This is a genomic window from Rheinheimera sp., assembly GCF_037442345.1.
Taxonomy (GTDB): domain Bacteria; phylum Pseudomonadota; class Gammaproteobacteria; order Enterobacterales; family Alteromonadaceae; genus Pararheinheimera.
Map to the genome: position 1 here is coordinate 1 of NZ_JBBIQL010000009.1, position 115,343 is coordinate 115,343.

Genomic DNA, 115,343 nt, shown 5'->3' on the forward strand with positions numbered 1-115,343 from the left:
TATTGAGCAGCAGTTGGGTCAGTTAGACGCCGCCAAAGCCGCGTTTACACAGAGCCTGCAGATTAGAAAGCAGCTGCAACAGAGTCTGGGCGATAGCCCGCAAGTACTGCGTGACCTGTCGGTGTCTTTTGATAATGTCGGCAATATTGAGCAGCAGTTGGGTCAGTTAGACGCCGCCAAAGCCGCGTTTACACAGAGCCTGCAGATTAGAAAGCAGCTGCAACAGAGTCTGGGCGATAGCCCGCAAGTACTGCGTGACCTGTCGGTGTCTTTTGATAAAGTCGGCGATATTGAGCAGCAGTTGGGCAATACCCAAGTTGCTGAGGATGCTTATGCACAGAGCAAGGCGTATCGGCTCAGGCTTAACAACAGATAAAGTACTTCACTTTATGGTACTGACAACAGCATTGCAGTTTTAATAAACTGTAAAAGCCTTCTATTACCTTGTGCAGCCTATTTACCAGCCCAGATCGGGGTAACAATCTGTTGCCGTCTCGGGTCGACTCAGTCACCTGCTCTTCCACAGACAAAGTGCTACACGCAGCTAACAAGCTACACGCCCTGTGCAGAACAACCAAAAGCACGCCTTTTTTTATCTGAACCTCCTTGTTTACTCTGTGAAGCCCTGCCTGAACCTTGGTTGAAAAGCCCTGTTGGCGATTGTAAGCAAATAAAATTTTGTTATTATTGCGCGCCTGAATTTACCTCCTGTACATTCAGACTGTTGTGTAACCTGTTCTGAAGAAGTTGCAGCATAAGCAGCGCCATTCAGGCCCGGGCTCTGGCAGCTCAACCAAACACTCCGCTGCCTCTTTGCAGTGGTCGGCTTTTACTTTTCTGGCAAGGCCAGGCTTTGTGAAGGAACCCTTTAATGGATTCACCAAGTGCCATTAGTTTGATCCCACCTCTGGTGGTGATGGCGGTTGCAGTATGGCTGAAGCGTCCTATTCTCGCTTTGGTTGTGGGTGCTGTCGCAGGTTTATTGATGCTGTACCCGACTCAGCCCCTTGAGTTAATTGACACCTTTTCCACCATTGCCACAGGCGTGATGCAGGATGAAACCATTGGCTGGCTGATCCTGGTCTGTGGTGGTTTTGGCTCCCTGATTGCGCTGCTGATCCACACCAGCGGAGCTCTGGCTTTTGGTCGCGCCGCCGCCAAACTGGCCTCAGGGCAACGCTCGTCGTTGTTTATGACCTTTATCCTGGGTTGCATTATTTTTATCGACGATTACCTGAACGCCTTGTCGGTGGGTGAAGCGATGAAACGGGTAACCGACAAATACAAAATCAGCCGGCAGATGTTGGCTTATATTGTCGACTCTACCGCCGCCCCTATTTGCGTCATTATTCCAATCTCCACCTGGGCCATTTTCTTTGGTGGCCTGCTGGTCGATAACAAAGTGGCCGAACCTGGTCAGGGCATTCAGGTGTACACCCAGGCCATTCCTTATATGCTGTACCCCTGGCTGGCAGTGCTGCTGGTCGTGCTGGTGGCACTAAAAATTATGCCCGCCATTGGCCCGATGAAAAAAGCCGAGCTGGCGGCGCAAAATGGCACTCCTATCGATGTGCTGCCCGACGTTGGCACTGAACCGGCGGCAGGCCACCATATTCCGGCACATTCAGGGGGTACAGACGTGCCGGCAGGTGACCAGTACGCCGTGCATTCAATGGAGCAAGAGTTTGAACAGGCCCAGCAAGGTGGCAAACTGCGCAACTTCCTGGTGCCTATGCTGATGCTGATCGGTTTTACCATCTTCTTCGATATTGATGTATTAAAAGGCTTGTTGGTCACCCTGGTGCTGACGCTGGCTTTTTATGCTTATCAGCGTCTGATGCCACTGACCGAAATGATGGAAGTAATGATGAATGGTTTTAAAACCATGTTACCTGCCATCTGCACCGTCATTGCTGCTTTTGTGTTTAAAGATGTCTGTGACAAATTACTGCTGCCCCAGTTTGTCATCGAAAACCTGACCCCTTATATGACAGCGCAAATGCTGCCGGCCATAGTGTTTCTGGCCATGGCGATCCTGTCTTTTGCCACCGGCTCCAGCTGGGGTATTTTTGCAGTGTCCATTCCTATTGTGATGCCACTGGCTTATGCGGTGGAAGCCCATATCCCGTTGGTGATTGGCGCTTTATTGTCTGCCAGCTCTTTTGGTTCCCAGGCTTGCTTCTACAGTGACTCCACTGTACTGGCCGCTCAGGGGTCAGGTTGTAACCTGGTGTCGCACGCCGTGACTCAGCTGCCTTATTGCCTGATTGCGGCCAGTGCCGCTTTTGTGGGCTTTATTCTGATTGCCTGACAGATGGGGGTCAGAGTCCGACTCTGACCCCCTATTTTCTTATCTCTTAGAATCTTTAGTTATCAAAAAATACCGCATTCTTTTCTTTACAATATAACCCTGCTGCACCAACTCAATAATTAACCTAATAAATTCAACCAATTACCATCAAAGCTTTGCAGCTTGCCTTTTATATTTCTAAAAGCTTTAGCAGCACAGACTTTTACACCAAAAGACAGCTAACTATCCAGCCATCCGTTTATTACCAAAGTATCTAAAACATACGAAAGCATTAGTTAATTACTACATAAGCACTGCCTAGAATGCGCGCCATTCGCCCCAGGGGCTTTTCGTACGCAGAGGTACTTATGTTGCAATCGACCACTCAACAGCAGTCATATCCAGCTTCAGGCAAAACCGCATTACCGGTACTGGACCTGAGCCTGCTGGATGGCTGCGCCGCCGAGCAACAGCAGTTTATTCAGCAGTTGCGGGTTGCAGCCCGTGATGTTGGCTTCTTTTACCTGACAGGCCATGGCCAGAGCGAACAACGCCAGCAACACATTCTGCAACTGGCCAAAGATTTTTTTGCCTTGCCACTGGCTGACAAGCTGCAGGTGCAGATGGTGAAATCGCCACATTTTCGTGGTTACAGCGGCCTGATGGCCGAGCTGACCCGCGGCGCGCCGGACATCCGTGAGCAATTCGATATCATGGCCGAGCAGCCAGCGCCCTGGCGCAGCAGCAACAGCCCGGATTGGCTGGGTTTGATTGGCCCCAATCAATGGCCCGGTGTGCTGCCGCAGATGCAGCAGGAGTTATTAAGCTGGCAGCAAAGCCTGTCCGACATCACAGTCAAACTGCTACGCGCTTTGATGCTGGCATTACAACAACCTGCCGACGCGCTGGACAGCACCATCAGCAGTGGCCCTTACACTCATATGAAACTTATTCGTTACCCGGGCCAGGCCCAGGGCAGTAAACAGGGGGTTGGGGCTCATAAAGATCCTGGTTACCTGACACTGGTGCTGCAGGATGAACACAGTGGCCTGGAAGTGGAAACAGAGCAGGGTTGGGTCGCAGTGGCGCCGCTGCCCGGTGCTTTTGTGGTCAATATAGGTGAGCTGCTGGAACTGGCCTCCAACGGCTACTTAAAAGCCACTATGCACAGAGTGGTGAGCCCAGAAGCGGGCACGCAGCGTTTTTCCTGTGCCTTTTTTATGGCGGCAGAGCTCAATGCCACTGTGCCTTTATTGCAGTTGCCGTCTCATTTAGCTGCCGAAGCTAAAGGTCCGGCCAGCGATCCGAATAACCCGTTGTTTTATCAGGTCGGCCAGAATGTGCTAAAAGGCAGATTACGATCGCACCCAGATGTGGCGGCGACTCATTACTCAGCACCACAAAGAGTATAAAAATAACCAGCCGCCCAAGGCGGCCCCGGAACAAGGTCCGTTATGAAATTTAAAACTTTATCTGTGCATGCTGGCCAGCAACCCGACCCCAGCACAGGCGCTTTAGCCACCCCGGTTTATTTCACCAGCACCTTCAGTTATGGCACGGCTGAAGAAGGTCAGGCCCGTTTTTCCGGCCAGAACCCAGGTTATATCTACAGCCGTTTTGCCAACCCGACCACAGCCGCTTTGGAGCAAAAACTAGCTGCACTGGAAGGGGCCGATGAAGCCCTGGTGGTCGCCAGTGGTATGGCGGCGGTCAGCGCCATTATGTATGCGCTGGTTGATGCCGGGGATGAAGTGGCTTTTATTGACCCTGTGTATGGCGGCACCGACGCCTTTTTACGTCACACCCTAACCCGCGCTGGCATCACGCTGAGCCGTTACAGCAGCGATCAGGATTTTGCCAACAGAGTCAAAGCGGGCACCAAACTGGTGTTGTTTGAACCTGTCACCAACCCGACACTGAAAGTGATAGACAGCCGTATTGTGGTTGAAGCCGCGCGCAAAGTGGGTGCTCTGGTAATTTGCGACAACACCTTTCTGACCCCTTATTTATGTCAGCCTTTGGCGCTGGGGGTCGATCTGGTGATGCACAGCGGCACCAAATACCTGTCCGGCCATGGCGACATTATTGCCGGTGTGGTGGCTGGCCGCTCTGAGCTGATGCAGAAGGTTCGTACTGTGGCACTGAAACACATTGGCTCGCCTATAGGCCCACAGGAAGCTTATTTGCTGCAACGTGGCGTCAAAACCCTGCCGCTGCGGATGGATGCCCACTGCGCCAACGCCCGCAAAGTGGCCGACTTTTTAGCAGCGCATCCGGCCGTGGCGAGGGTGTATTACCCCGGCCATGCCAGTCACCCTGGCCACCAGGCGGTCGCAGAGACAGCCACCGGCTTTGGCGGCATGGTCGCCATTGAACTGGAAGGCGGTTTTGCCCGCTCAGCCAAGTTCCTCAATCAGTTGCAGCTGTTTGCTCAGGCGGTCAGTTTGGGAGACGTGGAAAGCCTGGCCTGCCACCCGGCCAGCACCACCCACGCCGCCATGACAGCCGAAGACCGGGAGCGCGCCAATGTCAGTGACAACTTAGTCCGTCTGAGTATTGGCGTGGAAGATGCTGAAGACCTGATCGCCGATTTAGCGCAAGCCTTAGCCGTCAGTTAAGGCCCCTTTCGGGGCAACCGCGTTGCCCCATTTTTGTTGGCTCCTTTTGGTTAGCTCACTGCATATTCACTTTTAATCTAATAAATTCATATTTCTTTCTTTTTTGAAATATAAATTTCTTCTACAGTGCGGTTACGCCTCCAGATAACCAAAGATAAGGAGGCGGGCAGCACACACCACCACTGATGGCTGCTTACCAGGAATAGTCACAGAACACAGCACACTGACCGGAACACCGGAAGAGCGATAAAGCCCTTTGGGAGTTTTTATGTCAGCTCAGTATTATGGAAAATTAAGTCAATCCCGGCAGTTGCCGACCCGCTTTTACCGCCCTTTAGCTTTGACCACTCTGACCGTCGCCACTGCACTGAGCACTCAGGCCCACGCAGCGGGCCCGACGATTTACGGCAAGCTGAATTTATCAGCCCAACACTATAAGTTTGAAAAACTGGAGTTCGGCCAGACCGGCACCCCAGCCAGCTATCTGCATAACGGAGCCACAGCGACAACACCTGAGCTGGAACAGTGGGCCATTGAAAGCAATGCCTCCCGTTTCGGTATTAAAGGTGACCTCGCCATGAATGACGAGCTGAAGCTGGTGTACCTGGTCGAGTATGGCATTGATGCCGACAACGGCACGAACAGCAATGGCCGCGAGCTGACCCAACGTAATATCTACGCCGGTATTGAGGGCGCATGGGGCACTGTGTTGCTGGGTAAAAACGACAGTCCGTTGAAGACCTTGTTAGCCAATCCGATCAGCCGCACCGACATAGACCGTTTTAACGACGCCGCTTTGGCCGATATCGGCAGTTATCTGGTCGGTGAGAACCGTCCCGACAATGTGATTCAATACAACTCACCCATTTTCTGGCAAGGCTTTGAATTCAAACTGGCCGCCGTGCAAAACGAAGAAACCGGTGTGCCAGTGTCTGCCAGCAACCCGCAGGATGACGATGGCCTGGCCACAGGCTACTCCAGCTCCCTGACCTATGGCAAAGCCAAATGGTTTGTCGGCGTCGCGGTAGATTCCAATGTGGTTGCTACAGATGCGCTGCGCCTGACCGGTGAAATCAGCCTGGGCCAGGTAAAGCTCGGTGCCATTTATCAAACAGCGGAACAGCATGACGACACAGACCGCATTGGACCTTTCACCACCTTTGTCGGTTCTTCGGTGTCGGCAAGCGGAGCTCAAAACGGCATTAACCCTCTAGGCGAATGGGATGCTGCCAGCGGCACGGCCTTTAAAGAACAAGACGGTTATGTACTGAACGCCACCTGGAAAATCGCCGGCCCCTGGACGGCCAAGCTGCAATATGGCCATTCAAAAACTACACCGCTGAACACCAGTTATGACGATGTAGAAGCTGATGCTGTAGCACTGGGGCTGGACTACCGGCTGAATGAAGCCGCGCGTCTGTACAGCTATTACGCACAGCTCGACACCGAAGGTGATGCTGCCATAGGCACCGCCCACCCCAGCGACCGCACCTTTGCCGTCGGCCTGGATTTCAGATTCTGACCCCTTGTTTATTAAGGAACTTATGATGCAAAAATTCAATGCGTTACTGAAAACCTGGCTGGTCGCCGGCACTGTGGCTCTGGCGCTGACCGCACAGGCGAAAGACATCACGTTACTCAATGTCTCGTACGACCCGACCCGCGAGTTGTACCGTGATTACAACCAGGCCTTTGCGGCCTACTGGCAACAGAAAACCGGGGATAAGGTGAAAATTGAACAGTCGCATGGCGGCTCCGGCAGCCAGTCGCGCGCTGTGATTGATGGCTTAAAAGCCGATGTGGTGACACTGGCTCTGGCCGGTGATATAGACCCGATCGCCCAGATAGCCCACTTGTTGCCAGAGAACTGGGAAAGCCGCTTACCGGATGCCAGCGCCCCCTACACCTCCACCATTGTGTTTTTGGTGCGCAAAGGCAACCCCAAGCAAATCAAAGACTGGGATGACTTGGTCAAAGAGGGCGTGGAAGTCATTACCCCCAACCCCAAAACCTCGGGCGGCGCCCGCTGGAACTACCTGGCCGCCTGGGCTTACGCCAGGGCGCACTATGGCTCTGAAGACAAGGCCCGTGATTTTGTCAGTCAGCTGTATAAAAACGTGCCTGTGCTTGATTCCGGCGCCCGTGGCTCCACCACCACCTTTGTGCAACGTGGCATAGGCGATGTGCTGTTGGCCTGGGAAAACGAAGCCTTCCTGGCGGTCAATGAGCTGGGTGCTGATGCAGTCGAGATTGTGGTGCCGTCTTTATCCATTCTGGCCGAGCCTTCTGTTGCCGTAGTGGATAAAAATGCACAGGCCAAAGGAAACCTGCAGGTGGCTCAGGCGTACCTGGACTACCTGTACAGCCCCGAAGGCCAACAGATTGCCGCCAGACATTATTACCGGCCACGCAATGCCGAAGTGGCCCGGCAGTACGCCAAACAGTTCCCACAACTGAAGCTGGTGACTATTGATGACTTCGGTGGCTGGGCCAAAGCGCAAAAACAACACTTCAGTGAAGGTGCAGTGTTTGACCAGATTTATCAATAACCTCAAATAACAACCAGGGTCCGGTGCTGGCCGTGTATGCGGTCAGCATTTTTTTGCCTTACAGGAGAGAGACGTGAATTTGTTGCGCAAGAGCCGACGAGCGGTATTGCCGGGCTTAGGATTATCCCTGGGCTTTTCGGTGTTCTATCTGTCTTTAATTGTACTGATCCCGCTGGCCGCGTTAGTGGCCAAAAGCTTTAGCCTGAGCCTGGCTGACTTCTGGGCTGTGATTGCCAGCCCCAGAGCCATCGCCAGCTACCAACTGACCTTTGGTGCGTCATTGCTCGCCGCCACCGTCAACCTGGTGTTTGGTTTACTGGTGGCCTGGGTACTGGTGCGTTACCAGTTTCCCGGAAAAAAAGTGCTGGACGCACTGGTCGATTTGCCTTTTGCTTTGCCTACAGCGGTGGCAGGTATTGCACTGACGGCTATTTATGCGCCCAACGGCTGGATAGGCCAGCATCTGGCGGCCTTGGGGATTAAATCGGCGTACAGCCCGTTGGGGGTCACCATTGCCCTTATTTTTATTGGCCTGCCTTTTGTGGTGCGCACTGTGCAGCCGGTGTTGGCCGACATTGAAAAAGAAATTGAAGAAGCCGCAGCCAGCCTGGGGGCCAGCCGCATTCAGACCTTCAGGCGGATTTTATTCCCGGCCTTGCTGCCGTCCATGCTGACCGGTTTTGCCCTGGCTTTTGCCCGGGCAGTGGGTGAGTATGGCTCGGTGGTGTTTATCAGCGGCAATATGCCAATGAAAACCGAAATTACCCCCTTGCTGATCATGACCCGGCTGGAGCAGTTCGACTATGCTGGCGCCGCCGCCCTTGGCACCGTAATGTTGCTGCTGTCTTTTTTATTGTTGCTGCTGATTAATGCGCTGCAGCACTGGAGTAACCACCAAGCAGGAGCCAAAGCATGAGCAGCAATCCACAGACCATCCTTACAGCCAGCAGGTTACCCCAGGCCACCACAGAACCGCTTTGGGTACGGCTGTTCCTTATCAGCCTGGCACTGGGGTTTTTAACGCTGTTTTTGTTGCTGCCACTGTTGATTGTCTTTGGTGAAGCCTTTGCCAAAGGGACAGAAGTCTATCTGGCGTCTATCACTGAACCAGCCGCTTTGCATGCCATTCAGCTGACCTTGCTGGCGGCCGCCATCGCCGTACCCAGTAACCTGGTCTTTGGTTTGGCCGCCAGCTGGGCCATTGCCAAGTTCCAGTTTCGTGGCCGCCAACTGTTGCTGACGCTGATAGATTTACCCATAGCCGTTTCCCCTGTTATTGTTGGCCTCTGTCTGATGCTGATTTTCGGCGCTCAGGGGTATCTGGGCCCCTGGCTGCAGCAACAGGATCTTCAGCTGATGTTTGCCGTGCCTGGTATTGTGCTGGCCACCATTTTTATTACCTTTCCTTTTATTGCCCGTGAGCTTATTCCGCTGATGCAGGAACAGGGCAAAGAACAGGAAGAAGCGGCGCTGACCCTAGGCGCCAATGGCTGGCAAACCTTTTTCCGTGTCACCCTGCCATCGGTGAAATGGGCGCTGCTGTATGGCGTGGTGCTGGCCAATGCCCGTGCTATGGGAGAGTTTGGTGCAGTCAGTGTGGTGTCCGGCAAAATCCGCGAGCAAACCAATACCATGCCGCTGCATATTGAAATTCTCTATAACGAATACCAGTTCGCCGCCGCCTTTGCGGTGTCTTCCTTGTTGGCTTTATTGGCACTGCTGACCTTGGTGCTGAAAAGTTTGCTGGCCTGGCAAAGCGGTAACACCCGTCATTAAGCAGGCTGCAGGATGCAGCTTTAAGGCCAGCAATTAATTCAGATTGCTGGCCTGTTTTTGTGTCAGCAACACCCACAGCTGGTCGGCTGGCACAGGTTTGGACCATAAATAGCCCTGAGCAGAATCACAGTGCATCTGGCTGAGTAAAGTGGCCACTTCAGACCGCTCTACCCCTTCAGCCACCACGGCCAGTCCCAGGCTGTGCGCCAGTTGGATCATGCCGCTGACCAGCGCCTGATCCCGGATGGAGCTGTTCAGTTGCAAAATAAAGGATTGGTCAATTTTTAAGGTAGCCGCATGAAACTTGCTCAGATAATGCAGATTGGAATAGCCAGTGCCGAAGTCATCAATCGCCAGTTTGACCCCGGTTTGCATCAGTTCAGCCAGCTGTTGTTGCACCTGATACTGTTCATCCATCAGCATGGATTCGGTCAACTCCAGCTCCAGCAAATGCGCAGGCAGGCCAGTGTCAGCCAGTGTAATGGCCACTTGCTGTGGCAATTGGCCAGAGCGGAACTGGCGGGCAGATAAGTTCACCGCCACCACCAAAGGCTGGCCGGCCAGATACCACTGCACCGCCTGCTGACAGGCTTGCCGGAGCACCCAAAGCCCCAAACTGTCAATCAGCCCGGTTTCTTCCGCCAACGGGATAAAATGTTGTGGCCCTACCCAGCCCAGTTCAGGATGCTGCCAGCGCAGCAGCGCTTCAACGCCATTCAGCTGGCCCGTACTTAATTCATATTTTGGCTGATAATGCAGCTCCAGCTGCTGCTGGTGAACCGCCTGACGCAGTTCGGTAATCAGCTTCAGTGTGTCGGTCTGATGCTGCTGCCACTCAGATCTGTAAAGCCTGTAGGTATTGCGGCCAGCGTCTTTCGCTTTGTACATCGCCTGATCTGCCATCCGGCACAGCTGGTTAAAGTCATGCTGTTGCGGGGACGAAAAAGCAACCCCCACCGAAGCGGACAACTGAATGCTGTATTCTTCCACCTGCACGGGCTTTTGTATCAGCTGCAGCAATTGCTGCAGCCTGGGAAACAATTGCGCTTCAGTCACGCTGCGCAGCACCAGCACAAATTCATCACCGCCAAAACGACAGGCAATTTCTCCGTCATTCAGCTGCTGAGCCAAACGGCTGGCAATCTCAGCCAGCACCTGATCACCCACACTATGGCCTAACGAATCATTGACAGGTTTAAACTGATCCAAATCCAGCAGTACCACAGCCAGCTCCACATGCTGCTGATGCCACTGCTCAAAACATTGCCGGGCAAAATCGCGTTGCGCCAGGCCAGTCAGTCTGTCGGTTTGGGCCAGATGCAAAATGGTTTTGTGGGATTGCTGCACCCGCAGGTTTTCATCGGACAGCTCCTTTAATAAAGTGCGAAAATCCTGCGCCACCATCCGTACCGCAAAACCGCAAACGCTGAACAGCATCGCCAGTGTGACAATAGTCTGCCAACGCACAGGGCCGACAGCAGTCAGATTCTGCTGCCACCAGTCCACAGCCGCCAGAGAGCAGCAAAAAACCAACATAAAAGTCACCAGACTCAGGTACAGTCTGGGACCGGCAAATAAAGCGGCAAACATCAGAATCATGGGGTAGCAGATAATCAGCGGGTCATGGATCCCTGAATTAATCAGTAACAACCCACTGATGGCAATAGTTAAAGCCCACAGCAACCAGCTGTTGGCTTTGTCGTAGGCCGCGTTTTTTAACCAGAAAAAAGCAGGCAACATCAGTGCGGCCACGACAGACAACCAGACAGCTGAACGGGGGCCGGATAAGAGAGAGCCGCAGGCCACAGTGATAAAACAGACCCAAATCACCTGACGCAGCCGTCGCTGCTGTCGTTGACTGTGCAGATAAACCCCGGATCCACGCTGCGCCATAAAGAAAAACCTTACGCTTACCGCTCTGGCCATCACATTATTGCAGTTTTTGCAGATTTTAAAGAGTTGCAGCAAAATTTAACCTTTGCTGCGGCAGGATGTGAACAGAATGTGCAGCCGGGTTAAATGCCCTCGCCCAAAAAAATTCTGCTGTGCTGCGGCTTCAGCCAGATCTGCTGATGCTGTCTCAATCCCAGTTGCCTGAATTTGTCTTTGGCAAGCTCAACCTGGATCCGTTGTCGGTTTTCTTCCGCCAGCACGTCCAGCCGGACTAGAGGCCCAACCATAGTGATCATGTCGACCACTGCGCTGATACCTCCCGGTTCTGTATGAAGCAACACGTCAATTTCATGGGGCCGGACATAAGCCAGTTCATGTTGGTGTGTCTGAGGTGTGGACAGGGCACTCAGCTGCACTGCGCCTTGCTTCATACGGGCATGAAACAGATTCACATTACCGAGGAATTCATAGACAAAGGGGTTGGCCGGGTGGTCATACACCTGCTCGGGTGAACCTTGCTGTTCAATCCGGCCTTTGTTCATCACCACAATCTGGTCGGCAACTTCCAGAGCTTCTTCCTGATCATGAGTGACAAACACACTGGTGACATGAATTTCATCATGCAAACGGCGCAGCCAGCGCCGCAGCTCAGCGCGCACCTTGGCATCCAGGGCACCAAAAGGTTCGTCCAGCAACAACACCTGGGGCTCTACCGCCAGGGCTCGGGCAAGGGCAATACGCTGGCGCTGACCACCGGATAACTGGGAGGGGTACCGTTGTGCTGTCCAGTCCAGTTGCACCAGCTCCAGCAGGTGCTGCACTTTATTGCGGATTTGCGCCGCTGACGGGCGCAGCTTCTTCGGTTTGACACTCAGGCCAAAAGCCACGTTTTCAAATACCGTCATATGTTTAAACAAGGCGTAGTGCTGAAACACAAAACCCACCCCCCGTTCAGACACATGGCGCGTGCTGATATCCTGGCCATCAAACCAGACCTGGCCACTGTCGGCTTGTTCCAAACCGGCAATAATCCGCAACAGGCTGGTTTTTCCTGAACCCGACGGGCCCAGCAATGCAGTGAGCTGGCCTGTGCCTATATGCAGATTAACCTGATCAACAGCGACAAAATCGCCAAATTTTTTCTGAATGTTTTGTAATTGAATGCTCATGTGAGTTCTCAGTAACAGGCTGCGAGCCTTACCTTATCGAACCTCAGAGCCGGTGGTCCGGTATGCTGAAGACCAAAAAGAAGAGCGTGTTAAGCCGCGGGTTTGTCCAGCCGCAGTTTTTCATTTTTTTCCAGTTGCACCAGTTTGCCCTGGTGAAACACCAGTTCAATGGAACCAAACTCCACTTTACCTACCAGCCGTTCCAGTTTATCCAGCAGCTGATTCAGCAAATCCGGTTGCAGATCTTTTTGCGCCATGTCGGTTATCCCCCCCTCATCAAAGTGGTCTCATTACAGCAGAGCCTGCAAATAACCTAAAATACTTTTTTGAAGCAAAGTTATAACAAAAGGTGATAAAAAATCACTGACACCGCCCTTGTCTAAGGCTGGGAATACATGAATTAAAATGGTATTTATTTTAGAAAATCATGAATGGAATTCATTAGAATGCTGGAACGTCACCATTTGGCCATAGTGCGGGCGGTTGAGGAGCTTGGTTCTTTAACCGCTGCCGCCAGTCAGCTGTGCCTGACCCAATCGGCGCTGAGCCATAGTATGCGCAAACTGGAACAACAACTCGGCACCGACATCTGGTTAAGGGAAGGCCGCAGCCTGAAGTTAACTCAGGCCGGACACTACCTGCTGGCCGTGGCTAACCGGCTGCTGCCCCAGCTCGATCACGCCGAGCAGCGTTTGCGCCAGTTTGCCAGCGGTGAACGTGGCTCGTTACGCATTGGCATGGAGTGCCACCCCTGTTACCAGTGGCTGCTGAAACTGGTGTCGCCTTTCCTGCAGGCCTGGCCTTTTGTGGATGTGGACGTGAAACAGAAGTTTCAGTTTGGGGGCCTGGGTGCCTTATTTGGTTATGACATTGACCTGCTGGTCACCCCAGACCCGGTATTTAAACAAGGCCTGCATTATGAAGCCGTGTTTGACTACGAGTTGGTACTGGCCGTCAGCGCACAACATCGGCTGGCGAAAGCGCAGCACATTGAGCCACAGCAGCTCAGCCAGGAAGTGCTGATCACTTACCCTGTGGCGACAGAGCGGCTGGATATTTACACTCAATTTCTGACTCCCGCCGGCATACTGCCAAAACAACATAAACCCATAGAAAACACCGAAATTATGCTGCAGATGGTGGCCAATAACAGAGGGGTTGCCGCGCTGCCACGCTGGCTGGTGGATGAACAACGGCAGAGCTTTGCTGTGGTGCCGGTGCAGCTTGGCGCTGAAGGCATTCAAAAACAAATTTTTTTGGGTATGCGGGAAGCCGACCTGGATGTGGACTACCTGCGCGCTTTTACTGAGCTGGCTCAGCAATTTAAGTAACCCAACCGACAAAATACTTAGCTGCCTGAAAAAATACCAGTCCGTAAAACGGACTGGCATTTGGCGTTGCTGCATTTGAAGGGAATTGCTACATCAGCCTGAACCGGATTAATAATCCCAGTGCAGGGTCAGGCTGTAGTTGCTGGGTGAACCGTAGAAGGCTTGTTCGGTGCGCACTGAACTTAAGTACTTCTCATCGCTGATATTATCCAGGTTCAGGCTCAGCGACAGCTGGTCGTTAAAGCTGTACTTCAGATAACCGCCCAACAGCGCGTAGCTGTCCTGGGAAATGCGGCCATAACCAGAGGTAAAGTAGGTGTCACTTTGCCAGCGCACCGACAGACCTGCATTCAGCCGGTCAGCCCAGACAGGTGAATAATCGGCCAACAGTTTCAGGGTGCGGCGTGGAATAAAAGTACGGGCTTCATCACCCTGTTCATCATCCATGGTTAACGCCGTAAAGCCGCCTTGCAGAGTCCATTCTTCGCTGACAGGCCCGGACACTTCCAGCTCAAAACCATTGGAATCGACGGTGACGCCTTTGTAGATGGCATAGTTAAAGTCATCCGAGTAGTCGTCATCCTCTACCCCATCCCCGTCACCGTATTCGACAAACTCATACAGGTTTTCCTGTTCGGTTCGAAACAGCGCCAGTGTCACCAGCAGTTTAGTGTCGAATTGTTTTTTCAGTCCCATCTCAAAACTGCGGCCCTGTGCAGAACCCAGCGGCTGAAGATCCTCATTTAAATAATACTGCGGCTGGTAAATGTCACTGTAGCTGCCGTACAGATTCAGACCGTCCATCAGCTCCCAGGTAAAACCCAGATAAGGGCTGCTGCCATCTTCAGTTGTTGAGGTGGACGCGCCCCAGGACTCACCTTCGTTTTCATAGTCGACAAAGCTGGCACCGAGCACCACATCAAAGTTTGTTGTCAGGGCCAGTTGCAACGAGCCATAAATGCGGTTCAGGCTGATATCGGTAAAACCTGCTTCATAAGGGGCAGCCCAGGCTGGTCTTGCTACCTCTTTGCCTGTCCAGGGCAATGCGGGCATTACATCAAAACCGCTTAAAGCCCCATAATCCAGATCGCTGGTTTCAGCCTCTGCCAGGCTGACGCCCAGATTAAACTTATGCTCCAGATCCCAGGCAGTAAATGAACCTTGCAGGGTATTGTCCCAAATCAGTGTCTTGTCATCGGCCGAGAACTTACCCGGGTACCCCAGCATGCCTAAACCTGTCTGAGGATCCATGCCGGTATTGGAATAAGTGTAAAACAGCTCGGACTGCTCTTCGTACCTGATATGGTTCAGTTTGCTGGTGAAATTCAGGTTCTCCGTCATCAACCAGTTCAGTTCGGCAAAGGCCGTGTTGTTTAAGGTGTCCCAATAAGCCCAGTCCATGGCGGAGCTGGTAGAGCGGGAAAAATCAACCTGAGTGCCGTCGCTGTATATCAGCGGTACAGCCCCCCAGGTGACCCCGTTGCTGTTATTGTCCTGATGGGTGTAACCAAAGGTCAGCGCCACTGAATCCGTAAGCTGCCCGTCCACCACGCCATACAACACAGTGCGGTTGTTGTCGTATAAATTTAACCAGCTTTCTTTGTCCTGATGCACCACCACTGCCCGTGCCGCCCAGCTGCCAGAGTCAGTTAATGGGGTGGATAGATCCGCCACAGCCCGCAGGTTCGACCAACGACCATAGCTCAAATCCACACTGGCCTGGGGATCGTTTTTTGGCCGCTTTCTGACGTAGTTCACTGTCCCTGACGGATTGCCAAGGCCAGTGATCAAGCCATTGGAACCGCGGATAAATTCAATTTTGTCGTAAATAGCCGTGTCCAAATCACCAACAAAAATATCGCCAAAAGGAATACCTGAGCCGTCGATATGCATACTGCTGATATCAAAACCACGGGAGTTAAAGTAGGTTCGATCGGTTTCGCTTTGGTCCACGTTGATGCCGGTCACATGTTTAAACAAGCTGTTGATATTGCTCAGGCCGTAATCAGCTATGGTGTCTTGCTCCAGAATTGATAAAGACTGAGGCGTATCAAAACTGTCCAGGCCCAGGCCAGTAGCCCCCGAACTGACACGCTGGATCCGGCTTTCAACAATACGGATCACTTCAACACTTTCTTCACTGGCCTGGCGACCCTGTGCTTCTGCCGCTACTGCGGCCTGGGCATGCAAGCCAAACGCCAGCATGATAGGGGAAAGTGCAAAAATGGGTTTACTGAGCATGGAGTCCTCTGTACGTCTGAAGTGTGGATAAAGGTTCTTATTTATCCTACCAAACAAAGGGTCGTGAATGATAGTAATTATCATTCACGAAAAAAGTTTTTACCACTGACAAATAAATACAATTTAGCCTTCACTGCTGTTTCACACTGGCCGCTCTACCATAGAGCTGGCGATGGTTTTCAACGGCCACAGCGTTTGAAACGCCTTTCTTCGCAGCACACAACGACCAGGTCATCACAACAAACAAGCGTTTTCGCATTCGCCGAATACGCTCACCAAAGGAGATGTTATGGACCCGTATACCAGACAGAACCGCACCTTCAGGCAGCACCCGGGGCTGATGGCTCTGGAACAGAGCCTGCTGTCCGCTGTGCTGCTGTTATCAGCCAGCACAGCGGCAGCTGAACTGCAAAACCTGGCACTGAATAAAAAAGTGACGGCCAGCACTGAACTGCGCCGGGCCCGGTTTGCTGTCGACGGAGACAGCAACAGCCGCTGGGAGTCGGTGCATAAAGTGGCGCCAAGCTGGCTGGCGGTGGATTTAGGCACAGTCAGCCATATCAACCAGCTGCAGATTGACTGGGAAGATGCCAATGCTGAAGTCTATGAAATACAGGGTTCAGACGACAACGAGCACTGGACGACCTTGTCAGTGCAAACAGGGGGCCAAAAAGGCAACAGGACCGATCGGATCGAACTGGACACAGAGCAGCGTTACCTGCGGATTTATGCCACCAAACACAGTGCTCACAATGGTTATGGTTTTTCCATCTGGGAACTGAAAGTGCTGGGGACCGCAGGCGCCGGAGAAATTCGTCCACCAGACTCGCCTCCGGCTGGCAGCAGCAACATAGCCCGAAGCAAAACCACTTATGCCAGCAGCCATTTACAACCATCAGGCAAAGCAGTTGATGGCAACACGGACAGCCGCTGGGAATCTGAGCACAGTGAAGCCTCAGCCTGGCTGAGTGTGGATTTGGGCTCCGTCAGTACCCTGCAACAAGTGGCCATTCATTGGGAGGCCGCCAACGCCGCCGCTTATCAAATTCAGGGCTCGTTGGATAACAGCCAGTGGACCACGCTGGCCAGCCCCGAAATTGATGAGTTTGGCAACAGGACAGACCGCGTTGATTTAAGTGGCAGTTACCGTTACCTGCGCATTCAGGCACTGACCCGCAGTTCTGGGAATGCCTGGGGTTACTCAATTCGCGAACTGGAAGTGTTTGGGACAGTGACTGAACAGCCACCCACAGATCCGACCGAACCAACAGATCCAACTGACCCGACAGAGCCAACAGATCCAACTGACCCGACCGAACCAACAGACCCAACTGACCCTATTGAACCAGGCCCAGAACCAGTGCCGCTGCCCGAAGGGGCCTTACCGCTGTTTCCGGAAAACACAGAGGTGATTGAACAAATTCAGTACAAAGAAGCAGATGGCACCCTGGTGACCCTGATGGGTGCACGGCCGACAGAGCGTCATGCCAGAGAGCGGGGCGAAGCCTGGGATGCGCCCGATCAGGGTCCGGGGCGTTACCTGACTTTTCCGCCTTTTTATTTCCAGAACCGCACCTTTGGCCTGGAGATCCGCGACAGTATTCCGGCCGGCGGCAACCGCATCGAAGTCTGGTTACACGTTAACGAAGGCAGCTTCCGCGGCACCACCTTCAGTCTGTTCCGTAATATTGAAAACCCGGAGGTGCGTGATTTTGGCTGGTCACTGAATTATGGGTTTAATAACCCGAATGAAGGCGGCCAGCCGCTGTGCCATGCCGGTAAACGCGAATGCATGATGAGCTTTAACTCCAACTGGCGCACCAGCCCCCATAGCCCGCTGAAAGTGGGTGACAAAATTGAGCTGGCGCCAGCGCCGCGCCTGCTGACCCCGGTGATCGATGGCGGCGGCGAACGGTATTACTCCTTCGAGCAGCTGTATATTGTCGGTGTCGGCCTGCGCCCTTGGTATGGTGTGGTACCGAACCTGGATTCAGAGCCTCTGCCTGAGCATACCCTGCTCGGTGGCGACACCAGTGTATCCTACAACTACTCGGAAGAGCCGTTTCGCATGTTCCAGCAAATGGCCAACAACATTGGCATTGCAAATACGCTGCGGTTTGCCAAAGGCCGTCGTTTGTTCCACAGCTCATTTTTATCTGGTATTCATTCCGAATCCCCCACCCAGAACCCAGTTTTTACCGAACACCAGAATCAGCTGGGACCACGTTATAACAATGAACGTTGTATTGGTTGCCACCAGAACAATGGCCGCAGCCTGGCCTTGCAGCCCGGCAAACCACTGGAGACCTATTCCGTCTTTACCGGCACACTGCAGAACCATCAATTAGGGCCTGATCCGCACTACGGTCTGAATATTCAGAGCCAAAGCCGTGACAGCCAGGCCCCGGACTTTCATGTGTACCTGACGGGTTATCAGACCGAGATCAGAACTCTGCCTGATGGCAGCCAGGTGGAGCTGCAAAAACCTTTGTACGAATTTAAAGGGCCAGTTCCAGAGCTGTATTCAGTGCGGCAAGCCCCTCAAGTCATCGGCATGGGGTTGCTCGAAGCCATCCCTGAACAAGCCATTCTGGCCAATGTGGATATCAATGATGCCAACAGTGACGGCGTGCGTGGTATGGCCCATTGGGTACAGAACCCGGAAACCGGGGCCCGTCAGTTGGGTCGTTTTGGCTGGAAGGCCACCAAAATATCGGCACGCCATCAGGCCGCAGAAGCGCTGCTGCAGGACATGGGCGTGACCAGCCCGGTGTATCCGCAGCGTTCTTGCCAAAAAGCGGCCAGCGACTGTCAGCAGTCGACTGACTCCACGGCTGTCTCTGACGCTGAATTGCAGCAACTGAGCCAGTATTTGGGTCTGCTTGGCGTGCCAGCCCAGCGCAGTTTGCGCAGCGGCTATCCGGACGGCATCCGGGTTTCACCGGAACATGATGTGAACCCGGAGCTTATTCAGCAAGGCAAACAGCTCTTTGTGCAAAGCCAATGTGTGGCCTGCCACACTGCCAGTTTCACCACGGGCAACACCCACCCGCTGGCAGAGCTGCGTGATCAGCGGATCCAGCCCTACACCGACCTGCTGTTACACGATATGGGTCCTGGTCTGGCGGACAATCTGCCGCAAGGCAATGCCTCTGGAGCCATGTGGCGCACTGCGCCTTTATGGGGCCTGGGCAGCCTGAAGTATGTACAGGGAGGTGAGGACAAAGTGCGTTACCTGCATGACGGCCGCGCCCGCAGCCTGGACGAAGCCATTTTGTGGCACGGCGGTGAAGCCAGCCAAAGCCGCACTTTGTACGAAAACCTCAGTGCGGATCAACGTTCTGCCATCAGAACCTTCTTAAATTCGCTCTGACAAGCTCCAGAAACCACAAAGCCCGGCGCATGCGCCGGGCTTTGGTTGATGAACAGACGGCTGGCTTAATGCCGCGGTTCGTCGTCTCCGTCGTCGTCGAAGTCGTCGTCATCACCTTCTTCGCCGCTTTCAAAATAAGTGCCCCACCCGTCGTAATCGACACCAAATTTCTGCGCCAGCTGGTCCAGTTTCACCGCATCGGCTGTAATGGCGTCTGCGTCCAGCGACTGTTCACGTATGGCGTCAAACACCCAGGCGCTGCCACCTTCTTCAAACTCCACTTCTTCCGCGTCTGTCACTTCAAAACCCAGCTTGAACACTTCCACCGCCAGCTTCTCCAGCTTGCTGAAATCTTCATGGTAAAAATGGTGTTCAATGGTGTATTCCGCATCCGGATCGCTGCCATCTTCCATTAATGCGGCAATGGTGTCTTCAGCAAATTCTTTCCAGTTTTCCATGAGGTTATCCCGTAACAGTGACAGAACCGGCAGTGTAGTCGCTTGCCAGTTCGCTATCAAGCGCTGTCAGTGTGTCCTGCATCTGCTGACGTACTGTCTCCATCAGTTCACGGACAGGTTGCTCTGTCGGCGCTGGCACGGGTGGCAACATCTGGATAATGACTTTGCCGTTATTCCATTTATTCAGCCGCACCTTATGAGTGCTGCTCATCACCACAGGCACCAGCGGCACATTGGCTTGTTGGGCTATATGGAAAGCCCCGGTTTTAAAAGGCAATAAACCGCGGCCATAGCTGCGGGTGCCTTCAGGGAAGACCCAGACCGACACTTTATCCTGCTGAATATGGTCCACAGCACCTTGCATGGTACCCACCGCTTTGTTGCGATTGGCACGGTCAATCAGAATATTACCGGCAAGCCAATACAGCTGACCAAAAAACGGGATCCACTTCAGGCTCTTTTTGCCTATGGTCACAGTGCCTGGCAATAAAGAACCGGAGATGGTAAACAGGTCATAACTGTTCTGATGGTTGGCCACAAAAACACAAGGCATGGCCTCAGGGATGCCATCAGCACGGCGGATTTCCACCTGCAGACCAAAAATCCGCGCCGCCCAGCCGTACCAGTGAGCAAAACGGGCTGTATTGGGTGGATAAAAAGGTTTCACCAGACAGATGGCTAATCCCACAACAGCAGTCAGCACAATAAAGATGGCGATCAGCACTAAACGAATCACAGCTAACACAATAAAAAAGGCCCTTGTTATGACAAGGGCCCGAGTATAACGGGTTCCACCGCTTGGTCTGGTTTGATCTGTCGCAATCGGGTGGTGAACTACTCGACTTCGCCCACCAGCAATTCATCAATGCGTTGCAAGCCACGTGGGAGTTTGTTGCCACGACGGCCCCGTTCGCCCAGGTAATGCTGTAAATCATCGGCTTTGATGGTCATTTTGCGTTTGCCTGCCACCAGGGTCACCGCTGTGTGTTGCGGCACCACCGCCAGCAGTTTTACATACTCTTCGCGACTCGCCGCACGGGCGGACGGGATAGAGATAATCTTATTGCCTTTGCCTTTGGACAGTTGCGGCAGCTCCGACAGCGGGAATACCAGCATCCGCCCTTCGGTGCTGATCGCCACCACTAAATCTGTGTCGGCATTTTTAATGGCGACAGGCGGCAGCACTTTGGCTCCGGTCGGCAGGCTCAGCACCGCTTTACCGGCTTTGTTACGGCTGACCAGATCGACAAAACTGCCAACAAAACCATAACCGGCGTCGCTCGCCAGCAGCAGTTTCTGGCTGTCTTCCGCCATCAGCACATGTTCAAAACTCTCGCCAGCGACTATGGCAAAACGACCGGACAGTGGCTCACCTTGCCCCCTGGCTGACGGCAAATCATGAGCTTCGCAGGCAAAACTGCGGCCGGAGGAGTCGAGAAAGGCGACCTGCTGATTGCTGCGGCCTATGGCGGCAGCACGGAAACCGTCACCGGCTTTGTACTGCAGGCTGTTGCCATCTACGTCATGGCCTTTGGCGCAGCGCACCCAGCCTTTTTCCGACAGCACCACAGTGACAGGTTCACTGGGCAGCAGCTCTTTTTCACTCAGTGCTTTGGCTTCTTCGCGTTGCACTATCGGGCTGCGACGTGCATCGCCGTATTTTTCAGCGTCGGCCAGCAGCTCGTCACGGATCAGTTTAGTCAGCTTCTTCTCAGAGCCCAGCACCCCTTCCAGGTACTGCCGCTCTTTTTCCAGCTCGGCCTGTTCGCCGCGGATTTTCATCTCTTCCAGCTTGGCCAGATGACGCAGTTTCAGCTCTAAAATGGCTTCGGCCTGCCGTTCTGAGATACCAAAGTGACGCATCAGCACCGGCTTGGGCTCGTCGTTTTCGCGGATAATGCGGATCACTTCGTCAATGTTCAGGAAGGCAATAAGTAAACCTTCCAGCACATGCAGGCGGTCCAGCACTTTATCCAGCCGGTACTGCAGACGCTTGCGCACTGTGTCACGGCGGAAGGTCAGCCATTCGGTCAGAATTTCCACCAGGCCCTTGACCCGTGGCCGTAAATCCAGCCCGAGGATATTCAGGTTGACCCTGTAGCTTTTTTCCAGATCCGTAGTGGCAAACAAGTGCGCCATCAGAGGCTCCACTTCCACCCGGTTTGAGCGTGGCACTATCACAATACGGGTCGGGTTTTCGTGGTCTGACTCATCACGCAGGTCCGACACCATCGGCAGCTTTTTGGCCGTCATTTGGGCGGCGATCTGCTCCAGCACTTTGGAACCGGACGCCTGATGCGGCAAGGCCGTAATCACAATGTCACCGTCTTCAATCTGGTAGACAGCCCGCATTTTGACACTGCCGCGGCCGGTTTCGTACATGGCCTGAATTTCATGCACAGGGCTGATAATTTCCGCATCGGTCGGGTAATCCGGGCCCTGAATATACTGCATCAGATCCGGCACCGTGGCCTTGGGGTTATCCAGCAAAGCTGCAGCCGCGTTGGCGACTTCCCGCACGTTATGCGGCGGAATATCGGTGGCCATGCCCACGGCAATACCTGTCACACCGTTCAGCAGAATATGAGGCAAGCGGGAGGGCAGCACCTTGGGTTCGTCCAGCGTGCCATCGAAGTTGGGCACCCAGTCTGTGGTGCCCTGGCCCAGTTCAGACAACAACACTTCGCTGAAGCGGGACAGTTTAGCTTCGGTATACCGCATGGCGGCGAAGGATTTCGGATCATCCGGCGCCCCCCAGTTCCCCTGGCCATCGACCAGCGGGTAACGGTAAGAAAATGGTTGTGCCATCAGCACCATGGCTTCGTAACAGGCGCTGTCACCATGAGGGTGGAACTTACCCAGCACGTCACCAACGGTACGGGCCGATTTTTTGTATTTGGCCAGGTGGGACAAGCCCAACTCCGACATGGCATAGACTATGCGGCGCTGCACTGGTTTTAAACCGTCGCCTATATGTGGCAGTGCCCGGTCCATAATGACGTACATCGAATAGTTCAGGTACGCCTCTTCGGTAAAACGGCGCAGCGGTAACTGTTCCACGCCGTCGGCTGAAATTTGGATCTCTGTCATCTGCTGTTTCCACTTGCTGACTGCTGTACCCGCATCTGCTGTTGCCGCCGGGTCAGTTGCCATAACAATAAAATAAGTAAAATCAGGGTGGTGAAACCAAAAATGGCAATCCACAGCCACTGGATCTGACGGTTACGTTCCACTTCCTGCAATCGCATGGCTTTCAGTTCATTGTCTTTGGCCAGTAATTCGTTGGCAGCGGCCTGCCGCTCCACATCAAAGGCCAGCCGCAGCCGTTCCACCGACAATTCATGTTCTTTATTGCGTAGTTTGCGGTAACCGCTAAAAAATTCATCCAGGTGCTGGTAAGCCTGCTGGTAGCGGCCTAAATCTGCCTCCAGCCGGGCTTTTAGCCGTAGCATGCCCAAGCGGCTGGATTGGTTCTGACTGTTATCTTCCTGCGCCAGCGCCTGTTCTGCCTGCTCCAGTTGCTGGCTGGCCAAAGAGATTTGGCCCAGATCCCGCGAAATCATCGCCCGTTCCAAATGGTGCATGGCATTCTGAAAGGTTGACTGTAAGACCGGCAGATAATCTTCGGCTTTTTCAATATAAGCCAGGGCAGCGTCGGTTTTATCACTGCTGCGGCTGGAGGATGCCAACCCCAGATAAGCGAAATACAGGTTCACCGGGTCATTCTGAGCTTTGGCCAGTTGCAGCAACTCGTCATAATACTGCATCGACAGTGCATAATCTTCGGCCTGGCTGTAGCTGGCCGCCAGGTTAAACAGCACATCCAGCTGCTCTTTCTGAAAACCCAGTTTTTTGTAACTGGCAAGCGCCTGCTGCATAAACTGGCGGGCATCGCGATCAAACCCCAGCGTGGAATACAGCAGCCCCAATTCAGAATTGACGTAGGCCTGGGTTTCTTCATCGTTCAGCTGGCTGGCCTGTTTATAACAGGCTTGCAGCAGCTGCAGTGCTTCCTGATACTTTTCTTCAGCCGAATAGATAGCGGCAATATTGATATCCGCTTCAATCGCCAGCTTCTGCAGACCCAGCTGTTTGGCCAGTTCAGACGCCTGCTGGTAATGCACCATTGCCTGCTGGTACTGGCCCTGCATTTCACGGGCAAACCCCAGATTATTCCAGAACTCCACCGTCAGTTCGGTGCGCTCATCCCCCAGCAACACCAAAGCGTGCTCTGCCACCTGCAACTGCTGCTGGTACTTCTCCAGGCTTTCATAAATATCGGCCTGCTGCAGCAGGTATTGCAATTGCAAAGCCCGCTGCCAGTGCGGAAATTCAGCTTCATGCTGCTGCAGCAGTTTCAGCATGGCGGCAGGCTGCTGCGCCTTCTGCTGCCGGACCCGCTCCAGCCACTGCGGCTCCTGCGCCTGCAGCACCGGCGCAATCAGCAGCAAGCAGCTCAGCACAGCTCCCCATAACCTGGGGTATTGTTGTGGTGTCATCTCTGCTTCCTTTAAGCCAGAACTGCTCTGTCTCCCTTGAGTTCCAGCCAGTCTTTGCGATCGGTCGCACGTTTCTTTGCCAGCAGCATGTCCATGGTTTCCAGTGTCTGAGTCACATCATCAATGGTCAGTTGCACCAGTCGTCTGGTGTTCGGGTCCATGGTGGTTTCACGCAGCTGCAAGGGGTTCATTTCACCCAAACCTTTAAAACGTTGCACGTTGATTTTGCCGCGTTTTTTTTCGGCTTCCAGCCGCTCCAGAATGCCATTTTTTTCGTCCTCATCCAGCGCGTAATACACCTCTTTGCCGCAGTCGATACGGTACAAAGGCGGCATGGCCACATACACATGGCCGGCCTGCACCAGAGGGCGGAAGTGCTGCATAAAAAGCGCACAAAGCAGGGTCGCAATGTGCAGACCGTCGGAATCCGCGTCGGCCAGTATACAAATTTTGCCATAACGCAGCTGAGTTAAATCGGCGCTGTTCGGGTCCATCCCAATAGCCACTGAAATGTCATGCACTTCCTGAGAACCCAGAATCTGTTCGGATTCCACTTCCCAGGTATTGAGGATTTTACCGCGCAGCGGCATCACCGCCTGAAACTCGCGGTCACGCGCCTGCTTGGCGGAGCCGCCGGCCGAGTCCCCTTCCACCAGAAAAAGTTCGGTACGGTTTAAATCCTGTGCACTGCAGTCAGCCAGCTTGCCCGGCAAAGCCGGGCCTGCGGTGACTTTTTTGCGCACCACTTTGGTGGCGGCTTTTAAGCGTTTTTGCGCATTGCTGATACAAAAGGCGGCCAGTTGCTCGGCGATGTCTGTGTGTTCATTCAGCCACAAGCTGAAGGCATCTTTGACCACACCTGTGACAAAAGCTGCGCTTTGGCGTGAAGACAGTTTTTCTTTGGTCTGGCCGGCAAACTGCGGCTCCTGCATTTTCAGCGACAGAATATAAGCGCAGCGGTCCCAGACATCTTCCGGCGTCAGTTTAATACCCCGCGGCAGCAGGTTGCGGAATTCACAAAAATCGCGCAGCGCTTCAAGCAAGCCCTGACGCAAGCCGTTCACATGGGTGCCGCCCTGCGCAGTCGGGATCAGGTTGACATAACTTTCGGTGACCAGCTCGCCGCCTTCCGGCAACCAGAGTACGGCCCATTCCACCGCTTCAGTTTTCGCATTGAAATTGCCGACAAAAGGGCTGTCTGGCAGCGCCACCATCTCTTTCACCGCATCGGCTAAATAATCACGGATACCGGCCTGATAACACCACTGATAACTCTGATCATTCACTTTGTCGTCAAACTTAATGGTCAGCCCAGGGCACAACACCGCTTTGGCCTTCAGCACATGCAGCAGCCGGCTGACCGAAAATTTTGGTGAGTCAAAATACTGCGGCGCCGGCCAGAACCGCACCCGGGTGCCGGTATTGCGTTTGCCAACTGTGCCGGTCACAGCCAGCTCCGACACTTTATTGCCGTGTTCAAAGGCAATTTCATAGACATTGCCGTCTCGGCGCACTGCCACTTCAACCCGGCCTGATAAGGCGTTCACCACAGAAATACCGACGCCATGCAAACCACCGGAAAACTGATAGTTTTTATTGGAAAATTTACCACCGGCGTGCAAGCGGCACAGGATCAGCTCCACACCGCTGACCCCTTCCTCCGGGTGAATATCCACTGGCATACCGCGGCCGTTGTCGATCACTTCCAGCGACTGGTCGTCATGCAAAATCACATGCACTGTGTCGGCATGCCCGGCGAGCGCCTCGTCGACGCTGTTGTCAATGACTTCCTGCCCCAAATGGTTGGGTCTGGTGGTGTCGGTATACATCCCTGGACGGCGCTGCACAGGCTCAAGGCCCGTCAGCACCTCAATGGAATCGGCGTTGTATTGACTCTCAGTCATAACAGGCTTCAGCTCTCAAAATAACTGTATTAACAACCAGTGTTTTACGCGAATTGGCAAAACTTGACAATAGCAGGCAGGTAATTGGCATAACCAACAAAGCTGTGGTCGCCTCCCTGCACTGTTTCAATCTGACAGCCCTGATACCACTGCTGCGCCTTACGGTAATCCAGCACTTCATCACCACTTTGCAGCAGAACCAGGTAACGGCCCGGGTTTGTCGGTTGCCGCTCCAACGCCCGCAGTTTTGGCATCTGCTGTTCATTCACCAGAAAGTCCTGGTGCAACACAGGGTGACGATACAGGCCAAAATGCTGACTGAGCAATTGGTCTGGCTGAACGGCCGGATTGACCAGCACTGCTTTACAGCCATAACGTTCCGCCACCCAGGTGGCAAGAAAACCACCCAACGAGCTGCCTATCACTGCATCAGGGCAACGGCCTTGTAATGCCAGCTCTATCGCTGCAATGGCCTCATCCGGGGTGTAAGGCAAATCGGGCGTCAACAGCTCAACATGCGGCAGCTCAGTGGTGAAATAATCTCTGGTTTGCAGCGCTTTTTCGGATAACGAAGAGCTGGCAAATCCATGCAGGTACAAGGCAAGTTTCATGAGTACGTCCGGTTTGACTGCTGCAGCCTTCAGGCCAGCAGTTCAGTGGTCTGATACCCGCGTAACGCGCACAGCTTCAGCCAGTCACGCAACAGCAGGTTGATTTGTAATTTCTCGTCAGGCAATAACATATCGACATTGGGGTAGCTGTACACAGCCCTGAACTGCCGTACATGCTGGCAGGCCAGCACTTCCGCCATGCGGGCATCATGGTACAGCCGCACCTCAAACTGAGGGTGAAACCAGGGCTGACTCTGCTCCTGCAGCAATTCGATTCGCACTGTCACTGTGTATTTACAACGTTCCAGTAACGCCACTCTGTAACTTTCGCTGGCGCTGATATGGATCAGCTGCTGTTCTCCGGCGCGTTCGCAACGCGGCAGGAAAAAACGCAGTTGTGCGTAATTGCGCTCGCACAGACTGAGGAAGTCTGGCAAGTACGGCACATATCTTTTCCGTGCAAGCTGCAGTCGGGTCAAGTTAACTCCACTTTTCAATCACCTGCTTCAGATTTAGCTCCAGCCATTGTAACGCAATCACAGTCGCGGCATTGTCGATTTTTCCGGTCTTCAGTAACAGCATAGCGTCTGAACGTTGCAGTAAATGGACTTTAATATCTTCGTTTTCCTGTGCCAGACCAAAAACGCCGCCAACGTCCAGCTGTTCCAGCCGGGCCAGCAGCAAATAAATACGCTCGGTGCTGCCCCCTGGGCTGCTTTGGTAGCTCAGCATAGGCCAGAACTGGTTCAGTACCAGACCCGCTTCTTCATGCGCTTCGCGCTGGGCCACCCGCTCAACGGCTTCGCCGCTTTCAATCATGCCGGCTATCGCTTCCAGCAACCAGGGGCCATTGGGGTTTTCCAAAGCGCCAACCCGGAATTGTTCAATCAGCACCAGCTGATCTGTTTCGGGATTATAGGGCAGTACCACCACCGCATGTCCCCGCTCAAACAGCTCACGCGAAAACACCTCACTCTGGCCTCCGTTAAACAGCGCATGACGGATTTTGTACTGGTCAATCCGGAAAAAACCCTGAAAAACTGTCTGCCTGTCGACAACCCCTACATCGGCCTTAGAAAAGATTGGATAATTTTCCGGCTTGAAATCAGACATTTGAGATCTCACATTCTGTTACACTTGAGCGCACATCGTTTACGCTTTATTTCGTTACCTGCTCCGTTTCCACAGAGTATGATGACATCACTTTCGCTAAATAATGGAATTTAGTTTATGAAAAAGACCCTGTTGAGCACTGTCATCGCGTCCACTCTGGCGCTGTTGAGTGTGCAGGCGAACGCCGAAAATTTGCAAACCATTTATCAGTTGGCCACGAAAAAGGACCCGCAGGTTTTAAAAGCGGCTGCTACCCGTGACGCCGCCAAAGCCGGCATTGATGTCACTAAATCCCGTTTACTGCCACAAATTGGTTTCAGTGCCAGCGCGACTAAATCCATTGGTGATCAGTACAACTCAGAAACCGGCACTCAGTACAAAGCAGAAAGCACCCAGACCAGCGCAGGTATAGCCTTGCGTCAGTCGGTGTTTGACTGGACCAACTGGGAAAATCTGGATATTTCTGAAAAAGTAGCGCTGCAAAGCCAGACTGCGTACAACGCTACTGTTCAGGCGCTGATAGTTCGGGTGTCTCAGGCTTACTTTGATGTGCTGTCCGCCGACGACGACTTAAGTTTTGTGGTGGCGGAAAAACGCGCTATTGAACGCCAGCTGGAACAAACCAAACAACGTTTTGCGGTGGGTTTAACGGCCATTACTGACGTGCATGAAGCCCAGGCCCAATTTGACAGCGCTGTGGCCAGCGAAATTGCCGCACAAAACGCTCTGGAAATTGCCCGCGAATACCTGCGTGAAATTACCGGCGAATACCATTCTCAGCTGGACCCGCTGAATACCAGCCGTTTTGCGCCAACCCAACCCAATCCGGCCAGCCCGCAGGACTGGGTGCAACTGGCACAAGACAATAACCTGGAACTGAAAGTCCGTAAGTTATCGGTGGAAATTGCTGAACACAATATCAATGTGGCCGAAGCTGGTCATTACCCGACGGTGGACTTCACAGCACAAACCGGTTTTAGCGACAGCAAGAGCAAAAACCGTGACACAGATATCACTTTTAACTCACCCAAAGCAGACAGCAGCTCTGTTGGCCTTGAACTTTCAGTCCCCATTTATTCAGGGGGTGGCACCAGTGCCAATGAAGAAGTCAAACGGGCCAATTATGTCGAAGCCTCTGAAGACCTGGAACTGAGCTACCGCAGTGTGGTACGCCAGGTGCGCAGCAACTACAACAATGTCGGGTCGTTGATCTCCAGCACCAAAGCACTGGAGCAGGCGGTCATTTCAGCCGAGTCGGCATTAAAAGCCACAGAAGCTGGTTTTGAAGTAGGCACCCGGACTATCGTTGACGTGCTGCAAAGCACCCGCAACCTGTTCAATGCCCGCCGTAACCTGTCCAAAGCCCGTTACGACTATATTCTGTCCATTCTGGCGCTGAAACAGGCTGCCGGTACCCTGACTGAAGATGACCTGTTTACGGTCAATAAAGCGTTGGGTAGCTAACATCCACTTCTAGGGGGCAGTTTCTGCCCCCCTGTTCCTACCAGTTAAACCTTTCGCCGCCCGGCATTTTCGTTACAATAGCGCCACTTGAAACTTCTTAAGGGTTTGCTGTGGTTCAGGCTCCGCGTTTTCAGCTGTCATTTTTGCATCCAAAACACTGGCCGTTATGGCTGGGATTAGGTTTTCTCTGGCTCCTGCTCTGGCTGCCCTATCCTGCACTGATGAAATTGGGAGAAGGCCTGGGGCTGCTGCTGATGAAAGTGCTGAAATCGCGCGTCAAAGTGACCCGCCGCAATCTCGAACTCTGTTTTCCGGACATGCCCGTCACAGAACGCGAGCATCTGGTACGGGAAAATTTTAAAGAAACCGGCAAAGCGGCTTTTGAAACCTTTATGGGTTGGTGGTGGCCGGACTGGCGTGCCAAGCCTTTATGTCATTTTAAAGGACTGGAACATATTGAAGCCATTCAGGCCGAAGGCAAAGGTGTGTTCCTGCTGAGTGGCCATTTCTTATGCCTGGAGATGATTGCCCGCACTTTCGGTTTTTATTGCCCGGCTGTCGGTTTTTACCGGCCGAATGACAACCCCATTATGGAGTACTTTCAGTACCATGGTCGCTTGCGCTCCAACAGAGCCCTGATTGGCAAACGCGATGTGCGGGCGCTGATCCAGGCGCTGAATGACAAAGAAGTGTGTTTTTACCTGCCGGACCAGGACTATGGCCGCAATAAAGCTGAGTTTGTGCCATTTTTTGCCGTCAAAGAAACGGCCACCACCACCGGCACTTTGTTATTTGCCGGCAGTGCCAACTGCAAAACAGTTGCTATCCACAGCTACCGTCTGCCAGGTTACCAGGGCTATCAGGTGGAAGTGTTGCCTGCGTTCGATAATTTTCCCAGCGGCGACAATAAAGCCGATGTGACCCGGGTCAATCAGTGGCTGGAACAAGGAATAATTGCACATCCCTCTCAATATATGTGGTTACACCGTCGCTTTAAGACTAGACCCAACCCAGAAGACCCAAGCCTTTACTGATATACCCAAGCAACTCGGGTATAAAGTGTTGGCAGCCTCTGGTGTGTTGGCTATGATGGCTGCAATGGAATCGGGAAGATAAGCTATGTGGTTTTGGATCAGGCACTTATTATTAGCTGCTTTTTTGTTGGCGCTTGCCGCTCTGGTCATGCTGAAACCAGAATGGCTGGTGATACAGCCAAAAAATCTGGCAGAAAAAGGCAATGAAGCGGTGCAGGGCTTTACCAGCTTCTACAGCACGATACGGGATTCCATGAGCAGCCAGTCGGAAGGTTCTGAAGACTTCGTCATTGAACTTCACGATGACCACAGCCAGCTGGTCAGCCTGCTTAAAGACAGAGCAGAACGGGTGGAGTCCTTACCTGAAAACTGGCAGGGCCGCCGAACAGACCGGCGCTTCCGTGTTGGTGATACGCTGAAAACTATTCTGACGATGGAAGGCCGTAAAGAAGGCGTGGAGCTGTATTGGGTGTTGTCCAGAGACTATAAGGTCAAGCATTACTTCCAGACCGATTTCAGTTATTTAAGTGCGATCCGTGAAGCGGCCACTGCGCTTGCTTCCGATTTCGAAGACCCGGTACAGGCTTACTTTTGCAACCAATCCCGCGCCGTAGTGCTGACCGACAAAACTGTTCCTTACCTGCAGCAAAGCTGTATCAACATTCAGGCGCCGAAACGGCGCTTACCCCTGTTTGGTTAACAGAGGGTCAGAGCTTCAGCTCTGACCCTGCGCCAAACAACTGCTGCCACACCTGTTGCACTGCCGCCATCGCCTGCTGCACCTCGGCAGGCTCTTCAGCGGCCGGAGCCAGTGTCTGGCGGTGGCTGACCCCACGCAGCTGACGGTAGGCCTGCTGCAAATCAGCCACCTGGGTTTCAGACAACAGGCCACAGCTTTGGGCGGCGTCCAGAATACGGATATTGTCGCTGTACTGGTACAAAGCCGGGTAGCAGGCTGCATGGGCTAACACCAGAAACTGACTGATAAATTCCAGGTCAACAATACCGCCTGTGGCATGTTTCACTTCAGTCGAATTCATCCCATGGTGTTGCCGCAGCTTCTGCCGCATCTCCACTACTTCCGACAGCAGCTGCTGCGGCTCCCTGGACTGCCCTAAAATCTCAGCGCGGATCTGTGCAAAGCTCTGGCGGATGCGTTCCCCGCCATACACCAGACGGGCCCGCACCAGCGCCTGATGCTCCCAGGTCCAGGCTTCACTTTGCAGATAATCCCGGTACGTATTGATATGCACGGCCAGCAAGCCGGAGTTGCCGGCAGGCCGCAGCCTGGTATCCACTTCATACAGCACGCCACTGGCGGTTCTGGTACTGAAAATATGCACAATACGCTGCACCAGCTTGATATAGAACTGGCGTGAATCAATGGATTTGTCACCGTCCGTGGCCCCGTCCGGGTTGGACTGGTGTACAAACACCAAATCCAGATCGGAGCCGTAGCCCAGTTCCAGCCCGCCCAACTTGCCATAGCCTATTACGGCAAAGGCTTTATCGTCCGGACCGGACAAGCCCTGTGGCACGCCGTATTTTTCCGCCATCTGAGCCCAGGCCAGTTCCACCACCTGAGCTATCAAAGCCTCGGCCAGAAAAGTCAGATGGTCGCTGACTTTCATCAGCGGCAAAATACCGGTAATGTCAGCCGCCGCAATTCGCAGCTGCTGCGCCTGTTTAAACTGGCGCAGCACTTCCATCTGCAGTTCCAGGTCATCCGCCGGTACCCGCAGCATCTGCTGGCGCAGCCTGTCCTGATAATCCGTCATTTGTGGCACCTGATACAACAGGGCCGGGTCGATCAGTTCGTCCAGCAACATGGGATAACGCGCCAGATGTTCAGCCAGCCAGCCGCTTTTGGCACAGAGCAGTACCAGTTGCTGTAAAGCCGCCGGGTTTTCATGTAACAGCTCAAGATAAGCAGTGCGGCTGACAATCTGGCGGAACACGCCCAACAACCGTTTCAATACAGTGGCCGAGCCCTGCTGTTTCGCCAGCAACTGCAGTAAAAACGGCAGCAGCTTTTCCAGCAAATCACGGCCGCGCGGGCCAACACTGCGTTTCTGACAGTCCAGCTTAAACTGCTGCAGCTCTGCCAGCAGTTCCAGCCCCTGCTCCGGCTGCAGCCAGTCCAGCTGCTCTGCCAGTTCCTGCGCCGGTAATTGAGAGTCCCAGCATAAACGCCCCAATGCCAGCTCTTCGGGCTCCGGGTTGTCGCCCTGATCGATCACCGCTTTAAACTGCTGGTGAATACGGGCCATACACGCCTCGGTCAGCGCCGAAAACTGTGACCAGTCGCTCAACCCCAACGCCAGGACCAGCCGGGCACGGTTCAGCTCGTCTTGCGGCAGGGTCTGAGTTTGCGCATCGTCTATGCCTTGCAGGACCTGCTCCACCCGACGCAGCCAGAGGTAATCCGCTGTCAACTGTGCGGTATCGGCTTCTGACCAGAGCTGATGCCGGCACAAGGCCTCCATCGCGGCAAAAACAGACACTTGCTGCAAGTCGGGTAAACGGCCACCACGGATCAGCTGCAGGGTCTGCACCACAAACTCCACTTCACGAATGCCGCCGGAGCCGAGTTTGATATTGTCGGTTCTGTTGCGGCGACGGTTTTCCTGCTCAATCAGCTGCTTCATGCGCCGCAGCGATTCCAGCGCCGAAAAATCAATATAACGCCGGTACACAAAGGGCTTCAGCAGCTGTTGCAGCTGAGGTGTCCAGACCGGGTCCGGGTTCAGCACCCGGGCCTTGAGCATTGCATAACGCTCCCATTCCCGGCCCTGCGCCTGGTAGTAGTCTTCCATCGAACCAAAACTCAGCACCAAAGGGCCGCTGTCCCCAAAAGGCCGTAACCGCATATCGACCCGGTACGCAAAACCATCGGCCGTCACCTGATGCAAGGCAGAAATCAGTTTTTGCCCCAGTTTGGTAAAAAACTGCTGATGCTCAATACTGCGGCGCCCGCCCTGAGTGTCGCCGTTGTCCGGGTAGGTAAAAATCAGGTCGATGTCGGAGGAAAAATTCAGTTCACCGCCGCCCAGCTTGCCCATCCCCAAAATCAGCAATGGCATCGGCACGCCTTGGTGGTCCAGTGGAGTGCCCCACTGTGGCGTTAAATCCGCGTAGGCCCACTGGTAAGCGCTGTTGATCAGTCCGTCAGCCAGCGCAGAAATTTCAGTCAGGCAACGCCGGATTGTTTTCACGCCCAACAGCTCTGCGGCCATCACCTGCGCAAGCACCTGATTGCGATAGCGCCTTATGGCTCTGAACACATGGTGTTCACTGAGATCGGTCAAGGCCAGCAGCGGATTTTGATACTGCCAGTCCTGGCTTAACGCGGTTTTATCCAGCAGCTGTGTTACCAGCTCAGGCTGTTGTGTCAGCACCCGGCCAATAAAAGGACTGACGGACAGCAACAAATCCAGACTCTGCTGCTGTTCCGCGGTGGTCGGCTGCAACGCGAGACTGGCCTGGGTACGGCGGGCTTCCTGTACTAACAGCTCTGCACCAGACATCGGCTTACTCCTTACTCAGATGTTGCGACAGCCTGAGCTGTGCCTGCACATAGCTGTGGCTGCCAAGCACTGTGGTGGCTGGCTGGCCGGTAAACACCAAAAACTCCGGCCAGAATTCGGCCAGCGCCGCCCATTGCTGTTGCAGCAGCGCCAAAGCGGCCTGGTCTTGCTGCTGCCACCAGCAGGCTTCGTTATACAAAATGGCTTTGAGCAACGAGGCAGGGGCCGCACTTTCAGCCGCAGTCGCGTTGACTGGCTGCTGCTGAAACAAACGATACCCCCGCTCGGCTTTGGACATGACGCCAAGACGCAGCGGCAGCTGCTGCACCACGGCCTGGCCAAGGTCAAACAAAGCATCAGTGTCCCCGGCAATCAGTTCCAGTTCCAGCTCTTCAATGGCTTCTTTGTGTTCACCTGCGGTGACCCAGCCTTTATCCAGTGCCACTTCCACCACAGCGCCGCCGGCCACATGCAGTACCCAGGTCTGGCGGTAAAAATCGGTGCTGAATAACTGCACTAACTGGGGCTGCAACTCTGCCGCTGTTACCCCGGCTGGCCAGATATCGGCAGGAAAAGCACTTAACTCAGGCCAGACCGAAGCGCACGGCAGATTGTATTCAGGCCGCACCTGCAAGGCGCCTTGCTGCGTTCCGGCCAGCTTTATAGTTTGTTCATAGCGGCCTTGCTGCAAGCGGGTGCGCAGGCCAGCATCCTGCCGGCGAAACCAGTGGTCAGCGGTATCGTAATAAGCATTCACTAGTTGTTTGCCCGCCCGGCTCTCAACTTTTTCTGCCACGGCAGACCACAGAGGGGTTAAATCCGCCGGCAATGGCCCGCTACAGATAAACTTCAGCTCAGCTTCAACCGCCATTCGTTTGCATCCTTTTCTACTGCCTCTTGTTATTTATCAATCACCTGGCCTATGATCGATGCAATTTAAAATTTTGGCCAGTCAGTCGCCCGTTTTTTTGGAACTTTTATGCCTGCACATTCTTCCCGCTGGTTGGGCCTGGCCCTGCTCAGCGCCAGTGTTGTTTTCCCTGTTTCGGCTCAGCAAGACAACAGCACGGCCGCTGTCACCACTGCAGCGCCTGCCGTCTCAGGCACCGCCTATATCAGCGATCGGCTGGTGACTTATTTATACAATGGTCCTGGCAAGGATTATAAAATTATTGCCAGCATTAATGCCGGTGACGAAATTCAGCTGACGGGGGAAGATGCCACAGCGGGTTACTGGCAGGTGACCGACAGTAAAGGCCGTACCGGCTGGATCTTAAAGCAGTATGTCAGCGCAAGCCCTGTGTTTGACCAGAACACCGAACAACTAACCACTCAGCTGAACAATCTGCAAAGCCAGATTGAAGCGCTGGCGCAGGAAAAACAGCAGTTACAACAAGAGCTGGAAGAAACGGCGGCAGCTGTCACTCAGGCCGAAGCCGCCACGGCGACAGCGCAGCAGACCATCGCGCTGCTGACCACCCAGTTGCAGGACAAACCAACCTCATTCTGGCAGGATAAAATGGTGATGGGCGCCCTGCTGGCCATTGCCGGATTAATTCTGGGATTACTGGTACCGGCTTTGTTACCACAACGCCGTCGCAACGATCGCTGGATGTAAGCTCTAGTCCGCTTTTAACTCCGGGTTTACCGCTTTGAGTGGTAAACCCGCATCCTGCTTCACCTGTTCTATCACCACATAGGTATGGGTTTGTTGCACACCAGGCAAATCGACAATACGGCCAAGCACAGCCCGGTACGCTTCCATGCTGGACAGCCGCAGCTTCAGTAAATAATCAAAACCACCGGCCACCATATGGCATTCGGCTACTTGTGGAATATTCACCACCGCATCACGAAACTGGTCGAAGATAGCCGCTGTGGTGCGGTCCAGCGTCACCTGAATAAAAGCCGCAGTGCCATACCCCAGCTTACTGGCACTTAAGCGGGCGCCAAAGCCTTCGATATAACCATCCAGCTCCAGCCGACGCACCCTGTCGATGCAAGGGCTGGGGCTTAAATTGACTTTTTTCGCCAGCTCAACGTTGGAAATCCGTCCGTCTTTTTGCAGCGTGTCTAAAATGGTCATGTCAATCCGGTCCAGCGGACGGTGTTTGGCACTTTGCGTCATGGCAGTATTTTTTCTTGCCCAATTATGATTAATCCAAATTATATAGGGTTAAACCTAAAAGAAAACCACCAAATGCGGCTGCGCTTTCAATAAAATGCAGCATTATTTTTGACCTCAACCGGACAATGATCATGCTATTTCAAGGCCAACTGACCACCACAAATCCCATCCGCCAGGCCATGCGCGACCACTACCGCGCCGACGAAGATCTGGTACTGAACAACCTGCTGCCTATTGCAGATATTGGTGTAGCTGCACGCAGCCGGGCCTGGGAACGCGCCCGTCAGCTGGTGGTGGAAATCCGCCGTCTGCAGGTCGGTAAAGGCGGTGTCGATGCACTGCTGAATGAATTTTCCCTGTCGACCGAAGAAGGCCTGGTGCTGATGTGTCTGGCCGAAGCCCTGCTGCGGGTGCCGGACAAACACACAGCCGATTTGCTGATCCGGGACAAATTATCCACCGGCGACTGGAGCTCTCACCTGGGCAACAGCGAATCGCTTTTTGTGAATATATCCGCCTGGGGTTTATTGCTGACCGGCAAGCTGGTGAACTACAGCGACGACCAGAAAAAAGCCCAGTTTGGTTTGTTAAAACGCACCTGTGGCCGTTTGGGTGAACCGGTGATCCGCCAGGCGGTACGTTATGCCATGCAAATTATGGGCACCCAGTTTGTGATGGGCACCACCATTGAAAAAGCCGTGGAACGTGCAGTGGAGCTGGAAAACAAAGGCTTTACTTACTCCTACGACATGTTGGGCGAAGGCGCCCGCACCAGCGAAGACGCCAAACGGTATTTCGACAGCTACATGATGGCCATTCATGTGATTGGCAAAGCGGCGAAAAACCGGGGTCCATTCAAAAGCCCAGGCATTTCCGTCAAACTGTCGGCCATTCATCCGAAATACAAATTTATTCACCGCGAACGCGTAATGGCAGAACTGGTGCCTATGCTGAAACAGCTGGCGCTGGCCGCTAAGTCTTACAACATCAGCTTTACCGTGGACGCCGAAGAAGCCGACCGCCTGGACTTGTCGCTGGATATCATCGAAGCCGTGTTTGCCGATCCGGATCTGGCGGGCTGGGAAGGTTTTGGTCTGGCGGTACAGGCCTACTCGAAACGTGGTCTCTTTGTCATTGAATGGCTGCGCGAGCTGACCGTCAAAGTGGGGCGCAAAATGATGGTGCGTCTGGTCAAAGGCGCCTACTGGGACACTGAAGTGAAAATCAGCCAGGCTGAAGGCCTGGCCGATTACCCTGTATTCAGCCGCAAACCATCGACCGACGTGTCTTACCAGGCCTGTGCCAGGAAGATGCTGGAGTACCGTGACAGCATTTACCCTATGTTTGCCACCCACAACGCTTACACAGTAGCCACCATTCTTGAAATGGCGCCCGACCGCACAGGTTACGAATTCCAGCGCCTGCACGGCATGGGGGATTCCTTGTATGACCAGGTGGTGGCAGAAGATAAAGTGCCTTGCCGTATTTATGCCCCTGTGGGTGAACACCAGGATCTGTTGGCCTATTTAGTACGCCGCCTGCTGGAAAACGGTGCCAACAGCTCCTTCGTGAACAACATTGTGGATGAAAATATTCCGGTGGAGTCCTTGCTGAAAGACCCGGTCGAACTGGTGCGCAGCTGGAGCAAAAAACGCAACGGCTCTATTCCGATGCCGGCCAATCTGTATGGCAGCAGCCGCCTGAACTCCAAAGGCCAGGATCTGACCGATATCGATCAGATGAGCCAAATGCGTGAGGCCATGGACAACTGGCTGGCGACAGTGCACGCCATCGAACATCAGGCCAATGCTGAACCCGTGCGTAACCCGGCCAATACAGACGAAATTATTGGTTATCACCAACATGCCACTGCGGACGATATGCAGGCTGCTGTCGCAGCAGCAGAGCTGGCTTTCCAAAGCTGGTCGACCCGCCCTGTCGCTGAGCGCGCCTTGTTGTTGAATAAACTGGCCGATCAACTGGAAGCGCACCGCGATGAACTGCTGGCACTTTGTATCAAAGAAGCCGGTAAAACCCTGGGCGACAGCCTGGCTGAAGTGCGCGAAGCCGTCGACTTCTGCCGTTATTACGCAGACCAGGCCAACCAGAACCTGCAGCACAGCCAGGCCCGCGGTGTGGTGCTTTGTATCAGTCCGTGGAACTTCCCGCTGGCCATTTTCTTAGGCCAGGTGGCTGCTGCTTTGGTGGCAGGTAACACAGTGGTGGCTAAACCTGCAGAGCAAACCAGTTTAATTGCAGTGCGCACTGTGGAGCTGATGAAGGCAGCCGGCTTCCCGCTTGACGTGGTGCGTCTGGTCATCGCGCCTGGCCGTCAGGTGGGTGAGCAGGTGGTGCCGGATAGCCGGATTAAAGCCGTCATGTTTACCGGCTCGACCGAAACCGGCGCCTGGATTGCCCGTAAACTGGCTGAACGTGGTGGCGAGCCAGTACCTTTGATCGCCGAAACCGGTGGTCAGAACTGTATGATTGTCGACTCCACCGCTCTGCCTGAGCAGGTCGTGGACGACGTTATTTCCTCTGGTTTCCAGAGTGCAGGTCAGCGTTGTTCAGCACTGCGGGTACTGTTCCTGCAGGAAGACGTGGCCGACAAAATCATCACCATGATCAAAGGGGCCATGGCCGAACTGACAGTCGGTGACCCGGCCTGGTTATCGACCGACTTAGGCCCGGTGATTGACGCCAAAGCCCTGCAACGCCTGAACGACCATGTGCAGTACCTGGAGGGCAAAGCCAAACTGCATTATGTCTGCAAGGCGCCAGCGGCAGGCAACCACTTCTTCTTTGCGCCGCGTTTGTATGAAATCAGCAGCCTGAACCTGCTGGAACGTGAAGTGTTCGGCCCTGTGGTGCACATTATCCGCTTCAAAGCTGAGCAGTTGGACCAGGTGATTCGCCAGATCAATAACACAGGCTACGGCCTGACCATGGGTGTGCACAGCCGCATAGCGCAGACCACCCTGAAAGTGGCCAGCGAAATCAAAGCCGGTAACATTTATGTGAACCGCAATATGATTGGTGCCGTGGTGGGTGTACAGCCATTCGGTGGCCGCGGCTTGTCCGGCACTGGCCCGAAAGCCGGTGGTCCTTTCTACTTAAGCCGTCTGGTGAAAGAGCATGAACTGGAAGCACCGGCGCTGGACAGCGCTGTGGTCGCAGCGCTCAGTGCAGCCCCAGCCACAGACAGCAAGCTGAATCAGCAACTGCAACAAATGGCGCAGGCGCAATACCAGTGGCAACGTCAGTCCGTCACAGCACGCAGTTCTGTACTGCGACGTTTCCTGGCGCAGCTGGCTGGTAACCGTCTGGTCTCTGAGCGCGAACATGATTTGAATCAGGTACTGGAAGCGGCCCGCGAGCAGCTGAGTTTCCTGGAAAAACAACTGACCAACCCTATCACCTTGCCAGGCCCAACCGGCGAATCCAACCAGCTGTTCCTGGAAGCCAAAGGGGTTGTAGCATTGCTGCACAGCGAACACAGCAGCTTCCACCACTATGTGCTGAGCCTGATCACTGCACTGGTGTCCGGTAACGCGCTGGTCAGCACTGGCAGTGACAGCCAGCAAAAAGAGCTGGAAACCATTCGTCAGTTGCTGACTCAGGTGGGTTTACCTGCGGCACTGACTGCCGTCACCCGTCTGAATCAGCTGAAAGCACTGCTGGCGGCGCCAGAGCTGGCCACCGCAGTTATTGAAGCGACAGACCCGCACAAAGCCCTGGCGGGTGAATGGATTGCTGCACGCTCAGGTGCTATTACAGCGCTGGTCACCAGCCCTGCCGATCATCAGTTGCTGCACCGTCTGGTCACAGAAAAAACCGTGACCATCAACACCACAGCAGCTGGTGGCAATGCGTCGCTGATGACAATGGCCGACAATCTGGGTTAATCCCTGGGGTCAGAGTGCGACTCTGACCCCATTACTTTTTCTGGCCTCCATTTGATAAGCCCACCTTATGGTGGGCTTTTGTTTGCTCGAAAGAAATGATATCATTTTTATCAAATTTGCAGTTTTTAAATATTTCGGTTAACTTTTTGTTGCTGAGGTCCAATGAATCAGTCAAATCAGTTCAAAACCGTTTCTATTGACCAGTTAGTACCAGGAATGTACGTGGTGGCCGTCTTAAAACAACGAGGCCGGGTCGAAATTAAAACCGAAGGTTGGGTTCGCACTGACGCTATGATTGCCCAGCTGAAAAAAAAGGGCGTGCTGGAACTGCTGACCGATCCAAGCAAAGACCTGAACCAGTCGAAAGAAACGACTGAGCTGCCCACAAGCGACCCAGTCAGCACAGCGGCAGACGCCAAAAAAAACCGGGCTGTGCCCTACAGCAAGGAACTGGAACAGGCGCAGGTGTTGTACCAGCAAGCCAAAGGTCTGCAGAAAAAAGCCTTTGCCGATATCCAGGCAGGTCGCCCTTTGGCACTGCAGCCTTTTGTTGATTGCGCCAATGGTGTTATTGAATCCGTCTTCCGTAATCAGGACGCGTTGCTCTGCATCAGCCGTATCCGCGACAAAGACGCCTACCTGCTGGAACACTCCGTCAATGTCTCGATCCTGATGACCATTTTTGCCAAACAACTGGGCTTTGAACAAGAGCTGATCCAGCAACTGGCGACCGGCGCTTTGCTGCATGATATGGGCAAAATTAAAGTGCCGGACCATATTCTGAATAAACCAGGCCGGCTGGATCCGGACGAGCTGCAGGAAATGCGCAACCATGTGATCTACAGCTTCGAATTGCTGGAGTCCATAGCGGGGTTAAGCCAGGCCAGTCTGGATGTGGCGGCAGTGCACCATGAACGGCTGGACGGTAAGGGCTACCCTTTAGGTTTGAAAGACCTGCAGATTTCCCTGTATGGCCGCATGATTGCCATTGTTGATACCTATGACGCCATCACAGCAACCCGCTGTTACAAAGAAGGGCAAAGCGGCATTACGGCTCTGAAAATCATGAAAAAAGAAAGCCACAGCTATGATCAGGAATTGCTGGCGCAATTTATTCAGGCCATTGGCATCCATCCGGTTGGTACGCTGGTGAAACTGAAAAGCCAGAAGCTGGCAATAGTACTCAAAGCCAATCTGGTCGATCCGCTCAAACCTGTGGTGAAAGTGTTTTATCACACCAAATTTCGCCATTATCTGGAAGTGCAGGAACTGGATTTAGCACAAACCAAAGTGGATGATGAAATTGAAGCGGCGGTGATGCCGGAAGACTTTGACATTGATTTAATGCGCTTTTTCCGCCAGTCGGTGCTGCAATAAGCTGCGCGGCAGCAAGACCCCAGAAACATAGGCAAGCGATGTGACTGGGGCGAGAGGGCGCAGTCAACAAAGCTGCGGCTTCAAGGACGACGGGTTTCTACCCAAGTCAGTTGGAGTTGCAGCGAGGCGACAAGCCAGTGAGACCCCAGGAGCATAGTCACCCTATGTGACTGGGGTGAGAGGGCGCAGTCAACAAAGCTGCGGCTTCAAGGACGACGGGTATAACTCCAGTCGCTCAGCGCCTCGACACTGAACGTCTGCTGACCAAACTGCAACACCACATACTGCGGCAATATTTCTTTGACTTGCACGTCGGCAGTCAGCCATTGGCCCTGCTGCAAGTCTTTGCCATTGACTTTCACCCAGCGCTGCGCCGGCTCGGACGCGTAGACATGGGCTTCAAATTTCAGCTCAGGCAGTTGACGCTGCAGCAGATCGTCCAGCTGCTGCACCGGCACAGCCGGCACATCGTGGTAATTGATCTGAGGTTGTCTGTTGCTGCGTTCTGCAGCCGCCAGTGCACTGGCAAACTTTTCTTTCAGCTCAGCCGGTGCTTCGGAGTTTTCCAGCTCTTCGGCAGGCAATAAATCGCTGACCGGGCTCAGTTCGTCCTCAGTAAAAGCTTCAACAAAGGGGTCTGTTTGCTGAAACTCAGTTTCGGCCCGGCTGCGCCCCAGCATCGGCATGTCCGGTTGCGCTGAGACCAGCAGTTGCTCAGAAACGGCTTCTAATTCGCTTGGTTGAGCAGGCAATAGATCGGCCGCAAGTTGCAGCTCCTGCGCAATTTCTGCGGCGCTCGCTGCCACAGGCTGTACCACCACAGGCGGTGCTGGTTTTGTGGGCACAGCAACAACCTCAGGCTGCGGCTGTCGGCCCAACCAGAACCCCACTGCCAAACCCGCCCCAATAATCAACAGCAACAACAGAGGTTTCAGCCAGTTCATACCTGGCTTTGATTCAGCCGCAATCTGTACTTGCTGCTGTTGTTTCAACGCATCCATCAATAACGACATAAATTCTCAGTTCCACCACAGTGTGGCGACAGCTGCACCAGCGCCAAGTGCCAATAAAGTAACAGCCGGCCACAACCACCAGGGCCATGGCTGGCTTTGCACCGGCATTTTTACCGCCAACACTTCAGTTGCCGCCTGCTCTATCAGTTTCGCATCCACCAAGGCTTTTTGCTGGCTGTAGCCGCCGAGCAAAGCCCGGTCACAAATCAGGTTCAATAAACGCGGGATCCCCCCAGACAACAGAAACAACTTTTTCAGCGCGGCCGCAGTAAAAACTGGCCGGCTGCAGCCGGCCACCTGCAAACGATAACTGACATACTGCTGCACTTCCTGTTCGGTTAAAGGCATCAGATGGTAGCGGGCGGTAATGCGCTGCGCCAGCTGGCGTAAATCCTGGCGCTGCAGCAACTGCTGTAATTCCGGCTGACCTATCAGGATCACCTGCAGCAGCTTTTTAGTGTTGGTTTCCAGATTGGTCAGCAGACGCAACTGCTCCAGCACTGCAGGCTGCAAATGCTGGGCTTCATCAATAATCAAAATGGTATTTTTACCGGCCTGATGGTTTTTCAGCAGGCGGTTGGTAATTTTATCGGTCAGATTTTTCAGGCTGGCATCCGCCTTTTTGTAGCGGATACGCAACTGATCACAAATGGCGGCCAGCAGCTCCAGTTCATTCAACGTCGGATTTAAAATAAAAGCCACTTCGGTCTGGTCGGTCAGTTCCTGCAATAAACAGCGTGATACTGTGGTTTTGCCGGTGCCGACTTCTCCGGTCAGTAACACAAAACCACCTGCATCACCCAAACCATAACGCAAATGAGCCAGCGCCTCAGCGTGACGGGCACTGAGAAACAAAAAATCAGGGTTCGGCGCTATCGAAAACGGCTGGCTGTTCAGGCCAAAAAATCCGGTGTACATGGCGTTCCTGAGGTTGGGTTGAGCGACTTTTGCTGCTGGGGCGTTATAATGGCAAAAAAACTGTTGGTGGGAAAGCATTGAAGCTGTATCTGGTCGGCGGCGCAGTTCGCGACAAACTCTTGAATTATCCGGCGCTGGACCAGGACTGGCTGGTGGTCGGCAGCACACCGGAACAAATGCTGGCTCAGGGCTATCAAGCCGTTGGTAAGGATTTTCCGGTGTTCCTGCATCCCAAAACCAAACAGGAATATGCGTTGGCCCGCACTGAACGTAAACAGGGCCAGGGGTATACCGGCTTTGCCTGCTATTTCGCCGAAGACGTTACGCTGGAGCAGGATTTGCTGCGCCGCGATCTGACCATCAATGCAATGGCGATGGACGAAGAAGGGCAGCTGCATGACCCTTATGGCGGTTACCAGGACCTGCAGCAAAAAATTCTGCGTCATGTATCGCCGGCTTTTGCGGAAGACCCACTGCGGGTATTAAGAGTGGCCCGCTTCTATGCCCGCTATAAGCACCTGGGTTTTCAGATTGCCGACGAGACCCTGAACCTGATGCGCCTGCTCAGTCACAGCGGTGAGTTGCAGCACCTGACGGCAGAACGGGTCTGGCAGGAAAGCGCCCGGGCGTTGCAGGAACGCAACCCAGAGGCCTATATTGAGGTGCTGTATCAGGTTGGTGCTTTGGCGGCGCTGATGCCGGAGCTGGCCAGACTCTGGGGCGTGCCCAACCCAGCAAAATGGCACCCCGAAATCGACTCCGGTATTCACACTTTATTGGTGCTGCAACAGGCGGCATTGTTATCCGATCGGTTAGACGTCCGTTTTGCTGCGCTGTGCCATGACGTCGGTAAAGGCGAAACCGACCCGGCGCTCTGGCCTTCGCATCATGGCCATGAACACAGTGGTTTACCTGTGCTCAAAACCATGTGTGAGCGCTTGCGGGTGCCGAATGACTGCAAAGAGCTGGCGCTGCTCGCCTGTCAGTACCATCAACTGCTTCACAAAGCCCTGGAGCTGCGCCCCGCCACAGTGCTGAAACTCTTTGATGGCATCGATTTATGGCGTAAACCAGAACGGCTGGACTTATTGCTGCTGTGTGCCGTTGCAGATTTACGTGGCCGCACCGGCTTTGAACAAGCGGACTACCCACAGCAGGAGTATTTATTGCAAGCCGCCCAGGCGGCCAGGGCTGTCGATATCAAAGCCATAGTAGCGGCAGGCCTGAAAGGTGAAGCTATTAAACACAAACTGGCTGAGCATCGGCTGGCAGCAGTGACGCAGGTAAAACAACAGTGGGATCAGGCCAGACAAACTCAATAGGCCAGAGCTGCTGCTGTTCCTGATAGGCCTGCCATAACGACTGGTAGCTCTGCTGCAGCACAGGATGCAACTGTTCTGGTGCCAGCTCAGCCAAAGGCCAAAGCACAAAGGCATTTTTCAGGATTTCAGCTCGGGGCAATTCCAGCGGTTGCTGACAGATCAGCGCGTCGTAGGTCAATAAATCCAGGTCCAGGGTTTTGCCACAAAATTTAGGCGAAGCCGCAGCTTTGCCGTAACGCTGCTCCAGGCTTTTCAGCGCGCTGATACAATCTGCAACGGCCAACGCCGTATGGGCTTCGATCACCAGGTTGTAAAAGGGATCGCCGACAAAACCGACCGCCTCACTTTCAAACACCCGCGAACAGCGTAGCGGACCAAACAGTGCGTGTAACTCGAGGTAAGCGGCGGCAATATGACGCTCGCGTTCAATATTGCTGCCCACACTGATGTAGATCAGTGCCATTACCAGTCGCCCCTGTTAATGCTTACACCAACAGTAGCGGCCTGTGGCACCGCACCAGGTTTACCGATACGGATCGCTACTGCTGTAGTGGGAAAACGCTGCAGCAGCATAGTGGCAGTTTTTTCCGCCACAGTTTCCAGCAACTGATGCGGCACAGCGCAAAGCTCAGTTACGGCCTGACAGACTGCGGCATAATCGATGGTCAATTGCAAATCGTCACTCGCGGCAGCCAGGCGGATATCTGTTTTCATCTCAATATCAAACACCAGCGTCTGTTGGATTTGTTTTTCCCAGTCATAGACCCCAATCACGGTTGGGACCTGCAAGGCACTGATAAAAACTTTGTCCATTCTGATTTCCGCTTTTGTTAAGTTACTGTTTCAGGTAGTCTGCTGGTCGGATAGGCAAAAACCACAAAACTCTATAAGCTGACCGCCTTTTGATAAGGGCGTGATTCTAGCGCACTTTGCCAGACTGAGGAACCCAGAACCATGACCCCAACCATAGCAGTAATGATGCTTGCCGCCTACTTAAGCGGTTCGATCTGCTCTGCTATTCTGGTCAGCCGGATTTTCCGTTTACCCGACCCGCGCACCCATGGTTCAGGTAACCCCGGAGCCACCAATGTATTGCGCCTGGGCGGCGCATTCCCCGCGATTTTAGTACTGGTGTTTGACGTGCTCAAAGGCACTATTCCGGTCTGGGGCTCTTATTTCTTAGGGATTGAAGCTTTCTACCTTGGCATGATTGCCATCTGCGCCTGCCTCGGTCACATCTATCCGCTGTTTTTTGGTTTTAAAGGTGGCAAGGCAGTCGCCACGGCTTTTGGCAGCATGATGCCTATAGGTTTGGATTTGGCAGGTTTATTAATTTCCACCTGGATGATGCTGGTGGGTGCGACCGGTTATTCGTCCCTGGCAGCCATAGTGACAGTGTCGTTGGCGCCAATTTTTACTTGGTTTATCAAACCTTTATACACTATTCCTGTGTCAATGCTGAGCCTGCTGATTATTTTGCGCCATAAAGACAACATCATCCGGCTCTGGCGGGGTGATGAAAGCAAAGTCTGGCATAAAGGCCGCAAGAAAACCAAAAAGGAATCAGATCCGGGGTCAGAGTAGGGGTCAGAGTATGACTCTGACCCCATTCATTTAAAGAGCGGGCAATTGATCCATTGGCCAGCGTGGCGTGACACCTATCGACAAATCCTGCTGCTGACCTGCTTTTAAGCGTTGGAATCCGGCAAACGCAATCATGGCACCATTGTCGGTGCAGAACTCTTTACGTGGGTAAAACACTTCTCCTTTTAAGCTGGACAGCAGTTGTTCCAGCTGCTCGCGCAGAGAAGTATTGGCACTGACACCACCGGCAACCACCAGCCGCTTCAGCTTTTGCTCTTTCAACGCCCGTCTGCATTTCAACACCAGAGTATCCACCACAGCTTGTTGGAATGACGCCGCGATATTCGCCTGCACATCCGGGCTTTTGCCTTCGGCAGCGATCACATTAGCAGCCGCTGTCTTGAGGCCACTAAAGCTGAAATCCAGACCAGGCCTGTCGGTCATAGGGCGCGGAAAGGCGTAAGCTGCAGAATTACCTTTGGTGGCTAATTTCGCCAGCAGTGGGCCGCCTGGATAATCCAACCCCATCAATTTGGCTGTTTTATCGAAGGCTTCACCCGCCGCATCGTCAATGGATTCACCGAGCAACTTGTATTGGCCAATACCGTCGACGCGCACCAGTTGAGTATGACCACCGGACACCAACAAAGCTAAAAAAGGAAATTCAGGCTGCTTTTCTTCCAGCATAGGAGCCAATAAATGGCCTTCCATATGATGCACCGCCAGAGCCGGCACATTCCAGGCCATCGCCAGAGAGCGGCCAATGGAAGCCCCCACCATTAAAGCGCCAGCCAGACCAGGGCCCGCTGTGTAGGCAACCCCCTGAATGTCCGAAGCGCTGCATCCGGCTTCGGTTAACGCTTGCTTGATCAGTGGCAGGGTTTTACGGATATGATCACGCGACGCCAGCTCAGGCACCACACCGCCGTAATCGGCATGCAGTGGGATCTGGCTGTACAGCACATGACTTAATAAGCCTTTGTGTTCATCGTATATGGCAATTCCTGTTTCATCACAGGAGGTTTCGATGCCAAGGACTCGCATTTTTTCCCCTTCCACTCTATGATACGCGGCGAATTGTACTGGCATCCGTAGAGCAGAGCCAGCGAAACACTTATTGCTTTACATTGGTAGTGGCTTTTGGGTAGAATGCCGCACCATTTTTAATCGTATTGGTTAGACGCTAACCAAAGTGACCGAGGTGAGAATTTAATGCCTGTAGTAAAAGTTAAAGAAAACGAGCCGTTTGACGTAGCTCTGCGTCGTTTCAAACGTTCTTGCGAAAAAGCTGGTGTTCTGGCTGACGTGCGCGCTAAAGAGTTTTACGAGAAACCAACCTGGATCCGTAAACGTAAAAAAGCGGCCGCAGTAAAGCGCCACATGAAAAAAATGTTCCGCGAGAACGCTCGTCGTATCAAGCTTTACTAATTTCTTTTCTGCCTGACTGATGTCGCTGTTAGAGCAACTGCAAGAAGCACAAAAAGACGCAATGCGTGCCAAGGACAAATTACGCCTTGGCACTATTCGTCTGGCATTGGCTGAAGTAAAGCAACGCCAGATTGATGCGCAGATGGAACCGACTGACGCCAATATTCTTGCCGTGCTGACCAAAATGGCCAAGCAACGCAAAGAATCTGCCAGTCAATACAGCGCCGCAGGCAGACAGGATTTGGCTGACACCGAGTTGGCCGAAATTACAATCATTGAACAGTTTTTGCCAAAAGCCTTGTCGGCGGCAGAACTGGATGATTTACTGCAACAAGCCATAGCAGAAACCAGTGCCAGCTCAATGCAGGACATGGCCAAGCTGATGGCGTGGTTAAAACCACAGGTGCAGGGCCGCACTGATATGGGTGCATTAAGTCAGCTGGTCAAATCCAGACTGAACTAAGTTTAGGCCGAATCACTGCATGCCGGGCTCTTGCTCGGCTTGTCTTTTTCTGAAGACCGCGTAAGGAAAAAGGTGGCAGGACAAATTCCCAGACACTTTATCGACGAGCTGCTCGCCCGGACTGATATTGTTGAGCTGATAGATCAAAGAGTTCCTTTAAAAAAGGCTGGTAAAAACTACCAGGCCTGCTGCCCTTTTCATAACGAAAAATCGCCTTCTTTTACCGTCAGCCAGGACAAGCAGTTTTACCATTGCTTCGGTTGTGGCGCTCATGGCAACGCGATCAGCTTTTTAATGGCCTATGAGCAGTTGGAGTTTGTTGAAGCCATTGAAGATTTAGCCCGGCTGCACCATTTGGAAGTGCCACGTGAGCAAGGCAAAGGGCCTCAGCGGCCTCAGGCCCAGGCCGACGATTACAGCCAAATGCAAAAAGCGGCGACGCTGTATCAGCAGGCATTAAGTCGTCATGAAGCAGCCAGCAGTTATCTGGCCAATCGCGGTATCAGCGCAGAAACAGCCGAAAAATACGGCATTGGTTATGCGCCTGAAAGTTGGGATTTCTTGCTGAAGCAACTGGCCAGTAGCAAACCGCAACGCGATCAGTTGTTTGAACTGAAACTGATCAACCGAAACGAAAACGGCCGTGAGTACGACTTTTTCCGCGACCGGCTGATGTTTCCAATTCGGGATAAACGTGGCCGGGTCATTGGCTTCGGTGGCCGGGTCTTGGGTGACGGCACCCCAAAATACCTGAACTCACCGGAAACCCGCTTGTTCCATAAAGGCCGTGAGTTGTACGGCCTCTATGAAGCCCGACAGAATGACGAGCGGTTAAACCGGGTGCTGATTGTTGAAGGTTATATGGACGTGGTCGGCCTGGCGGATAAAGGTATTTCCTTTGCTGTGGCTTGTTTAGGCACCGCCACGACCCCAGATCATATGCAGACCCTGTTCAGGCTCACCAGCACAGTCACCTGCTGTTATGACGGCGACAGAGCCGGACGTGATGCGGCCTGGCGGGCATTACAAAGTGCCCTGCCCCATCTGAAAGATGGTGTTGAACTGAACTTTGTGTTTTTGCCTGAAGGCGAAGACCCGGATTCGCTGGTAAAACAAGAAGGCAAAGCGGCATTCTTGCAACGACTGGACCAGGCGCAATCGTTAGGGATTTATTTGTTTGATCATCTGGTCAAAGAACTGGATGTCAGTACCGATGCCGGTAAATCCGCCTTGTGGGCCAAAGCCAATGAGCTGATTAAACAAATACCCAGCGAATTTTACCGTGACGCCCTGTATGAAAAACTGCAGGCGCTGGTGGGGAAAAACGTGAAAACAGCGGCACGGCCCGTGGCAAAAACGGCCGTGGCTGCCGCGGCGACACCGACCCCGAAAATTACACCTATGCGGCGTGCCATTGCACTGTTGATACAACACCCGGTGCTGGCGCAGGTGATGCCCGTCGCACCTGAGCTGGCTCAGGCCAATCTGCCGGGCATTCAGTTATTACTGGCGTTGCAGGAGAAGCTGCTGCAACAACCCAAAGCAACCACAGCTCAATTGTTAGAACATTGGCGGGATACCGCTGAATACAACATTCTGGTCAAGCTGACCTTATGGGACCATCAGGTTGCCGAAGAACAGTTGACGCAGGAGTTTCTGGATACCTTCCGTTCGATAGAAGATCAGTATCTGGCGCAGCGTCTGGAAGAGCTGCAACGTAAGGATACGCTGGAACAGCTTTCGCAGGCAGAAAAACAGGAATTCGTGCTGTTACTAAAAGCGTTTAAAAGCAAATAACACTGGGTTGGCAGGCAGGTCGTGGCTGGCTAGAAAAGCTGCGCTTTGTTATAATCGCTAATTCGCATTTTCAGACTAACTTATTTGGGTGGAAGAGCAGCCTCTATGGAGCAAAATCCTCAGTCGCAACTAAAACTCCTGATTTTAAAGGGTAAAGAGCAAGGCTACTTAACCTTTGCTGAAGTCAATGATCACCTTCCACAAGACATCATCGACTCGGATCAGATTGAAGACATAATCCGGATGATCAACGACATGGGCATTCAGGTGTTTGAAACAGCACCAGATGCCGATGACTTGATCATGACAGATGCCACGCCGGATGAAGACGCGGCAGAAGAAGCTGCCCAGGCGCTGGTCAGTGTCGATAAAGAACTGGGCCGCACCACTGATCCGGTTCGTATGTACATGCGTGAAATGGGTACAGTGGAACTGTTGACCCGTGAAGGCGAAATTGACATCGCCAAACGTATTGAAGAAGGCATTAATCAGGTTCAGACCTCTGTGGCTGAATACCCGGAAGCCATTACCTACCTGTTGGAACAGTGGGATAAATACGAAGCCGAAGAAATCCGTTTAAGTGACATAGTCACCGCCTTTATCGACCCGAACGAAGCCGATGATATGGCGCCAACCGCGACCCATATCGGCTCCGACGTGCCAGAAGATCAACTGGATGACGAAGACACTGACATCTCCGGCGACGAGGAAGATGAAGACGGTGATTCTTCGGACGATGGTGATTCGGGCCCAGACCCAGAAATGGCCCGGGAAAAATTTGGCGCCTTACGTGCCCAGTATGAAGTGACCCGTCACTCCATCATCAATAATGGCCGTGAGCACCCAACCACCAAAGAAGAAATCGAGAAGCTGAGCGAAGTCTTCCGTTGCTTCCGTCTGGTCCCCAAACAATTCGACCGCCTGGTGAAAAACATGCGTGAGATGATGGACCGGGTGCGGGTGCAGGAACGCATTGTGATGAAACACTGCGTTGAATACGCCAAGATGCCGAAGAAGAACTTTATGAAGGCCTTCAGCGGTTTCGAAAACAGCACGGCCTGGATTGACGCCGAAATTGCTGCTGCCAAACCTCACTCAGCCCGTATGGCCGAGATGAAAGACGAGCTGTACCGCAGCATCGACAAGCTGAAAAAAATTGAAGAAGAGACTGGCCTGTCTATCTTCAAAATTAAAGACATCAACCGCCGCATGTCGATTGGTGAAGCCAAAGCGCGCCGGGCGAAAAAAGAGATGGTGGAAGCCAACTTACGTCTGGTAATTTCGATTGCGAAGAAATACACCAACCGTGGTCTGCAGTTCCTCGACTTAATTCAGGAAGGCAACATTGGTTTGATGAAAGCGGTCGACAAATTCGAATACCGCCGTGGTTATAAGTTTTCGACCTATGCCACCTGGTGGATCCGTCAGGCCATTACCCGCTCTATCGCGGACCAGGCACGGACTATCCGTATTCCGGTGCATATGATCGAGACCATTAACAAACTGAACCGTATCTCCCGTCAGATGCTGCAGGAAATGGGCCGTGAACCGTCACCGGAAGAACTGTCTGAGCGTATGGGCATGCCGGAAGACAAGATCCGTAAAGTGCTGAAAATTGCCAAAGAGCCAATCTCAATGGAAACCCCTATTGGTGACGATGAAGATTCGCATCTGGGCGATTTTATTGAGGACAGCACCTCGGAATCGCCACTGGATTCAGCCACCATGGAAAGCTTAAAAGCCGCCACCAGCGAAGTGCTGGCCGGTTTAACAGCCCGCGAAGCCAAAGTGCTGAGGATGCGTTTCGGTATCGACATGAACACCGACCATACGCTGGAAGAAGTTGGTAAGCAGTTTGACGTTACCCGTGAGCGTATTCGTCAGATTGAGGCCAAAGCACTGCGTAAACTGCGCCATCCAAGCCGCAGCGAAGTATTAAAGAGCTTCCTGGACGAATAAAAGTTTAAAAAGCTATTCAGAACAAAACAGGCGCCGTACAGCGCCTGTTTTTTTGCCTAAAATTCCGCCAATCAGTTGTTTGTGCTGTGGTTTTAGCCGTGACAAGCCAACACAAAATACATATACTGCGGTTGCTTTGTGCTGCAGCCTTGCAGCTTCCTTGCAAAGTGTAGAAATGGCCCTATAGCTCAGTTGGCTGAGGGGCGTTCGCTGTAAAGCGATGAGCTGTGATTTAACATCACAGCGAAAGACGCGAAGGTGAGGCCGTGGATGGCCGAACCGGAATGAAGCTACAGGATGTACCCTGCTGCCTCATACGAAAGTGAAAAATGGCCCTATAGCTCAGTTGGTTAGAGCATCCGACTCATAATCGGCAGGTCCCTGGTTCAAGTCCAGGTGGGGCCACCATTTCAAGCTACGTTTTCATGCCAGCCCTTACCGGACTACTCCCACTTGTAGCTAAAGCTGTGCACGTTCAACTCGCACAAAGCACTGCTTTCTGACAACACTCGTTTCGCTCAGCTGGGGCCCTCTTTAGTCTTCTGTGGTTATTTCTTTCTTCGCTTTTTCCTGTTCAAACAACACATCTGCAACGCTAAACGCCAGCGGCAGCGTGGGTTGAATGCCAGTACCGAGGCGGATGTCAAGGCGGATCAGGGTGGCGATTTGTGCTTTGCTGTCGCTGATCAGGCAATAAGGTGCAGTGCAACCGGCGGCAGGCCCAGGCTGCCATGAGGCCGCTTTATGGTTGATTTGACTCTGTTCTGCTTCAATCACAAACCAGTCATAACCTTGTTGTTCAGTCAGCAAAGCAGCCGCCAGCAGGCTGCTTTGGGTCCAGACGCCGGCATTCAGCTGGTGGTGAATATAGAGGCGGTGGTAGTTTGGGCTCAGGGCTTCGCTGTGTAACCAAGCGGGCAGCGCGGGCGTGGTACTGCTGCAGCTTTGCAGCAATACCGCCAACAGCAGCAACAGCCCCCTGATCATGGTTGTGGGCGCCAGCCGTTTTGCAGCAGCTGTTGCTCCTGCTGCAACGTCATGGCAGCAGCCGCCATCTGCTGATCCAGCAGGGCATCCAGGGCCTCACTGTGAGTCGCCGTCTGATACCCCTGCCCGGTCACCCGGCTTTCGCTGTGCATTAAAGTCCATTCAGCGCTGCGGCAGGCCAGCTGTTGCTGTACTTGGTTGTCGCTGCCCAACTGGTAAACCCGGCAGTACTGGCCGTTTTGTGCAACAAAACTGAACTGCACTTCCAGCGACCTGCCGTCCGCCAGCTCCACTCGCTGGCCTGAGGCTTGTTGTTCCAGGCGCTGCTGCACCAGAGACCAGGGATCGGAAACAGTACCGCCGGAACCAAATTGCAATAACAGGGCGACAGCAGTCACTGAGGCTGCAGCCGCCAGCCAAGGCAAGGGTCTGCGCCGCAGTGGCACCACGTCAGGCTGTTCAATTCTGTGCAGGCTTTGAGCTAAGCCGGCACTTAATGGGCTGTTATCGATGCTGGCTGCAAACTGCTGCACTCTGGAGTCCACGGCCGCCAGTTCAGCCAGGCGGTCGGCCAGCTCCGGCTGAGCCACTATGGCCTGACGCACCTGTTCCATCTCGGCCGGACTAAGCTCTGCATCCAGAAATGCGCTGAGTTGTTCGTTACTGGGGGTCATTCTGTCACCTCCGAAGGCTGGGCAAACCAGCGTGCCAGTTGTTGTCGTGCCCGTGCCAACCGGCTCATCACAGTGCCACCTGGCACCTGCAGCATCTCGGCGGCTTCAGCATAACTGAAGCCCTGTACGGCCACCAAAGCCAGCACCTCCCGTTGTTCCTGCGGCAATTGCTGCAAGGCCCGGCTCACCTGCTGCAGTTCAATCTGCTGTTGCGGGTCACTGCTCTGGCCTGGCAATTGCTCCAGCAGCTCAGGTTCCGACAGCGTCATGCCCTGCAGTTGACGCGCTCTGTACTGATCGATCCACTGATTGCGGATCACCCGAAAACACCAGGCCAATACCGGCACTTCGGCTGCAGGCGGCGACAGCCACAGCTTCTCGATACACTGCTGCACCAGGTCATCGGCGTCGGCCGCATTGGCACAGAGCGCGTAGGCAAAACGGCGCAACTGTGGCAATAATACTTTAATGTGGTCGTTGGTCATGTCCGGCTCCTTTTTTAACTAAACGAGCCAACTCAGCCTTTTATTCCGGCTTTTGCGGAATTTTTTTCTGTGTCTGACGTTAACACTGTGAGCATTTAACCAGAAGAGCCAAGGAGTCTGTATGCGTTACCTGAGCCTGATGCTGGTGCTGACCACAGTGACAGCGCATGCCCAGCTTAACCCCCTACTGAACCAGTTACCAGTGCAGCTGCCTGTGACTTTGCCCGAAGTACGGTCATTAAAACCTGCTGCATTGCCTCAGGCCGAACTCAGAGAGCTGCGCCAGTTACGGCAGCAGTTGCAGCAACAACTGGACCCCTTAACCCACCTGCCAGAGCGGCTGACTTTAGGTATACCGGGCACGCAGAGCCTGACCGAAGTGCAGATAAGCCCTGGCCAGCGAGCCGTGGAGCGGGAGTGGCTGATGCTGCTCAGTGCGGCTCAGTGGCAGGCGTTAAAACCTGTGTTGTCTTTGCCTCACCGGGTGCGTTATCTGGCCGCATTGAACCTGTACCAACTGACATTGCAAGTGAGCACGGAGCAAGACCAGGCAGAGCAGCTTCGGCAGTTGTTGCCTGCGGAGCTGCATCTGCAGCTGGACCGTCATTATATTTACCAGTTGCAGCAGGGGGCGGTGAATGAAGCGGTGCCCGCCCCCCAACCCAGCACCTTGAGCTGGCTGCCACTTTGCAATGCCCCGGTCAGCCTGGGCCTGGTCGACAGTGCGGTCGAACCCTCCCACCCGGCCCTGAGTTCTGCCCGCATTCAAAGCCGCCGTTTTTTGCCTGCCACAATGGCTGGCTCCGCAGCGCATGGCAGCGCCGTTGCGTCAGTGCTGGTGGGGCGTTATCAGCAACTGCAGCCATTGCTGCCGCAGGCACAGTTGCTGGTGGCGGAAGCCTTTTACCAGCAGAACCCCTATCAGCATGGCGCCACTTTGGATTCTTTGTTGCAGGCGCTGGACTGGCTGGCTGGCCAACAGGTGAGTGTGATTAATCTGAGCCTGACCGGACCGGCCCATCCGGCACTGCAGCAGGTGGTCGAACAACTGAGTCAGCAATTGGTGTTGGTGGCGGCGGCAGGCAATGCAGGCCCGGCCGCAGCCCCTTTGTACCCGGCAGCTTACCCGCAGGTGCTGGCGGTAACCGCAGTGGATCAGCACAGAACCTTGTACCGATGGGCCAATCAGGGCGACTACATAGATTTTGCTGCACCCGGTGTGAAGGTATGGACAGCCAAAGCTGGCGGTGCCTTAAGCCAACAAAGTGGCACCTCGCTGGCAAGCCCTGTGGTGGCGGCTTTTGCCGCCTGCGCTTTGCAGCAGGGGGTGCCGCAGCCGCAACTGCCTGACTTTTTACGTCAGCAGGCCACAGATTTAGGAGAGCCCGGGCCGGACCCACAGTTTGGTGCAGGGTTGTTAGAACCCGGAAAACTTGTAACTCAGCCCTAACTGTACTTGCAACTGCCGGTAATTCAGGCTGTCGGTGCTGGAATGCACCCACTGTTGTTCCAATGAGCTTTGCAGCGCCAGGCTGCGCCAGAGCGTCCAGTCCAACCCCAGCCCCAGGTAGCGTTGCTGATCCTGCCGTGCTTGCGGTTCTTGCTCAGACCAGGGTGCCTGATAATCGCGCCACTGGTAACCGGCTTTGACCTTCCACTGCCGCTGGCTGTCGGCCTGTGTATAAGCCCAGCTCAGTTCCAGCGCTGGCCCATGATAACTGAAATTGGCCAGTTGCGCCCGTTCCCACTGATAGGCACCGGCCATTTGCACTCGCTGCCGGCCATCCGTGCTGAACCAGAATTGGTCCCAGCGCAGCTGATGCTGACGGGCATCCCTGTCGGCCAGTGCAGCAAACTGCTTCTGACTCCATTGCCAGCTGGCACGCTGGTACCAGCCCGAAGGCCAAAGCCGGGCCAGATAAAGCCCTGGCTGGTAGAGCTGCAAAAAATCCTGTGTTGCAACATCGGCATCGGCGTAATTCAGCGTCAGCCCACCCCGCCAGTCAGCCAGCGCCGTCGACCAGTCCAGGCTGTGGATCCACAGTCTGGTGTCAAACTCAGGGTTGTGTTGCCAACGCTGTAACTGCAGCATGCTGTTCCAGTTCAGTTGGTTGTCGCCCGATTGCCACTGGGCTGACACCGAAGCACTGTGCTGCCAGCCCTGATCGGACTGACCAGACGCTTGCTCCAGCTCTTTGACTTTCAGATTATCGGAATACAGACGGGCCGTTTTCACTTCAGCCTGCCAGTTGGTTTGTGCCGCTTGGGCTGAAGCTGTGGCCAGGGTAAGGGCCAGCAGGGTGAAGCTCAGTGTGCTGTTCATTCTCAGATCCTCCCCCCTGGTACCGGCTGGCAGCACCAGGGGATGTCCATTACAGGCCAATACCTAACACGGCATTCAGGTTCGCCTGAACCGACTGCATCACCTGCTGATTGACGGTCTGCTGCACAGCTCCCGACAGTTGCTGACTGACTTGTTGGTTCAGTTGCTGCTGCACGGCAGTCTGGCTGTGTTGTTGTACTGTCCCCACCACAGCGCCTGTCACAGTACCGGTCGCTGCAGGTTGCAGCGTCGGCGTTTGTGGCACTGCCGGGGCTTGTGGTAACGCCAGATCCTGGCTGGTGGCCAGAGCTGTAGCGCTCGCGCTGCTGATAACCGAGTTGCCAGCAGTGGCCGAAGCTCCCAGCAAACCTGAAGGTAACTCGCTGCCAGCAGTGATCAGCTGTGTCCCTGCCAATGCAGCTGCTGTGCTGTTGGCGCTTCCCAGTACATCCACTACAGGCAACTGGGGTGTCTGACTGGGCGCTGCACCCACACTGCTGCTTTGTGGCAACCCAACCAGCGCCGAGGCCTGGCCAGAGCCTGAAGCCTGCCCTTCTGTTGTGCTTTGGGTGGACGCCGTCAACCCAGTGCCGGTCATGGCCGGACTGGAAATTTGCACACTGCCAGAACCCGAGGCTGCTGACGTCGTACTGGCTGAAGCGCCTGCAGAATTCAGTGTCAGTTCGCTGCTGTTATTGCTTTGTACTGCACCAGCCACATTGGCCTGAGCACCGGGCGTCACATGGGCCGTGGTGCTGGTCGAGGGGGTGGCAGACGGGCTGGCCGAAGTAGAAGTTTCAAACTGATTGGCCAGACACAGGCTGCTGCAAAACAAGCCCGCAGTGGCAAAAGATAAAATAGATAAAGTGTTCATAACCGTTGCTCCTGTGACGTTAGTGTCATAGCGATAACGGTCAGCCGGTTTTTTTATTCCCGGCAGGCGTCATTTTTTTACGCCTGCCCGAAAAAAAGCACTCAGTGGCTGAGCAAAGTGCGGAAATTGCTGGCCATCGGATACTGGGTTTTACTCCAGCCAAGGCGCACCAGCACCGTATTCTGCGACGGGATCATCATCACTGTCTGATGGCGGTTGCCCATCATGGCATACGCATCGGCTGGCAACTCTGGCCAGCGCAACACCGCGTCGCCACGGTTCAGCCAGAACTGGTAGCCATACGCCTTTTCATTGTCACTGCTGTTGGGCGCCGTGGCCTGCTGCACCCACTTTGCATCAAGCAGCTGCTGACCATTCAATTGCCCTTGCTGCAGCATCAGCAAACCCAAACGAGCCCAGTCCCGCGCCGACGCATAGAGGTAAGAGCTGCCGACATAATCGCCGGACTGGTCCATTTCAAACAGGAAATGCCGCATGCCCAAGGGGGCAAAGAGTTCGCGACTGGCAAAATTCAGTGTGGCCTGCGGACCACCAGGGATCCGGTCTGACAACAAGCGGCTCAGTAAATTGGTGGTGCCGGACGAATAAGAAAACTGCCGGCCGGGCGGCTGAACCAACGGGCTTTGCAACGCCACTTGGGCTGCACTGGGTGCGGTAAATAACATATGGGTGGCATCACTGCCCGGCGCATAAGTTTCATCAAACCCCAGGCCTGAACTCATCTGCAGTAACTGTTCAAGCCGAATAGCGGAGCGTTCATCCTGGGCCCATTCCGCAAACAAGGCGGTGTCACCCAGCTGCAGTTGTCCTTGTTGCATCAGGCGCCCCAGCAGCATAGCGGTCACGCTTTTCGCCATAGACCAGCCCAATAAAGGGGTTTGGGCCGTCACCCCCTGAGCATAACTTTCGGCGACCACCTGGCCGTTTTTCATAACCAGCAAAGCCCGGGTTTCAAAGCCTTGTTGGTTGTCATCAGCCAGCATCCAATCCAGTTGTTGCTGCAAAGTGGTGTTAATAGTGGATACCTGCTCGCCAGCCGGCCATTGCGCATCCGCTGTCACAGGCCCTTCAACTTTGCTGAGCGCCGCCAAAGATTCAGCTTCTGTGAACAGCAAAGCGCAGCCGGTTGCCGGGTAATACTTAGCTGTGACGTCTGCCATACCAAATAAATCCGCCTGCACTGTACGTTCAGCATCGTTATACACTAAGGTCACCTCCCGGTTCACCGACGAATAAGAGGCCAGATCCTCCACAACACGTTCAGGCGAATAACCGGAAATATAACGGGCTGAACAGGCCAGTTTGGCACTCATATGAGTGGACACCTGCAGCGCGTGGCCCAGATGCCAGGGGGCAAACCCCAGCAGCACCGGCACAGCGGCCATACAAAATGTAAACACAACTAGCAAAGCCACTAAAATAAAGGTTACAAATTTCATAGTTTGATAGCTTTTTTTCGGTCAATCTGGGGTCATTTGACAGGAAAAAGCAGTGAACAGGCAACAACTCTTCGCAAACAAAAAAAGCTATAGACAATACCAACAGCTCTGCTAGTCTGGTCTGAACAGTTGGCTGAATTCTGATAACAATAACGCCTATGAATTTTGTCATTTACGCTATACCTGCTTTTTTAATATTGATAATGCTGGAGATTTATCTGGACTGGCGTTATCAGCGGCACACCTATCGTTTTAACGACGCCATTAATTCACTGAACCTGGGCATGATGAGCCAGGTGACAGGCATTGCCCAAAAAACAGTGCAGTTCAGTGCTTATTTGCTGGTGTTTGAGCATATTGCCTTATGGAACCTGGGCCGTGACAGCTGGTGGATCTGGCCTTTTGCTTTTGTGGCTTACGACTTCTGCTACTACTGGTTTCACCGTGTCAGCCATGAAATCAACCTGTTCTGGGCCGGTCATGTGGTGCATCACCAAAGTGAAGAGTACAACCTGAGCACCGCACTGCGACAAAGCAGTGGCACCTTTTTAGGCTTTTTGTTTTATTTGCCGATGGCGCTGATTGGCATTGAACCTTATGTGCTGGTGACTGTGGGTTCGCTGAACCTGATTTACCAGTTTTGGGTGCACACCCGTCATATTCACCAGATGCCGGCCTGGTATGAGGCCATTTTTGTAACCCCCAGTAACCACCGCGTGCATCATGCCCAAAACCCTATTTATATGAATAAAAACCACGGTGGGGTCTTTATTGTCTGGGACCGCCTCTTCGGCACTTATCAGCCGGAGCTGGCCGACGAGCCGGTGATCTTTGGTGTGACCAAACCACTGGCCAGCTGGAATCCGGTCTGGGCCAATCTGGATGTGTACTGGGCCTTGGCCAAAGACAGCTGGCGCACCGAAAAATGGGCAGACAAAGTCAAAGTTTGGTTTAAAAAAACCGGCTGGCGCCCGGCCGATGTGCGTAAAGCCTATCCGAACAAGAAATTCGATCCTTACCAGCAGGTGAAATTTGACAGCCCCTTGACTGGCCGCCAAAAGCTGTATGTGGCCTTTCAGCATCTGACGCTGATAGCACTGGTGCTGCAGTTTATTCTGGCCTCGGCCACCATGAGCCACAGCAGCATTTTGCAGGGCGCAACCCTGTTGGTGTTTACCTTATTCTGCCAGGGCTATTACCAGCAACAGCGCCCCTATTGGCTGTGGCTGGAAACAGGTAAAAACCTGCTGCTGGCCGCTTTGTATTACCAGTATTTAGGCCCGGCGTCAGCGCCTTACCTGCTGTTATGGCTGCTGCTTGCCAGCCTGCTGCTGGTGACGGCCAGAGGCCAAAAGGTCACAACATTAAAACAACAACACGACAGGGGAGACTATGAGTCACAACAGCAGTAAAGCACGGACGCCAGTATGCCTGGCCGTCAGTCTGGCGCTCGCCAGCGGCCTGGTGCAGGCACAACAGACCGATGAAGGCATTGAAGTGATTGAAGTTACAGCACAAAAACGTGCTGAGAATATGCAGGAAGTGCCGATTGCCATCACGGCGTTCAGCGCTGACACCATTGATAAAATGGGCCTGAAAAATATTAATGACCTGGGACTGATCACACCGGGTCTGGAAACCAACAACGCTACCGCCACCCAAACCAGTTTTAATATCCGCGGCATTTCCACCAACGATTTTGGCATCGGCCTAGACGCGGCCGTGGCTGTCTATATTGACGGCGTCTATGTCGGCCGTCGTGGCACGTCGAACCTGAACTTTAATGACGTCGAACGGGTGGAAGTATTAAAAGGCCCTCAAGGCACCCTGTTTGGCCGTAACTCGGCCGCCGGCGCCATTCATATCATCACCAAAGCCGCCAGTGCTGACCCGGAAGGCCAGTTTAAAGCCACCTTGGGCAGCCATGGTAAAAATAAAATGGAGTTCTCTGGCACTGCGGCGCTTGGCGACAACCTGAACGGCCGCATCAGCCTGAACCGCAACAAACGTGACGGTTATCTGGATGTTAAAGACAGCGACGAAAAATACGGCAATCAGAATGACTGGGCGGTGCGTGGGTCTTTGGAATGGGCCTGGGAGCGGGCTGAACTGGTACTGCGTGCCGATTATTCCGATATCGATCAGCAGGCACGCCCTGCCGTTACCTTAAACACCACCTTTGGCAGCGGTGACCCCTTTGGCCCTATTGAATACGACTTTGAAGGCAAAGAAACCCGTGAAGCCGGAGGCCTGTCAGCTGAACTGAATTACGATCTGGGGGATGAGATGAGCTTCACCTCCATCACGGCTTACCGTCAGTTTGACCGCGGCAATGCGATGGAAGATGACGGTTCAGCCTACGCCAGCGCTTATTTTGTCAGTAACCTGATTGAAGACCAGAGCCAGTACAGCCAGGAATTCCGTTTAAGTCAGAACACAGAAAACTTTAAATGGACCTTTGGCACCAACTGGTACAAAGAAGACATCGATCAAACCACCCAGGCCACCTTTAATACCCTGACCTTTGACAGTCTGGCCGTGGTGCAGATGGGGCTGGACCCACGTATTGTGCTGCCGATGGGCACTGGGGTGGCCGGTGCTTATATGACCATGGGCACAGCCCAGGCCCGTCAGGCTGTTGCCAATGAAATTGGCCGTCTGATGATGCAGGGCCTGACCTTTGCCCAGGCGCAGGCCTCGGTGGCCAACACCCTGATCAACGCCAACCTGACCAAAGTCTTGGGTCAGCATATGGAGCAGTTTGACAACAATGGCGTGACCGAAAGTGTGGCCATGTATTTCGACGGCACTTATGCGCTGACCGACAAACTGGACCTGACGCTGGGCGGCCGTCTGACCTATGACGTGAAAGATTTTTACCTGCACAGCGAACCGCAAAACTTCTTTACCGTGCCTTTTGGTGGGGTAGGCGAAGTGCCGCTGGCAGTGGCGTTTATTCCACAAAGTGCCACCCAGGAAGCGGATTGGTCCAAGTTCACGCCACGTGCCGTGCTGGATTACCAGTGGACGCCAGAGCTGATGACCTACATTTCGTATGCGGAAGGCTTTAAAGCTGGCGGCTTTAACACCCTGGGTGAAGCACCTGCAGTCAAAGAAGAAACGGTTGAAAACACCGAAATTGGTATGAAATCCAGCTGGCTGGACAACCGTCTGCGCGTCAATCTGTCGTTGTACCAATACGACTACACCAACCTGCAGCAACTGGAACTGGTCGGCCCGCCGGGCGGCGTCCCGACTTACAACCTGCGTAACGTCGATGCCGAAGGGAATGGCTATGAAGCCGAAGTGATTTGGCAGGCCACCCCGGATCTGCGCCTGACCGCCAACTATGGCCATGTGGAAACTGAATACACCAAATGGCAGTACTTTGCCTGGGAAAATTCCGGCAGCAAAGTGGGCCAGGCCATTTCAGGTATGCCGGAAGATCAGGCCAGTGTCTGGCTGGATTATTATTTCAGCGGCCTGAGTGGTCAGTTTAACCTGCACTTAAGTTACGCCTACACAGGCGACCGGACCCAAGGCGTCGACGGGCCAGAACTGGCGGTATTGCCTTTTGAACAAGGCAGTGTCACTGGTCTGAATGACGATGAATTGAACTCCATTAAAGGCTATGGCCTGCTGGACGGGCGTTTAAGCTGGCACAGCGACAACCACCCCTTCTCTCTGTCGTTTTATGTGCATAACGCGCTGGATAAAGAATACATTATCCAGACCGGTGGTCAGGCCATGGCGGTGGGTTCGCCTATCGCCACTCCGGGCCTGCCACGGATGTACGGCTTTGAGTTTGGTATGACCTTCTAAGCCTGACCGAACTAACCCCGGCGTCCAGCTTGTCTGCGCCGGGGTTTTTGTTTGGTCCTTTTCTGGAGCAAAGCAATGATGATTCTGGCTTTTGCCGGCGAGCTCTGTCTGATCGCCGCGTTATTTTGGGCTCTTTACAGCTTAAACCGGCACGCGACAGCCCCCAAAGCCGCCGTCTTGGTATTGGGTCTGGCCTTGGGGTTTATTGCAGTGACCGCCAGTATGGGGGCCAGCCGTTATTTGGGTGACAGCACTCTTATTGCCTGGCATGACTGGGCGTCCTATGGGTCAAAAACTGTCGCCATGCCGCTGTATCTCTGTGCAGTGCTGTGGCTGTGGAGCCCGTCAGGCCGCTGGTTGGCCTTATTGTTTGGCCTGTTGGGTTGCAGCCCTGTGCTGGGCGCACCGGCCATGCTGACGGATCTGGCGTTAGTACTGGCGCTGCTGCGGCTGATTCAGTGCTGTGCTCAGAAGGCTGTGTTAGTTTTGGCCTTAGTGGCGTTGGCTCTGGTGCCGCTTTGTGCTTTGTTGCCAGAGCCGGACCTGGCTATGGGTTTGTTCCACCTGGCACTGGCGGTTCACTTTGGGTTGATCGCTTGGTTTATTCAACAACAAAAAGCGGCCTGACAGCCGCTTTTTGTTCGTTTCAGCACAGAGTCTTAATGGCTGTGTTCTTCGGTTTCACCGGCAACACCTAACCACACCAGTTTATGTGGGGTGTAATCCAGCTCCAGTGTGGTGCTGATTTGCGCACTTTCCAGTTCGACAGTTTGCAGGGTTTTGCTGGCCGGGTTCAGCACAAAAGCCTGCTCAGCACCGGCTGATAAACTCAACTGCAATGCAGAACCTGTTGGTATTGCGCTCAGGTTAGTGGCCACCTGAATTTTACTGGCCAGGCTAAAAGCTGGTTCAGCCTCGTGGCCGTTGTAGTGCAGAATACTCAGGTAACCGGCAGAATCGAGCAGCACAAAGTGTTCACCTGAGGCAGAAAAACCATAACCTGCAATAGTGGCACCTGTGGTCACAGCCCAGTCAATTTTATCCAGGTGCTCATGTTCAGCATCCACCGCAAACAGGCTGGTGCCGGCAATACCGACAAAGTGTTCCACCGCCGGGTGAGCTTCCAGAGTGCCGATCCGCATGGTGCCGGTAAAATCGGCGGTATTGGCCAGTTTTTTACTGCTGAAGCTGTCACCGTCCTGCTCTATCAGCAGCACACCATCACTACAACCAAAAGCTATCCAGTCTTCTGTCTGCGCGCTGCCATGCAACGAAGGGCAGCTGTCGGCAAACACCTCTTCATCATGGTAATGGTCGCCATGTGCATGGAACAAGCCCACTTTATCTGGCAGGGTGCCGGTGGCTCCGGCATCACGCAGCGTGGCCAGCAAGTAATCACCACGGGCCTGTGCTGCACCATGCTGATAAGTACTCAGTTGCAGTACAGGGTAATCGGTTGCCGCTTTACCAATTTGCTCGTCAGTCAGTACCACAGCTGAAGCCGGTAAGTTACTGGCTGCCAGACCGTCGTTAAAAATAGCCACCTGGCTGCTGTTGGTTTGCACATGAGTCGGCCGCACACCACTGAGCTGAAAACTCAGTAAGCTGGGTTCTTCTTCATACCCATGCTGATGGTCACCATGATCTTCGGCATAGACGCCACCATCAATAAACTGCACCTTGTCTGAAGTGCGGTGCACAGCCAGCGCATAGCGGAAGGTCGGCGACGCATACAGATACTCTGGGCTGGCCAGCAGATCAAACTGCTCCACCAGTTCTTTGTCTTCCAGGCCATAAACCCGCAGTACCGGACTGTCTTTATCCGAAATAGCCAGACGGCCAACACCGCTTTCTTCGTCATGGTCATGGTCGTCTTCGACCGGGATCGGCTCTTTTTCCACAATGTGGGTGGTGCTGTCGCCACAGGCAGCCAACAAAGCCGCAGACATCAGCACGGCCAGTAATTGAGGTTTGGTTTTCAACATAAAAAACTCCGTGTAAAAAAAGCCGCAGCACCGCCAGGAACATGTGCACAAGGCACTGCAGCCAGAAAAGTTAAAATTCGCCGCGGATACCGACACCAATGGAACGGCCAGGTAACGGGGCCAAGTCTTTCAGGAACGAGCTGTGCACCCGCGCCTCGCGGTCGGTCAGGTTGCTGCCTTTGACATAAAAGGCCATGTCCTGGCCAGCCCAGTCGAAGTAATAATTCAGATTGGCGTCCAGCACTGTGTAACCGGCCGTTGCAGTTTCCAGCACCTCCAGCTTGTCTTGTTTGCCGTAATGGGTCAGACGCAGATCGGACGAGAACCATTGGCCCTGGTAAGCCAGTTCTGTGCTGAAGCGCAGTGGTGGCGTCCGTGGTAAATCCCCCCCCTCTTTTAAGCGGGCACGGATATAGTCAGCCTGATTGGTCCAGGTCCACTGTGGAGCCAGCTTCCAGATCAACTGCGCTTCAAAACCATGCAAAAGCGCATCGGCTGGCTGAAACAGATACAGAGGCAATTCATCGCTGTGCTCTTCCTCTTCATGATGGTGCTCTTCGCCTTCGTGCTCATGTGAATGGCCACTTTCAGCAAACAGACCTGTATTGGTCTGGTAGTAGTAATTGTCCACCTGGTTGTAGAAGGCATTCAGCACGAAACCAAAATCGCCACTGATCTTGCGTAAAGTCAGGTCCAGATTGGTGGCGGTTTCCATTTCAATGGGGTTGGGGTTCAGCACAAAGGCGGCTTCGCCTTCTGCATCCGGGTTACGGATAAAAAGCGCCCCCACTTCATAGGATTGAGTACCAATATGCGGGCCAAAAGATAACAACTCAGCCGCCGAAGGAGCACGTTCCGAGCGGGACACCGAAACCCCAAGGTTATAGCCTTCGGTAAAATCCCAGACCAAACCGGCAGACAAACTGGAAGGTTCAAATTTGTGTTCAGCGTCAAACACCCGAATGGCATTGCCACCATACTCGTGGTCGTCGCCATCATGGCTGTGGGCCGATAAAGGCGGCAACAGTGCATCTGAGGCTGAAATTTTCACCTGTTCAACCCGGGCCCCCAACTGCAGTAATACAGCGCCAAAATGCCGCTCTTCAATCCAGCCCAAGGCCAGGCTTTGTGAATCTGACGGGGGGGTAAAGGCTTCTTCACCTACAGCTTCGAAATCACTGTGTTTGTAATGCAGGCTGAGGCCACCTTTCCAGTTCAGCCATTCGCGGTGCAGCAGTTCAAAGCGGGCTTCTTCGCTTTGGTTGGTAAAGGTGGTCCCTACTTCATCGCCTTCAATTTCGGCATGTTGATAGTCGGTGTAGCCAATACGGCTGTTCAGCCCACTGATCCAGCTGTGATCAAAATGCAGTTCACTGAGCAGTTGAACCCGGTTTTGCGTCATATCAGCAAATACAGATCCAGCCGCATCCTCATGTTCTGCTTCTTCACCCTCTTCTTCCCCGTGATGATGGTGATGACCTGGAATACCGTACTGACGCTCTAAGCGGCCAAAAGACAAGCCGACATAGCCATTGTCCAGCAGGTAGCTGCTGCCCAGCGTGTAACCTTCGGCTTCGCCTTGAGTGTTTTCCACCCGGCCAGTCTGCTCTTCCCCTGCTTCCGGATTGGCTTCAGCTGAGCCTGGAATTTTGTAACTGTCATGGTCACGCCAGAACGCATCCGCATAAAAGGCCACGGCCCCCACGGCCGTCTGACCAGCCGCAGAGACCAGTTTCTCGTTATTGACCGATTCACGTTGCAGCAGATAACTGGCTTTGGTTTCATCCGTGGTCGGGATACGCTGATCCACCACATTCACCACTCCGCCAATAGCGCCACTGCCATACAGCAAGGTAGCCGGACCACGCAGCACTTCAATTTGTTCAGCAGTGCTGGCTTCAGCCGACACACTGTGGTCAGGCCCAACCCGGGACGCATCACCGGCATCCAGGCCATTCTGGGTGATCAGCACACGAGGGCCGTCCAGGCCACGGATAATGGGGCTACTGGCGACAGAACCATAAAAATTGCTGTGCACACCCACTTCATTTTTCAGGGTGTCGCCCAACGTCGCCGCCTGGTTCATTTTCAGTTTTTCACCGGATAACACAGTGACCGGCATGGCAGATTCAACCACCGAAGCGTGGAAAGGGCTGGCTTTGATATCAATAATTTCCAGCGCTGTTGCAGGCAAGGTCAGCACCAGGCCATTCAATCCTTCGGCTGGTACATCCAAACGCCAGTTTTTATGCACAAACTGCTCTGCTTCCGCATGCAGCTCAATCACACCAAAGCGATTCAGCTGCAGTGAAAAACTGCCGTCTGCCGCTGTTTTGAAGTCAGTGTTGGAACCCGCCAGACTGACCTGCGCATTGGCCACAGGCCGGCCCTGTTCATCAACAATTTTACCCGTCACCTGCTGCGCCGCAGCAGCATTGCAGCACAAAGCGGCAATCGCCAGAGCCAGTTTATGTTGTTTTCTCATCACGCTTTTTAATCCCGCAGTTTGACCTTGATGGTGAAAATCACACTTTGTGATAGTGTCACAAAAATAATACCGTGATAATATAACAATTATTCGCGTGATACTATCACAATTCATCGCTCAGCACTGGAGGATCATCGGAATGAAAGACCTGGTTGCGGCCTGGTGTTCGGGGCTGTGTATTGTCCATTGTTTGCTGACACCTGCTTTGTTGCTGGCCGGAATAGCCGGAGTCGCCCCCTGGCTGGAACAAGACTGGCTGCATCTGAGTTTATTGGTGCCTGTGGTGCTGTTGTTGATCTGGAGCCTGCCAGCGTCCCGCAAATGCCATGGTCGCAACAGCCCGCTGCTGCTTGCCATTCCGGGCTTGTTCTTACTCGTTGTTGGCTGGTTTATGCCTGAAGAGCTGGAAGTCTGGTGTTCTGTCGCCGGCGCCTTATTGCTGATGCTGGGTCACTTGCTCAATCGTCAGTATTTAAAGCAACAACAGCTGCTGTCTCATTGTTAAAAGGAGTGTGTGCATGCCACGTATTTTGCCCGTCACCGTGTTATCCGGTTTTCTTGGTGCCGGTAAAACCACCTTGTTACGTCATATTTTGCAAAACCGTCAGGGTCTGAAAGTGGCGGTGATCGTCAATGATATGAGTGAACTCAATATTGATGCCGCCATCGTCAAAAACGAAATTGACCTGCGCCGCGCAGAAGAAAAGCTGGTTGAACTCAGTAATGGCTGCATTTGCTGTACCCTCAGAGAAGATTTGTTGCAGGAAATCAGCCAACTGGCCGCAGAACAGCGTTTTGATTATCTGGTGATCGAAACCACGGGCATCTCAGAGCCGCTGCCGATTGCCGAAACCTTTACCTTTGAGCTTGAAGACGGCTCGTCATTGCAGCAGATGGCCAGGCTTGACAGCATGGTCACAGTGGTCGATGCGGTGAACTTTCTGCGTGATTACCGCGAGGCCAAAGCCCTGCAGGACACACAACAGCACCTGGGAGACGAAGACGATCGCAGTGTGGCCGATTTACTGGTGGAGCAAGTTGAATTCTGTGATCTGCTGGTGCTGAGCAAAACCGATTTAGTCAGCGCAGAGGATCTGGAAGAACTGCAGGCTATTTTACACAGCCTGAACCCCGATGCTGAGCAACTTTGTGCACGCATGGGCGAGGTGCCGCTGGATAAAGTGCTGAACACAGGCCGCTTTAACTTTGAAAAGGCGCAGCAGGCGCCAGGCTGGCTGAAGGAAATGCGTGGTGAGCATCAGCCTGAGTCGGAAGAATACGGTATTGGCAGCTTCAGCTTCCGGGCCCGCTTGCCTTTCCATCCAGAGCGCTTCCATCAATTTCTGCATCAGGACTGGCCTCAGGGCAAACTGTTGCGTTCCAAAGGCTACTTTTGGCTGGCCAGTGCCCCAGACCTGGCCTGGCAGTGGCATCAGGCCGGCGGTATCGCCCGTTATGGTCAGGCCGGCTTGTTCTGGCATGCAGTGCCAGAGCAGGACTGGCCGGAAGATGCTGAAAGCAGGGCGGCGATCCGCAGCCAGTTTGCCGGCGACTTTGGCGACTGTCGGCAGGAACTGGTATTTATTGGCCAGGGTTTGGATCAACAGCGCATGCTGCAGCAACTGAATCAGTGCCTGCTGACAGAGCATGAACTGGCCCAGGGACAAACAGAGTGGCAACGCTGGTCCGATCCTTTCGCTGCAGTCGCTTAACCCGTTCTGAACCACGGACTGACGCTGAACTCAGTCCGTGGCGTCAGTGCCCCGCCTGAGGTGAAGGCGAAAGCTTATTCACCTATATCTTCATTCCACAGCTCTGGCTGTTGCCTGATAAACTCCTGCATCAGCCCAATACACTGTGGATCCTGCTGCACCACCAACTGCACACCGCGGCTCTGCAGGTAGGCCTCAGGACCCTGAAAAGTCTGGTTTTCCCCTACCACAACTTTACCAATGCCATAGAGCAGCACAGTGCCACTGCACATATCACAGGGGGACAAGGTGGAATACAGCGTGGCTTTGCGATAATCACTGGCTTTCAGCCGGCCGGCATTTTCCAGGCAATCCATTTCGGCATGCAAGACGCAACTCCCCTTCTGCACCCTTTGGTTGTGCCCTTGCCCGACGATCTGACCGTCGATCACCAGCACGGAGCCAATAGGGATGCCTCCTTCTGCCAGACTTTTTCTGGCCTGCGCTATTGCTGCCTGCATAAAGGGATCCTGCATGCCTGACTCCTTGCCGTTGACGCCATTTATTTCACACTATAGCCAGTGAAGATTGCAAAAGATAGTCAGTATTATCAGGTAGATGGCAACGTCTCAATGCAGTCCAGCGGACAAACCTCCACACAGGCAGGCTGGTCGTAAAAGCCAGCACATTCAGTGCACAGGCTGCCGTCTATCTGGTACTGCCTGCCATCATAGGCAATCGCCTGATTCGGGCATTCAGGGGCACACATATCGCAGTTAATGCAGCTGGCGTCTATCCGCAACGACATGAGGCTTCCTCACAGTGCGGTACATTGCGGCTCTGGCGGATTAACATGGCATGCTGAGGCTCCAGACCGTCAGGCAACGCGAGATACAGGGTGTAACCAGAACCCGGGGCCACCAGCACAGCCTGGCCCTGAGCATCCCGCAGATCCACTGCCGTCAGCCATTGGTTACCGGAAGGATGCATCAGCAGTAAGGCGTCTGTGACCGCAAAGCGGTTTTTGACCTCCAGTTCTGCCCGGCCCATGCGGTCAACACCACCCGTGAATTCGCCCACCAGCACCTGCGGCCCCTCGCTGTGGCTGGTCTGGTAATTTTGCAGCTGTTGTGGCTGGTGGCGCTGCAGAAAACCAGCGGTAAAACCGCGATTGGCCATGCCTTCAAGCTCCTGCAGCAACGCCGGGTCAAAGTCTTTGCCCGCTGCAGCATCGTCAATAGCGCGTCGATACACCTGAGTGGTTCTTGCCACGTAATAAGGCGATTTAGTCCGGCCTTCAATTTTCAACGAATGCACGCCCATGGCCAGCAAGTCCGGTACAAACTCCACCGCTCTTAAATCTTTGGAGTTCAGGATATAACTGCCATGCTCGTCTTCTTCCATGCTCATCAGTTCGCCGGGGCGGCCCTGCTCTTCCAACAATACAGGCGGAGAAACAGGCACAAACTGGCCGACTGCATCTTCGGTTGCCTGATGCAGCTGATAACTCCAGCGACAGGCGTTGGTGCAGGCGCCCTGGTTTGGGTCGCGTTTATTGAAATACCCTGACAGCAGGCAACGGCCGGAGTAGGCCATACACAAGGCACCATGAACAAAGACTTCCAGCTCCATGGCCGGTACCTGGCGGCGGATTTCGGCAATTTCGTCCAGCGCCAGCTCACGCGACAAAATGACGCGTTCAATGCCCAGCTGCTGCCAGAATTTCACCGCCGCCCAATTCACTGTATTGGCCTGTACTGACAAATGCAGTGGCACCTGTGGAAAATGCTCACGCAGCAAATACACCACGCCGGGGTCGGAAACAATAAGCGCGTCAGGCCCCAGCGCCACGGCCGGAGCCATCTCCTCAACAAAACGGCTCAGTTTGCTGTTATGCGGCGCTATATTGACCACCAGATAAAACTTTTTCCCCTGCTGATGCGCTTCGTCTATGCCCTGCTTTAAGCGGGCTAAGTCAAATTCGTTATTGCGCACACGCAGACTGAAACGCGGCTGACCGGCGTAAACCGCATCCGCACCATAAGCAAAAGCCAGCCGCATTGCTTTTAAACTGCCAGCTGGCGCCAATAATTCAGCTTTCACAAGGACCTCAAAAATAAAAAGGCGACGGACCTTAAAGCCCCCGCCAGACTCACAAATGCTTACACCACTTTGGAGTAGCTGGTTTGCACCGCCAATTGCAGGTAGCGGTCAAAACAGGCGCAGACCAGCCGCACCAGCAACCGGCCCAGCGCCGTCACTTCAATCCGCTCCGGCGTCACGCTGACCAGGCCATCCGCAATCAACGGCTGCAGCTGGCTGCGGCTTTGCGCAAAATAGTCCCAGAAATCGCTGAGCTGCCACCTGGCTGAAAATGCCGGAATATCCAGCTGGAAGTGGCACATCAGCTGGCTGATCAAGGCGGCGCGGATTTTGTCGTCACCGGTGGAGCTGTAGCCACGTTCCACTGGCCAGGCTCCCTGTGCCAGCAACGTCTGGTAAGGTTGCAGTTCTTTATGGTTTTGCCACATCACACCGCCGACCTGGCTGATTGATGACATGCCAAGCCCCAGCAAAGCATCCTGTCCCTGCGTGGTGTAGCCCTGAAAGTTACGCTGCAGGCGGCCCTGTTGCTGCGCCTGTGCCAGTGGGTCCGAGGCTTTGGCAAAATGATCCATCCCAATGGCCTGATAACCGGCCTGAGTCAGGTGCTCAATGGCCAGTTCTAACAAGGCGAGTTTTTCGTCAGCCTGAGGCAGGCTCTGCGTCGGGATTTTGCGCTGTGCCGCAAATCGGGTGGGCAAATGGGCATAACTGAACAGCGACACCCGATCCGGGTTCAGTGCAATGACCTGCTGCAGGGTGCTGGCAAAGCTTTCAGCCTGCTGCAACGGCAACCCATACACCAGGTCCAGGTTGACCGACTCAAACCCCAGCTGCTGTGCCTGGTGCACCAGTGCTTCCACCATGGCATAAGGCTGAACTCTGTTGATGGCTTGTTGCACGGCCGGGTCAAAATCCTGTACACCAAAGCTGACCCGACGAAACCCCAACTGAAATAAATGCGCAAGCTTGGCCCTGTCACAACTGCGGGGGTCAATTTCAACCGACCAATCAGCGTCCTGCTGCACTGGCAAGGAGCCACCTAATAAGCCAACCAGCCGGCTCAACTGGTCTTCTGTTAAAAAGGTTGGTGTACCGCCTCCTAAATGCACCGCATTGATGTGCCTGTCGTGCAGCAGTGGCTGGTAAAGCGCCACCTCCTGTTCCAGTGCATCCAGGTAGCGGTCGGCTTTCAACGAATGCCGGGTCACCTCTTTAGTGCAGCCACAGTAGTAACAAAGCTGCTGACAAAACGGAATATGCAGATAGAGGCTGAGTTGCTGCGGCCCCTGCGCTAACGCTGCCTTGACAGCCGACACGGGAAAACCTGGCTGTAAAGATAAAGCGGTTGGATAGGAGGTATAACGCGGCCCGTGCACATTGTATTTCTGTAGCAATTCTGCCGACCAAAACCCAGTGGTCATCATCAATCCTCTGCTGATTTTTAGCTGCCAGTGTAAAAACAGCACCTAAGCTTGGTATTGATCCAGCACAACAAAACAGCGATTCAATCTGTACCAGTCAGACCAAAACCCTGTTTCCAGCGACAAAATACGCTGGTCAAGTCGGGTTACAAAGTTTAGAATGAACGTTCACTCTAAATGGAGATTTACTCATGCAGCCTAACCGCATCACTTTGTATTTATGTTCAGCCCTGGCGGGCTCTGTGTTACTGGCCGGCTGTGGTCAGGCTGAACAAGGCGCAGCAGCAGGCCAGCAGGCACCCGCTGTAGGTGTGATTGAACTGAAAGCCCAGACCCTGACACTGAGCCGCGAGCTGCCCGGCCGCACCAGCGCTTATCAGATTGCTCAAATCCGTCCTCAGGTCAGCGGTATTATCGAAAGCCGTCAATTTACCGAAGGAGCGAAAGTGCAGGCCGGACAAGCTTTGTACCAAATTGACCCGGCACCTTTTGAAGCGGCCCTGGCCAGCGCCAAAGCCGCAGAAGCGCGCGCTGTGGCCGCTATCGCCAGCACGGAAGCCAAAGCCAGACGTTACCGTGAGCTGATTAAAATCAAAGCCATCAGCCAGCAGGAACTGGATGAAACCGAAGCCGCCTACAAACAGGCACGAGCAGACCTGCTGACCGCTCAGGCGCAAATCAAAACTGCACAAATCAATCTGAATTACAGCAAAGTGAAAGCCCCTATTGCTGGCCAAATCAGTAAATCCAGCGTGACAGCCGGTGCTCTGGTCAGCGCCAATCAGGAAGATGCCTTAGCCACAGTCACCAGCCTGGACCCGATTTATGTCGATTTAACTCAGTCCAGCACCGAACTGCTGCAACTGAAAAAAGCGCTGGCGTCAGGTGAGCTGGGCACTGCGGAAGCCGTGGTCGAACTGACACTGGAAGATGGTACCACCTACGCCCATAAAGGCAGCCTGCAGTTCTCGGAAGTCACGGTGAACCCGGACACAGGTTCTGTCACCTTAAGAGCCCTGTTCCCCAATCCGGAGAAACTGCTGTTGCCTGGTATGTATGTGCGGGCCACTGTGCCTGAGGGCGTAAAAAGCAATGTCATTCTGGCCCCACAACGGGGTGTCAGCCGCAATGCCAAAGGCCAGGCAACGGCCATGGTGCTGAATAAAGAAGGTATTGTAGAGCCACGTGTGTTGAGCACAGAACGCAGCATAGGCCATGAATGGCTGGTGACCTCTGGCCTGAATGCCGGCGATCGCTTAATTGTGGAAGGTTTGCAAAAGATCCGTCCCGGAGCTCCGGCCACAGCGACAGCCGCTGAATCCACCCCAAGCAGCAATGCTGCTACTCAACACTAAGGGAGAAACCGGATGTCCCGTTTTTTTATTGACCGCCCCATTTTTGCCTGGGTGCTGGCCATAGTGGTCATGCTGGCCGGTGTGCTGGCCATTCAATCCCTGCCCATTGCCCAGTATCCGTCCATTGCGCCGCCAGCCATTGCCATTCAGGCCAGCTACCCTGGTGCATCGGCCCGGACTCTGGAAGATACAGTCACCCAGGTCATTGAGCAGAAAATGAAAGGTCTGGATGGTTTGATGTATATGTCATCCACTTCAGAGTCCAATGGCTCCGTGACCCTGACGTTGACCTTCAGTGCCGACACCGATCCGGATATAGCCCAGGTTCAGGTGCAGAATAAACTGGCATTGGCCACCCCACTGCTGCCGCAAGAAGTGCAGCGCCAGGGGGTGTCTGTGGCCAAATCGGCGCGTAACTTCCTGCTGGTCGCCGGCTTTGTTTCCGAAGACGGCAGCATGAGCAACGTCGATATCGGCGATTATATTGCGTCCAACGTACAGGACGTGGTGTCGCGGGTGGAAGGCGTGGGCGAAGTGCAGTTGTTCGGTTCGCAATATGCAATGCGGATTTGGCTGGACCCGGCTAAATTGCAAAACTATAAACTGACACCTGCGGATATCAGCAGCGCCATTACGGCGCAAAACGCCCAGGTTTCCGCTGGTCAGCTCGGTGGCATGCCTGCCATTGAAGGCCAGCAACTGAATGCGACTGTGACAGCCCAAAGCCGGCTGCAGACCCCAGAGCAGTTCCGCGCCATTCTGGTGAAAACCAACAGCGATGGGTCGGTGGTGCGACTGAGCGATGTGGCTACAGTGGAGCTGGGCGGTGAAAGTTATGGCGTCGTGGCACGTTACAACGGCAAACCGGCCTCAGGTATTGGTGTCAAGCTGGCCAGTGGCGCCAATGCACTGGCCACTGCTGCCGGGGTGAAAAAAGCCCTGGCCGATCTGGAGCCCTACTTCCCCGCTGGTCTGAGCGCTGTGGTGCCTTATGACACCACCCCTTTTGTGTCGTTGTCGATTGAAAAAGTAGTCCACACCCTGATTGAAGCCGTGGTGCTGGTATTCCTGGTGATGTATCTGTTTCTGCAGAACTTCCGCGCCACCTTAATTCCAACCATTGCGGTGCCCGTGGTGTTGTTGGGGACTTTTGCCATTCTGTATGCGTTTGGTTATTCCATTAACACCCTGACGATGTTTGCGATGGTACTGGCGATCGGCCTGCTGGTAGACGACGCCATAGTGGTGGTGGAAAACGTGGAGCGGGTGATGACCGAAGAGAAGCTGTCACCACTGGAAGCCACCCGTAAGTCGATGGACGAAATTAAAGGGGCACTGGTCGGTATCGCCATGGTGCTGTCCGCTGTCTTTGTCCCTATGGCGTTTTTCGGCGGCTCCACCGGCGTGATTTACCGCCAGTTCTCTATTACCCTGGTCTCTGCGATGGCGCTGTCTGTGCTGGTTGCCCTGATTCTGACACCCGCGCTTTGTGCCACCTTGCTCAAACCCAGTCATGTGCATAACGAAAAATCGCTGCTGGGTCGTTTCTTTACCGGCTTTAACCGCGGCTTTGATCGCACCAATAAAGGTACGCAGAGTTTTGTCGGCCGCATGATCCGCCAGGCCAAACGCTATCTGGTCATTTATGCGCTGATTGTTGGCGGTATGGTGTACATATTCAGTCACTTACCTTCTGCCTTCCTGCCAGACGAAGACCAGGGCATTCTGTTTAATCAGGTGGTGTTGCCCGCTGGCTCCACCACAGAGCAGACGCTGAACGTGGTGAAAAAAATGGAAGACCACTTCCTGAATGATCAGGGTGAAGCGGTGAAATCCGTCTTTGCTGTAGTTGGTTTCAGCTTCGCCGGTTCAGGTCAGAATGCCGCCTTGGGTTTTGTTAACCTGAAGCACTGGGACGAACGCCAGCGGCCGGATTTATCCGTCGGTGCCGTTGCCGGTAAAGCCATGGCCTATTTCGCCACCATTAAGGAAGCCTTTGTGTTCGCCTTCCCACCACCGGCCGTAGTGGAACTTGGCACCGCCAATGGCTTTAACCTGTTCCTGCAGGACAGAACCGGCATGGGCCATGAACAGCTGCTGCAAGCCCGGAATATGCTGCTGGGTATGGCAGCGCAAAGCCCTGTGCTGGCGGGTGTGCGGCCAAACGGCCAGGAAGATATGCCAGAACTGAAACTGGATATTGATTTAGCCAAGGCCACAGCCCTGGGAGTCAGCCAGTCCGATATCAACAACACCCTGGCTACCGCCTGGGGTAGTAGCTACGTCAACGATTTCATTGACCGTGGCCGGGTGAAAAAAGTCTTCCTGCAAGGGGATGCCGACAGCCGGATGGCGCCGGAAGATCTGAACAAATGGTATGTGCGCAATCAGCAGGGCGACATGGTGCCGTTCTCTGCCTTTGCCAGTTCACACTGGGCCTATGGTTCACCACGGCTGGAGCGGTATAACGGCTTCTCGTCGATGGAAATACAGGGTGCTGCCGCCCCGGGTTACAGTACAGGCCAGGCGATGGACGAAATGGAACGCCTGATCAAACAATTACCTGCAGGTATTGGTTTTGAATGGACAGGTATTTCGTATGAAGAGCGCGCCAGTGGCGGCCAGGCTCCGCTCTTGTATGCCTTGTCATTGCTGGTGGTGTTCCTCTGTCTGGCTGCCTTGTATGAAAGCTGGTCTGTGCCTGCCGCCGTGATGATGATCGTGCCGCTGGGGGTCTTTGGTGCCGCCACCGCCGCCTTGCTGGGCAGTCTGTCCAACGACATTTATCTGCAGGTGGGTTTGCTGACCACTATTGGTCTGGCCTCGAAAAACGCCATTCTGATTGTGGAGTTTGCTATTCACCGGATGGAACAGGGCCTGGGACTGGTCGATGCGGCCATTGAAGCGGTGCGCCTGCGCTTGCGGCCTATCCTGATGACGTCCATGGCCTTTATCTGTGGGGTGTTGCCGCTGGCCATTGCGTCCAGTGCAGGTTCTGGTGCGCAAAACGCACTGGGCATCTCGGTGATTGGTGGCACCCTGGCGTCCAGTATTCTGGCTGTGGTCTTCGTACCGCTGTTCTTTGTGCTGGTGCGCCGCCTGTTCCCTCTCAACCCCAAAGCAGACGAAGGAGTTCCGCATGAATAACCCAAGTTTTCTGTTATCGGCCCTGAGCCTGCTGGTGTTGTCGGCCTGCTCTCTGGCCCCGGACACCCCGGCGCAGCTGGCTGAAACGCCAGCCAGTTACCCACAGGACGCCACCGCGTCCGTGGATCAGAAGGCCAGCACTTTGCATTGGGCTGAATTTTTTAACCAGCCACAGCTGCAGCAATTGATGAAGCAGGCGCTGGAGCAGAATAAAGACCTGCGCCTGGCCGCACTCAATGTGGAAAGGGTACGTGCCCAGTACCAGATTGCCGATTCCGCCCACTACCCTGGCCTGGATCTGTCGGGTTCCGGCACTCGCCAGCGGCTGCCGGGGGATTTAACCGGCACAGGGCAGGCGGCTGTTTCGTCGCAGTATGGCCTGAATGTCGGCGTGACGGCCTATGAGCTGGACTTATTTGGCAAAGTGCGGAACCAGTCCGAACAGGCACTGCAGCAGTTTTATGCGTCGGAGCAAAACCGGACTTCAGCACAGATCAGCCTGCTCAGTGAGTTAGCGGCCAACTGGTACAGTTATGCCGCCAATCAGCAACTGTTGGAGTTGGCCACCCATACGCTGCACAGTCAGCAAAAAACCCTGGAGCTGACCGAAAAACGCGTTGAGCTGGGGGCTGCCTCGGAGCTGACGCTGCAGCAGGTGCGTGGCACAGTGGCAAACGCAGCGGTAGAACAAAGCCGTTACCAACGTTTGCTGCAGCAAACGAAGAACGCGCTGGATGTGTTAGCGGGCGGTCCGGTCGACCCAGAACTGCTGCCAAAGCAGCCCTTGTCAAAACTGCTGACACTGCCCGATTTACCAGCCGGTGCTCCCTCCGATTTGCTTGCGCAAAGGCCGGATCTGAAAGCAGCGGAGCATCAGCTGAAAGCCGCCAATGCCAATATTGGTGTCGCCAAAGCGGCTTATTTCCCCAGCATCAGCCTGACCGCAACTGCCGGCACCGCATCTGCTGAACTGGGCGGCTTGTTTGAAAGCGGCTCAGGTGCCTGGAGTTTTGTACCGCAAGTGTCCATGCCCATTTTTAATTGGGGGCGAACTCAGGCCAATGTCTCGATTGCGGAAACGGACGGAAAAATTGCGCTTGAGACTTACCAGCAAAAAGTGCAGCAGGCGTTCCGGGAAGTGGCCGATGCGCTGGCCGACCAGGCGGGCTACCGTCGCCAGTTAGAGGCATTGCAGCAGCTGTCTCAAAGCAGTGAACGTGCCTTTACGCTGGCCAATGCCCGTCATCAGCAAGGGACCGACAGTTATCTGGAAGTTCTGGATGCACAGCGGAACTGGTATAGTGCGCAGCAACAATTCATCAGCGGACAGCAGGCCAGATTACAGGGCCAACTGACCCTGTATAAAGTGTTGGGTGGCGGCTGGCAGCCGAACCCGGCTCCCTAACCGGTCATTCAGGGCTGCAGTAAGACTGCAGCCCTGTGGAGTAGTCCTATGTCTGAAAAACCTAAACGTCACCTGGATCCAGAACTGGCCAGAACCCGTCGCGCGCAGGTGATTAACGCTGCCTCCGATTGCTTCAGGCGTAAAGGGTATCACGGTGCCGGTATGGCCGAGATTTCCAAAACGGCGGGCATGAGCGCGGGCCATATTTACAATTACTTCGACAGCAAAGAAGCCATTATTGAAGCCATTATTGAACGCGACAAAGCAGAGATGTTTTCGGTATTTAATGGTTTTTTGGAAGAACAAGGCGATTTGCTGGACATTATGGTCAATGGCGCAGATACAGGAGTGGAAAAACATCTGGATGTGGAGCGCGCCGCTTTGGAGCTGGAAATGCTGTCAGAAGCCGCCCGCAATGCCAAGGTGGCCACATTGCTGCAACAAAGTGACGCCGCCGCACGGGCTCTGATGAAGCAACTGATGCAAAGTGAACGCAGCCAAATCCGGCATCTGCCGGAACATGAGCTGGAGGGCCGAATTGCCGTGATGTTTGCCATGATCACCGGCCTGATGTTACGCCGGGTGCTGCACCCGGAACTGGACAAAGGCACTGTGCTGCAGGCACTCAAGCCACTGCTAAAAACCTTATTGACCCCTTAAATGTGGCACAGCCCGACGCACAGCGCCTGCAACGCCGGGCTGAACTGACTCAATGGCCTGGCAACAGGCCCGTTCAGCACTTCAGAAATAATAACTGTAAGACAGGCTGACAAAGTCCAGCCCCGGATTCGGGTGTTTCAGACCGGCATTCGAATAATGCAGGTAACGCAAACTCAGGCTTTCATGGTCTGAAATCCAGGCCAGCAGACCCAGTCTGTCCTCAAACTGGTAGTGGGTACTGACATTTTTCCCGGCAAAATAGGTGTCATCCAGAAAAGATACCCCGATACCAAACTCGCCCTGCCAGTCCACCCCCCAAGCCTGCCCCAAGGACCATCGTACTACCGGAGACGCCGCCACAACCAAATTGCGATCCGAACTGTTTTGCGGGCCATAACGCCAGAAGTTGGCGCTGCTTTCCAGCCACAATGCCACCTGATCCGGCAACCAATCCGGATTGGTGACCCTGTACTGGTACGCCAGTTTGATCCCCTGGACATCCCCTTCTCCTTGCAGATAATCGACCGTGACAGCCCGCTGGTTTCCTGCATGGGCCCCACCGGCTCCGAAACCACACAACAGCAGTGCTGCCAGCAGCACACTGCGCCCTGTTTGACCACCGATACTCATAACAACCTCATTCACTCTGACTCTGGCCAGGTTCAATTCAGGCTGCTATTATCCAGAACGATTGGAGACAAAAAGTATCATTTAATTATCAAAAAGTATCAAATGGACAGACTCAGCCCGTTGTTAACCCAGTTTGCCCCTCAGGCCACGCTGTATTTTCATGGCAGCAGTTGCCAAAAAACGGATTTTTGCCCGCAGCAGCAGCGTGCCTATCTGCACCTGATTGAATCAGGCCAGGGACTTGTCCAGATTGGACAGCAACAGTGGAGCGTGAACGAACCCAGCCTGTTATTTATTCCTCAGGGACTGGCGCATCAGTTTGTGGTGCCTTCAGACTCCAGCCTGGCGTTGTATTGCGCAACTCTGGATTGCGGCGCGCAGGCGGGGAACCCCTTACTCAGCGCCTTGCCACCATGCAGCCTGATCCCTTTGGAACAGTGCCCGGATCTGAAAACAGTGATGTGCATGATTTGGCAAGAGAACCAGCTGCAACATTGCGGCTATACCACCGCAGTGCAGCGGCTGACCGAATACCTGCTGGTGTTGTTATTGCGCTGGATTATGGAGAAAAACCCGCCAGAGCAAGGCGTATTGGCCGGCCTGGCCGATCGAAAGCTGGCTCCCTTATTTAACTTACTGCATCAGCAGCCGCAGCGCCCCTGGACTCTTGAAGGGATGGCACTGGAAACCGGGATGTCCAGAGCCCGTTTTGCCGAACATTTCCGTACTGTGGTGGGCCAGACTCCGGCCGACTACCTGCTTGGCTGGCGCTTAAGCCTGGCACGTAAAAAACTGCTGCAAGGTGACGGGTTAAAACAAATAGCTCCGGCGGTGGGTTATCAGAGCCTGACCTCATTTCACCGGGCTTTTAAGCAAAAATTGGGCGTGTCACCAAAAGAATGGCTGCAGCAGTCGCATCAGGCGGCCTGAGCCTCAGGCCGTTTCCCCCTGAAACTTTTTCATTGCGCCAAGCGCCTGAGCCCAAAACGCCATGCCACTGCTGTCCTTGCGCAAAATAGCGGCCCGTAAACCTGTTTTGGCTTTCTCCAGCAGGTCCAGCTGTTCTTTGGCCGCCGCTTCGCTGTCACCGCTGTCGGTGCTGCCTCTGTACAACAAGGTACGCATGGCCGTAATTTCAGTCTGATTCAGGCTGCCCTTTTCTATCTGCCTGTCCAGCCACTGCTGGGCCTGACCCCGCTGGATTTGACTGAAATCCAGCGTCTTCGTCGGGCCGCTGCCCGGTTCTGCCGGCTGAATACTGATGTTCTCTTTCGGTTTATCCTGGTACAAGCCGGCGTATTTCTGCGTCAGGGCCTGAGCCTGAGTTTGGGATTGCTGCCGGATCTGTAGCAGGGTGTCAAAAAGTGAGGTGCCCAGGTTCATCGGGGGGCCTGCTGTTGTTGCTGTCCATCACACCACAGAGCAAAATCCGGGCCAGCAAAATTTTGACGCTGCTTTCCCGGTCAAAACTCTTGAAACAAGCCAAAGCGCCCTTATATCGGCCAAGTCAATCATCCGACACTTTGTTTTTGCAGCTGTCCGGTTTGTGCCGGCAGGCATAGGCTTTCCCTCAAAAACCAAGCGCCTTATGACTGCCACCTGCCGTGCCGCTGCTGATGAAATTTATGATTCATCTGGGGAGGACCTATGTTGCATGTGACAGGGATCAGCAGGCGTTATGGCCAGTTACTGGCGGTAAATAACGTCAGCTTCACCATCAAAAAAGGCGAAATTATTGGTCTGCTGGGCCATAACGGCGCCGGTAAAACCACCATTATGAAAATGCTGAGCGGTTATCTGGACGCCGACAGCGGCACCATCGAACTGGACGGTTTGAATATCGTTCAGCACAGGGCGCAAATTCAGCGCCAGTTGGGTTACCTGCCCGAGCATCTGCCACTTTATGCCGACATGACAGTGGCCGATTACCTGGACTATGCAGCGCGGCTGAAAGGAATTGCGCCTGCCGAACATCTCTCTGAAGTTAAACGGGTTGTGCAGGCCACGGCCATTGCCGATAAACTCAGTGCCCCTATTGGCACCCTGTCACGGGGGTACAAACAGCGGGTGGGGGTCGCTCAGGCGCTGCTGGGTAAACCGCGTCTGCTGATCCTGGACGAACCGACCAACGGTCTGGACCCAGCTCAGACCCTGCAGATGCGGGCCCTGATCCAGCAGATCGCCACCGAAGCGACTGTGATTCTGTCGACCCATATCATGCAGGAAGTGCAGGCGCTTTGTGATCGGGTACTGCTGATTGAACGTGGACAACTGGTGCTGGACCAGCGGATCGCAGAGCTGACCAGCAGCAAAGCGTTGGTCCTGGGCTGCTCCGCTTCGCTGTCAACACTGCAGCCTCTGCTGAGCCCGCTTGAGCTCAGTGCCAGCGAGCTGTCCCCCCAACTGTACCGCCTGACCGCTGCAGACTCAGTGGACTGGAAAGCACTGGCCGCCGCTTTATCCAAAGCCTTGATCCGGCATGACATTGAATTGTATCAGTTGCAACCTGAACAACGCGACTTAGACAGCCTGTTCCGCCGTTCACAGGAGGTGGCCCATGCAGCCTGAAATCCGTCCTCTGTATTTAAGCTGGCAAATTGCCCGTAAAGAACTGACGTTGTTTTTTTCATCCCCTGTGGCCTGGTTGTTTCTGGCCTGCTTTGCCGCGGTAGAGCTCTTTGTGTTCTTCTGGGGCGAAGCCTTTTTTGCCCGTAATATTGCCGACGTACGGCCATTATTCAGTTGGATGCCATTGCTGCTGATGTTTCTGACCAGCACCCTGACCATGAAAGTCTGGAGTGAAGAACGCCGGCTGGGCACGCTGGAAGCCGTCATGACTCAGGGCATCGGGCTCTGGGTTTTTGTTGCAGGTAAATTTGTTGGCTGCCTGGTGCTGTTGCTGCTGGCCCTGCTGGTCACCCTGCCACTGCCACTGACTGTGGCCAGTATCGCCAGTCTGGACTGGGGCCCGGTGTGGGCCGGCTATCTGGCAACCTTGCTGCTCGGCAGTGCTTACCTGGCGATGGGCCTCTTTGTTTCAGCACGCAGCGACAACCAGATTGTCAGCTTATTGCTGAGCCTGGCGCTGTGTGGCAGCTTTTACCTGATTGGCCACAGCAGCATCACGGATCTGCTGCCACGCGACCTGGCGGCACTGTTCAGCCAACTTGGCACCGGTGCCCGTTTTGATGCCATTACCCGCGGTATGCTGGACCTGAGGGATCTGTATTATTATCTGGCCCTGACGCTGGTGTTCCTGCTCCTGAACTGCTGGGTACTGGAAAAACAACGTTTTGCTGTCAGCTCGTCCGCCCGCGCCCGCCGGCTTGCCTGGCTGACCACTCTGGCTGTACTGAACCTGCTGACCGCCAATCTGTGGCTCAGCCCGCTGCATCAGCTGCGCTACGACAGCACGGCTGGCAAACAATTCAGTCTGTCAGACGCCACAAGGCAGCAGTTGGCTGGCTTGCAGGAGCCGCTGTTGATCCGCGCTTATTTTTCCGCCCAGACTCACCCACTGCTGGCACCACTGGTCCCTCAACTGCAGGACTTGCTGAAAGAATACCAGGTCGCAGGTGGTGACAAGGTCCGGGTAGAAGTGGTGGATCCCGCCAGCGAGCCGGAACTGGAACAGGAAGCCAACCAAAAGTACGGTATTGAACCCGTGCCCTTCCAGGTGGCAGACCGCTACCAGGCGGCCATTGTCAGCTCTTATTTTCATCTGCTGGTGCAGTATGGCACTGAGCATCAGGTTCTCGGCTTCCGCGAGCTGATTGAAGTGAAAAGCCGCGGCGAAGCCTCGTTGGACGTCCAACTGCGTAACCCGGAGCTGGACATCACCAAAGGGATCAAACAGGTGCAGCAGCAGTATCAGGCCGGCGGCAACCTGTTTGACAACCTGCGGCAGGACGTGAAACTGACGGCTTACGTCTCTGCTGACGCCAGGCTGCCGGCGGAGCTGAAAGAACTGAAAACCGGGATCCATCAGGTGCTGGCGGACTACCAACAGCAGGCCGGGGACAGGTTTAGCTTCAGCTGGGTCGACCCGGAAGCCAAAGAGGGCGCAGAAGCAAAACGGCTGACGGAACAGTTGGGCTTGCAGCCACTGAAATTCAATCTGTTATCTGCGGAATCTTTCTGGTTCAGCCTGGTGCTGCAGCAGGGCGAGCAATTGCTGCTGATCCCCCTGGACGATTTAAGCAAAGCGGCCTTTGAACGTAACCTGACGGCGGCACTGAAACGCTTCTCTACCGGCTTTCGTAAAACTGTGGCGCTGGTCAGCCCGACCAATGCCATGACCCCGTACGGCAACAGCGAGTTTTCACAGTTGCAGGCCACACTGGGCGACAACTTCAACCTGCAGAATGAGGATATTACCGACGGTCAGGTCAGTGGTGACGCGGATGTGCTGGTGCTGGTTGCCCCGGAAAACCTGTCAGAAACACAGGTCTTTGCGATAGACCAGTTTTTGATGCAGGGCGGTACTGTAATTGCGGCCACCTCCCCCTACAAAGCCAGCCTGTCGTCACGTCAGTTATCAGTGCGGGCTTATGATTCCGGTCTGAAAGACTGGCTGGCGCACTATGGGGTCAGTCAGCAGGACAGCCTGGTCCTGGACAGTCAGCATGCCGCCCTGCCGATACCGGTCAACCGTCAGGTAGGCGGGTTCAGCTTCCGGGAAATGCGCCTGTTGCCTTACCCCTGGTTTGTCGATATCCGCGAACAGGGTATGAACGCCGACGCACCGCTGCTGGCTGGGTTGCCACAACTGGTGATGCCCTGGGCCAGCGCCATTGAGGTGGACAGCAGCAAACAGCAGGGCCGCACTGTCACACCGCTGCTATACAGCAGCAACAGCGCCTGGCAAAGCAAAGAGCTGAATGTAATGCCTGTGGTGGATGCTGATGGCAACAGCAGTTACCCGTCCGGGTCCGAACCAGGCCAGCGTACGCTGGGGTTGATGCTGCAAGGTCGTTTTGATTCCTATTTTGCAGGCAAAGCTCACCCATTACTGCCAAACAGCTCCGCTGAAACCGAAACAGCCGACAAAGACAACACCAGCAACAAAGCGGCGACCTTGCTGACGCACTCAGCACAGAGCGCCCGCTTGTTGCTGCTGAGCTCCAACGACCTGTTCAGCGATGCCGTAGTGCAGCTGGTCGGAGGCGCCCAGGGCACCAGTTTCCTGAACAATCTGCAGCTGCTGCTGAATAGCCTGGATTATGCGCTGTCGGATCCTGCACTGCTGGAAATCCGTGGCCGGGGCCAGTTTAACCGCACCCTGCCGCCACTGGACAGCAGCACTCAGCATTGGCTGGAATACCTGAACTATGGGTTGGTGCTGGGCCTGATCGGTCTGATTGCTGTTGTTCAGCGGCTAATGGCCAGACGCCGGCTGCAGAAATTACAACTTGCGTTGCAATAAGGAGGCACAATGAAACACTGGACTCTGATCCTCAGTCTGGGGCTGGCCATACAGCTGGGGCTGACCGCCTGGCTCTGGTGGCCTGCACCTGCCCCTCAGACCACAACACTGTTGCAACTGGACCGGCAACAGCTGAATGAGATCCGTTTGCAGCAAGGCGGGCAGCAGCTCGTACTGCACAAGCAGGACGGTCAATGGCGCTTACCTGCGCTGCAGGATCAGCCCGCCAACAGTGGCAAAATTGCCTTGTTGCTGTCGCAGCTGGCCGAGCAGCGCCTGGGTTTTCCGGTCAGCCAGAGTGTGGCCAGCCATCAGCGTTTTTCGGTGGCGGATGACAATTACCAGTGGAAACTCAGCCTCAAAGCCGGACAACAGCAACAAGAATGGCTGATTGGGAACAGCCCGGCTTTTAAGCAGCTGTATCTGCGCCAGGCCGGACAGGACCAGGTGTATCAGGTGGCGCTGAACAGTGCAGACTGGTCCACCGACGCGTCCCGCTGGTTTGATACCGGCTTATTGCAGGTGCCGGCGCTGCAGCAGCTGAGCACAGACGGGCTGGAACTGAGCCAGCAGGACGGCAAATGGCAACTGAGTCAACCCCAGGGCCAGCCAGAGTTGGCGGATCAGGCAGCGGCTGAACAACTGCAACGCCGCTTTGCCAGCCTGCAGGTGACAGGTCCGGCGCTGCCGGCACCGGCGATACCAGCCCAGGATCCTGTGAAAAACTTAAGTGTCCGAAGTGCCACAGGGCAGTGGCAGTTCCGGCTGAAAAGCGGCGCTGATCAGTACCTGATCCAACGCTCAGACCGACCGCACTGGTACCCAATTGCCAAGGCCGACTTTGACCATCTGGCTCAGCTCAGGCCGGATCAGCTGGTGGCCCAATCCAAGCCTGCCCAGGCAGAAAGCGAGACTGCCACCCCCCAACAGGCAGAACCATAACCCCCCCTCACAGACCAGGCCCGAACCAGCGGCCTGGTCTGTGTTCTCATCCAGCCGGATTGATTGACTGACTCAGCAGAGCTTCCTGCTCCAGAAAGCAGTCTTTTTGTTGCAATGCCGCCAACAAGCCATACAACTGGTGTTTTTCCGCCAGAGCCAGCGCTTTTACCATGGCAGTGGGTTGTTTGGCTTTGTGCACAAACAAAGGCAACCAGGGGCTGCAGTCGGCCGGTGCCACAAAGCGCACTTTGTCACCCAGCCGCTGGCGTAATAAGTCGTACAGCTCCAAAGCCGCCGCATCAAAGTCAAAGGCACAGAAAATACGTGAGTACTGCTGATAAAACGCAGTCAGCAGCGCTGAACTGGCTTTGCTGCCACTGGCAAAAGCCAGATCGCAGTTGCATAAATCCACTGGCATCGCCAGCATCTGGCTCAGCACCGGCAAAAACTCCGGGTAGCGGAAAAAGCAGTGTTCATTTTCAATCAGCACTAAATTGCTTTTGGGCTGGTAACTTTGCCAAAGCTGTCTGCTGGTCAGCACCACGGCCTCAGGTTGCTGGTTCTGACACTGCTGGTGGTACACCAGCTGAAACAAGACACCAGTGCCTGACTGATGCGAATCGCCCAGCAGCGCCGCTTCACGCCTGGACGCCGGGTGAGCCGCATACTGTTCCAGTTCGGCAAAAAGTGGCTCCGACAGAATATGCACCTGCCAGCGGCCAGAGCCTAACTGCCGTACTTTAAAGAGTTCGGATTTGCGCCTGACAAAATCTGCCGGTAATAACTCCAGCATCCGGCCATAATGCACGGCTTTGCCCTGACGAATTTGTTGCAGGTATTTTTTCAGCATGGCCCCTCCTGTTGCCCCATTCTGACCTGTGGCGCTGCTGTCGCCAAAGTTTTATTTTCAGGTCATAAATTTGTAACCGGGCAACGGCATGATAGCGGCCGGAAAAGACACCCTGTTGTGTTGTTTCTCTCTGGATTGTCCTGGATACTTTTATGGGGGCCTGGTGTTTACCTTGCCTCCTTTTTTTATTGCTCCAGGGCAAAACCTTCATCCAGCCATCCGGTCACTCCTCCCAGCATTTTTTTCACCGGCCGCCCTAACTGGGCCAGCTTGAGTGCCGCTTTATCGGCACCGTTGCAATGTGGGCCGGCGCAGTACACCACAAATAAGCTGTCCGCCGGGTAGGCCGCCAGGCTCTGAGCTGAAATCCGCAGATGCGGCAGCGACAAGGCTTTTGGCAAATGGCCGGCCTGATATGCACTTTCTCCCCGGACATCGAGCAGCACAAAATCCTGCCGCTGATTGCTGATGGCATGCTGCACATCATAACAATCGGTTTCAAACTGCAGTAAGGCGGCAAAGTGCGCCAGAGCTACCGCTGATTCAGCCGCTTCGGGTCTGGATACCATAGAGGACATCTGATTTCTCCTGTCATGTAAGTTTGGGTGCCAAAAACCAGACCAGTCTAGAACTTTTGTGGCTTGCCCGCCTCTGGCGAAAATGCCATATTAAGTAACATTCAGGCCAAAAGGAGCGTCGATGCACAAGGTTGCTATTTTATTGGGTCCGACTGTGTCCAGTTTTGAACTGGGCTGCGCCAGTGAACTCTTTGCACTCTGCCGGCCAGAGTACGATGACTGGTACCAGACCGACATTGTCAGTTTCCACCCCGGCCCTCTGCTGGCCACAGGGGGCTTGCAGCTGCTGGTGCCCCAGGTGCAGGATTTAAGCAGCTACCACAGCATCATTATTCCCAACTGGTCGGTCAGTTCGCCACAAGCGCCAGCTGTGCTGCGGGACCAGTTGCTGCAGGCCTATCAGCGTGGCTGCCGGCTGATCTCCTTTTGTTCCGGCGCTTTTTTATTGGCGGAACTGGGGTTGCTGGACGGCAAAGCGGCCACCACCCACTGGCGCTATGCCGCTGAGTTTCAGCGCCGCTACCCACAATGCCGCTATCAGGACAATGTACTCTATTGTTTTGACGGCCAGCTGGGCTGCTCAGCCGGCAGCGCGGCGGCACTGGATCTGGGGCTGGAGTTAATTCGCCGCGATTATGGCTTTGAAAAAGCCAATCAGGTGGCCAAACGCGCTGTGATTGCCTCTCACCGCCAGGGAGGACAGGCTCAGTTTGTTGAAATGCCACTGCAGAAAAAAGCCAATCTGTTCAGCCAGACGCTGGATTGGGCAATCACCCGCCTGGCCGAGCCCTTAACTGTCGATCAACTGGCGCAGCAGGCCTGTATGTCCAGGCGCAGTTTTGATCGTCAGTTTAAAGCCAGTACAGGCTTAAGCCCGCTGCAGTGGCTAACCCAACAACGTTTGCAGCTGGTGCGGCATTACCTGGAACAGGAGCAGTATTCGCTGGAGCAAATTGCCGATCTGACGGGTTTAGGCTCAGTGCTGAATCTGCGGCAACAATTTCGCAAGCACTATGGCGTCACCCCGCGACATTACCAACAGCAGTTTTGCCGCAACCCAACCTGAAGCGGCATTTTATTGCCACACTGTTGTCACCTCAGGCAGGCTAAAAGGGGATTGGCCACAGCGCCCAGGGCCTGCTCAGACTGGCACCAGATTTGCTTTACCTCAGGGCAATCACCACGCAGGAGAAGCCCTGATGATCAGTTCTGCCCTGAGCGCCCTAAGCTACGTTGCTGGCTACCCGCTCCAGCCGACAGGCTCATTAGCCCAGCGGGATCCGGCCTCTGATACAGACGCAGTCAAAGTGACCTTATCGTCCGGTGTCCGGGATCCGGATTACACCTACCAGCGCCTGCTGAATCAGGCCAATGCAGCCGCCAACCGCCAATACGGGGTGGATTCCGGCAACACGGCCACAGATGAAACTCAGGGACAGATTGATTCCGACCGGCTGGAGCAGATGCTGCAGCAGGTGCTGGACAATAAAACCGGCCTGGACCGGAAAAAACTGGAAGAACTGCAGCAAAAAATTGATGCACTGATGGCCAAAGAGGGCGAGCTGACAGACGCAGAACAACAACAGCTTGAATTGTTACAACAACAAAAAGAAGCTGTAATCAAAGAGGCGGCCGCCAAACTGGCAGGGGAACAGAATTAACAGAGCCATTGACGCAGTTAATTCTGTGAGTTTTGTTGTTGCCGGATTTGTTGCCTTAATCTGGCCAGGGCGCCATTGTCCTGCCATTGCTGCAGTTTCCGGTCAAGCGCCTGGCACAATGCGGCCTGATGGCAGGCAAAACTGTGGCTGGCTTTGGTGAACAACTCGAAACTCTTCACCTGCGCTAACTGACCACCAGTTTCCCGCCAGCGCCGCTCAAAAGTGACCTTGTCCAGCACCAGCAGCTCCACCCGTTGTTTTTTTAATAAATCCACCAGTTGGGCATGGCTAATCACTTCCCGGTAAGATGGCGCTGTACTGACCACGGCAGCAAATTCAGGCCCCAGGATCTGACGGGCATTCTGAAAGCTGGCCAGATGATACCGGCTTAAATCCTGCACCGAATTCAGCGCACCACGAAACGATGCCAGGGCAAAAACTCTGTTATCAAACTGCAGATAAGGCCGGGTGTAAAACAGTCCGGCTTGTGGTGTACCGCCCTGCCTGGCCGCAATATCCAGTTGCCGCAGCTGCAACATGCGGGTCATGCGGGCATGGGGAGCCGGCACAAACTCAGGCTGATAACCCAGTTCAGTTAACAAAGACTGCAACAAGGTCCGTTCGAAACTGATGGTATTGCCGCTTTTGGCCGGTAAAACGTCCTGGCTGATGCCCACCAGCACGGGGCTGGCAAACAGGTAAAGGCTAAAGCAGCAGCCGATCAGCAAAACAACTAATTTCATTTGCGCCTCTTCGAGGTCAACTTCATACCCCTAATAATTCTGTCCAATACTTAAGTAATAACGTTGGGTACGATGCCCCTGCTCTTGTTCTGCCATTCCATAACCCAGATACACCGGACCAATGGGGCTATCCCAGCCGGCAAAAATACTGCCCGCCCATATCCAGTCCGTTTGATTGGCCAGCTCCCGGATATTCAGCATATTGCCCGCCACTTTGCCCCGCTCCAGCGACGTGCCCAGATAAAAAGGCGCACTGACGATGCTGAAGCGATTTTCATTCATCCGGTACAAATACACCAGGCTGGCAAAACGGATCTCAGAGCCAAACAGATAGTTTTTCGGGTAGCCGGACAAATTCAGCAAGCCGCCCAACGAATGCTGCTCCAGCGTCAATGCCCCTTCGGCGCCCTGATACTTTTGCCAGTGCCAGCGGGCACGTAAAGTGTGACGCTGCCAGCTGCGTGCCGCCATCAGATCCAGATCCTGACTCTGACTGCTGGTCTTTTGTTGCAGCACATCATCCTCAAACCAGGACCGGCTGGCTCCGATGCGCCAGCCCCGGCTCGGAAAGGCCGGGTTATTCAGCCGGTCCCAGACAAATTCCAGCCCGGGGCCATCCCGGTTATAACCTAAATCATGGGTGCCAAGCTGTTCCCCCACCAGGCGGGGAAATTCATACTGGCCACGAATTTGCTGCCATTTCAGACTGAGCCGGGCATGGTCGGATAAGTCCCAGCCGCTTTCGGCATACAGCAGGTTCTCCTGATGCAGCAATTCCCCTAACGACAATAACCCCTGGTCTTGCACCCCCAGCACTTCATTCTTAAACACAGCGCCAAGGCTGACATAAGTGCGGGCAGACAACACAGGCCAATACAATTCAGTCTGCAGTTTTTTGTCTGTCCCTATCGCCAGCGCACTGTGCCATTCGGCGCCAAGCTCAGATAAATTGGTATAAGTGTAAGACGCGGCCAATTGGTAATAGCGGTTAGCACGAAAATCATCTTCCACCGCAAAGCGGAAATTCAGGTAACCAGGCCCCCAGGATTTTTCCTGAGCCAGCACCTGCAGTTCGGTGCTGTCATCCCGCGGGACCAGCTGCATCGAAACCCGTTCAAAGGTGTCGACCCCATACACCTGTCGCAACCCTTCTTTTAAATCAGCACTGCGGTACACCCTACCCGGTTGCAACGCCAGCCGGTCCAGGATCAGTTGATCCCCTAAACGGCTTTGATTGTCCAGGTGAATACGGTCAATGCGAACCCGTTCAGTGCGCTCAGCCCTGTGGCGGGCCAGCCAGAGCTGGTAGTCCGCGTCCGTCGTGTGAAACCCGGCCCACTGGGCCTGCTGCGCCGCCAAATCACCGGCGCGCACCGCCTCGGGCAAAAGTTCAAAATCCAGGGTGCCTATAGTGCCTAGCTCTGGCTGGATCAACAGATCCTGTGGGCCTAAGGACGCAATTTCACGCTCCACCACTTGCCTGACTAAAAAGTTGGTCAGCTGGTCAGTCACCGCGAAAGCGGAGTCCAGTTGTTCTTTTTTCAGCAAAGGGGCATCAATACTGACAGCGATCACCCGTTCAGCCCCCAGAGCACGGGCAATACTGACCGGCAGATTATTGGCCACCCCACCGTCCACCAGCATACGGCCGTCCAGCTCCATAGGCCGGACTACTCCGGGGATCGACATGGACGCCTGGACTGCATGCAACAGACTGCCCTTAGCCAGCACCACAGTGTCTCTGTTGCTCAGATCCGTCGCTATGGCCCTGAATGGAATGGCCAGTTGATCAAAATCTGCATGATTCAGTTCAGCACCATAGGCCTGCAGAATCAGTTCTGCCATCGCCTGCCCCAACAACACCCCTTTGGGTGTTTTCAGACCAGACTCATCCACCCCAAGCCCCAGGCGGACAGGAAATGCATCCTGCTGCTCTTTACGACGCAGCGGCATTTCATCCCGATGCACCTTGTCACGAAAACCAGAACCCCACTCCAACCGCTGCAGTATCTGTTCGATCTGAGCCGGACTGTGGCCTGTCGCATACAGACCACCAATAAAAGCCCCAATACTGCTGCCGACGACCAGGTCAATAGCGATCCCCTGCTGCTCCAGCTGTCGTAACACGCCCAGATGAGCTCCCCCTCTGGCACCACCGCCCCCCAATACCAGCGCAGTGCAGGGACGGTTTTTGGCCTGGGCGCAAATCACCTTCTGCTCAGCCTTCAGCTCCCATGACCAGCCACTGACCACCAACATGGCAATACCCAGAGCAAAGTTCAGTTTCATTTTGCAATTCCCTGCCAAAATCATCTTGGTTATTCTGTGTAAAATCAGCCACTTTTCCAATGCTTTTCTTGTTTTACGGTTGAGGTCAGCGGTGCTTATTGCTAATGTTTGACGCAGTGCCGGTAGAAAACAGTGTTTCCGTATGAGGGAACAGGCCCCATCAGACAGAGGGCGACCGGATGCATAGCGCCATCCTGAACAGTTCAGGTTTTCATTCTCAAGACGAGGTCAGATGTTTGATTCATTGCGCAGCCGCCTGATCCTGACGTTACTGAGCCTGCTCACAGTGCTGGCGATTGCCAGCGGGCTGGCCACGTTAACCACCATGAAACAGGACAGTCAGCAGCAGGCTGAACAAGCGCTGCAGGTTGCCGCCAATGTGTTGTTGCAGGCGTTGGAAAACAGAGCCACTCAGCTCAGTAACTCGGTCCGTTTACTGGCCAGCGATTATGGTTTTCGCCGCGCTATTGCCACTGCAGAACAAGAAACCATTTTATCCGTGCTCGACAATCACGGCAGCCGGGTTGACGCAGCGCTGGCGGTGTTATTTGCTCCGGACGGTCAGTTGCTGGCCAGCACCAATCCGGCACTGAACAGCTCCGATTTCAGCCCGTTTTTTGACCCAGCCCAAAGCCGCAATGCGGCCGCCTTCAGTGATATTCAACGACTGGGCGACGAATCTTTTCAGCTGGTTCTGGTACCGGTCAGAGCGCCTCAGGTCATCGCCTGGATAGGTATGGGTTTTCAGTTGGACCAGCAACTGGCTGAACAGATTAAAGGCATTACCGGCCTGGATATCAGTTTTACCAGTGCCCAAGGCAGGAACCACTCCTCAAGAAACTCCACCTTGGCGTCCCACCTGCAACCGGCCGTGCTGGCAGCCTTACCTGAGTTAAACGCAGGCCAGCAAAGCCCGTTTTCCAGCCCGGATGAACAGTATCTGTCATTGGCATTGCCATTGGATCAGCATCATGCATTGTGGGCATTGCTGCATTACCCGACTGAACGCTGGCAAAGCAGCTACCAGCAAATCCGCCAGCAATTGCTGACCATTTTTGGCGTCAGCCTGGCACTGGCTTTTATTCTGGCACTGGTTATAGCCCGCAGTATTACCCAGCCTCTGAACCGCCTGACTCAATTTGCCACCGCCATCACCAAAGGTGAATCCAAGGTCCGCTTACCACAGGCGACAGGTGAAGTCGGAGTGCTGAGCCAAACCCTGTCCCAAATGCAGCAGGCGGTGCAGCAACGAGAAGAGCAGTTAGTGCATCAGGCACGGCATGACCACTTAACAGGCTTAAAAAACCGCACTTATGCCGAGCAGGAATTGCAACAACTGTTAAGTCAATACCATTGCAGTCTGATCCTGCTGAATATCAAAAACTTCCGTCATATCAACGATTCTCTGGGTTTTACCAGTGGTGATTCCTTATTGCAGCAGGTGGCTGAGCGCCTGAAGCTGGTGAAACCTGCTGCCAGCTTGTTAGCCCGGCTTGGCGGTGACGAATTTTTGATGGCCTACCCCAGGCCTTTTCAGGATTCGGATGCGCTGATCCTGAAGATGCAGCTGCAACAGGATTACCATCTGGATGGTTCAGCACTGAGCCTCAGCTTTGTACTGGGTATTTATTGCATTGAAGCCGACAGCCAACCCGTCAGCGACGCGTTACGACGGCTGGATATTGCCCTGAGCCGGGCCAAGCAGTTGCAGGAACAATACAGCTTCTACCAACAGGGCCAGGATGAACACCACCAGCGCCGCCTGACTATTCTGCGAGACTTACCGACAGCGTTGCAAAGCAACCAGCTGTTCGTGGTCTATCAACCCAAGGTGGACCTGAAACAGTACCGTTGCCATGCTGCAGAGGCGCTGATCCGCTGGGCTCACCCCGAGCTTGGATTCATTCCGCCGGACGAGTTTATTCAGTTGGCCGAACATGCGGGGTTAATCAATCAGGTCACCGACTGGATGTTGAGCGCAGTGATCCGGCAACTGGCGCTGTGGCGCAGCCAGGGCATTGAGCTGAAAGTCGCGGTGAACCTGTCAGCCCATGACTTAAGCAACCCATCCTTGCCTGAACATATTGCCGCTATTTTGCAACAACACCAGCTGCCAACCAAAGCGCTGGCATTGGAAGTCACTGAAGGTGCGGTGATGAAAGACCCCAAGCAGGTGATCCATATTTTGCATCAGTTGCGGCAGATGGGCATTGAGCTGGCCATCGATGACTTCGGTACAGGTCAGTCGTCCCTGGCTTACCTGAAGCAATTGCCCGTGCATGAAGTCAAAATTGACCGTGCTTTTGTCAAAGACATTGAAAATAACTACCAGGATGAACTGATCGTCAGTGCCACAGCGCAACTGGCACACGGTCTTGGTTTGAAAGTCACCGCAGAAGGGCTGGAAAATAAAGCCGGGCTTTCCATACTGCGGCAGCATCAATGTGACACAGTGCAAGGTTACTTTTTCTCCAAACCACTGACAGCAGAACAATTCAGCAGCTGGCTCGGCAGCTTCAGCCTGCAACCCAAACAATGGTTTGCTCCGGAGGACCTGTGATATCAAAACTACTGGGTGTGCTGTGTCTGATCAGTGCGTTGCCAGCCCTGGCAGGCACAGATAAAGTCATCGCCACTGGAGGCGCCACCAGTATCGAAGGGGCTGCTGGTGGCGGTATTGTGCCATGGGCCGTAATAAACGGTTACGCCAGCAGCGATCAATGGTCGGTGAACAGTTTTGCATCCACAGTGCAGGTGGATGATTTTACCCTGCACAACCTGGGACTGGGTCTGAGCTTTGATGACCGCTGGGAATGGTCCTTTGCCCGGCAAAAACTCCAGCTTGACAGCATTGGCGGTGAACTGCGCCAGGACGTCTGGGGGCTGAAATACCGGCTGGCCGGTGAGCTGCTGTACAGCAGCATGCCGCAACTGAGTCTGGGTCTGCAGTATAAAAAACACCGGGATTTCGTCTTACCTGCTGCGGTCGGCGCCGCTGAGGATTCCGGCATCGATTATTACCTGGCGGCCAGTAAGGTGTTCTTTCACTCTGTGGCTGGCCGTAATCTGCTGCTCAATGCCACAGTGCGTAACACCGAAGCGCATCAGATTGGCTTGCTGGGTTTTGGAGGTGACGGCGTGAAACGCCAGTGGCTGCTGGAAGCTTCTGCGGTGCTGTTGCTGAATTATCAGTGGGCGCTGGGTACGGAATTCAGACAAAAACCCAATCAGCTGGCATTCGCCGATGAACAGCACTGGCGCGATGTGTTTGCCGCTTATTTTGTCAATAAACACCTGTCGCTGGTGCTGGGTTTTGTCGATTTGGGCGACATTGCCGGTTTGCAACAACAAGATGGCTGGTATTTTTCAGTGGAGGGCACCTGGTGAAATGGATCAATCTGCTTTGGCTCAGTCTGCTGCTGGCAGCCTGTCAGCCTACGCCAGCCGGAACACTGTACCAACGCCTGGGTGGGCAAACCGGGTTGGAGCAGATGGTTGATCATTTGCTGCAGAGTATTGCCACGGATCCCAGCATAGTGCATCACTTCGAAGACACCGATATTCCCCGCTTCCGTACTTTGCTGATCGAGCAGCTCTGTGAACTGAGCCAGGGCCCCTGCAAATACTCAGGCGCCAGTATGCAGGAAAGCCATACCGGCTTTCAGATCAGTAAAGCTCATTTTGACGCCCTGGTGAACCATCTGATAGACGCCATGCAACAGCAAGGCATCAGCATCAGTGCCCAAAATGAGTTGCTTGCGTTGTTGGCCCCTATGTACCCGGATGTGGTGTACCGCTAAAGGCATCTGGGTGGCGAATCAGCCGGCCCCTCAGGCCACTGGGTGATGGCGGCAGCTTAGTTGCAGCCACTGACGTTGTGGCCCCAATTGCAGCTGACAGTCAGCCAGGCCGGCCAGCACCGGACTGAAACGGGTCAGCCGTTCATAATACAGCATAAACCTGGCCAGCCCGGCCGGGCTTTGCCCCAGACCTTGTTGCCACAATGCCTGCTCCTGCTCGGCACGCCAGCGACACACAGTCGGCCAGTCCGGGGCCTGCAGCCACAGCAATTCGTCGGCCAGCGCATTCAGCTGCTGATAAGGGCCCGCCAGGTGCTGATTGACCCAACGCCGCCAAACCTGCGCTGAATCCTCAAGTTGCTCCAGTGCATTCACGGGCTGCAGTAAATCCTGCTCAGGTTGAGCAGGCAACCCCAGGCACCAGCCTTCCAACACTAACAGATCCGCCAGCTCCGGTCTGTCCAGCCAGCTTTGTTCCGTGCCTTTGTCAAAGCGCCGCCAGGCGACGGCCTGGCCATTCTGAAAGGCGTGCAGATCCTCAATCAGTTGGTGGATATGGTGAGTGCCGGGCACGCCGCGCTGCAGACAAAGGGGATGGATCTGCTGAGCCAGTTGCGTGCGGGCGGCTCTGTCCAGGTAGTAGTCATCCAATGACACCACCGCAACCTTCACCCCCTGCAGCTGCCATTGCTGCTGTAACTTCCGGCATAAGGTGCTTTTGCCACTGCCTTGGGCCGCACTTAACGCCAGAATTACCGGCCTGTCTTCTGTTGGCATTGGCAGCGGCTGTTTTAACGAAAAAGACTCTAAAATCCGGAACCAAAACGACAAACCGGAACTGGAAACAGATGGCATCACTATAACCTGCTTGGCGCTCTTGTTGACCTCAAGTACACTGCAGTATCTCCCGACAACAGGTAAATTGCATGCGTTTTCTGATCATCTGCCTGCTGGCATTCAGCGCTTGGGTGCAAGCGGATTCAGCCAGGCAACAACAAATGGATTTAATTAATCAGCAACCGCAACAGCAGCTGCAGAAGTTGCTGGATTCGCCTCAGGATTCAGCGGAGCAGCACTTTTATCTGGCATACGCCTATTACCGGCTCGGCAATGCCGATAACACACAGAGTCACAGCCAGACCGCGCTGGATAAAACCAATAACGCAGAACTGCGTAGCCGCCTTTATCTGTTGCAGGCGCTGAATTTCGGTGTGCACAAACGCGATACCAATAAAGCCCTGGCCTTACTGGAGCAGGCTGAACAGACGTTGCCTGCCACCAAAAACCCCGATCTGCTGCGGCTGCACATGGATATTCTGGAAAGTTTTGCCCAAGCCTATAACCAAAAAGGCTTACAAGACAAAGCCTTGAGTTATGCACGGCAAAGCCTGGCCTTGGCGGTGGAACACCAGGCGCCAACACGGGAACTGGACGCCAGAGTCATGTTGGGACGGTTGGAGCTGCAGAACAATCAGCTGGCCGCTGCGCTGAATGAATTTGAACGGGCCTTGGTACTGGCCAGAGCCCAGAAAAATGATAAAGCCCTGGCGGCTATTTATGTGCGTCTGGGCATGTTGTATCAAAAAATAGGCCAACATAAAGCGGCCATAACCCAGTTCAGTCAGGCGGCCGAGCTGTACCAGCAACTGGAGCTGACTTCTAATTTAATTAACACTTTAACCAATTTGGGAGATTCGCTGCTCAGTGACCAGCAACAGGAGGCAGCAGAACTGCACTATCAGCAGGCTCTGGACCTGGCGTTGCAGGCACAGGATCCTCACGTCATAGGTGCGGTGTATGTCAGTCAGTCGGAACTGGCCATCGAACGGGGCCAGCTGACTCAGGCCAAAGAGTTACTGGAAAAAGCCTATCAGCTGTTCAGCCAGAACAATAGCCTGAGTTCATTAAAAGAAGTCAGCCTGTTTCTGGTTAGCCTCTATATCAAACAACAGGACTGGGCTGCAGCGGCTCAACTGCTGACCGAAGTCGGAGAAAACATTTCCGTCGCGCCGAAATTCCTGCAAAAACGCTACCATGAACTCAATGCCCAGCTGGCCGAGCAACAACAGAACTGGCAGCAGGCCTATCTGTCTGAACGTCTGGCCAATGAGCAGGAACAAAATGACCTGAAAATCCAGCAGCAGCTGCAGGCCAACAGCCTGCAACAAAGCCTCGAGCTGCACCGGGCTGTTGAGTACGCAGAAAGCCAATTGGCGAGCCAGAAAAAATACAGCCTGTGGGCGCTGATTTTGGGTGTCATTCTGAGCCTGAGCACTGCGTTGCTCTGGCTGAAAGGCCGCAAGCCGGACGGCTCGCAAACTCAGCGGCCACAGTCCGGCTGGCGCCAGTTTCAGGAGCTGGTGGCTCAGTCAGCACCAGGCCACACCGAAGCTTCAGTTCTGGTGATCACGCCAGCCGACCTGAGTCAGCACTTGTTGGAGCAGGGACCAGACTTTTATCAGCAGTTGCCCCAGCTGTACGCCCCTCTGAGCCGTTTGGCATTGTTTTATTGCTGGCATGAGCAGGAACTCTGGCTATACAGCCATCAGCTGGATTTAACCGAACGGCTGGCAACCCAGGCAACTCAGCTGGGGTTACCCTGCCACACCGCCTTGTTGCTATTACGTCAGTTCACGGCGTCTGCGCAGGCATTACCCGATTTAGCAGACATCCGGAACCTGATCTGGCAATGCTGGGCGCTGGCAAAACACCAGCAATTAACCGGCCCTTACCATGCCAGCCTGTTTTGCCCAAGCCCTATCAGTTTGTCCTGGCATAAAGACAGCCTGAAGCAGGATTTATTTAATGCCATCAGTCTGGGGCAGCTGGAGCTGGTGATCAATCAGGAATCGGTGGGGGCCCGTCTGCAGCATCAGTTGCGGCAGATTTAACACTGCCGCAACGACGCAGGTAACTCAAAGACCTGCAGCTTTTTCAGCAAGGGGCAACGGAAACTCAAACGGATGGCCTGCAGCATCAGGCCCTGCTGGTTTTTATTACCACTGCCGTAAGCAGGGTCGCCCAACACCGGGTGACCCATAGCGGCAAAATGGCGGCGGATCTGGTGTTTCCGGCCAGTGATCAAGTCCACCTCCACCACACTGCATTGTGCCTGCTCGTCCGTACTGATGCGCTGATAGCGGGTCTGGCAGTCTTTGCCGTCCAGTGGCAGCTCAATTTTACCTTGCCCGGCCGGCACACCTTTGACCTTGATCCGGTACGTTTTATTGATCTGATGCTGCTGCAGCAGTTGCCCTAAAGCGGCAGCGGCGGCTTTGCTGTGCGCCAGCAACACCAGACCACTGGCTTCCCTGTCCAGCCGGTGCAATAAAAACACCGGTCTTTTGTTTTGCCAGTGCTGCTCAGCAAAACGCAGCAGGCTTAAATGGTCACCCCATTCGTTGCCCTGTGACAACATACCGGCTGGTTTAAACCAAAGGCTGTAGTGTTGCTCATCCTGAAGCAATACTGCATCGTCGCAGTGCCGGGCCAGCAGTTCGTCGTCGTAATTCAGCTCCAGCCGGTCGCCGGCCAGCAGTTCAGCCTGAGCCCGGCGTAAACGCTTGTGCTGCTTAGCGCGACGCCACAGCACAGCGCCTTTGCTCATCGCGTCTTTCAACCGCGCTTTACTCAGTGCAGGTACCGCAGTGGCCAACAGCTCAATGGCAACACCAGGGGCTGCCACCACAAAGTTTTTACTGATCTTCAAAATAAATTCCGCAGTGTCAGAAATTCAGCCGCTATTCAGCGCCCCAAGCCTGTAATGATACCAAAGCACAGGAGGCTCTGTATGCGTAAAATCAGTCCGTTCGTTTTTCTGTTATTGCCCTGGATCAGCCTGGCTGCCGAAACGCCGGTGGCCAACACTCAGGAATCTTTTTCACTGCCGTCGGAAGTGGCCAGAACAGCAACACCCAAAGCCCAGCCCCTCAAAGGCGGTTCCAACCTGATCCAGGCCGTGGAAAACAATGTCTGGTTTGACAGTATTGATATTTCGCTGAGCGGTGACAGAAATGACAACGCCTTTTTCCACAATCTCTATATACGCTTTGATGCAGACACTGCCTATAACGAAGTCCCGGTTTTTGTCCATTACGCACTGCGTCGCCCCGGACAGCCCGAAGTGATCATTCATACCAGTTCGGTCTTTACCTTGTATGGCACCAGCGCCAACGACTGGTTCGCCATTGAATCCGAGTTGGTGCATTCGGTACCTACGGGTTACTACGACCTGGTGCTGCGGGTGTATGACGCTGATTACGGCGACTTGCTGGCCGAGATCAGTGGCAACGACAGTGGCGCTCTGGCCGATTTGGCGCTGGAAGATTTAACTTATGATCGGGCTCCGGTGGTCATCGTCGAAGAAGACAGTGGCAGTTGGCACTGGGGCGGGCTGGCAGCGTTACTGCTGCTGTCAGCGTTCAGAAAGCAGGCCCTGCGGTTACACAGGGCCTGAACAGCCGCTTACAGATTGGCTTCAGCAAAAGAAGCCAGCCGGCTGCGCACCACACCATTCAGATTAATGGTGGTACTGCCTTCAAAGTTTTTAAAACGTTCGACGATGTAAGTTAACCCCGACGTCACGGCGGTCAGGTAGTTGCTGTCAATTTGCGACAGGTTGCCTGAACAAATCAGTTTGGTGCCTTCACCACAACGGGTAATGATGGTTTTCAGCTGAGCCGCACTCAGGTTCTGGCATTCATCCAACAACACTATCGCATTCTGAATGCTGCGCCCGCGCATAAAGTTAACCGACTTAAACTGAATATTGGCCTTTTCCATAATGTAATTGACGCTGGCATGCGGGTGTTCATCGGTTTTATGCAGCACTTCCAGTGAATCGGTGATCGCCGCCAGCCAGGGGGCCATCTTCTCTTCTTCGGTGCCAGGTAAAAAACCAATGGACTCGGCAATTTCCGGGGTATTGCGGGTCACAATGACCTTGTCGTACAGCCCCTTTTCAATCACCAGCTCCAGCGCGGCGGCCAGCGCAATCAGGGTTTTACCGCAGCCGGCCGGGCCGGTCAGGATCACCAGGTCCATATCCGGGTCGAGCAGCGCATTCAACGCCATCGCCTGATAAATATTTTTCGGGTGGATGCCCCAGGCATGTTTGTGCATCAGCCGCTCAAAACCCAGGTCAAGAATTTTGATTTCATTGTCAAAAATATCCAGCACCCGGCCAGCAAAGGTTTTGGCTTCATCAATCAGGTACTCATTGATATAGGCATTCGGCAACACTGAGCGGGGCACAAAGTGGTAGGTGTCACTGCCCTGATTGTGGCTGCGGCAGTCTTTCACCAGGGACCAGAAATCTCCGGGGAATTTGTGGTACCCCTTGTAGAGAAAACGCACATCGTCAATCAGCTGGTCAGTGCGGTAGTCTTCCACATGCTTCAGACCTGCCCCTTTGGCCTTCAGCCGCATATTGATGTCTTTGGTCACCAGCACCACTTTGGTCGGCGCTTTTTCCCGCTGCAGATAAAGCGCAGTGTTGATAATCAAATGGTCGTTTTCCCCCCCCGGCAGGCCGGGGATCTGGTCACTGATATGGTGGTCATTGACAATAAACAGATGCCCTGTGCTCTTCTGCTCGCCATGAGTCGGCATCGCCACGCCTTGCAGCATCTGTTCTGGTGTTGCGTCTTTGAGCGCATCTTCCATAGCCCGAATCGCCACTCTGGCTTCCCGGCTGACGTCTTTGTGTTTGTCTTTGATATGGTCGAGTTCTTCAAGAACCGTCATCGGGATGACCACATCGTGTTCCTGAAAGTTTAAGAAGGCGAAAGGTTCATGCAGCAGAATATTGGTGTCCAAAACGTAGATTTTTTTATCTTTAGATCGTCTTCGCGCCATAAGAGCTCCTTAGCGACAGGGGACGCCATGCCGGGGCATGACAGTTACAACAATCCTGATGGGTTCAGCCGCGGAGAACTGAGCTAAGTTCATGTGCCGGGCCAGTTTTTCGTTTTGATAATCTAAGCTTAGAGCAAAAATCGGCCTAGAGGTATGACAATAACATGACGTTTTTTAATCTGTCAGCCAACTTCAGCAATCCAGCTGATGCAGTTATTCTGGTTTCCCTGTACCATGGCGCGCCATTTTTTGCAGTGAGGTCAGCATGAATAAATTCGCGTTAGGTCAACGTTGGATCAGTGACAGTGAATCCGATTTGGGATTAGGCACAGTAATCGCCCAGGAAGGACGGATGCTGACGCTGTTGTTCCCGGCCAGTGGCGAAACCCGGCTGTACTCGATGCAGGAAGCACCGCTGACCCGGGTCGTATTTAACCCGGGTGACAGCATCAAAAGCGCCGAGGGCTTTGAGCTGACGGTCAGTTCAGTGCAGGAAAAAAATGACTGCCTGGTCTATGTTGGCCAACGTACCGATACCGGTGAACTGGTGGAGTTACGCGAGATGTTTCTCGATCACTTTATCAGCTTCAGCCAGCCGCAGGACCGCTTATTTGCCGGCCAGATTGACCGCTTTGAAACTTTCCCACTGCGTTACCAAAGCTGGACCCAACTGCACCAGTTGCAACAAAGCCCGCTGCGGGGCCTGACCGGCGCCCGGATGAGCCTGATCCCACATCAGCTGTATATCGCCAACGAAGTGAGCAGCCGCCACGCCCCAAGGGTCTTGCTGGCTGACGAAGTGGGCCTGGGGAAAACCATTGAAGCTGGCCTGATTATTCATCAGCAGTTACTGGCGTCTCTGGCCAAACGGGTATTGATTGTGGTGCCTGAATCGCTGCAGCATCAATGGCTGGTGGAAATGCTGCGCCGCTTTAACCTGAAGTTTTCCATTTTTGATGAAGAGCGCTACACCGAAGCGCTGATTGACGGTGGGAATCCCTTTGACACTGAACAACTGGTGCTGACCAGCCTGGAGTTTTTCTGCAAAAAACGTAACGCCCACCAGCACGCGGTCGACGCGGACTGGGATTTACTGGTCGTCGATGAAGCCCATCACTTGCAGTGGAGTGAAGACAAAGTCAGCACTGAGTATCAGCGCATTGAAGAGCTGGCGCACGGCACGCCAGGCTTAATTCTGCTTACGGCGACCCCTGATCAGTTGGGCCACCAAAGCCATTTTGCCCGCCTGCGTTTGCTGGACCCCAACCGTTTTTATGATTACCAGGCCTTTTTAGCGGAAGAGCAAAGCTACAAACAGATTGCCGGCCTGGCCAGCGCTTTACAGCAGGAACAGCCGCTGAGCCCTGACACAGCGAAGGCGCTGAGCGCGGTCTTGGGTGAAACCGATAGTCAGACCGAACTTCGCCTGTTGCAGCAAGGGGATGCAGCCGAAGCCGGCGTTGCTGCCCGTGAAACCCTTCTGAGAAACTTGTTGGACCGCCACGGCACAGGCCGGGTGCTGTTCCGTAACAGCCGTCATACCATTCAGGGTTTTCCACAGCGCCAGGCCCACCCCATAGCCCTGGCTCTGCCAGAGCAGTACAAAAATGCGCTGAAAGTACAACGCAGTTTCAATGGCCAACAAACACTGCAGCAGCGGGCGAAAGCCAGCCTGTTTCCAGAGCGGGTGTTTCAGGAATTTGAAGGCAGCAAAAGCAGCTGGTGGCAGTTTGACCCAAGGGTGGACACACTGATCCAGTTACTGAAGCAGTTTAAACGCGAAAAATTCCTGCTGATTTGCGCCCATGCCGATACCGCCATAGCGCTGGAAGAAGCAGTGCGGGTGCGTGAAGGCATCAGAGCCGCCGTATTCCATGAAGGCATGAGCATTCTGGAGCGGGATCAGGCGGCCGCTTATTTCGCACAGGAAGACAACAGTGCACAGATTTTATTGTGTTCTGAAATCGGCAGTGAAGGCCGCAACTTCCAGTTTGCCCACCATCTGGTGTTGTTTGATTTGCCGTTAAACCCGGATTTGCTGGAACAACGTATTGGTCGTCTGGACCGTATTGGTCAGACACAAGATATTCAAATCCACCTGCCCTACTTTGCCGGTGAGCCTCAGGACTGGCTGTACCAATGGTACCAGCAGGGCCTGAATGCGTTCAGCCAGACCTGCCAGACCGGCCGGGCTGTGTATGACGACGTCAGCGAAGCCCTGCTCAGTCTGCTGGCCGGCCAGTCCGACGCCACTTCCCTGCCTGACCTGATTGAACACAGCGCCACGTTGAATCAGCAGTTAAAAGAAAAGCTGGAACAAGGCCGCGACAAACTGCTGGAACTGAACAGTGCCGGTGGCCGGCAGGCGCAACAGCTTGCAGACCAGATTGCCGCACAGGACAGCCATGTCGGCTTGCCGATGTTTATGCTCAAAGCCTGGGATGTGCTGGGCGTTAACCAGGATGACCGCGGTGAAAACAGCATAGTACTGAGTATTTCTGAACAACTGCACAGCCACTACCCCATGCTGGACGACGATGGCATCAGCGTGACTTTTGACCGGGCCACAGCACTGGCCCAGGAAGATTTGCAGTTCCTCAGTTGGGACCATCCTATGGTGCTGGGCACTTTGGATATTCTGACCAATGCCGAACTGGGCAACAGTTCAGTGGCCTTGTTGCCGAACAAAGCCTTGCCAGCCGGCACCTATTTTGTTGAGCTGCTGTATATTCTCGAAGCCAGCGCCCCGCCAGAGCTGCAGCTGGGCCGCTACCTGCCAGTCACACCCATCCGTTTGCTGCTGGAGAAAACCGGTAAAAACCTGGCCGCCAACGTCGCTTTTGAGCAGTTTAATAAGCAATTAAAACCAGTGGGCCGTCAGACAGCGTCCAAACTGGTCAAGGCTTTGCAAACCCTGGTGCATCCGTTGCTGCAACAGGGTTTACAGCAAGCCCAGGCACAGGTACCCGCTCTGGTGAAGACGGCAGAGCAGAAGATGAACACGGAGCTGAACAGCCAAATTGAGCGCTTAACCGCGTTACGGCAACTCAACCCTCTGGTGCGGGAAGAAGAAATCAGTCATCTGCAACACAAGCAGCAGCAACTGGCGCTGTATATGCAAAAAGCCCGTTTAAAGCTGGATGCACTGCGTGTCGTGGTGGTCAGTCATGATTAAGAGTGCCCATGTTGCTGGACTATAAACCACCACTGTCACCTTATCTGGATATTCTGTACCAGGACGAAGATATTCTGGTACTGAATAAACCCAGCGGTTTGCTGACAGTGCCAGGCAAAGCGCCGGAACACTTTGACAGCCTGGATTACAGGGTACGCCGGGTCTGGCCGCACGCCCGCATTGTACACCGGCTGGATATGGCGACCTCAGGCCTGGTGGTGATGGCCATGCATCTGGACGCTCAGCGCCACCTGAACCGGCAGTTTCAGCAGCGCACGACTCAAAAACGATATTTGGCGGTTTTAGAGGGACAAATACGCGCCAACCAGGGCGCAGTTGAACTACCTTTAATCTGCGACTGGCCAAACCGGCCCAAACAAAAAGTCTGTTTTGACCATGGTAAACCCGCTTTAACTTATTTTGAGTTACTTGAAAAAACCACTGACTCAAGCCGGGTTTTGCTGAAACCTGTGACTGGCCGTTCTCATCAGCTAAGGGTGCATATGCAATGGTTGGGTCACCCAATTCTTGGAGACAAATTTTATGCTTCAGAGCAGGGGTACCAAAAGGCAGAACGCCTGTTACTTCATGCCTTTAGTTTGGCTTTTGTTCATCCGGTAACAGCAAATGAGCTATATTTTGAAGCGTCTTGTCCTTTTTAAAGGGGATGACAGGAGAAAATACTGCCCTGTTAACTTAAGGTTCAGTTTTACAAAGTAAACTGGGTGACAAAGCAGAAAGAAACACAAAAATGGTAAGGCTACTATTTTTGTCATAACTGTCGGTCAAAATTTGTTAAATCTGTAGTAATCAAATAGAATGCCGGCCGCAATTTACTCTTAGGAGAGAAGGATGAAACTAAGTACTAGCGCATTAGCCATTTTGGCTGCTTTATCGACATCAGCCGTTGTGGCTGCGGACAAACCTTTAGTGTCTGACCGCGTTTTCGGTTCTGTATTCACTGAATATTACCTGCCCGATCAAGACAAAGGTGAGTCTGCCGCTTTTGGCAATATTCATGAAGGTTGGGGTTACGGCGTGGAGCTGGGCTACAACCTGGACGAAATGTGGGCCTTGCGCCTGGATCTCGCCAAACAACGTTTACCTCAAACCACTACAGACAACAAAGTGGACGGTGATCGTATTGGTCTGAACGTTGTACATACTTTAGCTGGCAGCAACTTCTATATTCTGGGCGGTCTGAACCGTATGGATGTGGAAAGTGCCAGTGACGAATCTGCCTTAAACCTGGGTGTGGGTTACCGTGCTTACCTGACGGACCGCGTGTCAGTGTTTGGTGAAGCCAACCGCTTCCAGGGCATCAGCGAAAGTTTTGCTGACGCCAACGTAAAACTGGGTATGTCAGTGCTGTTTGGTGATGCACCGGCTGCACCAGCGCCGACAGCAGCACCAGAACCAGTAGCACCTGTACAGGCACCAGCTGACAGCGATAAAGATGGTGTACCAGACAGCAGCGACCTGTGCCCAGGCACACCAATCACTGACAAAGTAGACGCCACTGGCTGCTCCATTTTCATGGAAAAAGAAGTCAGCTTTGCACTGAAAGCCCAGTTTGACAACGATTCTGCGGTAGTCAAACCAGCCTACGATGCTGAAATTGCTGAGCTGGCTGCGTTCCTGAAACGCTTCCCAGGCACAGACGTGGAAGTAGGTGGTCACGCGTCTAACGTCGGTACTCCGGCTTACAACCTGAAGCTGTCTCAGCGTCGTGCTGACGCCATTGCCAGCATTCTGGTGAACCAGCACGGTATTGCTGCCAGCCGCGTGTCTGCCCGTGGTTACGGTATCACTCAGCCAAAAGTAGCAGGTAATACACCAGCCGCCCACGCTGCAAACCGCCGTATCGAAGCCAAAGTGACTGCCACTGTCAAAGAGAAAGTAGAACGTTAATCTGCTTTACAGACTGTGAATACAGGCCAGCTGCAGCAATGCAGCTGGCCTTTTTTATGAAGCAAATTCAGGCAGTTAACTGCAACGCCGATTCATTGCCCGATTGCTGCGCAACTGAGCCGTAAGTCTTCATCAGTTGCTGCAGGGTACGCTGTAACAGCTGGCCCATAGAATCTGATTCTGTACTTTGCGTTTCGGTTGTGCTGCTGGTGCTGGCTGTGCTGTCAGATTGCTGAGACTCCTGATAGGCCTTGGCCTCCTGCATCGTCACTTTACCGTCACCATCTGCGTCCGCCGCATCGAAATTATCGATCAGGCTCTGCAGCATACTTGCCATCGGGTCGCTGCTGTCCGTTTCTTCCAACATAGCGCTCAGCTCATCCGCTGTTTTGCCTGTGTCTTCCTGACCTTGCATACCGCCTGGAGGTGGCGGCGGTGGCGTCATTTGAGCAGAAGACGTATCCTGAGTCTCCTGATAAGCCCTGGCTTCATCCATGGTCACTTTGCCGTCGCTGTTACTGTCAGCTTCATCAAAGTTATCCACCAGATTCTGTAGCATCGCAGCCATCGGGTCATCACTGTCGGCCTGTTCCAGCATCGCAGACAGTTCATCGGCGGTTTTGCCGCTGTCCTGCTGCCCCTGTGGTCCACCAGATGGTGGTGGTGGCATCTTGCCCTGGGCGTTGTACATTAGCTGACTGGCCTGGTCGCTGAATTCAGCGCTGGTCAGCTTGCCGTCACTGTCACTGTCCAGCGCGGCAAATAAATCCGCACTGCTGTCGCTGGCAGCACTGTCATTCAGACCACTGAGCAGACTGTCAAAATCGGACTGTTCCAGATACCCCTTGTTCGATTGATCCAGCTGACTGAACAACTGCTGGCTCTTTTGTTGCAGTTGTTCAGCAGTCGGCATCGACCTCATTGTTGCATAGCCTCCGCCGGAGACTGATGAAAATTGAATCGCCATAGACTGGCTCCTCCTGAAATAGCGATCAGAATTAATCGCCCTGGTATGGCTGCAATGTCACGGCCAGTCCGGGTTCAGAAAGGTAAAGGCAGGGTAAAGTTGAGTCAGAGTCTGAGTGCCCAAGGCCGCCAAAACTGCCGACGAGGATTCAAACCACCAGTGCACAGGCATTCGTTGTGCTCCCTTCAGCAGACGTACGCCAGAGGCGGCAATAAATTGCCGCGCCGGCAGCGGGCCTCAGGCAGAAAAACGGCCGGTCAGCTGGGTTAAGGTCAAAGATAAATCGCCCAGTCTGGCAGCCAGCTGCTGTAATTCGCCTGCATTTGTCAGGTTCGAATCGCTGATCTGATGCATAGTCTGTACTTGCTGCCCTACGTCCTGCACCACCATGGCCTGCTGCTCTGTCGCTGCAGCAATTTGAATGCTCATACCTTCAAGCTGCTGAATTTGCGAAGTAATTTGCTGTAATGAGGCTTCGACTGCATCACTGCGGCTGACATTGTCCAGTGCCTGCCTGCTGGCCGCCGCCGTTGCCTGCACCGCCTGCTCAGTCTGGCTGAGTAAATCGCTGATCACCTGCTGAATTTCTTTCGTCGATCCCTGAGTTCTGGCCGCCAATTGCCTCACCTCGTCAGCAACCACGGCAAAACCTCGCCCATGTTCACCGGCCCGAGCTGCCTCAATAGCGGCATTCAGCGCCAGCAGATTGGTTTGTTCGGCTATGCCCTGAATCACATCAAGGATCTGCCCTATACTGCCCGCTTTGTCAGCCAGCTGACGGATCACCTGTTGCGCCGTTTCGACATGGCCAGCCAGCTGTTTCATGCCTTGCAGACTCAGGCCGACCTGTTGCTGGCCAGCCTGCACAGACTGGCTGGCTTTGCTGGTACTGTCGGCAGACAAAGACGCATTTTGGGCAATCTCAGTCACTGTAGCCGTCATTTGGCCAATAGCCGCCTCAACCTTGCTACTGGCATCCAATTGCTGTTGGTTGTGGTGCAGACTGTGATGAGCAGCGCTGTTCAGGTCCCTGGATTCAGCAGCCAGTTCACGGCTGCTGTGCTGAATGTCGCTGACCAACTGGTTGATATTCGCCACAAACTGGTTAAATCCCTGCGTCAGCTCGTGCAGTTCCTTGCCTCCTTGTTGCTCCAGCCGCACAGACAAATCGGCTTCACCTTGCCCCAGTCGCTGGAACATCTGACCCAAATGGCTGATAGGTGCACTGATGCTTTGGCTGATAAACAGGGATAACAAACCGATCAGCGCCGTGACTACAGCAGCGGTCAGATAACTGGTCAGTTTAATCTGTTGCATTACGGCAAAAATCTCCTGCTCTGGCACCTGAGCAATCAGGTACCAGTCCAGTGCTTCAATGTAAGTGGAGGCCAGCACAGTGGCTTGCCCGTCCAGTTCAGTGGTCAGCAGATTGACGGTGTCAGGTTTTAACAGCTGCGTGACCACCTGCGACGAAAACTGGCTGGTCAGTGCCGTGCCGATGCGTTGGGTGGGATGTAACTGAATTTGCCCCTGCTGATTGGCCAGAAACACAAAACCTGTTTGCTCTATTTTGTACTGACTGATCATTTTCACCATTTCCGTCAGTGGTTTGGCAATACCCGACAAACCGCGGCCATCCAATTGCTGGAAATTGACAAAAATCTGATAGCCCAGTTCCGGGCTGTTATACACAGACACCTGCCGGGCTTTGCCAGAGTCTTTAAACGCATAAAACCAGGCATCCTGTTCTGGCGTCAGACGGCGCAAAAAGCCCTGTTCATTCCAATAGTCGGCTGAGTATCTGTCGCAAAAGGAGGCCGCCTGCAGACCATGCACCTGACGCACCTGCTCCAGCTCTGCCACCAGTTGTGCTTCTGCTTCCGCTTGACGGCCACCCACAGTCAGCTGATGCAGCAAAGGTGAACTCGCCAGTTGTTCTGCTATCTGCTCCAGGCTGCGAATTTCTGCCTCAATGCTGTGTTTAATCTGATTCAGACTGGCCGGCAGGTCTTTGTGCAGGCTGCGTTCAGTCAATACCCGTTCCGTCATGATCTGACTGAGCAGACTGATCAACAAAGTGGCAGCCAGCACAGCCCCACTTAAACTTATTAACAATTTTTGCCGAATCGACCAGTTCACCCTGTGATACTCCTGTCAGCCGCCACCGTGCCTGAAAACACTGCATTACAAAAGCCGCTATTATCAGGCGATGGCAGAAACTATTCATTAAATTTTCATGAAACTGCGGTTATCCGCAGCAATCTTCAGCAAGACAGGGACGAAAAAGCGCCACTATGTTAAGGTGAAACAAATCATCACGGAGAACTCAATGAAAGCTTTGTTACTGCTCAGTGTGCTAAGCCTGGCCGGATGCCAGCAGGCTTATTACGCCACTATGGAAAAATTTGGGGTGGAAAAACGTGAACTGCTGGTTGACCGGGTCAAAGATGCGCGTGACGCCCAATTGGACGGCCAACAACAATTTAAAGATGCACTGGACGAACTCAGCCAGTTGTTGAAGTTTGATGGCGGCGATTTACAGACTCAGTATCAGCAGCTCAGTGAGCAGTATCAAGACAGCCAAAAGGCGGCACAGCTCATCAGCAGCAGAGTGGATAAAGTGCAATCTGTTGCTGAAGCTTTGTTTGACGAATGGCGGGATGAACTGGAACAGTACCAAAGCCAGCAGCTGAAACGCCAAAGTCAGCAACAACTGCAGCAAACAGAACGCCAGTTTCAGCAGTTACTGAAGAAAATGCGGGCCGCCGAAGCGAAAACTCAGCCGGTGCTGCGGCTGCTGAATGACAATGTGCTGTTTTTAAAGCACAACCTGAATGCCAAGGCCATTGGTGCGGTGCAGCAGGATTTTTCCGGCTTGCAGCGCAACCTGCAAAGCCTGCTGCAGGAGATGAACCAGGCGATTCACGAATCCAATAAATTTATTGCCCAGTTGCAGCAGGATTAGTGTTTGCTTCATTTAAGGCGGGTTTCAGCAGCTCCAGAGCTGCTTTGGCCTGGGTTTCTTCATCTTTTTGTTTAATGCGTACCAGAGCCGCGTAAAACTGGGCTGCAGTAAATGATTGGGTCGACTGGATCAAGTCACTGACATCGGCACTGCTTTGCGCCAGCATTTGCTGGAAAATCTCCAGATGACCATTGCGCTGCAAGGCAGGCGCCAGATTGGTGTCTTCAGCACCGTCACGAATGGTGTAGTACTTTTGCAAAAGCTCAGCCCGGGCCGCCAGGCTCAGCTCTTCTGCTTTGCTCGGTTCAGCCTGCACAACGGCAGCGGGTTCCGCCTGTGCAGGCTTCGTTTCTGCTTTTTCCGTGGCGGTCAGGCTGTTAAATAAAAAAGCAGCAATAATCAGACCACTGAATAAACCCCAGAAAAAACTCAATAAAGGTGTCGGCTTGTACATCTTGAACTCCACTGCAAACAGGCAACAGCGATTATACCTGCCCCGATCCGCGGCGCGACCTTTTTCTGTGACAGTTTTCTGTGCTGGCTATCTGGGGCTAATTTCTGATGTTGAGGCTGCTGCCGTTGACACCGGCTGATATAGTAGCGACAAGTGAACCATAAATTGAGGCTGGCTTTGAAGTTACCACTCCTGTTGCTCTGTGCCAGCAGCCTGCTCGCCGGAGGATGTATGCACCAAGGAACCACAGACCAGCAATTGCGTTATTGGATAGGCCAGAAGCTGATGATTGATATCCGTCAGACCTGCAGCCCAGCCCACCGATGCGAAGACCTGACGCACTTACCGGCCAGTTATGCCGCAAAAATCCGGCAACTGCAGCTAGGTGGTGTGATCCTCTTTGCCAATAACCTGAAACACAGTGCGCAAATCCGGCAACTGACCCAAGACTTGCATCAAAGCAGTGGGGACGGTTTGCCATTGCTGATAGGCATCGATCAGGAAGGTGGCCGGGTGGCCCGCTTACCGGTCACTGAGTACCCGGCATTTGCCGGTGCCATGGCATTGGGCGCTACTCAGGCACACTACGGTGAACAGTTCCCACATCAGGTTGCTGTCGCTATCGCGCGCCAGCTGCACGAGCTGGGCATTAACCTGAATTTTGCCCCCAGCCTGGACGTGAACAATAACAAAGCCAACCCGGTGATTAATGTGCGCTCCTTTGGTGACCAGCCAGCCAAAGTGGCAGCCGCAGGTGCCGCTATGGTGAACGCGATGCAGCAACACGGGGTGTTGGCGACCATTAAACACTTTCCGGGTCATGGGGATACTCATGTGGACAGCCATACGGGACTCCCCAGGGTCGACCACTCCTTACCTGTGGTGCAACAAACCGACCTGGCTCCTTTTGTTGCCGTACTGCAACACAGCCAGCCCGCCATGGTAATGACAGCTCATATCCAGTACCCGGCGTTGGACAACAGCACCTTAGTGAATAAACAGGGCGACAGCATGCTGAAGCCCGCAACGCTGTCGCGGCGCATGCTGACGGAGTTACTGCGGCAGCAAATGGGTTATCAGGGCGTGATCATTACCGATGCCCTGAATATGGCGGGCATCAGTCAGTTTTTTGAACCGGCGGAAGCCGTGATCCAGACCTTTGCCGCTGGCGCCGATATAGCGCTGATGCCGTATGAGATCCGTTCAGAACAGGATCTGACGGGTCTGCAGCAGTTAATAGACGCTGTGCTGGATGCCGTTGTTCAGGGCAGACTTTCAGTCACTGAGCTGCAACAATCGGCCGAACGGGTCCTGTCACTTCGTCGCACTCTGGCTCACCAAAAGGCCCCTGCCCCCGCCCCCCATCGATTAAGCGCCGATCGGCAACTGGAGCAACAACTGGCCGAAGCCAGCCTGACCCAGGTGGGAACCAACAAACTGCCCACCGGTTGGCAACTGGAAGGTCAGCGTCTGCTGCTGATTGCGCCCGAACAGACAAAATGCCAGGGCTGGCAACAGGCACTGACACTGCACCAGGTGAAACTGCAACAGCTGAACTGTGCAACACTGGACCAGAGTGCTGCAGAGCTGCAGACTCTGATAGACGAGGCAGATACGGTATTGGCCACCCTGATAAGCCCAACCCAAAGCGCGGCTGAACTGGGCGTGCTGGCTGATTTACTGGCGCTGACCCCTGTTCAGTTAAGCCCGGCAGAACAAAAACAAAAACTGCTGACCGCCCTGACCTATGCCAAACAGCAAGGCAAACGGAACCTGCTGGTCGCACTGCGAACACCGTACGACTTGAGTGACTTTGCAGATGTTGCGGACGTGCGACTGGCTACCTACAGTTATAACCAGCAGCCATTCTCGGCACAACGGCCTTTATCAGGCCCGGCCTATGACGCTGTGATTGCCTGTCTGCTGGGTAAAATTCAACCAAAAGGTCAGTTGCCGGTGCAGTTAGATTAAAGCCTGCAGCAAAACCGACCGCTTATCCCCTTCGGTACTTACATGAGGAAACCGGATGCTGTCCCAACTTTTTGGTCTGAACCTGCTGCGACTGATGGTCGCGGTTATTATTTTTCTGCATGGTGGTTACCGCCTGCTGAACGGAGGTATCGAACCCTTTGGTCAGTACCTGAGTCAGCAGGGCTTTCCTCTGGGACTGATTTGGGCAGCGGCTGTCACCGGGCTTGAGCTGATTGGTCCGCTGTTTTTACTGATAAACCGTTATGTCAGTATGTTCTGTCTGCTGTTTATTCTGCTCTACAGCACTGGGGTGGCACTGCTGCATGCCAAAGTCGGCTGGTTTGTGGTAGGCCCAGGCCGGAATGGTGCCGAGTTCAGTGTTTTATTAATTACGGTCTTGCTGGTTCTGATGGTTCAGCACTGGCCTGCCCGCCGTTAAGTCTCAGACAACAGGCAGCGACAGGCGCTGCTTTCGCCATTCAGCCACAAACCCGGCAGGCGCTGCTCCGGTGTTAACAGGCTGCTGATCAGGCTTTGTTGCTCGGAACACAGTAAATCAGTTGCCAAAGGACCGGCATACACTAAGCGCTGCTGCCTGAACAGCAAAAAAACTGGCGTTGCCATAAGCGTCAACTGTTGCTGCGCTTGCGACAATGGCAATTCGATGATCTGTAAATTTGGCTGTTGCTCAGCCAGGCGCTTACTGTGCTCTCGGGCAAAACTGCTGCAACTGCAATTTTCGTCTGCAATCAGTACCCCGTGCCATTCAGTTGCCGCGACAGGCCCGAGCTGCAACTGTCGAATATCCAGCTCAGGCCAGGGCTGCTGCTGCCACTGACCCGTCGGGTCAAAGACGCCATAATGGCTGGCAAAAAAATAATACAAGCCTGCAGCGCTGCAGCCCATCCAAAGCAGCAGCACGATCAAAGCCCATAAGGTGTTGCGGTTCAATAACGGAATCTCTCAGCCTGGGTGGCCAGTTGCTCGCTGACCTGGCCAACGGCGACAGCGCTGTGCTGCAACTGCTGCCCTAAGGCACTTTGTGCGTCCGTCATATCTGCCAGTTGCATCGCACTCTGTGCCACTTCATTACTGGCCGCCTGTTGCTGCTGCACCGAATCCGCCATTTGCTCCGCAGACAAGGCCAGCTGGCCGGCATTCTGCTCCAGTTGGCGCAGGATCTCGCCGTTTTGCGCAGTTTGTTCCAGGGTCTGATCAATTTGGCCCAGACAATGTTGCACCGAGTGCACCGAACTCTGACTCGCCTGGTTCAGACTGCTCAGCATACTTTGGATCTGACCTGTCGACGCGTGAGTGCGACTGGCCAGACTACGGACTTCATCAGCCACCACTGCAAAGCCCCGGCCCTGATCACCAGCACGGGCCGCTTCGATAGCAGCATTCAGCGCCAGCAAATTGGTTTGCTCAGCCACAGACTGAATCACCCCCAACACGGTGCCAATTTCTTTGGTGGAGACAGCCATCGAGTCGACATTTTGCCCGGCCTGTTGCAGTGACTGCGCCAACTGTTGGATCAACTGACTGGTTTGTTGCACCGAGCGGGCCCCTTCCTGACTTTGCTGGCGGGATAACTCTGACAGCTGATGAATTTCTGAAGCGAGCATATTGAGCTGACTGACCGAACTCGACATCTCTTCGGTGGCGGCGGCAATACGCCGCACTTCCCGCCGTTTCTTTTCCATGTCCTGCACCAGTTGGGCGCCGTCTTTTTTCAACTCACCCGTCTGATCCGCCAGTTGGTCTACAGAGCTATTAATCACCTGTACCGCCTGCTGAATGCCGGCCAGCGCCTGATTAAACTGGCGTACCAACTTCGAATTTACCTCGCGGCATCGTACGGTCAGGTTAATTTGTCGCTCGTCGCGTACCAGCTCTTCGGTGGTTTCGGCAAAGGCCAGCCCTGTCATCGCTTCACGGTAAGAATGGCGGCTGATAATCACCAGCACCAGGGCTTCAACCACTACATACAGCGCATGCACTACGACATTAGCCAGACTGGCATCCTGTGACGGTACCAGGTACACCGCGCCCCCTGAGGCCTGTAACCAGGCAAAGGCTAGGTGATGTACCGCAATAGTCGCGGCCGCAGCAACTATCACCCGCCAGTCACGGAACGCACTTAAAATAGCCAACAACACAAAGATGCCAAAATGCAGTTCGGTTTTACCCATCGACTGATGAATATGCAAAGCGCAGAACAGCATAAAGGCGACACCAAAAGACAAACGGCTGAGCAGGTGGTCACGCAAACTCTTGTAAAGCACGAAAGGGATTACCAGCGCCGGTAACCCAACCAACAGGGTTGGCCACCAGGTCTGATGCCAGCTGGCCAGCATCAACGCTAATAGAAACAACAGCAGGTTAATGCTGTTCATAATACGAAAGGCTTGCTGGCGGAAAGGATATAACTGCATAGGTTCCTCACTTAACACTTCAGCATCCTGCAGTTGCATGGGTCGTTCCATGGAATGATTACGC

95 protein-coding genes and 1 tRNA gene are annotated in these 115,343 nt (G+C 54.1%); 50 read left to right on the top strand and 46 right to left on the bottom strand.

Annotated elements, in window-relative coordinates:
• The 8 genes from WKJ04_RS06645 to cysW form a co-directional block, all read left to right on the top strand.
• Positions 1 to 376 (top strand): tetratricopeptide repeat protein (locus WKJ04_RS06645; protein ID WP_337879706.1); only part of this gene is annotated, 376 nt, incomplete at its 5' end.
• 495 nt (positions 377 to 871) lie between these two features.
• On the top strand, positions 872 to 2,311 hold the full coding sequence (locus tag WKJ04_RS06650) for a Na+/H+ antiporter NhaC family protein (RefSeq protein ID WP_337879707.1): 1,440 nt from the start codon (positions 872 to 874) through the stop codon (positions 2,309 to 2,311).
• Positions 2,312 to 2,658: 347 nt separating this feature from the next.
• On the top strand, positions 2,659 to 3,702 hold the full coding sequence (locus tag WKJ04_RS06655) for a 2-oxoglutarate and iron-dependent oxygenase domain-containing protein (protein WP_337879708.1): 1,044 nt from the start codon (positions 2,659 to 2,661) through the stop codon (positions 3,700 to 3,702).
• A 42-nt stretch (positions 3,703 to 3,744) separates the two neighbouring features.
• Positions 3,745 to 4,908 carry a PLP-dependent aspartate aminotransferase family protein gene (locus WKJ04_RS06660; protein ID WP_337879709.1) on the top strand — a complete coding sequence of 388 codons (1,164 nt, stop codon included), beginning with the start codon at positions 3,745 to 3,747 and terminating at the stop codon, positions 4,906 to 4,908.
• A 268-nt stretch (positions 4,909 to 5,176) separates the two neighbouring features.
• Positions 5,177 to 6,430 carry a porin gene (locus WKJ04_RS06665; protein ID WP_337879710.1) on the top strand — a complete coding sequence of 418 codons (1,254 nt, stop codon included), beginning with the start codon at positions 5,177 to 5,179 and terminating at the stop codon, positions 6,428 to 6,430.
• A gap of 25 nt (positions 6,431 to 6,455) precedes the next feature.
• The gene (locus WKJ04_RS06670; protein ID WP_337879711.1) at positions 6,456 to 7,457 is read left to right on the top strand and encodes a sulfate ABC transporter substrate-binding protein; all 1,002 of its coding nucleotides are present in this window, start codon (positions 6,456 to 6,458) and stop codon (positions 7,455 to 7,457) included.
• Positions 7,458 to 7,539: 82 nt separating this feature from the next.
• A complete protein-coding gene (gene cysT / locus WKJ04_RS06675) occupies positions 7,540 to 8,373 on the top strand; it encodes a sulfate ABC transporter permease subunit CysT (protein ID WP_337879820.1) in 834 nt (277 codons plus the stop codon).
• Complete coding sequence (gene cysW, locus WKJ04_RS06680; RefSeq protein ID WP_337879712.1) at positions 8,370 to 9,233, top strand: sulfate ABC transporter permease subunit CysW; 864 nt, start codon at positions 8,370 to 8,372, stop codon at positions 9,231 to 9,233. The genes cysT and cysW overlap by 4 nt, the downstream gene beginning before the upstream one ends.
• Before the next feature lie 33 nt (positions 9,234 to 9,266).
• Here cysW and WKJ04_RS06685 read toward each other — a convergent pair whose 3' ends face one another.
• The 3 genes from WKJ04_RS06685 to WKJ04_RS06695 form a co-directional block, all read right to left on the bottom strand.
• Complete coding sequence (locus WKJ04_RS06685) at positions 9,267 to 11,126, bottom strand: bifunctional diguanylate cyclase/phosphodiesterase (RefSeq protein ID WP_337879713.1); 1,860 nt, start codon at positions 11,124 to 11,126, stop codon at positions 9,267 to 9,269.
• A gap of 122 nt (positions 11,127 to 11,248) precedes the next feature.
• Positions 11,249 to 12,295: a sulfate ABC transporter ATP-binding protein gene (locus tag WKJ04_RS06690; protein ID WP_337879714.1), complete on the bottom strand. Its 1,047-nt coding sequence runs from the start codon at positions 12,293 to 12,295 to the stop codon at positions 11,249 to 11,251.
• A gap of 89 nt (positions 12,296 to 12,384) precedes the next feature.
• The gene (locus tag WKJ04_RS06695; RefSeq protein WP_337843460.1) at positions 12,385 to 12,552 is read right to left on the bottom strand and encodes a YezD family protein; all 168 of its coding nucleotides are present in this window, start codon (positions 12,550 to 12,552) and stop codon (positions 12,385 to 12,387) included.
• Between the two features lie 183 nt (positions 12,553 to 12,735).
• Here WKJ04_RS06695 and WKJ04_RS06700 point away from each other — a divergent pair, with 183 nt between their 5' ends.
• Positions 12,736 to 13,626, top strand: a complete 891-nt coding sequence (locus tag WKJ04_RS06700) for a LysR family transcriptional regulator (RefSeq protein WP_337879821.1) — start codon at positions 12,736 to 12,738, stop codon at positions 13,624 to 13,626.
• A 108-nt stretch (positions 13,627 to 13,734) separates the two neighbouring features.
• On the opposite strand, the gene WKJ04_RS06705 is transcribed toward WKJ04_RS06700, so the two are convergent.
• Complete coding sequence (locus WKJ04_RS06705; protein ID WP_337879715.1) at positions 13,735 to 15,867, bottom strand: TonB-dependent siderophore receptor; 2,133 nt, start codon at positions 15,865 to 15,867, stop codon at positions 13,735 to 13,737.
• 289 nt (positions 15,868 to 16,156) lie between these two features.
• On the opposite strand from WKJ04_RS06705, the gene WKJ04_RS06710 reads away from it, so the two are divergent.
• Positions 16,157 to 19,240 carry a di-heme oxidoredictase family protein gene (locus WKJ04_RS06710; protein ID WP_337879716.1) on the top strand — a complete coding sequence of 1,028 codons (3,084 nt, stop codon included), beginning with the start codon at positions 16,157 to 16,159 and terminating at the stop codon, positions 19,238 to 19,240.
• 65 nt (positions 19,241 to 19,305) lie between these two features.
• On the opposite strand, the gene rraB is transcribed toward WKJ04_RS06710, so the two are convergent.
• The 8 genes from rraB to nudF all read right to left on the bottom strand — a co-directional run bounded on the left by rraB (position 19,306) and on the right by nudF (position 27,825).
• Positions 19,306 to 19,698 carry a ribonuclease E inhibitor RraB gene (gene rraB, locus WKJ04_RS06715; protein ID WP_337879717.1) on the bottom strand — a complete coding sequence of 131 codons (393 nt, stop codon included), beginning with the start codon at positions 19,696 to 19,698 and terminating at the stop codon, positions 19,306 to 19,308.
• Between the two features lie 4 nt (positions 19,699 to 19,702).
• Complete coding sequence (locus WKJ04_RS06720) at positions 19,703 to 20,443, bottom strand: 1-acylglycerol-3-phosphate O-acyltransferase (protein WP_337879718.1); 741 nt, start codon at positions 20,441 to 20,443, stop codon at positions 19,703 to 19,705.
• A gap of 89 nt (positions 20,444 to 20,532) precedes the next feature.
• Complete coding sequence (gene parC, locus WKJ04_RS06725) at positions 20,533 to 22,788, bottom strand: DNA topoisomerase IV subunit A (RefSeq protein WP_337879719.1); 2,256 nt, start codon at positions 22,786 to 22,788, stop codon at positions 20,533 to 20,535.
• Positions 22,785 to 24,197 (bottom strand): tetratricopeptide repeat protein, encoded by a 1,413-nt coding sequence (locus WKJ04_RS06730; RefSeq protein ID WP_337879720.1) that lies wholly within the window; start codon positions 24,195 to 24,197, stop codon positions 22,785 to 22,787. The genes parC and WKJ04_RS06730 overlap by 4 nt, the downstream gene beginning before the upstream one ends.
• An 11-nt stretch (positions 24,198 to 24,208) precedes the next feature.
• Positions 24,209 to 26,101 carry a DNA topoisomerase IV subunit B gene (gene parE / locus WKJ04_RS06735; protein WP_337879721.1) on the bottom strand — a complete coding sequence of 631 codons (1,893 nt, stop codon included), beginning with the start codon at positions 26,099 to 26,101 and terminating at the stop codon, positions 24,209 to 24,211.
• A 44-nt stretch (positions 26,102 to 26,145) separates the two neighbouring features.
• On the bottom strand, positions 26,146 to 26,712 hold the full coding sequence (locus tag WKJ04_RS06740) for a YqiA/YcfP family alpha/beta fold hydrolase (RefSeq protein WP_337879722.1): 567 nt from the start codon (positions 26,710 to 26,712) through the stop codon (positions 26,146 to 26,148).
• A 29-nt stretch (positions 26,713 to 26,741) separates the two neighbouring features.
• The gene (locus WKJ04_RS06745; protein WP_337879723.1) at positions 26,742 to 27,158 is read right to left on the bottom strand and encodes a DUF1249 domain-containing protein; all 417 of its coding nucleotides are present in this window, start codon (positions 27,156 to 27,158) and stop codon (positions 26,742 to 26,744) included.
• Between the two features lie 34 nt (positions 27,159 to 27,192).
• The gene (nudF, locus tag WKJ04_RS06750) at positions 27,193 to 27,825 is read right to left on the bottom strand and encodes an ADP-ribose diphosphatase (RefSeq protein ID WP_337879724.1); all 633 of its coding nucleotides are present in this window, start codon (positions 27,823 to 27,825) and stop codon (positions 27,193 to 27,195) included.
• Between the two features lie 117 nt (positions 27,826 to 27,942).
• Between nudF and tolC the strand changes: the two genes are divergently transcribed.
• The 3 genes from tolC (at position 27,943) to WKJ04_RS06765 (ending at position 31,023) form a co-directional block, all read left to right on the top strand.
• Entirely contained in the window at positions 27,943 to 29,289 is a 1,347-nt protein-coding gene (gene tolC / locus WKJ04_RS06755) for an outer membrane channel protein TolC (protein ID WP_337879725.1), read from the top strand.
• 110 nt (positions 29,290 to 29,399) lie between these two features.
• Complete coding sequence (gene lpxL / locus WKJ04_RS06760; RefSeq protein WP_337879726.1) at positions 29,400 to 30,323, top strand: LpxL/LpxP family Kdo(2)-lipid IV(A) lauroyl/palmitoleoyl acyltransferase; 924 nt, start codon at positions 29,400 to 29,402, stop codon at positions 30,321 to 30,323.
• A gap of 85 nt (positions 30,324 to 30,408) precedes the next feature.
• Positions 30,409 to 31,023 carry a TcpQ domain-containing protein gene (locus WKJ04_RS06765; RefSeq protein WP_337879727.1) on the top strand — a complete coding sequence of 205 codons (615 nt, stop codon included), beginning with the start codon at positions 30,409 to 30,411 and terminating at the stop codon, positions 31,021 to 31,023.
• 7 nt (positions 31,024 to 31,030) lie between these two features.
• Here the strand turns inward: WKJ04_RS06765 and glnE are convergent, their stop codons facing one another.
• Both glnE and WKJ04_RS06775 read right to left on the bottom strand, forming a co-directional pair.
• A complete protein-coding gene (glnE, locus tag WKJ04_RS06770; protein WP_337879728.1) occupies positions 31,031 to 33,850 on the bottom strand; it encodes a bifunctional [glutamate--ammonia ligase]-adenylyl-L-tyrosine phosphorylase/[glutamate--ammonia-ligase] adenylyltransferase in 2,820 nt (939 codons plus the stop codon).
• Positions 33,851 to 33,854: 4 nt separating this feature from the next.
• Positions 33,855 to 34,721, bottom strand: coding sequence for a CYTH domain-containing protein (locus WKJ04_RS06775; protein ID WP_337879729.1), 867 nt, complete (start codon positions 34,719 to 34,721; stop codon positions 33,855 to 33,857).
• A 108-nt stretch (positions 34,722 to 34,829) separates the two neighbouring features.
• Between WKJ04_RS06775 and WKJ04_RS06780 the strand changes: the two genes are divergently transcribed.
• Positions 34,830 to 35,468, top strand: a complete 639-nt coding sequence (locus WKJ04_RS06780) for a TIGR04211 family SH3 domain-containing protein (RefSeq protein ID WP_337879730.1) — start codon at positions 34,830 to 34,832, stop codon at positions 35,466 to 35,468.
• A gap of 3 nt (positions 35,469 to 35,471) precedes the next feature.
• On the opposite strand, the gene WKJ04_RS06785 is transcribed toward WKJ04_RS06780, so the two are convergent.
• Positions 35,472 to 35,978 (bottom strand): Lrp/AsnC ligand binding domain-containing protein, encoded by a 507-nt coding sequence (locus WKJ04_RS06785; protein ID WP_337879731.1) that lies wholly within the window; start codon positions 35,976 to 35,978, stop codon positions 35,472 to 35,474.
• Positions 35,979 to 36,109: 131 nt separating this feature from the next.
• Here WKJ04_RS06785 and putA point away from each other — a divergent pair, with 131 nt between their 5' ends.
• Both putA and WKJ04_RS06795 read left to right on the top strand, forming a co-directional pair.
• Complete coding sequence (putA, locus tag WKJ04_RS06790; RefSeq protein WP_337879732.1) at positions 36,110 to 39,883, top strand: bifunctional proline dehydrogenase/L-glutamate gamma-semialdehyde dehydrogenase PutA; 3,774 nt, start codon at positions 36,110 to 36,112, stop codon at positions 39,881 to 39,883.
• A 162-nt stretch (positions 39,884 to 40,045) separates the two neighbouring features.
• The gene (locus WKJ04_RS06795) at positions 40,046 to 41,260 is read left to right on the top strand and encodes an HD-GYP domain-containing protein (RefSeq protein ID WP_337879733.1); all 1,215 of its coding nucleotides are present in this window, start codon (positions 40,046 to 40,048) and stop codon (positions 41,258 to 41,260) included.
• A gap of 206 nt (positions 41,261 to 41,466) precedes the next feature.
• Here WKJ04_RS06795 and WKJ04_RS06800 read toward each other — a convergent pair whose 3' ends face one another.
• On the bottom strand, positions 41,467 to 42,273 hold the full coding sequence (locus tag WKJ04_RS06800; RefSeq protein WP_337879734.1) for a general secretion pathway protein GspB: 807 nt from the start codon (positions 42,271 to 42,273) through the stop codon (positions 41,467 to 41,469).
• 6 nt (positions 42,274 to 42,279) lie between these two features.
• On the bottom strand, positions 42,280 to 43,191 hold the full coding sequence (locus tag WKJ04_RS06805) for an AAA family ATPase (RefSeq protein WP_337879735.1): 912 nt from the start codon (positions 43,189 to 43,191) through the stop codon (positions 42,280 to 42,282).
• 77 nt (positions 43,192 to 43,268) lie between these two features.
• Here WKJ04_RS06805 and WKJ04_RS06810 point away from each other — a divergent pair, with 77 nt between their 5' ends.
• Positions 43,269 to 44,513, top strand: a complete 1,245-nt coding sequence (locus WKJ04_RS06810; RefSeq protein WP_337879736.1) for a multifunctional CCA addition/repair protein — start codon at positions 43,269 to 43,271, stop codon at positions 44,511 to 44,513.
• Here WKJ04_RS06810 and folK read toward each other — a convergent pair.
• Both folK and folB read right to left on the bottom strand, forming a co-directional pair.
• Positions 44,431 to 44,976: a 2-amino-4-hydroxy-6-hydroxymethyldihydropteridine diphosphokinase gene (folK, locus tag WKJ04_RS06815; RefSeq protein WP_337879737.1), complete on the bottom strand. Its 546-nt coding sequence runs from the start codon at positions 44,974 to 44,976 to the stop codon at positions 44,431 to 44,433. The two genes, WKJ04_RS06810 and folK, sit on opposite strands and share 83 nt — an antisense overlap.
• On the bottom strand, positions 44,976 to 45,326 hold the full coding sequence (gene folB / locus WKJ04_RS06820; RefSeq protein ID WP_337879738.1) for a dihydroneopterin aldolase: 351 nt from the start codon (positions 45,324 to 45,326) through the stop codon (positions 44,976 to 44,978). The genes folK and folB overlap by 1 nt, the downstream gene beginning before the upstream one ends.
• Positions 45,327 to 45,467: 141 nt before the next feature.
• On the opposite strand from folB, the gene plsY reads away from it, so the two are divergent.
• Positions 45,468 to 46,097, top strand: coding sequence for a glycerol-3-phosphate 1-O-acyltransferase PlsY (gene plsY / locus WKJ04_RS06825; RefSeq protein ID WP_337879739.1), 630 nt, complete (start codon positions 45,468 to 45,470; stop codon positions 46,095 to 46,097).
• Between the two features lie 30 nt (positions 46,098 to 46,127).
• On the opposite strand, the gene tsaD is transcribed toward plsY, so the two are convergent.
• Positions 46,128 to 47,141: a tRNA (adenosine(37)-N6)-threonylcarbamoyltransferase complex transferase subunit TsaD gene (tsaD, locus tag WKJ04_RS06830; protein ID WP_337879740.1), complete on the bottom strand. Its 1,014-nt coding sequence runs from the start codon at positions 47,139 to 47,141 to the stop codon at positions 46,128 to 46,130.
• A 168-nt stretch (positions 47,142 to 47,309) separates the two neighbouring features.
• Between tsaD and rpsU the strand changes: the two genes are divergently transcribed.
• The 5 genes from rpsU (at position 47,310) to WKJ04_RS06855 (ending at position 52,152) form a co-directional block, all read left to right on the top strand.
• Entirely contained in the window at positions 47,310 to 47,525 is a 216-nt protein-coding gene (gene rpsU / locus WKJ04_RS06835; protein WP_337843432.1) for a 30S ribosomal protein S21, read from the top strand.
• Positions 47,526 to 47,544: 19 nt separating this feature from the next.
• On the top strand, positions 47,545 to 47,988 hold the full coding sequence (locus WKJ04_RS06840; RefSeq protein WP_337879741.1) for a GatB/YqeY domain-containing protein: 444 nt from the start codon (positions 47,545 to 47,547) through the stop codon (positions 47,986 to 47,988).
• Between the two features lie 72 nt (positions 47,989 to 48,060).
• Entirely contained in the window at positions 48,061 to 49,785 is a 1,725-nt protein-coding gene (dnaG, locus tag WKJ04_RS06845; RefSeq protein WP_337879742.1) for a DNA primase, read from the top strand.
• Positions 49,786 to 49,890: 105 nt separating this feature from the next.
• A complete protein-coding gene (gene rpoD, locus WKJ04_RS06850) occupies positions 49,891 to 51,744 on the top strand; it encodes an RNA polymerase sigma factor RpoD (protein ID WP_337843429.1) in 1,854 nt (617 codons plus the stop codon).
• Between the two features lie 331 nt (positions 51,745 to 52,075).
• Positions 52,076 to 52,152: transfer RNA gene (locus WKJ04_RS06855), tRNA-Ile, on the top strand.
• A gap of 126 nt (positions 52,153 to 52,278) precedes the next feature.
• Here the strand turns inward: WKJ04_RS06855 and WKJ04_RS06860 are convergent.
• Genes WKJ04_RS06860 through WKJ04_RS06870 form a run of 3 tightly spaced genes read right to left on the bottom strand, consistent with a single transcriptional unit; the run spans position 52,279 to position 53,890 of the window.
• Entirely contained in the window at positions 52,279 to 52,731 is a 453-nt protein-coding gene (locus tag WKJ04_RS06860) for a hypothetical protein (RefSeq protein WP_337879743.1), read from the bottom strand.
• Positions 52,728 to 53,405: a hypothetical protein gene (locus WKJ04_RS06865; protein WP_337879744.1), complete on the bottom strand. Its 678-nt coding sequence runs from the start codon at positions 53,403 to 53,405 to the stop codon at positions 52,728 to 52,730. Before WKJ04_RS06865 ends, WKJ04_RS06860 begins: the two co-directional genes overlap by 4 nt.
• Positions 53,402 to 53,890 carry an RNA polymerase sigma factor gene (locus WKJ04_RS06870; RefSeq protein WP_337879745.1) on the bottom strand — a complete coding sequence of 163 codons (489 nt, stop codon included), beginning with the start codon at positions 53,888 to 53,890 and terminating at the stop codon, positions 53,402 to 53,404. The genes WKJ04_RS06865 and WKJ04_RS06870 overlap by 4 nt, the downstream gene beginning before the upstream one ends.
• A 121-nt stretch (positions 53,891 to 54,011) precedes the next feature.
• Between WKJ04_RS06870 and WKJ04_RS06875 the strand changes: the two genes are divergently transcribed.
• Positions 54,012 to 55,340, top strand: a complete 1,329-nt coding sequence (locus WKJ04_RS06875) for a S8 family serine peptidase (RefSeq protein WP_337879746.1) — start codon at positions 54,012 to 54,014, stop codon at positions 55,338 to 55,340.
• Here WKJ04_RS06875 and WKJ04_RS06880 read toward each other — a convergent pair.
• From WKJ04_RS06880 to WKJ04_RS06890, 3 genes are all read right to left on the bottom strand, one after another.
• On the bottom strand, positions 55,308 to 56,213 hold the full coding sequence (locus tag WKJ04_RS06880; protein WP_337879747.1) for a hypothetical protein: 906 nt from the start codon (positions 56,211 to 56,213) through the stop codon (positions 55,308 to 55,310). The two genes, WKJ04_RS06875 and WKJ04_RS06880, sit on opposite strands and share 33 nt — an antisense overlap.
• A gap of 49 nt (positions 56,214 to 56,262) precedes the next feature.
• A complete protein-coding gene (locus WKJ04_RS06885) occupies positions 56,263 to 57,087 on the bottom strand; it encodes a hypothetical protein (protein WP_337879748.1) in 825 nt (274 codons plus the stop codon).
• 101 nt (positions 57,088 to 57,188) lie between these two features.
• Positions 57,189 to 58,547: a serine hydrolase gene (locus WKJ04_RS06890; protein WP_337879749.1), complete on the bottom strand. Its 1,359-nt coding sequence runs from the start codon at positions 58,545 to 58,547 to the stop codon at positions 57,189 to 57,191.
• A gap of 203 nt (positions 58,548 to 58,750) precedes the next feature.
• Here WKJ04_RS06890 and WKJ04_RS06895 point away from each other — a divergent pair, with 203 nt between their 5' ends.
• The 3 genes from WKJ04_RS06895 to WKJ04_RS06905 all read left to right on the top strand — a co-directional run bounded on the left by WKJ04_RS06895 (position 58,751) and on the right by WKJ04_RS06905 (position 62,996).
• A complete protein-coding gene (locus WKJ04_RS06895; protein WP_337879750.1) occupies positions 58,751 to 59,959 on the top strand; it encodes a sterol desaturase family protein in 1,209 nt (402 codons plus the stop codon).
• A complete protein-coding gene (locus WKJ04_RS06900; RefSeq protein ID WP_337879751.1) occupies positions 59,940 to 62,369 on the top strand; it encodes a TonB-dependent receptor in 2,430 nt (809 codons plus the stop codon). The genes WKJ04_RS06895 and WKJ04_RS06900 overlap by 20 nt, the downstream gene beginning before the upstream one ends.
• Positions 62,370 to 62,444: 75 nt before the next feature.
• Complete coding sequence (locus WKJ04_RS06905; protein WP_337879752.1) at positions 62,445 to 62,996, top strand: hypothetical protein; 552 nt, start codon at positions 62,445 to 62,447, stop codon at positions 62,994 to 62,996.
• Positions 62,997 to 63,028: 32 nt separating this feature from the next.
• On the opposite strand, the gene WKJ04_RS06910 is transcribed toward WKJ04_RS06905, so the two are convergent.
• Both WKJ04_RS06910 and WKJ04_RS06915 read right to left on the bottom strand, forming a co-directional pair.
• Positions 63,029 to 64,354, bottom strand: coding sequence for a 5-methyltetrahydrofolate--homocysteine methyltransferase (locus WKJ04_RS06910; RefSeq protein WP_337879753.1), 1,326 nt, complete (start codon positions 64,352 to 64,354; stop codon positions 63,029 to 63,031).
• A 70-nt stretch (positions 64,355 to 64,424) separates the two neighbouring features.
• Complete coding sequence (locus WKJ04_RS06915) at positions 64,425 to 66,839, bottom strand: TonB-dependent receptor (protein WP_337879754.1); 2,415 nt, start codon at positions 66,837 to 66,839, stop codon at positions 64,425 to 64,427.
• 142 nt (positions 66,840 to 66,981) lie between these two features.
• Here WKJ04_RS06915 and WKJ04_RS06920 point away from each other — a divergent pair, with 142 nt between their 5' ends.
• Together WKJ04_RS06920 and zigA are read left to right on the top strand one after the other, a co-directional pair.
• On the top strand, positions 66,982 to 67,347 hold the full coding sequence (locus WKJ04_RS06920; RefSeq protein ID WP_337879755.1) for a MerC domain-containing protein: 366 nt from the start codon (positions 66,982 to 66,984) through the stop codon (positions 67,345 to 67,347).
• 13 nt (positions 67,348 to 67,360) lie between these two features.
• On the top strand, positions 67,361 to 68,554 hold the full coding sequence (gene zigA / locus WKJ04_RS06925; protein WP_337879756.1) for a zinc metallochaperone GTPase ZigA: 1,194 nt from the start codon (positions 67,361 to 67,363) through the stop codon (positions 68,552 to 68,554).
• A 74-nt stretch (positions 68,555 to 68,628) separates the two neighbouring features.
• On the opposite strand, the gene WKJ04_RS06930 is transcribed toward zigA, so the two are convergent.
• The 4 genes from WKJ04_RS06930 to hemN form a co-directional block, all read right to left on the bottom strand.
• Positions 68,629 to 69,069, bottom strand: coding sequence for a nucleoside deaminase (locus WKJ04_RS06930; RefSeq protein ID WP_337879757.1), 441 nt, complete (start codon positions 69,067 to 69,069; stop codon positions 68,629 to 68,631).
• 74 nt (positions 69,070 to 69,143) lie between these two features.
• Positions 69,144 to 69,341, bottom strand: coding sequence for a YfhL family 4Fe-4S dicluster ferredoxin (locus WKJ04_RS06935; protein WP_337879758.1), 198 nt, complete (start codon positions 69,339 to 69,341; stop codon positions 69,144 to 69,146).
• A complete protein-coding gene (gene yegQ, locus WKJ04_RS06940) occupies positions 69,326 to 70,636 on the bottom strand; it encodes a tRNA 5-hydroxyuridine modification protein YegQ (RefSeq protein WP_337879759.1) in 1,311 nt (436 codons plus the stop codon). Before yegQ ends, WKJ04_RS06935 begins: the two co-directional genes overlap by 16 nt.
• A 59-nt stretch (positions 70,637 to 70,695) precedes the next feature.
• Positions 70,696 to 72,060: an oxygen-independent coproporphyrinogen III oxidase gene (gene hemN, locus WKJ04_RS06945; RefSeq protein WP_337879760.1), complete on the bottom strand. Its 1,365-nt coding sequence runs from the start codon at positions 72,058 to 72,060 to the stop codon at positions 70,696 to 70,698.
• 191 nt (positions 72,061 to 72,251) lie between these two features.
• On the opposite strand from hemN, the gene WKJ04_RS06950 reads away from it, so the two are divergent.
• Genes WKJ04_RS06950 through WKJ04_RS06965 form a run of 4 tightly spaced genes read left to right on the top strand, consistent with a single transcriptional unit; the run spans position 72,252 to position 78,627 of the window.
• Positions 72,252 to 73,415: an efflux RND transporter periplasmic adaptor subunit gene (locus WKJ04_RS06950; protein WP_337879761.1), complete on the top strand. Its 1,164-nt coding sequence runs from the start codon at positions 72,252 to 72,254 to the stop codon at positions 73,413 to 73,415.
• A 12-nt stretch (positions 73,416 to 73,427) separates the two neighbouring features.
• The gene (locus WKJ04_RS06955) at positions 73,428 to 76,562 is read left to right on the top strand and encodes an efflux RND transporter permease subunit (RefSeq protein ID WP_337879762.1); all 3,135 of its coding nucleotides are present in this window, start codon (positions 73,428 to 73,430) and stop codon (positions 76,560 to 76,562) included.
• Positions 76,555 to 77,967, top strand: a complete 1,413-nt coding sequence (locus WKJ04_RS06960) for an efflux transporter outer membrane subunit (protein ID WP_337879763.1) — start codon at positions 76,555 to 76,557, stop codon at positions 77,965 to 77,967. The genes WKJ04_RS06955 and WKJ04_RS06960 overlap by 8 nt, the downstream gene beginning before the upstream one ends.
• A 48-nt stretch (positions 77,968 to 78,015) precedes the next feature.
• Complete coding sequence (locus WKJ04_RS06965) at positions 78,016 to 78,627, top strand: helix-turn-helix domain-containing protein (protein ID WP_337879764.1); 612 nt, start codon at positions 78,016 to 78,018, stop codon at positions 78,625 to 78,627.
• 81 nt (positions 78,628 to 78,708) lie between these two features.
• Here WKJ04_RS06965 and WKJ04_RS06970 read toward each other — a convergent pair whose 3' ends face one another.
• Positions 78,709 to 79,257, bottom strand: a complete 549-nt coding sequence (locus tag WKJ04_RS06970; protein ID WP_337879765.1) for an acyloxyacyl hydrolase — start codon at positions 79,255 to 79,257, stop codon at positions 78,709 to 78,711.
• 102 nt (positions 79,258 to 79,359) lie between these two features.
• Between WKJ04_RS06970 and WKJ04_RS06975 the strand changes: the two genes are divergently transcribed.
• The gene (locus tag WKJ04_RS06975; RefSeq protein WP_337879766.1) at positions 79,360 to 80,187 is read left to right on the top strand and encodes an AraC family transcriptional regulator; all 828 of its coding nucleotides are present in this window, start codon (positions 79,360 to 79,362) and stop codon (positions 80,185 to 80,187) included.
• Positions 80,188 to 80,190: 3 nt separating this feature from the next.
• On the opposite strand, the gene WKJ04_RS06980 is transcribed toward WKJ04_RS06975, so the two are convergent.
• Entirely contained in the window at positions 80,191 to 80,640 is a 450-nt protein-coding gene (locus tag WKJ04_RS06980; protein WP_337879767.1) for a hypothetical protein, read from the bottom strand.
• Between the two features lie 264 nt (positions 80,641 to 80,904).
• Between WKJ04_RS06980 and WKJ04_RS06985 the strand changes: the two genes are divergently transcribed.
• From WKJ04_RS06985 to WKJ04_RS06995, 3 genes are read left to right on the top strand one after another with little or no spacing between them, the layout of a single operon-like run.
• The gene (locus WKJ04_RS06985) at positions 80,905 to 81,825 is read left to right on the top strand and encodes an ABC transporter ATP-binding protein (RefSeq protein WP_337879768.1); all 921 of its coding nucleotides are present in this window, start codon (positions 80,905 to 80,907) and stop codon (positions 81,823 to 81,825) included.
• A complete protein-coding gene (locus WKJ04_RS06990; RefSeq protein WP_337879769.1) occupies positions 81,815 to 84,682 on the top strand; it encodes a Gldg family protein in 2,868 nt (955 codons plus the stop codon). The genes WKJ04_RS06985 and WKJ04_RS06990 overlap by 11 nt, the downstream gene beginning before the upstream one ends.
• 9 nt (positions 84,683 to 84,691) lie before the next feature.
• Positions 84,692 to 85,624 (top strand): DUF4340 domain-containing protein, encoded by a 933-nt coding sequence (locus tag WKJ04_RS06995; protein ID WP_337879770.1) that lies wholly within the window; start codon positions 84,692 to 84,694, stop codon positions 85,622 to 85,624.
• Positions 85,625 to 85,670: 46 nt separating this feature from the next.
• On the opposite strand, the gene WKJ04_RS07000 is transcribed toward WKJ04_RS06995, so the two are convergent.
• Together WKJ04_RS07000 and WKJ04_RS07005 are read right to left on the bottom strand one after the other, a co-directional pair.
• Positions 85,671 to 86,474 carry a hypothetical protein gene (locus WKJ04_RS07000; protein ID WP_337879771.1) on the bottom strand — a complete coding sequence of 268 codons (804 nt, stop codon included), beginning with the start codon at positions 86,472 to 86,474 and terminating at the stop codon, positions 85,671 to 85,673.
• A 185-nt stretch (positions 86,475 to 86,659) separates the two neighbouring features.
• Complete coding sequence (locus tag WKJ04_RS07005; RefSeq protein ID WP_337879772.1) at positions 86,660 to 87,052, bottom strand: rhodanese-like domain-containing protein; 393 nt, start codon at positions 87,050 to 87,052, stop codon at positions 86,660 to 86,662.
• A gap of 121 nt (positions 87,053 to 87,173) precedes the next feature.
• On the opposite strand from WKJ04_RS07005, the gene WKJ04_RS07010 reads away from it, so the two are divergent.
• Positions 87,174 to 88,118 carry a helix-turn-helix domain-containing protein gene (locus tag WKJ04_RS07010; protein WP_337879773.1) on the top strand — a complete coding sequence of 315 codons (945 nt, stop codon included), beginning with the start codon at positions 87,174 to 87,176 and terminating at the stop codon, positions 88,116 to 88,118.
• 133 nt (positions 88,119 to 88,251) lie between these two features.
• Positions 88,252 to 88,713: a hypothetical protein gene (locus tag WKJ04_RS07015; protein ID WP_337879774.1), complete on the top strand. Its 462-nt coding sequence runs from the start codon at positions 88,252 to 88,254 to the stop codon at positions 88,711 to 88,713.
• Between the two features lie 17 nt (positions 88,714 to 88,730).
• Here WKJ04_RS07015 and WKJ04_RS07020 read toward each other — a convergent pair whose 3' ends face one another.
• Together WKJ04_RS07020 and WKJ04_RS07025 are read right to left on the bottom strand one after the other, a co-directional pair.
• Positions 88,731 to 89,456, bottom strand: a complete 726-nt coding sequence (locus tag WKJ04_RS07020) for a transporter substrate-binding domain-containing protein (RefSeq protein WP_337879775.1) — start codon at positions 89,454 to 89,456, stop codon at positions 88,731 to 88,733.
• A gap of 30 nt (positions 89,457 to 89,486) precedes the next feature.
• Positions 89,487 to 91,745 carry a patatin-like phospholipase family protein gene (locus tag WKJ04_RS07025; RefSeq protein ID WP_337879776.1) on the bottom strand — a complete coding sequence of 753 codons (2,259 nt, stop codon included), beginning with the start codon at positions 91,743 to 91,745 and terminating at the stop codon, positions 89,487 to 89,489.
• Positions 91,746 to 91,977: 232 nt separating this feature from the next.
• On the opposite strand from WKJ04_RS07025, the gene WKJ04_RS07030 reads away from it, so the two are divergent.
• The 3 genes from WKJ04_RS07030 to WKJ04_RS07040 are packed head-to-tail and all read left to right on the top strand — an operon-like array spanning position 91,978 to position 95,545.
• Complete coding sequence (locus WKJ04_RS07030) at positions 91,978 to 94,305, top strand: EAL domain-containing protein (protein WP_337879777.1); 2,328 nt, start codon at positions 91,978 to 91,980, stop codon at positions 94,303 to 94,305.
• The gene (locus WKJ04_RS07035; protein ID WP_337879778.1) at positions 94,302 to 95,132 is read left to right on the top strand and encodes a DUF3034 family protein; all 831 of its coding nucleotides are present in this window, start codon (positions 94,302 to 94,304) and stop codon (positions 95,130 to 95,132) included. The genes WKJ04_RS07030 and WKJ04_RS07035 overlap by 4 nt, the downstream gene beginning before the upstream one ends.
• Positions 95,129 to 95,545 carry a group 1 truncated hemoglobin gene (locus tag WKJ04_RS07040; protein WP_337879779.1) on the top strand — a complete coding sequence of 139 codons (417 nt, stop codon included), beginning with the start codon at positions 95,129 to 95,131 and terminating at the stop codon, positions 95,543 to 95,545. The genes WKJ04_RS07035 and WKJ04_RS07040 overlap by 4 nt, the downstream gene beginning before the upstream one ends.
• Before the next feature lie 30 nt (positions 95,546 to 95,575).
• Here the strand turns inward: WKJ04_RS07040 and WKJ04_RS07045 are convergent, their stop codons facing one another.
• Positions 95,576 to 96,400 carry a kinase gene (locus WKJ04_RS07045; RefSeq protein ID WP_337879780.1) on the bottom strand — a complete coding sequence of 275 codons (825 nt, stop codon included), beginning with the start codon at positions 96,398 to 96,400 and terminating at the stop codon, positions 95,576 to 95,578.
• 71 nt (positions 96,401 to 96,471) lie between these two features.
• Between WKJ04_RS07045 and WKJ04_RS07050 the strand changes: the two genes are divergently transcribed.
• A complete protein-coding gene (locus WKJ04_RS07050; RefSeq protein WP_337879781.1) occupies positions 96,472 to 98,436 on the top strand; it encodes a tetratricopeptide repeat protein in 1,965 nt (654 codons plus the stop codon).
• On the opposite strand, the gene WKJ04_RS07055 is transcribed toward WKJ04_RS07050, so the two are convergent.
• Positions 98,433 to 99,254, bottom strand: coding sequence for an RluA family pseudouridine synthase (locus WKJ04_RS07055; protein ID WP_337879782.1), 822 nt, complete (start codon positions 99,252 to 99,254; stop codon positions 98,433 to 98,435). The genes WKJ04_RS07050 and WKJ04_RS07055 overlap by 4 nt on opposite strands.
• 81 nt (positions 99,255 to 99,335) lie before the next feature.
• Here WKJ04_RS07055 and WKJ04_RS07060 point away from each other — a divergent pair, with 81 nt between their 5' ends.
• Entirely contained in the window at positions 99,336 to 100,001 is a 666-nt protein-coding gene (locus WKJ04_RS07060; RefSeq protein WP_337879783.1) for a choice-of-anchor H family protein, read from the top strand.
• Positions 100,002 to 100,009: 8 nt separating this feature from the next.
• Here WKJ04_RS07060 and WKJ04_RS07065 read toward each other — a convergent pair whose 3' ends face one another.
• Complete coding sequence (locus tag WKJ04_RS07065; protein ID WP_337879784.1) at positions 100,010 to 101,401, bottom strand: PhoH family protein; 1,392 nt, start codon at positions 101,399 to 101,401, stop codon at positions 100,010 to 100,012.
• Positions 101,402 to 101,666: 265 nt separating this feature from the next.
• Between WKJ04_RS07065 and rapA the strand changes: the two genes are divergently transcribed.
• From rapA to WKJ04_RS07080, 3 genes are all read left to right on the top strand, one after another.
• Entirely contained in the window at positions 101,667 to 104,576 is a 2,910-nt protein-coding gene (rapA, locus tag WKJ04_RS07070; protein WP_337879785.1) for an RNA polymerase-associated protein RapA, read from the top strand.
• 8 nt (positions 104,577 to 104,584) lie between these two features.
• Positions 104,585 to 105,238: an RluA family pseudouridine synthase gene (locus WKJ04_RS07075; RefSeq protein WP_337879786.1), complete on the top strand. Its 654-nt coding sequence runs from the start codon at positions 104,585 to 104,587 to the stop codon at positions 105,236 to 105,238.
• Positions 105,239 to 105,428: 190 nt separating this feature from the next.
• Positions 105,429 to 106,487 (top strand): OmpA family protein, encoded by a 1,059-nt coding sequence (locus tag WKJ04_RS07080; protein WP_337879787.1) that lies wholly within the window; start codon positions 105,429 to 105,431, stop codon positions 106,485 to 106,487.
• A 67-nt stretch (positions 106,488 to 106,554) separates the two neighbouring features.
• On the opposite strand, the gene WKJ04_RS07085 is transcribed toward WKJ04_RS07080, so the two are convergent.
• Both WKJ04_RS07085 and WKJ04_RS07090 read right to left on the bottom strand, forming a co-directional pair.
• Entirely contained in the window at positions 106,555 to 107,454 is a 900-nt protein-coding gene (locus tag WKJ04_RS07085; RefSeq protein ID WP_337879788.1) for an EF-hand domain-containing protein, read from the bottom strand.
• Between the two features lie 237 nt (positions 107,455 to 107,691).
• A complete protein-coding gene (locus WKJ04_RS07090) occupies positions 107,692 to 109,593 on the bottom strand; it encodes a methyl-accepting chemotaxis protein (protein ID WP_337879789.1) in 1,902 nt (633 codons plus the stop codon).
• Positions 109,594 to 109,783: 190 nt separating this feature from the next.
• Here WKJ04_RS07090 and WKJ04_RS07095 point away from each other — a divergent pair, with 190 nt between their 5' ends.
• Positions 109,784 to 110,419 (top strand): DUF2959 family protein, encoded by a 636-nt coding sequence (locus WKJ04_RS07095; protein WP_337879790.1) that lies wholly within the window; start codon positions 109,784 to 109,786, stop codon positions 110,417 to 110,419.
• Here WKJ04_RS07095 and WKJ04_RS07100 read toward each other — a convergent pair.
• Positions 110,394 to 110,873 (bottom strand): hypothetical protein, encoded by a 480-nt coding sequence (locus WKJ04_RS07100; protein ID WP_337843109.1) that lies wholly within the window; start codon positions 110,871 to 110,873, stop codon positions 110,394 to 110,396. The genes WKJ04_RS07095 and WKJ04_RS07100 overlap by 26 nt on opposite strands.
• A gap of 231 nt (positions 110,874 to 111,104) precedes the next feature.
• Here WKJ04_RS07100 and WKJ04_RS07105 point away from each other — a divergent pair, with 231 nt between their 5' ends.
• Positions 111,105 to 112,844, top strand: a complete 1,740-nt coding sequence (locus WKJ04_RS07105; RefSeq protein ID WP_337879791.1) for a glycoside hydrolase family 3 protein — start codon at positions 111,105 to 111,107, stop codon at positions 112,842 to 112,844.
• 55 nt (positions 112,845 to 112,899) lie between these two features.
• Complete coding sequence (locus WKJ04_RS07110; protein WP_337879792.1) at positions 112,900 to 113,283, top strand: DoxX family protein; 384 nt, start codon at positions 112,900 to 112,902, stop codon at positions 113,281 to 113,283.
• Here WKJ04_RS07110 and WKJ04_RS07115 read toward each other — a convergent pair.
• Positions 113,280 to 113,765 carry a DUF6436 domain-containing protein gene (locus WKJ04_RS07115; protein ID WP_337879793.1) on the bottom strand — a complete coding sequence of 162 codons (486 nt, stop codon included), beginning with the start codon at positions 113,763 to 113,765 and terminating at the stop codon, positions 113,280 to 113,282. The genes WKJ04_RS07110 and WKJ04_RS07115 overlap by 4 nt on opposite strands.
• Positions 113,766 to 113,791: 26 nt before the next feature.
• Positions 113,792 to 115,318, bottom strand: a complete 1,527-nt coding sequence (locus WKJ04_RS07120; protein ID WP_337879794.1) for a methyl-accepting chemotaxis protein — start codon at positions 115,316 to 115,318, stop codon at positions 113,792 to 113,794.
• Positions 115,319 to 115,343: the final 25 nt, after the last annotated feature.

What these genes read in the sequence shown, in the direction of transcription:
- WKJ04_RS06840 (WP_337879741.1), top strand. Translation starts at nt 47,545, where the DNA reads ATGTCGCTGTTAGAGCAACTGCAAGAAGCACAAAAAGACGCAATGCGT.
- WKJ04_RS07010 (WP_337879773.1), top strand. Translation starts at nt 87,174, where the DNA reads ATGCACAAGGTTGCTATTTTATTGGGTCCGACTGTGTCCAGTTTTGAA.
- WKJ04_RS07020 (WP_337879775.1), bottom strand. Translation starts at nt 89,456, where the DNA reads ATGAAATTAGTTGTTTTGCTGATCGGCTGCTGCTTTAGCCTTTACCTG.
- WKJ04_RS06910 (WP_337879753.1), bottom strand. Translation starts at nt 64,354, where the DNA reads ATGTTGAAAACCAAACCTCAATTACTGGCCGTGCTGATGTCTGCGGCT.
- WKJ04_RS06765 (WP_337879727.1), top strand. Translation starts at nt 30,409, where the DNA reads ATGTGGTTTTGGATCAGGCACTTATTATTAGCTGCTTTTTTGTTGGCG.
- WKJ04_RS07105 (WP_337879791.1), top strand. Translation starts at nt 111,105, where the DNA reads ATGCACCAAGGAACCACAGACCAGCAATTGCGTTATTGGATAGGCCAG.
- WKJ04_RS06970 (WP_337879765.1), bottom strand. Translation starts at nt 79,257, where the DNA reads ATGAGTATCGGTGGTCAAACAGGGCGCAGTGTGCTGCTGGCAGCACTG.
- WKJ04_RS06865 (WP_337879744.1), bottom strand. Translation starts at nt 53,405, where the DNA reads ATGACCCCCAGTAACGAACAACTCAGCGCATTTCTGGATGCAGAGCTT.
- WKJ04_RS06665 (WP_337879710.1), top strand. Translation starts at nt 5,177, where the DNA reads ATGTCAGCTCAGTATTATGGAAAATTAAGTCAATCCCGGCAGTTGCCG.
- WKJ04_RS06660 (WP_337879709.1), top strand. Translation starts at nt 3,745, where the DNA reads ATGAAATTTAAAACTTTATCTGTGCATGCTGGCCAGCAACCCGACCCC.
- WKJ04_RS06895 (WP_337879750.1), top strand. Translation starts at nt 58,751, where the DNA reads ATGCTGGAGATTTATCTGGACTGGCGTTATCAGCGGCACACCTATCGT.
- WKJ04_RS07080 (WP_337879787.1), top strand. Translation starts at nt 105,429, where the DNA reads ATGAAACTAAGTACTAGCGCATTAGCCATTTTGGCTGCTTTATCGACA.
- WKJ04_RS06975 (WP_337879766.1), top strand. Translation starts at nt 79,360, where the DNA reads ATGGACAGACTCAGCCCGTTGTTAACCCAGTTTGCCCCTCAGGCCACG.
- WKJ04_RS06740 (WP_337879722.1), bottom strand. Translation starts at nt 26,712, where the DNA reads ATGAAACTTGCCTTGTACCTGCATGGATTTGCCAGCTCTTCGTTATCC.
- WKJ04_RS06990 (WP_337879769.1), top strand. Translation starts at nt 81,815, where the DNA reads ATGCAGCCTGAAATCCGTCCTCTGTATTTAAGCTGGCAAATTGCCCGT.
- WKJ04_RS06950 (WP_337879761.1), top strand. Translation starts at nt 72,252, where the DNA reads ATGCAGCCTAACCGCATCACTTTGTATTTATGTTCAGCCCTGGCGGGC.
- WKJ04_RS06960 (WP_337879763.1), top strand. Translation starts at nt 76,555, where the DNA reads ATGAATAACCCAAGTTTTCTGTTATCGGCCCTGAGCCTGCTGGTGTTG.
- WKJ04_RS06870 (WP_337879745.1), bottom strand. Translation starts at nt 53,890, where the DNA reads ATGACCAACGACCACATTAAAGTATTATTGCCACAGTTGCGCCGTTTT.
- WKJ04_RS06985 (WP_337879768.1), top strand. Translation starts at nt 80,905, where the DNA reads ATGTTGCATGTGACAGGGATCAGCAGGCGTTATGGCCAGTTACTGGCG.
- cysW (WP_337879712.1), top strand. Translation starts at nt 8,370, where the DNA reads ATGAGCAGCAATCCACAGACCATCCTTACAGCCAGCAGGTTACCCCAG.
- WKJ04_RS06805 (WP_337879735.1), bottom strand. Translation starts at nt 43,191, where the DNA reads ATGTACACCGGATTTTTTGGCCTGAACAGCCAGCCGTTTTCGATAGCG.
- nudF (WP_337879724.1), bottom strand. Translation starts at nt 27,825, where the DNA reads ATGTCTGATTTCAAGCCGGAAAATTATCCAATCTTTTCTAAGGCCGAT.
- WKJ04_RS07045 (WP_337879780.1), bottom strand. Translation starts at nt 96,400, where the DNA reads ATGCCATCTGTTTCCAGTTCCGGTTTGTCGTTTTGGTTCCGGATTTTA.
- WKJ04_RS06935 (WP_337879758.1), bottom strand. Translation starts at nt 69,341, where the DNA reads ATGTCGTTGCGGATAGACGCCAGCTGCATTAACTGCGATATGTGTGCC.
- WKJ04_RS06705 (WP_337879715.1), bottom strand. Translation starts at nt 15,867, where the DNA reads ATGCTCAGTAAACCCATTTTTGCACTTTCCCCTATCATGCTGGCGTTT.
- WKJ04_RS06775 (WP_337879729.1), bottom strand. Translation starts at nt 34,721, where the DNA reads ATGGCGGTTGAAGCTGAGCTGAAGTTTATCTGTAGCGGGCCATTGCCG.
- WKJ04_RS07050 (WP_337879781.1), top strand. Translation starts at nt 96,472, where the DNA reads ATGCGTTTTCTGATCATCTGCCTGCTGGCATTCAGCGCTTGGGTGCAA.
- WKJ04_RS06995 (WP_337879770.1), top strand. Translation starts at nt 84,692, where the DNA reads ATGAAACACTGGACTCTGATCCTCAGTCTGGGGCTGGCCATACAGCTG.
- WKJ04_RS07060 (WP_337879783.1), top strand. Translation starts at nt 99,336, where the DNA reads ATGCGTAAAATCAGTCCGTTCGTTTTTCTGTTATTGCCCTGGATCAGC.
- WKJ04_RS07075 (WP_337879786.1), top strand. Translation starts at nt 104,585, where the DNA reads ATGTTGCTGGACTATAAACCACCACTGTCACCTTATCTGGATATTCTG.
- parC (WP_337879719.1), bottom strand. Translation starts at nt 22,788, where the DNA reads ATGACAGAGATCCAAATTTCAGCCGACGGCGTGGAACAGTTACCGCTG.
- WKJ04_RS06780 (WP_337879730.1), top strand. Translation starts at nt 34,830, where the DNA reads ATGCCTGCACATTCTTCCCGCTGGTTGGGCCTGGCCCTGCTCAGCGCC.
- WKJ04_RS06905 (WP_337879752.1), top strand. Translation starts at nt 62,445, where the DNA reads ATGATGATTCTGGCTTTTGCCGGCGAGCTCTGTCTGATCGCCGCGTTA.
- WKJ04_RS06710 (WP_337879716.1), top strand. Translation starts at nt 16,157, where the DNA reads ATGGACCCGTATACCAGACAGAACCGCACCTTCAGGCAGCACCCGGGG.
- plsY (WP_337879739.1), top strand. Translation starts at nt 45,468, where the DNA reads ATGACCCCAACCATAGCAGTAATGATGCTTGCCGCCTACTTAAGCGGT.
- folB (WP_337879738.1), bottom strand. Translation starts at nt 45,326, where the DNA reads ATGGACAAAGTTTTTATCAGTGCCTTGCAGGTCCCAACCGTGATTGGG.
- WKJ04_RS07085 (WP_337879788.1), bottom strand. Translation starts at nt 107,454, where the DNA reads ATGGCGATTCAATTTTCATCAGTCTCCGGCGGAGGCTATGCAACAATG.
- rapA (WP_337879785.1), top strand. Translation starts at nt 101,667, where the DNA reads ATGAATAAATTCGCGTTAGGTCAACGTTGGATCAGTGACAGTGAATCC.
- tsaD (WP_337879740.1), bottom strand. Translation starts at nt 47,141, where the DNA reads ATGCGAGTCCTTGGCATCGAAACCTCCTGTGATGAAACAGGAATTGCC.
- WKJ04_RS06890 (WP_337879749.1), bottom strand. Translation starts at nt 58,547, where the DNA reads ATGAAATTTGTAACCTTTATTTTAGTGGCTTTGCTAGTTGTGTTTACA.
- WKJ04_RS06695 (WP_337843460.1), bottom strand. Translation starts at nt 12,552, where the DNA reads ATGGCGCAAAAAGATCTGCAACCGGATTTGCTGAATCAGCTGCTGGAT.
- WKJ04_RS06685 (WP_337879713.1), bottom strand. Translation starts at nt 11,126, where the DNA reads ATGGCGCAGCGTGGATCCGGGGTTTATCTGCACAGTCAACGACAGCAG.
- WKJ04_RS07025 (WP_337879776.1), bottom strand. Translation starts at nt 91,745, where the DNA reads ATGAAACTGAACTTTGCTCTGGGTATTGCCATGTTGGTGGTCAGTGGC.
- WKJ04_RS06655 (WP_337879708.1), top strand. Translation starts at nt 2,659, where the DNA reads ATGTTGCAATCGACCACTCAACAGCAGTCATATCCAGCTTCAGGCAAA.
- WKJ04_RS06650 (WP_337879707.1), top strand. Translation starts at nt 872, where the DNA reads ATGGATTCACCAAGTGCCATTAGTTTGATCCCACCTCTGGTGGTGATG.
- WKJ04_RS06915 (WP_337879754.1), bottom strand. Translation starts at nt 66,839, where the DNA reads ATGAGAAAACAACATAAACTGGCTCTGGCGATTGCCGCTTTGTGCTGC.
- WKJ04_RS07100 (WP_337843109.1), bottom strand. Translation starts at nt 110,873, where the DNA reads ATGTACAAGCCGACACCTTTATTGAGTTTTTTCTGGGGTTTATTCAGT.
- WKJ04_RS06795 (WP_337879733.1), top strand. Translation starts at nt 40,046, where the DNA reads ATGAATCAGTCAAATCAGTTCAAAACCGTTTCTATTGACCAGTTAGTA.
- WKJ04_RS07120 (WP_337879794.1), bottom strand. Translation starts at nt 115,318, where the DNA reads ATGCAACTGCAGGATGCTGAAGTGTTAAGTGAGGAACCTATGCAGTTA.
- hemN (WP_337879760.1), bottom strand. Translation starts at nt 72,060, where the DNA reads ATGACCACTGGGTTTTGGTCGGCAGAATTGCTACAGAAATACAATGTG.
- WKJ04_RS06730 (WP_337879720.1), bottom strand. Translation starts at nt 24,197, where the DNA reads ATGACACCACAACAATACCCCAGGTTATGGGGAGCTGTGCTGAGCTGC.
- putA (WP_337879732.1), top strand. Translation starts at nt 36,110, where the DNA reads ATGCTATTTCAAGGCCAACTGACCACCACAAATCCCATCCGCCAGGCC.
- WKJ04_RS06860 (WP_337879743.1), bottom strand. Translation starts at nt 52,731, where the DNA reads ATGATCAGGGGGCTGTTGCTGCTGTTGGCGGTATTGCTGCAAAGCTGC.
- WKJ04_RS06800 (WP_337879734.1), bottom strand. Translation starts at nt 42,273, where the DNA reads ATGTCGTTATTGATGGATGCGTTGAAACAACAGCAGCAAGTACAGATT.
- rraB (WP_337879717.1), bottom strand. Translation starts at nt 19,698, where the DNA reads ATGGAAAACTGGAAAGAATTTGCTGAAGACACCATTGCCGCATTAATG.
- WKJ04_RS06880 (WP_337879747.1), bottom strand. Translation starts at nt 56,213, where the DNA reads ATGAACAGCACACTGAGCTTCACCCTGCTGGCCCTTACCCTGGCCACA.
- WKJ04_RS06690 (WP_337879714.1), bottom strand. Translation starts at nt 12,295, where the DNA reads ATGAGCATTCAATTACAAAACATTCAGAAAAAATTTGGCGATTTTGTC.
- WKJ04_RS07000 (WP_337879771.1), bottom strand. Translation starts at nt 86,474, where the DNA reads ATGCTGAAAAAATACCTGCAACAAATTCGTCAGGGCAAAGCCGTGCAT.
- WKJ04_RS06875 (WP_337879746.1), top strand. Translation starts at nt 54,012, where the DNA reads ATGCGTTACCTGAGCCTGATGCTGGTGCTGACCACAGTGACAGCGCAT.
- WKJ04_RS06785 (WP_337879731.1), bottom strand. Translation starts at nt 35,978, where the DNA reads ATGACGCAAAGTGCCAAACACCGTCCGCTGGACCGGATTGACATGACC.
- WKJ04_RS06980 (WP_337879767.1), bottom strand. Translation starts at nt 80,640, where the DNA reads ATGAACCTGGGCACCTCACTTTTTGACACCCTGCTACAGATCCGGCAG.
- WKJ04_RS06965 (WP_337879764.1), top strand. Translation starts at nt 78,016, where the DNA reads ATGTCTGAAAAACCTAAACGTCACCTGGATCCAGAACTGGCCAGAACC.
- WKJ04_RS06920 (WP_337879755.1), top strand. Translation starts at nt 66,982, where the DNA reads ATGAAAGACCTGGTTGCGGCCTGGTGTTCGGGGCTGTGTATTGTCCAT.
- parE (WP_337879721.1), bottom strand. Translation starts at nt 26,101, where the DNA reads ATGACTGAGAGTCAATACAACGCCGATTCCATTGAGGTGCTGACGGGC.
- glnE (WP_337879728.1), bottom strand. Translation starts at nt 33,850, where the DNA reads ATGTCTGGTGCAGAGCTGTTAGTACAGGAAGCCCGCCGTACCCAGGCC.
- rpoD (WP_337843429.1), top strand. Translation starts at nt 49,891, where the DNA reads ATGGAGCAAAATCCTCAGTCGCAACTAAAACTCCTGATTTTAAAGGGT.
- WKJ04_RS07065 (WP_337879784.1), bottom strand. Translation starts at nt 101,401, where the DNA reads ATGGCGCGAAGACGATCTAAAGATAAAAAAATCTACGTTTTGGACACC.
- WKJ04_RS06900 (WP_337879751.1), top strand. Translation starts at nt 59,940, where the DNA reads ATGAGTCACAACAGCAGTAAAGCACGGACGCCAGTATGCCTGGCCGTC.
- WKJ04_RS06885 (WP_337879748.1), bottom strand. Translation starts at nt 57,087, where the DNA reads ATGAACACTTTATCTATTTTATCTTTTGCCACTGCGGGCTTGTTTTGC.
- WKJ04_RS07095 (WP_337879790.1), top strand. Translation starts at nt 109,784, where the DNA reads ATGAAAGCTTTGTTACTGCTCAGTGTGCTAAGCCTGGCCGGATGCCAG.
- WKJ04_RS07005 (WP_337879772.1), bottom strand. Translation starts at nt 87,052, where the DNA reads ATGTCCTCTATGGTATCCAGACCCGAAGCGGCTGAATCAGCGGTAGCT.
- zigA (WP_337879756.1), top strand. Translation starts at nt 67,361, where the DNA reads ATGCCACGTATTTTGCCCGTCACCGTGTTATCCGGTTTTCTTGGTGCC.
- WKJ04_RS06930 (WP_337879757.1), bottom strand. Translation starts at nt 69,069, where the DNA reads ATGCAGGATCCCTTTATGCAGGCAGCAATAGCGCAGGCCAGAAAAAGT.
- WKJ04_RS06670 (WP_337879711.1), top strand. Translation starts at nt 6,456, where the DNA reads ATGCAAAAATTCAATGCGTTACTGAAAACCTGGCTGGTCGCCGGCACT.
- WKJ04_RS07015 (WP_337879774.1), top strand. Translation starts at nt 88,252, where the DNA reads ATGATCAGTTCTGCCCTGAGCGCCCTAAGCTACGTTGCTGGCTACCCG.
- WKJ04_RS06955 (WP_337879762.1), top strand. Translation starts at nt 73,428, where the DNA reads ATGTCCCGTTTTTTTATTGACCGCCCCATTTTTGCCTGGGTGCTGGCC.
- tolC (WP_337879725.1), top strand. Translation starts at nt 27,943, where the DNA reads ATGAAAAAGACCCTGTTGAGCACTGTCATCGCGTCCACTCTGGCGCTG.
- rpsU (WP_337843432.1), top strand. Translation starts at nt 47,310, where the DNA reads ATGCCTGTAGTAAAAGTTAAAGAAAACGAGCCGTTTGACGTAGCTCTG.
- WKJ04_RS07110 (WP_337879792.1), top strand. Translation starts at nt 112,900, where the DNA reads ATGCTGTCCCAACTTTTTGGTCTGAACCTGCTGCGACTGATGGTCGCG.
- WKJ04_RS07030 (WP_337879777.1), top strand. Translation starts at nt 91,978, where the DNA reads ATGTTTGATTCATTGCGCAGCCGCCTGATCCTGACGTTACTGAGCCTG.
- folK (WP_337879737.1), bottom strand. Translation starts at nt 44,976, where the DNA reads ATGGCACTGATCTACATCAGTGTGGGCAGCAATATTGAACGCGAGCGT.